The following is a 115,343-nucleotide window of genomic DNA, read 5'->3' as shown; positions in this document are numbered from 1 at the left end:
TGCTTGAGTGTACTTAGTTGTCTTAGAACCTACAACGCCTTGTGTCACAATCTCACTTGTGCCAGCTATCATATTTGGATCTTCAACGATTTTTACATCATAAGGAATTTCTTCTGTAACTTCATGGCTAACATCTCCTGTAAAGTCTTTCTTTCCAACTCTTATCTTAGCATTGGTTGCCGGTGTGTGTTCTGTTACATTCGCAGAACCTTCAACTACTTTTGAGTTTTTGATAGTCCATTCAGTGGTTTTTGTTCCTTCTGCACCCTCAACATCAATGACATATTCTCCAGCCTTTAAGTTTTCATCATATTCGATTTCATACTTATATGGAATTTTTTCTGTATAAGAGTGTTTACCATCAGTCATTGTACCAACTTTGATAATTTGGTTTTTAACTTCTTTAGTTGTAGTTACTTCAGATTTTTCTTCCTTTGTAACCTCGCCATTTACAATTGTTCTGGTAATGGTTTGACTTGTTTGCCCATCTTCTCCTATTTGAACAGTTTTTTGTTCTCCTGCTTTCATAGTGTCATCAAATTGTATTTCTGTTTCATAAGGAATAATTTTATTAATTTCTTCTTTAAATTCCCCAGATTTATCTTTTGTTCCAATAATAACTTTTCTAGTTCCAGGTTCTACAACTGTTTTTTCTACAGTTTTAATTTCGCCAGTCTTAGGATCATATTCATTTTCAACAACAGTTGTAACCTTACCTTTTACAAGGTCATCAACTTGGAGGTAACCTATGTCTTTGGTATTGTCATATACATAAGTTACTTCTACATCAACCTCATTTGTTACAGTCTCACTGTTTTTAGCAGGTTTTGTACCAATTTCTATAATATGGTCAGTTGGTGCTACATACTTGTCAGTTACTTCTTTTTCTATAAATGCAGTACCTTCTTTTAAATCTCCATTAAAGATCTCGCCAGAGTATTCAAAGGTCTTAGAACCTGCAACGCCTTTTTGCTTAACATTAGATTTACCTGCTTCAAGTTCTGGATTTTCTTTAATTATAACTTTATATGGCACTTCTTTAATCACTGTATTTGTCACAGTTCCTGAATAGTCTTTTTGGCCTACTTTAATTACAGCGTCTACTGGATCTGTTATTTCAACTTTTGGATCTCCTACTTTTTGGGAATTTACAATAGTCCAAGTCTTTGTATTTTCTCCTTCTTTACCAGGTGTAACAATCTTGTAGTTTTCTGTTGAATCTGGATAATTTTTGTAGAAGTCAGGATCAAATTCTACCTTGTACTTAAATGGAATCTTGTCTGTGTCGACAATTTGACCTTGAGTCTTGGTACCGATTTTGATTTTCTTCTTTTTAGCTTCTTTTGTAACATTTTGATTTACAGTAATTGTTCCATCTTCATTTCTTGTTGTGGTGATGGTCACTTCACCCTTTTCACCATCATTAATAAGTTCGGTTTTTCCTGCTTCTAGGTTGTTGTCAACTTCATATTCTGTATCAAATGGAATATCTACTGTAGTTGAAGCCGGTTTTGTACCAATTTTTATAATTCTTGGCGTTGCATCTTTTACTGTTTCAACTACAATTTTGCTTTCGCCTTCTTTAAAAGTTCCATCTTGTTGGAAAATACCCTTTTTGCCATTTAGGGTATCTTGGACGAAAGTTATCTTTAGTTCTCCCTTTTGACCAGCTTGAGTTTCTTTGAAGTAGCCCTCCGGAAGATTTTCATCGTATTCGACCTTTGTTTCATAAGGGATTTCAGATGTCTCTGTTTCATTGGTTAAAGTCTTGTGTTGCTTTGTGGCAATAAATTGAGCTTTAATTTCTTCAGTTTTTTCTTCTTTTGTTGTTTGGTCAGTATATTTTACTTTAACAGGAACAGTAAGTTTTTCACCACCATTGATTTCTTTACCATCAGGAAGCTTTGCTGGAAGAGTTGCTGTTACAGCACCTGTTGTTTGGTCAATAGATACATTCCAAACATTGCCCTTGTTATCCTTAAAGGTATCACCAATCAGTTCGTAGGACTCTGGTTGGTTTTTCTTTAAGTCCTCTTCGCTTTTTGTAATGATTGGCTTATTAACTAAGGTATTTCCTTGTGGTCCTACTTCTGCCAGGTATTCTGGTCTATTATTGTTACTTTCTTGAACAACAAAGTGGAACCAGTGAGTATCTTTTGATCCATTGGTATAGGTGTATTCAACAGGTAGGGCTAAGAAGTCCCCTGCCTTGGCTTGTTTTGGAGCTCTTATTGTAAACTTTGAAATATTGTCAGACTTACCATCAACCGTCCAACGTTTGTCTGCGTAATCGTCGCTTGTGATAAATTCCTTATAATCAACTCCTAAATCATCAGCTATTTGTTTGTTGGCTATATCAAGGAATTCTCCTTTTAGTTTGCCTGAGGCTTCTCCACGACTATAAGCACCGTCCATCTCTGCACCAGTTTTCGGATCTTGTATCTCGACACTAAAGTCTTGACCGGGAAATACCTTTGTAGAAGTGTGTTCATCAAGTTTATTACCCTCTTGATCTTTAAAGTCTTGGTCATAGTATCTTGTATCATCAAGCTTTAGCTTGAAGTCACCGATGAGGTTATAGTGGTCATAACGGTCGATGCCTTGTTTGTCAATTGTTATATCTTGACCCTTGTGGTTGATAGTAGCAGTTCCTGCACCTGTTTCTGTATAGGTTCCTGTTTCATCAAATTCATCTGGTGTTTCAGCTATAGTCTTAAATTCTTCAGCAGTTCTAGGTCTAGCAAAGAATTTAACGTCTAAATTTTGAAGACCCTTGTAGTCTTTGGTGTTAAAGATCGACTTTTCATTGACGACCGTCTTGCCGTTTGCATCTTTTGTAAGGGCGCCTTCCGGCATTTTAATGAAGATATTGCCGTTGTCGCCGATATAGGCCCTCGCTCCCGGGACAATTTTACCTGTAACAGGGTTATATACTTGACCTACTAGTCTTTCTTTGGCATTATCATCGATATTGTCAACCTTGATACCGGTGTCTATTTCTTGACCTTGGACAAAGACCTTTTCGTTGTATGACCCATTTAATTTTAATAACTCTAGCTTATCATTTTCATTTGGCCATGGGTTTACCTTGTAACCTAAGGCAAAGCTCGGTCCAAAAAACTTCGTTCCTTGATTATCTTGAGAATAGTTATCCTTAAAACCGAAAGAGGTATAGTCGTTATCTTTGTTGTTGATATGCTTTAGGGTTTCTTCACTGGCTCCATAGTTCAAATTTCTTTGTGATTTGGAAGCCGTAATTTCTGTATTTTCATCTGGCTTGTAGGTTACATAAGGAGATTCAGGCGTTAATCTATCCCCTTCATTCACCATAGGCTTTTCTCCTGGATTAACCGGTATAAGACCAGAATCTGTAACATAAATCTTTGTATAGGTTCTTTGACCAGTCTTCTTGTCTATGGTGATTTGATAACCATATTCAGTCTTACTTGGCGATGTTGCAGATGGGTTCTTAATATTGAATTCTAAACCATCTTTCACTTCTCCTTGATCAGTCACGAGACTCTCTTGATTTGTATCTCCTGGTTGTAAATCAGTTGCCCTATATCGTTCAGATCCACTGTAGTCCTTTATTTCTTTTTCATCATCAGTATAGTCAGGCTCAGTTGTAGCTTCTTCTGCTTTTTGATCTTCTGGTGATTTTTCATCAGACATTTCAAGTCCAGAATTGTCCGCTTTATTTTCGATATTACTTACTGCTGTTGCTTGTGCTGGATGATTTAACGCTTGTGATCCAAATCCAGTTTTCTTGGAATTAATTTCCTTTTCTTCTTTTAATTCAGAGCTTTCTTGTTGTTTTTGTTTTTCATCTGCGTCTGCAGTGTTTTCTGCTTGAGCTTTTTCTGAATTTTTTTGATCAGCATTTTGTGCTGCTTTTGCAAGTTGATTGTCTATTAATTTTTCTGTGACAGCTTTTGTGTCATCTATTTGAGTGTCGGCGTATGTTTTTACTTGTGGTGCCGATACTATTACTGCACTGGCTAATGCTGCCATGAGTAATTTTTTGTTGATTTTCAAAACATTTTCCTCCTTAAATTATTGTAATTTCCTTGTGATTTATTTTATCTTTGAAATATACTAGTAGTTTAAAAATATTTAGTTTATTCTGATTAAATTATACTTTAAAATGAATACAAACGTCAAACAAAATCCCTTTTTCCCCAAAATTTTTCGTTGTTCGTTTTTGTTTTATTCATTTTGTATTCAAATTGTTGTAATATGTTATTTTTTTGTTATAAAAATGTATTTAGTGATTAATCTTATAAAGTCCGATTATTGAATGCTTTGTTGTACTGGGTTATAATAAGTGTATAAATTAAGAGGAGTTTTTATGGAAAAATTTTATGGTGAAGTGTTTTCACGTTTGCAAAAACATATTAAAACAATAGAGAAGAAACAGGGCGCGTGGATGTTCACGCTGATTATTTCAGGAGTAATTAGTTTGCTTTCATTTATGTTGTGGATGAGGATAAGTCCTCCTAATTCGTCGCAGGATTTTCTGAGTTTATCCCTTCCATTGTCGTATTTTTCGAAGACTGTTATGACACCTTTTTCGTGTGTGTTGAGTTTTTGGATTGCAACAAGTTTTTTGAAAAAAGATATGGTGGCAAAGATATCTAACTCAGAATTTTTGGCGAAGGCTAGTGTGTACACTTTGGTTACGATTGTGTTGGCTTCTGTGTTTAACACTAGAATTCCTGTTGTTAGCGTGATTGTAAATGTCATATCGGGTTTTGTGTACAGCGTTGTAATGTACGACAAATTTAAGCCTTCTTTTTTGAACAAGGCTACTGTAACTGCTGCTATTGTGAAGATTGTTATGAGTGCGATTGGTTTTCTGATGGGTACTACTTTGTTGTTCTTCATCGTTGTGAATTAGTCGTGTGTTAGTTGGAAATTAATAAGGAGTGTTTTATGAAAAAATTGGTGGCTTTGATGCTTGTGTGTATATTGAGCTTTCCTGTGGTGAGTATTGCAGACAAGGATAGCGCAAGTAATATGCCTTCGAAAAAAGTAGAATCAAGTACAAATGAAACGAACGTAAATAATACGAATGAAAAAACTAAAAATGAGAAACAACAGGAACAAATCACCACTAATGAAGATGGTGTGTTCAAAAATGTTATTCACCAAAGGTTCCAAGGTGAAAACAGAGCAAAGACTGCAGTGAATGTGCAACGTCATTACTTTGCGAATACGAACAAGGTTATTCTTGTAAACGACAACGCATATCCCGATGCAATCAGTGCGACGAATGTGTCTATGGGCAAATACCCACTTTTGTACACTGGCAAGAATTCATTATCTGTTGAGACCAAATCAGCGCTTGACAAGATGTTCTTGGACGAGATTTATCTGATGGGTGGCGTGAATACTATCAGCAAAAATGTTGAAAATAAGTTGAGAAAGAACTTCCCACACGCCAAAATCACTAGAATTATGGGAAATAATCGATACGACACATCAGCAGAGTCTGCAAAAACACGTGCAAATACTACTAATTTGATATTTGCAGCAGGGACAAATTATGCAGATGCATTGTATGCTACAAGCCTTGCAGCACACCAAAACGCCCCAATCTTGCTTGTAAGTAACGAAGGATTATCACAATCTACGAGAAAATTTATACAATCAATCGGAAATATCGACAGCGTTACAATAGTCGGTGGAGAAATATCTGTAAATCAATCTGTTAAAAAACAAATCGAAAATCTCACTAAAAAACGTGTCACAAGACTTGCAGGTGTGGACAGATACGAATCCAGCGTTGAAGTCGCTAAGAGAGTTAACGCAAATCCAGCGGAAGTCATCACTACAAGCGGTGAAGTGTTCGCAGATGCACTCGTATCATCTACAGTTGCACAAAAAATCAAAGCACCAATCTTGCTTGTTAAAAAAGATGTAATACCACTTAAAGTTAGAGAATATATGAAAGACACCAACTCCATCTACAAATTGACTACAATCGGTGGATACAACACAGTTACCAAGAACAATTACTCCACACAAGTAATATTGATATCGGGACTAGACATCGACAAGCCACTCATAGATAAACAAGGAAAAGGACTCATCAAAGCATTCACAAAAGATTACAAGAAATATTACGTTCTTCCAAACAATAAATACTACCGTGCAATCAAAGAATACGACAAATTGTTCGTTTACTTGAGAGATGCATTGGCAGAAGATTACAGACCATTGGAATAACGTTAAAATTAAAAGAGGACATGTCCTCTTTTTTTGATGCAAAAAATAGGCGAAATCAATCGCCTATTTAAAATTTGTATAATATTCTTCTATTAATAATTTGATATTTGCAACTAGATCGGGATATTCTGCATCAATATCCGTTACAATTGCAGCATACAAGTCTTTTTCATTTACAGTTTGCATTTTGTGAATTCTAATGAAACTAATCGGTTGAGTTAGATTGAGATTAGGATAATCATTATTATTGATCTCCACATCATACTTTACATGTCTTCTGCTTCTATCTGTTATCTTGGAAACTGGAAGTGCATTATAATCTTTAGGAAATTTATTGTCAGCTTCCTTTATAATCAAAAATGGTCTGGATTTGTAATCAATTCTATTAGTCTTGGAATTATAATAAGGAAATCTTACTTTGTATATAGACCATTCTTTACTAGAATTATTCATATTTAATCCTCAATATCTTCAAATTCGTCTACATACATATCAAAAACCGAATCGTAAGGTCTCAACTTATTCGCATCCACCCTTATATCATCAAGCTTTATCTTATTAAATCCTTGTTGATTGTCAGTTAGTCCTTCCCTGCTTTTTTGCCAACAGTATTCTTCATGGGACAAGTCCCTCAAATACCACGCATCATACTTAGCGTACTGAGCAATCGTGTTGTCAATCACGTATTTTTCTTCCTCTGTCAAAGAAAATCCGCCTTCAATATCAAACACTTCTGAATTTTCTAGGCAGTATCTCAACGATGGCAACACTGGTCCATGTATCCAGCCTTCAAATTCTTCATCAAATAATTGATGTCCAGTCAAGCATAGAGATTCCCTTTGTGAGAAATACATTAGTTTCTGCAATTTTAATTCGCTTTGAATTCTATTGCCAGTTTGTCTTTCATATGAATAAATCAAATATTTCGTAACTTCAAATTCTTTTTTCATTCTCTACACCTCCTATTAACATCATTATATAACTTCAAACACAACATAGCAACATATGTTCTGCTATTTAAAAGAACAAATAATTCAAAATATACACCGTAACAACCGACAGCAAAAATCCAAGCTCCGTAATTCTCGTTTTCGTTTTCTTATAAAAATCGGACGAAATCACAAAAGCTGGGCCAATCGCCACGTACATAATTATAGATTTAATCAAAAGTTCATTATTCGTCACAGCACTCACAACGACGTATGTAAACACTGGAATTATCAACAAATTCACAACAGTAAGCATAATGGATGTCAAATCAAACAAACTTTTCATATCAATACTTGAAATTGCAAGTGCAAATGCGATTATAATCACAACTGAACTTGTCGATTGAATAATTTTCAGAGGAGTTAGCATGTATGAGAACTTGTAAATCGCACAAATACAAAAAGCTACAGAAAAGCCCATCGCCATCAAAAAGTCTGTCACATTGAAAATTCTCTTGTAAAGCATGTACAAAAGATAAATCACGCAAGAAATTATAATCAGATTATTCATAATATTCTTGTCCATAACATTCTGCAAAAACGGCCTCATCACGATAATATTTGAGAAAATAAACGCAGGTTCCAACGAATCCTTATCCTTTGTGTTGATTTGAAAAATCATCGTCATAATCTTAGACAATATCCACAAATACACAAAAAATACACCAAGTTTGATGTTGAAATTCTTGTAAGTAAGCTCACTCAAACTAATCGCAATATTCGCCGGAATAATTACAACGTAGATTAATTTCGAAAAAAATGCGACAATTTGCTTTTCATTTGAAATCGTTCTGGCAAACAAAAATATAATTGCAAACACCACCAGAACACTTGTCCAGTAATTAAAATAACTCATACTATCCTCCAACTTTATTATACCATAGCACAATAGTAAATATGAGAAAAAGCAGACGTGGCATTTATTGAAATAATTTATAAATAGGTACTTAGCGTGTGTGACTTTTTTACAAATATATATTATTATATATATAACTAGTATTTGATTACATTAAGGAGATCACATGTTTATACGAAAAATAAACCACAAATACAAAAATTTCGAATTAGATATCGAAAATCTAGAAATAGGAAACAATAAAATTATAGGACTGATTGGAGAAAACGGTGCTGGTAAGACAACTCTGATGGATATATTATCCAAAATGATAAAAGCAAACGCAAGTTTTGATGTCCAAGATTATAACGAAAATGATATTTTATACATACCTTCTCAAATATCTCCGTATTATTTTTTAACAGTAAGTGAATTTTGTAAAATTGTAAATGAATACTCCCCTTCCAGTAAAACGTCCGAAGATTTAATAGTTGAACTTGGATTGGAAGATAAGAAAGATACTTTAATTTCTGAATTATCTGAAGGAATGAAGAAAAAGTTAACTCTGATTAACATTTTAACGGGTGATTATTCCCTTATAATTATGGACGAACCATTCAATAGTATCGATCTGAAATATTCTTATGAAATCAAAAAATTAATCCTTCAATTGAAGGAAAATTCTACAATTTTGATTTCATCACATATTTTAGACAGCCTTATCGATATATGTGATGAGTTTGTGCTTTTAAAAAATGGTAAGGTAAAAAAAGTATTCGCCAATTCAAAAGATAAAAAGCAACTGGAGGACGAGATTTTTGAAAGAAATATTTAAATTGGATATGAAACTACGTTTTAAGGAAATAAAAATCGACAGATTATCAGGTGCAATCCAATTCATTTTGATAATCTCAGCAATTTTTTTGTTTTTAAAATATTTGAGTTCTTTAACGTCAAATTCTTATGCAATAAAAGAATTATTCGCTTTATTTCTAGCTTTTATGGGGTTTTTCAAAATAAGAACTGATAGTATAACTCAAAGAGAAATGGATTTTATGACTTTTTTCCCAAGCTTCAACAAAAACCAAGTCAGAAAGTACTTCATGTATAAGAAAGCTACGATAACATATATCTTCATAATTTATATGTTATTTCCAACTTCTGTAGATATTCTGGAAATCAAATCTTTCTTCATGTTTGGCGTACTTATTTATTTGTACATGTTTTTGGATACATTATTTTTTTATGTAACAGAAAACACAAGAAAATCAAATATACTGTACACAGCTCTTAGAATTTCATATTATATTATATTTGCTTCATATTTATATATACCTAATGTAGGTATAAATTTGGAAAAAATACTGCCTGAATTAAAACTACGGTACATGATACCTTTATTTACAATCCTTTTTTGTGTTAATCCACTTTTACTTAAAGCTCCCAATATAAAAGGAGAATAAAATGACAAAGCTTATTTTTTATTACATCTTACGCGACAAAATTAAATACGAACTATTTGTAATACTTTTCATAAGTGTATTTTCTTCTATAAAATCACCACAGAATTTATATGGATTGAATTTCTGCACTACTTTATTAGGTATACTTTTCATTTTGTATTTTAGTGTTATGAATGCACACAAATCAAAGTTCTTGCTCTTATATCAGCCAAGAAATGTTAAACATCTTAGAAAAGATACCATAAAATCAATGTGCTACTTGTCTAGTATATTCTTAGTCTTGGCTGTTATCTTAGATTTTTTCATAACGAAATCAATCTATTTAACAGAATATTATTTTGTAAGTATGATAATATTTTATATTTCTACAAGAATTGTCAAAGTAAACATAGAAAAAAACACCAAAATTGATGAACCTATAATTAAATTTAAAGAATGTGTATTCGTTTTATGTTCAGCAATTATATTAGTAGCTGCGATTTCGGCTATCAAGTTCCTAGTTTTCAGTAATTTGTTGTAATTTGTTTAACACATCGTTGACATTTTGTAAACATTTTCCACGTTACAAATCAATAAAAGGGGTATAATAGATTTAAGGAGGATAATATCATGAAGAGGAAATTATTAGTAGTATTGTTGGCATGTGCAATGCTAAGTTCTTGTGGAGTAAAAAATGTTGGAAATACTGGCGTGAAAACTTCTGGAGAAGACGGCATACATATCAAAAATGGAGATTCTGAAGTAAGTATCGGAAAAGATGGAGTCATTGCTAAGAACGGCGACTCTGAAGCAAAAATCGGAAAAGACGGAATCATCGCAAAAAACGGCGACTCCGAAGCAAATGTCAGCACTGAAGGAGTAAAAGTGCAAAACGGACTAGACCTTGAAGGAGAAGACCCAGAAACAAAAGAAAAAAGAAAAAATAATGTGTTCTTGGACGAAGCCAAAATAAAAGAAATGGAATTAAAAGAAAATTACCTTGAAAAAGAAGACATAAAAGATTGGGAAATCAAATTAGACAAACAATCACAAACATACACAATAAAATACAACGCACTACATCAAAAACACGAAAATGAAAGAGACGCCGTCACTGGTCAATTGCTCAAAGGAATGACATCGCCAACTTCAAGATAGTGTAAAAAAAAAGTAAAACAGACAAAGGAGCGTTCAGTTAGAAATTTTGGAAAATCAAGTTTAACTGATATCCTTTAAGCGCTACATGTCTTATATATTAAATTGTTTTGTGGAACTTCTTATCCTTACCATCTTAACCTCGTAATTTTGAGTATAAAAAAGACGATAGAGTTTTAATTTCTATCGTCTTTTGCCTTTACAATGATGTTTTTAAATCTTTTTTGACCAATATATTTTTAATGTCTTTGAAAATATTATTTATACAAATGCCACTATCATTAACGCTAAAAAGGCTTCATAACTTACATATGCTACAATTAAAGCAACAATTACAATAACCATTGAAAATATAGGTATTATATTCGCTCCTGACTTCATCTTTATTAATATCATTCTTTCATCTGTTTCTTTAGTATACATCTTTTCCAATATATCTCTATTTCTATATGCTCTAATAAGCATTGCCATATAAAATACAGATACTAGTTCAAGGCCGGTAAAAAATCCTACTACATAATCTGTCACATCTTCTTTTAATGGAAATTTATATTTTAAATAAAAGTTTCCATAAATAACTGCAAGTAATGCAACTATACATAATATGACTAAAATACTAATTCTAAATCCTATCTCTTTTTTATATTTTTCTAATTTGTTCATATTAATCATCCTCCTCTATACTAAATATTTCTTCAATACTCATATCAAAAAACTTAGCAATTTTAAAAGCCAATGGCAGTGACGCTATATATTTTCCAGTTTCAATGGAAGTTATGGTCTGTCTTGTTACTCCAACTTCATTTGCCAATTCTTCTTGAGTTATTTTACGCTGTTTTCTTAATTGAGAAATTGTGTTTTTCATTTTCCTCCTCCAATAGCAAGTTTGCTTTACATATATAGTATAGCTCGCTTTACTTTTTTGTCAAGCGTACTTTACTTTTTTTGTCAAGCGTACTTTTCTTTTTATAATTTCTTAAATAAAAAAGAAATACCAGAGCTAGTTCAGTTCTAGCTCTGGCATTATGTCCAACTTTGTGGGGTCACCTTATACTCCTGTGTGGTCGTTTTCTTGTGCCGAATTTTATCAACTACCAAAATGGTATGCTCTAATCATACTTTGCAGTATCGTCAGCTACCATCTGCAATGGCTCATTTGAAACAATATCAGCATAATTCACAATATTCGGTTCATTAGTGGTAAATGAGCCACCAACACCAAAGAACTTCTCAAAGAATGATTTAAACTTTTCAATGACACCTTGCTTCTTAGTAGTTCTGTCGCCACCACCGAAACGAGATATAGGAGGCATAAGTCTATCTATATCCGTACCTGTTGTTTTGATTTCGCCATCACAAAAGGCATTCTCAATGAACTTCCTTGTTTCAAGCTCTTTAAGTTTTTCTTCCTTAATAATCTGAACAAGTTCCTCTTCTCGTTTTTCAGCCACATAATTGTGCCATTCAGTCATAACATCCTCAACATCATTGATACCAGAAATAAAGGTTTCAATAAGCGCTTTCTTACTACGAAGTTCTGGACTGGCATCAATAGCCTTTTTGATTGTAATAAGCACTTCTTTATCTTCGCAGTGGCTGTCATGATACTTCTTAACAAGCATAAGGATATAGTCGATATTGATTTCTATCTGTTTAATAAGTTCAACTTCAAATACAACATCATCTGTAATATCTGTGCTTTCACCACGTTCTCGTATTTTTTTCCATTCATCACGCAAATCTTGATACCTGCCAAGATAATCCTGTAAATCACGTTCAGAAATCATCTCTAGCCCTTCAAATTCATCAAATGCAACCAATAGATTTCTCATGCGTAGAATTGCACCAAATAATGAGATGAAATCCTTCTGGTTCTGTTCACCTATAATTTGTGTCTCTGAAAGTGGGAATTTGGAAGTTAAGTCATCCATCATATCCATATATCCTGGATACTTTTTTCCATCAATACCTTCATAACCATAGTAGTAATCTTTGAAACTCTTCATCAGAACGATACCACCTGCATTCTTATCACCGAAAAGAGAAATAGCAGCGTCTACTCGTTTTTGAAGGTTTCTAAAACAAACAATATTACCGAAAGTCTTAATTGAATTAAGAATTCGGTTTGTTCTTGAAAATGCCTGAATAAGCCCATGCATCTTGAGCTTCTTATCTACCCACAGTGTATTTAATGTAGTAGCATCAAAACCTGTTAAGAACATATTTACAACGATGAGCAAATCAAGTTCCTTATTTTTCATACGAAGCGATACATCTTTATAATAATTTTGGAACTTGTCAGAATCTGTCGAATAATTAGTATGGAACATCTCGTTATAATCTTTGATTGCCATGTCAAGAAAATCTCTCGATGACTGGTCAAGTGCTGATGTATCTTCCGAGTTTTCCTCATCAAGGATACCATTTGTACCTTCGTCATTTTCGGGCTCATTTGCACCATAACTATAGATGGTTGCGATACGAAGTTTCTTCGTAGGATCCTTCTCCATCTGCTTTTTAAATTCCTGATAATATAACTTTGCCATAGTAACAGAGCTAACTGCAAAGATTGAGTTAAATCCACTTACACGCTGTTTCTGTTTGATTTCTTCTACAACACCATTCTTGCCGGATGCAACTTCTGAAATATTGGTAAGGGTGTTGTAAATATATGATTTATCACCACGATATGTTTTTCTATCAAAGTTGTTAAGAATATATTCCGTCACAAGCTTTATACGTTCAGGAGCCATCATAGCCTTTTCGCGAGCAATATCCCACACCTGTTCATCATCGATATCTTCATCCATACCCATTGTCTTGACATAGTCGACTCTGAATGGCAGTACATTCTTATCATTGATGGCATCAACAATAGTATATGTATGCAACTGGTCGCCAAAAGTCTGCTCTGTAGTAAAAAACTGAGTCTTACTGGAGCTTGCTGTATTTGCAGGAAAGATTGGTGTTCCTGTGAAACCGAATAAATGATATTTCTTAAAACTTCTTACAATAGCGGCGTGCATATCACCGAACTGACTTCTATGACATTCATCAAAGATGATTACAACGTGCTTGTTGTATACTTCATGTTCTTTATTTTTCTTGATAAATGTTGCAAGTTTCTGAATAGTCGTGATGATAATGTGACAATTGGTGTCTTCCAACTGCTTTTTAAGAATGGCAGTAGAGGTATTGCTGTTAGCTGCACCTTTTTCAAAACGATCATATTCTTTCATAGTCTGATAGTCCAAATCCTTACGGTCAACTACAAATAGAACCTTATCAATGTAAGGAAGAAGTGATGCCTGTCTTGCAGTTTTGAATGATGTAAGAGTCTTACCCGATCCTGTTGTATGCCAGATATACCCGCCTCCAGCAACATCACCATATTTTTTATAGTTATTAGCAATCTCAATACGATTCAAAATACGCTCCGTTGCCGTAATCTGATATGGTCTCATTACCATAAGCATATTTTCAGAAGTGAAAATACAATACTTGGTGATTATATTAAGAATAGTATGTTTTGCAAAGAATGTTCTTGTGAAGTCAATCAAATCAGCAATAACACGATTGTTTGCATCCGCCCAGAAGCAAGTAAATTCAAAACTGTTGCTTGTTTTGCCTTTCTTTGCAGTAGATACAGCATTTACATCCTTGATAGCATTGAAACGGGTACTGTTAGAATAGTATTTTGTGTTAGTTCCATTTGAGATAACAAAAATCTGCGTATATTCAAACAAACCACTTCCTGCCCAAAAAGAATCACGCTGATATCTATCGATTTGGTTGAAAGCCTGACGAATAGGCACACCTCTGCGTTTTAATTCAATGTGCACAAGAGGAAACCCATTTACGAGAATTGTAACATCATATCTGTTGTCGTGTTTTGATCCGTCAGCCTTTCCAATAACATACTGATTGATAACCTGCAAAAAGTTATTGTGAATATTTTTCCTATCAATAAGTGTGATGTTTTTGGTACTTCCATCATCTCTTTTTAATACTTGAACATTATCCTCTTGAATTTTTCTTGTCTTTTCCACAATTCCTTCATTCTGATTGGCAATAGAATTCTTAAAAAACCTATCCCATTCAGAGTCAGAAAATTGGTAAGCATTCAACCTTTCAAGCTGACTGCGAAGGTTGAAAATCAAATCTTTTTCTGTGTGTATATGAAGATACTCGTATCCTTGTTCTGTCAGCATACGAATAAACTCCTTTTCCAGTTCAGCTTCTGACTGATAGTTGTTAGAACGTGCCTTCACAGGCTCGTATTCAGTAACAACTGTATTTTCACTTGTAGCTGCTACAATATTAAAATATGACATACAAACACCTCCTTTTGATATTATAACTGTTTGAAAGAAAGCAGCTTATCTCTGTAAAATTCATATTGTTTTTGTCTTGCTTCTATTTCAGCAGGGAGACCAGTTGTAATATCGTTGCATAAGGAATCAAAACGGTCAAGAATTTTGATTATTCTGTCTTGCACTTCCAATGATGGGATAGGTACTTTTACTCGACTTACAGCATTTGTATTGAATTGTTGCTGTCCGCCTTTGGAAACATAGCGTTCTGCCTGCTCCCAATATAAAGAAGACTTAGAAAAATGCCAATAATATCTATTTTTTATAATCGAGTTATCAAGGATAATTTTAATCAAAAACGAAGCATATACCGCCGGCTCATCTGCATCAAAGTAAAGAGTTTTACCATAGGTGGCGCCTGTACGAGCTAATAATAAATCACCTTTTTGCAAAAGATATTTACTGCTTTCAGTTGTTAACTCAATATACTTTGCATTATACGGATCAAGTCTACCATCTTCAGTAATATCGGTTATTCTAACAAAACGAGCAGAACCAATATCCTTTGCCTTGTCAGTATATCCGTAAACAAATTTAGCAATATCTCCTAATGGAACACTCTTCACATTTGATTCTTCTGAAAACAGCAACTTATCCCTATAATATTCATACTGTTTTTTACGAGCTGTAAGCTCCGCTGTAAGCTCCGCTGTAAGCTCCGCTGTAAGTAACGTGAAAGAGTCCAATACACGGACTATTTCACGTTGTACCTCCAACGGAGGTACGGGGATTTTAGCTTTTAGTATATTATCATTATATAATCTTGGTATCGTTCCACCAGATGATATACTCCAAGGTTTTAACTCATAACAATATCTTAAAAATGTATTTAAAACATCACTTTCATTATGTGATAACCATACAATATTAGAATCTTGATAGTAGGCTGGCTCACCATCATACACAACAGTACGACCAATTGTTCCCGCAGCAGAAATTAAAATCTCACCAATCTTAGGATAAGAATACTTTTCTTTATATTCTTCGTATAACCCCTTAGAAATGAAAGAATTAGCCTCTCCACCAAATGTTCCAATTTTATAAAATGGTATTCCTCCAATTGTATTTGTTTGAGATTTTAGAATACGTTTACACATTTTGACTTGACCTATATCTCCCAACTTTTTATATTCCACCCCATTCGGGCACAATTCCTGAATGAGTTCTTCTAATCTGCTCATTAGTCTACCTCGATTTCTGTAATTATTTCATCAATTGCTTTTCTTAAGGTTTCTTCACGAGCGACAATTTCTTTGATTTCTGCATTAAGCTTTACGATATCAATCTTTTCTCTTGTGTCCTCTGCTTCAACATAAGTTGATACAGAAAGGTTGTAGTCATTTTCTTCAACTTCATCATACGTTGCAAGGTGTGAGAAATGCTCGATTTCACTGCGATTTGCAAAGCAGTTCACAATTTTATCCATATTGTCAGCAGTAAGTTTATTATTGTTTGTGACCTTGATGCACTCTTTTGTTGCATCGATAAACAGCGTTTTATTATCTGTCTTGTTCTTTTTCATTACCATAATGCAAGTTGCAATTGAAGTTCCAAAGAAAAGGTTAGGAGGCAACTGAATTACACAATCAACAAAGTTGTTATCAATCAAATATTTTCGTATTTTCTTTTCAGCTCCGCCACGGTACATAATACCAGGAAAACATACAATCGCAGCTGTTCCGTTACTCGCAAGCCAAGAAAGTGAATGCATGATAAAGGCAAGGTCAGCTTTGCTCTTTGGTGCAAGAACACCTGCAGGTGCAAAACGAGAATCATTTATAAGTAATGGATTATCATTACCAGCCCATTTGATTGAGTAAGGTGGATTTGAAACGATAAGTTCAAAAGGTTCATCATCCCAATGTGCCGGAGCAATAAGTGTATCTTCACAAGCAATATTAAATTTATCAAATCCAATATCGTGTAAGAACATATTGATACGACAAAGGTTATAGGTTGTAATATTGATTTCCTGTCCATAAAAACCATTACGAATCTTATCTCTACCAAGTATTTTTTCCGCCTTTAAAAGTAGTGAACCTGAACCACAGGCTGGATCGTACACCTTATTAATTTCTGTTTTTCCAACTGTACCAAGTCTTGTAAGAAGTTCTGATACATCAGCAGGAGTGAAGAATTCTCCACCCGATTTACCTGCATTTGATGCATACATTGTCATGAGGTATTCATAGGCATCTCCAAATGCATCAATATCGTGATCCTTAACATCACCAAGATTCATATCAGCCACGCCATCAAGGAGTTTACAAAGTTTTTCATTTCTCTTTGCAACAGTAGATCCAAGTTTGTTACTGTTTACATCAAAATCATCAAATAGACCTGCAAAGTCGGATTCTGATTCACTGCCTTTTGCGGATTCCTCTATGTGGCGGAATGCCCTTTCAAGTGTTTCATTAAGGTTCTCATCATCCTTGGCTTTTGCCCTTACATTACAAAATAGTTCAGATGGAAGAATGAAAAAGCCTTTTTCTTGTACAAGACCTTCTCTTGCCTGTTCAGCCATCTCATCAGACATCTGTGCAAAATCAAAATCAACGTTCCCTGCTTCAATTTCGCCGGTGTTTATGTAGTTAGTAATATTTTCAGAAATATATCTATAGAACATAGTACCAAGTATGTAGTTTTTGAAATCCCATCCATCTACAGCACCACGAAGTTCATCTGCAATTGCCCATATTGCTCTGTGAAGTTCATCACGTTCCTGTTCTTTTTTATTATCAATAGACATTATTTTTTTCCCTCCACTTCAAAATCAAGCCATGCCTCTTCGACATCTGAATAATCAACATCATGTACTAGGCAGAACTCTTTTATATTTTTCATAGCATTAAGGTTAGGCTTTGCTTTGCCACCTTCCCATCTATTCACAGTAGAAAATGCCACTTTAATTTCTTTGGCAAAGTCTTGCTGTGTCAGAAAGCATCGTTGTCTAATTCTTTTAATTTCATCTGGAAATCTCATTATGCATCTCCTTTTGGTAAATGTTTCAATAATATAGCGTTATTATACCATGTAACCATAGTTTTTACTATCTCCTAAGGCTACCTAGTAGTGTGTACTTCAATCACCCCTGTCATCCGTGTGTCTGTTAAAGCAAACTATCGAAGCTTACGAATATCACCATAGAAAATTTAATGTTTCTTATGAGCGACGCTTCGAACGATGAAATCTTCATTTCATATTCTAAAAAGAAGATTTCTGAAGTGAGGCTGAGTGAATGAGATTATTAAATTTTTACAAGATATTCGTGCGAGATGTTTGTTTGGTATGTAGTCTAGGTATTCGTGCAAAATGCTTGATCTGTGTTGTTGTGCGAGATATGTGACCTACATTTGTCCTGCAACCATCTCTGTGTCCGTTTAAAATATTATTAGATTATTCTGTGTTTACGGGTTCGGGTCATTATTCTAGTTTTTTTGTTCACCTTAAGTTAACCATTTTTTCCTCTTTTAAAACCTAAAAGATATTTAAATGGCACTGAAACTTTACTTTTTGCAAAACTTTTTCTTTTTTTCCAAGTTATATTTTTTGAAATAGATCTAGATTCTTCTTGAGCATGTACATTTGTAAATGATGTAACGCAAAAAATTATTAAAAAAAATATATTGACATTTTAAATTCATTTATTGTACACTTAATAGGCAACAATATTTTTAAAGGAGGAAAATTCGTTGAATGCTTTGATTACAAGAAACGAAGGTTTACTTTTCATCATATTATTGATGGTTTCATTATCATTATGGGTTCAAAAATATAAAGTTTTTAAATCTTTAGGACCTGTTCTTACAGTTGTAGTAATGGGGATTATTTTATCAAATACCCATGTTGTTCCTATTTCTCATGATTTATATGGACAAATTTCTACTTATTTAGTACCAGTAGCAATTTCAGTTTGTATGCTTAGTATGAATTTTAAAGAGCTAAAAAAGCTTACTAAAGAGCCTCTATTGGCTTTGATTTCTGCTATCCTTTCTGTCTGTATAGTTGCTATAGGATTGGGGATTTTTTTCGCACCGAAAATAACTGAAGGTTGGAAATGCGCAGGTATGTTTGTAGGAACTTATACAGGAGGAACTCCTAACTTAACAGCTATAGCTACAGGACTTGATTGTTCAAGAGAAACTCTTGCTGCGGCAAATGCAGCAGATTATGTTGTTTCAACACCACTTATGGTATTTTTATTTGCATCTCCTATGATTCTTAAAGCATCAAAAAGATGGAATAAATTTTGGCCATATCAACTTAGTAATGAAGAATTAGAAGATGGTGAACAAGAAACACTTATGTCCGATAAAAAATGGTCAATAAAAGATATAACTTGGTTACTTACTATAGGTTTTGCTGTAACATTTATTACTACAGTTATTGCTCAAAAAATATTTCCTGCAGATTTTTGGAAATCAGGAAGATTATTGATGCTTACAACTGTTTCTATAATCATTTCTCAATTGAAACCTGTAAAAAAATTAAGAGGAAATTTAGATTTAGGATTGTTTTTATCTTTAATTTTCCTTTCAACAATCGGATTTGCAGTTGATTTAAAACAATTTATCGGTTCAGCATTTATTATGACTTTATATGTATTACTAATGTTGATATTCTGTATATTAGTACATTTGATAATATGTAGATTATTAAAAATTAAATATGAATATGTAATTTTATCAATGGTAGGATGCATTGTAGATGGACCAACATCTGCTCTTACAGCGGGAGGAGCTAATTGGAAATCTCTTATAAATGTAGGATTGATAATGGGTATAATAGCAGGTGCTTTAGGAAATTATGTCGGAATATTTGTAGCCTATACAGTTAAATTTATATGTGGTTTATAGGTTATTGATTATGTAATAATAAAAAATTTAGGAAGTGAAAAAGTAAAATTCACTTCCTTTTTTAATATAAATATTTATTTCAACAAATAAATACTTTAAGGTTGTTTAATATCTTTAAAAAAGCCAAGTTTTCTAAGAAATCTAATGAGAGATCATGGGTGTCTAATTCTTTTAATCTCATCTGGAAATTTCATTATGCATCTCCTTTTCGTAAATATTTCAACAATATAGCGTTATTATCCCGTGTAATCATAGTTTTTCCCTCTCAAGGCTACATATCGTGTGTGCTTCAATCATCCCAGTGTCCGTTAAAGCAAACTATCGAAGCTTACGAATATCACCATAGAAAATTTAATGTTTCTTATGAGCGACGCTTCGAACGATGAAATCTTCATTTCATATTCTAAAAAGAAGATTTCTGAAGTGAGGCTGAGTGAATGAGATTATTAAATTTTTACAAGATATTCGTGCGAGATGTTTGATCTGTGACCTACTTGTTTACCGCAATTGTAAATCCCACGAAACCTTTAAGCAAACAATCGAAGCTAAGAATATCATCATAGGAAATTTAATGTTTCTTATGAGCGACGCTTCGAACGATGAAATCTTCATTTCATATTCTAAAAAGAAGATTTCTGAAGTGAGGCTGAGCGAATAAGATTATTAAATTTTCCCCAAGATATTCGGGCGAGATGTTTGCTTGAGATGCGACTTACAAGTAATTCCTGCAAAATGCTTGATCTGTGTTTTCGGGCGAGATGTTTGCTTATACTTGACACAATCTTTATCTTGCAACTCTCAATCCCTGTGTCCGCCACACACCATTTTATCCGCTCTTTCCCACTAAAAAAGACGTATCATACGATACGCCTTTATTGTTGTCTATTATTTTTTGCTTTTTACTGCTTTTAATATTTCTCCTGCTGCGAATGGCAATAATGCGCATGGCAAGATTACTTTGTAGTGTTCAAGGTGAAGTGGTATTGTTTCGAATACATCATTTACTCCAGGGATGTAGATTACTGCTAGCATTAATAATAATGAAAGTGATGTTCCCATTACTAATGCTTTGTTTGTGAATAATCCGATTTGGAATACTGATTTGTGTTCACTTCTTACTGAATAACTTCTTAGTAATTCTGATAATATCAATGTTGCAAATGCAACTGTTCTTGCAGATTCAATATGGCCATCAAAATGGTTCAATCCATAGTTATAAGCAAACAATGTTGCAACTGTGATTGCCAATGATTGAACGATGATGCTTAGTCTCATGTTCTTGTCGATGATTGGTTCTTTTGGTGAACGAGGAGCTCTGTTCATGATGTCAGCTTCTCCTTTTTCAACTCCAAGCGCCATTGCTGGGAATGAGTCTGTCACTAAGTTTAACCATAATAATTGAATTGGGATAAATGGTGTGTCCCATTTGAACATTATCGCCAAGAATACGATAAGAATTTCTGCGATGTTACAGCTTAGTAGGAATGATACGAATTTTTTGATGTTGGAGTAAATTATTCTTCCTTCTTCTACTGCGTTAACAATTGTTGCAAAGTTGTCGTCTGTAAGGATAACTTCTGATGTGTTCTTCGCAACGTCTGTTCCAGTGATTCCCATCGCAATTCCGATGTCTGCTTTTTTGATTGCAGGTGCATCGTTGACGCCGTCACCTGTCATCGCTGCAATGTGTCCATTTTCTTTTAATGCTGTTACGATTTGTACTTTGTTTTGTGGAGAAACTCTCGCGTAAACTCTCTTTTCTTTGACGATTTCACGGATTTGTTCGTCTGACATATTGTTAAGTTCAGCTCCCATGATTGCTTGTGAATCGTCCGTACAAATTCCCAAATCTTTTGCGATTGCAACTGCAGTTTCCAAGTAGTCTCCAGTAATCATAACTGGTGTGATTCCCGCTGTTTTACATTCTTTGATTGCATCTTTTACTTCTAGTCTTGGTGGATCTATCATTCCAGATAATCCTACAAATACCATGTTCTTTTCGATGTTTTCAGATGTAATTTCACTTGGTAATTCTTCGTGTTCACGAAGTGCATAAGCTAGTACACGAAGTGCTTGCTTAGCGTATTCGCTGTTTTTATTCAACAATTGTTGTTTTAATTCTTCTGTTAGTGGTTTGATTTCGTTGTCGATTAAAATCTTGCTACATTTTTCGATAACTATATCTGGTGCACCTTTTGTGAAGGATACAACTTTGTCAGTTAAGAATTTGTCGTGGAATGTAGTCATCATTTTTCTTTCTGAATCGAATGGAATTTCTTCTATTCTAGGATAGTTTTGATTGGATTCATCTTTTGTGATGTCTTGTTTTCCTGCTGCTGTGTGAAGTGCTCCTTCAGTAGGATCCCCAACGATTTTGTAAGTTCCGTCTTCTTCGATTAATTTTGAATCATTAGTAAGACTCATTATGTGAAGCAAAGTGTTAAGAGATTTGATGTCATCTTCTTGCATTTTTCTGTCTTCAATCAAATAATCGCCTTCAGGTTTGTATCCTGTTCCTGTGACATCGACATCTGTTCCATCAACGTAGATTTTCTTCACAGTCATTTCGTTTTGAGTCAATGTACCAGTCTTGTCAGAGCAAATTACAGTTGTTGTTCCCAATGTTTCAACTGCCAAAAGTTTCTTGACGATGGCGTTTTTCTCTGCCATTCTTCCCATTCCCAAACTAAGCACGATTGTAACTATAGCTGGTAGTCCTTCTGGAATCGCCGCAACCGCAAGTGATACCGCAGTCATAAGCATATTCAATGCATCAAAATCATACAAGAAATATCCAACTACAAACACAATTGCGCACACAACAACAGTTACGATACCCAATTGCTTAGACAATTGTGCAAGCTTTCTTTGAAGAGGAGTTTCTTCGTCTTCAACCTGTGATAAACTCGTTGCAATTTTACCGATTTCTGTGTTTTGTGCAGTTTCCACAACGACACCCTTAGCTCTACCGTAACTTACGATAGAAGAGCTATACGCCATGTTTGTTCTGTCGCCAATTCCTGCATCTGTCGTAATCTCATCCTTAGCGTTCTTTTCTACAGCAACCGATTCACCAGTCAACGATGATTCGTCGATTTTCAAGTTAGTAGATTCCAATAATCTCAAATCGGCAGGAATAATATCCCCTGTTTCCAATTCAACGATATCTCCTGGAACCAAATTTTGTGAATCCACTTCCATAATCTTGCCGTTTCTTATAACCTTGGCTTTAGGACTTGCCATTTTTTGCAAAGCTTCTATTGCTTGTTCCGCCTTACCTTCTTGATAAATCGAAAGCACCGCATTCACAATAACGATAGCGATGATAATAATACTATCTGTAATCTCTCCAATAGCCATGGATAAAATAGATGCCAATAGCAAAATAATTATCATTGGATCCAAAAATTGATCCTTTAATTTGGCTGCCATGGACTTTTTCTTCTTTTCTTTTAATACGTTCTTGCCGTATTTTTCTAACAAACTCGTTACCTTACTGTCGGATAGACCGTTGTTTTGATCTGTGTCCAAACTTTTGATAACACTCTCATTAGATTCCTTGTACCAATCCAATCTCTTACCTCCTGTTAATTTCATAATAAAAAAAACTTTCACCATTTCTGGCAAAAGTCTTGCTAACCAAAGTGGCTTTGTGCCGGGTTTCAACCGTAATGACGACACAATATTTTTAAGCTACTCCCTCTTGTATATTAATTTTACCAAAAATATTATATTAAATCAATTATTTTATTATAACTTGAAACGTATCGTGTTCCTTTTTCATATTCACAATCTTGCAGCCCTCGTAATCGTGTGTGTCGATGAAAGTGTCCACGATTGTTGGATCTTTTGTAAAATGCATTGGGAACAAAACTTTCGGATTGCATTTGTCGACAAATTCATTCACACCCAAATCGTATCTTTCCTTTAATCTAGGATCAACTGGGAAAAATCCAATGTCAATATGCCCTATCTTGTCGATTTCCTTGGAGAAATCCTGTTGCATCTTTTCTTTTTCTTCTTCGGTGTCTTCTTCCCACACCCAATTGTTCAAATCTCCAGCGAAGAAAAATTTCAAATGATTCGCTTCAAAATACACGCTAATTCCCATATCAGTAGAACCAAGCGCTGTAAAATCTGCACCGTACACAGAAGTCGATTCACCAACTTCAAGTTTTATAACTTTTTTACCGAAATGCTTCTTCAAATCTTCGATATTATCTTGTCCTAAAAACACGATATTGTCCTTCGTATCGTAATCAAAAACCTCTTCGTATACATCTTCGCTGACAATATATGTAATGTCACTGGCATTTTCATAATCGAAAATACTCTCGTTGTAGTGATCTGCGTGTGAATGAGTCACCACGAAAATCACTTTCTTATCGTTCACATTTTTTGGCAAAGTTCCTTGAAAATAATCGAAAATAATTATCTTGTCTTCAAACTCCAAAGAAAATGAACTGTGGTATATATATCTAATGTTTAAACTTTGTTCCATTAAAAATCCTCCTCGTATATATTTACCCATAAACAGACATTTTACGCAAGTAAATGTATCAAATATTTTATAAATCCACAAAATTTTCACTTGTAGTATAATATTAATAATGAAAGGATGTTTTTATGAAAAAAACTAACGCAATGAGAATGCTCGACAAAGAAAAAATTGGGTATAAATATATAGAATACTCTGTAGGAGACGATGTAAGCGGAGAAAATGTCGCAAACAAATTGAATGAGGACGAAGCTTACGTGTTCAAAACTCTTGTCACAGTTTCCAACACAAATGAAAATTTTGTGTTCGTTGTGGCTGTAAAAGACGAGCTTGACCTGAAAAAGTGTGCGAAAATAGCCGGAGTGAAAAAGCTTGAAATGATTCACGTAAAAGATTTGTTGAAAACTACAGGCTACATAAGAGGCGGTTGCTCTCCTATTGGAATGAAAACAAAATTTAAGACTTTTATAGACGAAAGTTGTGAAAATAAAGAATATATTTACGTGTCTGGAGGCAAAATTGGAGCGCAAATCAAAATTGCTCCCGAAGATTTGATAAAAATTTGTGATATTACTGTAGCAGACATTAAAAAGGAGTAAAAATGGATTACGAAAAACAGCTTGAAGCTGTAATTAACTACATTAAAAGCGGAGAAAAATTAAAGGAAGAATTCACTGTCGGAATGGAGATGGAACATTTCATCATAGACAAAGATACGTTGAAGACTGTGTCGTATTTTGGTGAAAACGGAGTAGGCGAAACTCTCAGAGAACTTCACGAAGGAGGATGTGTCGCTTATAAGGAAGGAGAATACATTCTTGGACTTGAAAATGATGATTTGGCAGTGTCGACAGAACCAGGAAGTCAGTTCGAAGTTGCTTTGTCATCGAAGTGGAACATCGACGATTTGAAGGATATTTACATCAAAAATATGAGAAAACTTGTTGAAGTTTTCGATAAGAAAAACCAAGCGATGGTGACTTTGGGCTATCATCCTGTGACTAAAATCGACGAGATTAAAATCTTGCCTAAAAAAAGATACGATTTTATGTACAAATATTTCAACGAAAGAGGAGATATGGCTCACAATATGATGAAGGGCACTTGCTCTTTACAATGCAGCATCGACTATTCATCCGAAGAAGATTTCGTTAAGAAATACAAAATCGCAAACTGTTTGTCTCCAGTATTCTACACATTATTCGACAACGCATACATTTTCGAAGGAGAGCCTGCAAAAAGTCGTAACATGAGAGAAATTATCTGGGAAAACACAGACACTGACAGATCTGGAATGTATAAGTTTAGCTTCGATGATGATTTGAGCTACAAGAAATACGCCGAAAATATATTAAACACTCCGTTGATTTTCTCAATTGATGAAAACCACGAATCTTATTATGTCGGAGGGACAACTTTTAAGGAAGTATTCAAAGACGTTAGGGATACTGATATGATTTTCCACGCATTATCAATAGTATTTCCAGATGTAAGGGCGAAACGATACATTGAAATCAGAATGATGGATGAAATCAAATATCCACTTAATTTCTCAGCAGTCGCTCTAATCAAAGGATTGTTCTACGACGATACTAATTTGGACAAATTATCAGAGCTTTTCAAAAATATGACATACGATAATTGCATGAAAGCAAAACTAGACGCGCGTGAAAAAGGACTGGATGCTACATTTATGAATGTTAACATGTTAGAGTTTTGCAAAATGCTTGTGGATATGGCAAAAAACGGCCTTCCAGCAAATGAAATCGGATATCTCATTCCACTAGAAGAAATGTTAGAAAACGGAATAAATCCAAGAGACATGTTCGAGAAAACTTACAAGGAAAAAGGACTTCGTGAAGCTGTGATTGAAAGCGAAATAAAATTGGAGGATTTAGATGTTTAATGACGAATATTCATTAGAATTATATAAAATAGTACGAGAAGACGAAGATATGTATTACAGGGATTTCGTGGATTTTATCGCCAAAACAAAAGTTTCTAAGGCCATTTATCACGGAGAACCAATCCCTATGACCTACCAAGGACTTTTCTACAACAAAAAGAACCGCTCAGATTTTGTATATATTTCAAATGTTTTGATGAGCATGACTGACAAAATCACCAAAGAATTTGTGGAAAATCCCGAATATCGTAAAATATTCCAATTGGATCCAGCAATCGAAGAACTAGTGCTTCACGATCCAGGCTACGATGTTCCCGTTCCAATCTGTCGCTACGACGTGTTCTACGACGGAGTAAACTACATGCTTTGTGAACTTAACACAGACGGATCATCTGCGATGAACGAAGACAACACACTAGGACAACTTCTCCTTCAAACAAAAGCTATGCAAAAATTCATGGAGAAACACAACGTTGAAAATGTCGATATGTTCACTCCATGGGTTTGGGAAACAGCTGATATGTACAAAAAATACGTATCCGATAAGAAACCAAATGTCGCTATCGTGGATAATTTAGAAGTGGGAACTCCAAACGAATTTGACGAATTCAAAAGAGTCTACGAAGAAAATGGATTCAACTGCGAAATCATCGACATCAGAGATTTGGAATACAAAGACGGCAAATTGTGCCACGGAGATTACGTGATAGATTTGGTTTACAGAAGAATAGTAACATTAGAATTGTTGAAAATAAAAGATCAAATCAAGCCATTCTTGGATGCGTACATGGACAACGCATTCTTCATGGTAGGATCATTCAGGTCACAATTGATGCACTCCAAGCTTATATTTGAAATCTTCAGAGACGAACAAACACAAGCTTTGTTGAATAATGAAGAAAAGAAATTCATCGACGAACACGTTCCATTCACGAAAAAAATCGAAGAACGTGATGCTTACGAAATCATAATGAACAAAGATAAATACATCTTCAAACCAATTGACGGTTACGCATCACTTGGAATATACGTAGGAAGTGAAATGAGAGAAGAAGAATTGCAAGAAAAACTTCCAGAATTTATCCGCACAGGCTACGTCTTCCAAGAATATTACGATATGAATAAGTGTGAATTCTTGGAATTCGAAGAAAAATCTCCTGTACTCAACAAATTCTCACAAGTTGTGGGACTGTTCATCTACAACAAACACTTCGTAGCCCCTTACACACGAATCGGAAAAGATAACGTCGTAAGTGGTGCCAGAAAATATTATACAGCACCAAACTTGTTCATAAATGAGTAATAAAAGCCACATTGTGTGGCTTTTTTTGTGTGGAAATGATTCTTTAATTTTGCAAATAAAAAAGTTATTTGTAGAATTAAAGCTCGTACTACAAATAACTTTTTTCAACATTTATATATATTTTTCCTATGATCGACTTCTACAACGCAGATTATTAATTTATCGTCATCAATCTCGCAAATAATTCTGTAGTTTGACACTCTGTATCGCCAAAATCCTCTCAAATTGGCTGACAACGCCTTACCTCTTGCACGTGGCTCTTCTAATTGACCTACTTTCTCCATATAATGAATAATCATTTTTTGAATAGGCTTATCGAGTTTTTTCAAGGATTTTAGTGATTTTTCTGAATAAATAACCCTCATATACCCAACTCTTTTTTTACCTCATCATTACTGTAAAATTTCATTTGGTCTTTGTTTAACAGATACTCATTAATTATTTTTTCATCATACTCTTGTTCGATTTTTTCCAATAATGATTCTCTTGCCCAGTCGGATAAAGTTTTGTTTTTTTCTTTTGAAACATTTGTGAAAAGTTCCTTATCCGATTCGCTCAATCTAATCGTTATAGTAGCCATAAAATCACTCCTTTTATTGTGTTACATCGTAACATAATTGTATTATAAATTCTTTACTTAGTCAAGCCTAAAACTTACGACCCCATCATTTTGTTGTGGCTTTTTGGTGAAAGATTATAAATTATTCCGATTAATTTCATCCTCAAGTACACAATCATCTATTGTTGTATGTAATCCTTCTATTATTTTTTCTTTTTCTTGTGAATTTGAATATATTCTTAAAGTTTCCATTATCCCTTTGTAATCTGACTCACTAAGCACGACAACATTTCCAGTTTCTGTTGTAACTTTTAGCTGCTCATTTGATTTTATTAATTCATCAATCATTTCAGATAAATTATCACTGAAATTTTCTGCAGTTGTACTTTTCATTACCTCAACTCCTTCTATTTTTATTATATCCTATATTATTCTAATACAATGCTGGACTTTTATGCGTATTATGCGTATTATTAATCATAAGGAGGTTAGACGATGTTAAAATCATATCCTGCTATTTTTCATAAAGAAGAAGACTTTTATTGGGTGGAATTTCCAGAGTTTGGCGGTGGAACTGAAGGAGATAATATTGAAGAAGCAATGGTAAACGCTCATCAAATGTTAGAAAGTGTGTTGGCTACTTTCATTGATGAAGATATTCCACTTCCTAAACCAAGTGATATTACAAAAATAAAAGTCGAAGATGGATTTACGTCTATGATTCAAGTTGATCCCACACCATTTATCAAAAACAACAAAACCATCAGAAAAAATGTTACAGTCCCTGAATGGTTGGTTAGACTTTGTGATCGTCAAAATATCAATTATTCTGAAGTTTTGACCACAGCCCTTGAAAAGAAAATCAACGCATAATTTTGTAAATATTTTTATTTCCCTAAGCCACATTGTGTGGCTTTTTTTGGTGTGTAGTTTTGTCGCTTTTCAGTTTTTCTTTTTTTGCTTTTATGATAATATTAAAGGTAAAGAAATTTTTTAATGATGATGAGAGGTCAATATGAGAAAATCTTGGAATGAATATTTTATGGATTTGGCATTGAATGTTGCGACACGTAGCACTTGTGACAGGGCGTTTGTTGGATGTGTGTTGGTGAATTCTGACAACAGGATTGTATCGACTGGATACAATGGTGCTATTAGTGGCAATCCTCACTGCGACGAGGTTGGTCACACTTTGCGTGACGGACATTGTATTGCTACGATTCACGCGGAGATGAATGCTTTGTTGTATTGTGCGAAAGAAGGAATTGCTGTGAAGGGTTGTATTTGTTATGTGACTCATTTTCCTTGTTTGAATTGCACGAAATCTTTAATTCAAGCTGGAATTAGCAAGATTTATTATCACGAGGCTTATCGTGTGGATGAGTATGCGATTGAATTGTTAGACCGAAATAATATTGAATATATCCAAATTTAAAGAGGTGTAATATGGATAAAATAAAAAAACTTCTAGTGGCAAACCGTGGCGAGATTGCTATAAGAATTTTTAGAGCTTGTAGTGAGCTTGGAATAAGAAGCGTTGCGATTTATAGCGAAGAGGACAAGACTTCCCTTTTCAGAACGAAGGCTGACGAATCGTATTTGATAAAAGATGCGGCATCTCCTTTGTCGAGTTATTTAGATATCGAAAAAATCATTGCGATTGCAAAATCCAAACACTGCGATGCCATTCATCCTGGTTATGGATTTTTGAGTGAAAATGCAGAATTTGCGAGACGTTGCAAGGAAAACGGAATAATTTTCGTGGGTCCTGACGAATCAGTTCTACATAGTTTGGGTGACAAGGTCCAATCGAAGTTAGTTGCCAAAAAAGCTGGCGTACAAACTATCGAGGGTGTGGAGACTCCTATCAGAAATAAAAATGAAGCATTGGAAATCGCAAACCAAATCGGCTATCCAGTTATGGTAAAAGCTTGTGCTGGTGGTGGCGGCCGTGGAATGAGAATTGTCGAAAAAGAATCCGATTTGATGAGTTCTTTCGTCAGCGCACAAAACGAATCCAAGAAAGCTTTCGGCTCGGACGATATGTTTATCGAAAAATACATCCGCAATCCAAAACACATTGAGGTGCAAATCATAGCCGACAACCACGGAAATATCCTTCACTTATACGAGAGGGATTGTTCCATCCAAAGACGTCACCAAAAAGTTGTGGAATTTGCTCCTGCATTTTCGATTTCAGACAAAACGAAGGACGAACTTCACAACGATGCCATCAAAATCTGCAAGGAAGTTGGCTACACAAATGCCGGTACTGTGGAGTTTTTGGTGGACGAAGATGAAAACCACTATTTCATCGAAGTAAACCCAAGAGTTCAAGTAGAACACACAGTTAGTGAACTTATCACTGGAATTGATATCGTTCAAACTCAAATTCTGATAGCAGACGGCAAAAGTTTTGATTCAGATGAAATTGGAATTTATTCACAAGAAGATGTTCACTGCAACGGTTACGCAATTCAATGCCGTATCACGACAGAAGATCCTGCGAATAATTTCATGCCTGATACTGGTAAGATTGATTTGTATCGTACAAGTTCCGGATTTGGAGTGAGACTTGACGGTGGAAATGGATTCACAGGCTCAGTAATCACGCCATATTACGATTCGCTTTTGGTTAAAATCACTGCCTTCTCCAGAACATTCAACGACACAATCAACAAAGCAATCCGTGCTTTGAGAGAAACGAAAATCAGCGGTGTGAAGACAAATATCGGCTTTATCATCAATGTTCTAAACACTGAAGAATTCCACAAGGGAACTTGTGACACGGGATTTATTTCCAAAAACCCTGAACTTTTCGACATCAAACCATCTACAGATAAAGAATTAAAGGTGTTGAATTTCATCAGTGAACGCTCCATTAATAACGACAAAAAAGATTACAACATTCCACAAATTCCAGAATTTACCAAGACAAATTCTACAGGAACCAAAGATATTTTCGAAGAAAAAGGTGCCAAGGGACTTAGCGATTGGATTTTGAACCAAGATAAACTTCTAATCACAGACACAACCCTAAGAGATGCGCACCAATCATTGATGGCGACACGAATGAGAACAAGAGATATGCTTCCTATCGCAGAAGCTACCAATGAATTGATGAAGGACTTGTTCAGTTTGGAAATGTGGGGCGGCGCAACATTTGACGTAAGCTACAGATTTTTAAAGGAAGATCCTTGGATTAGACTACAGGAACTTCGCAAAAGAATTCCAAACATCTTATTCCAAATGTTACTTCGTGGAAACAACACCGTAGGATACAAAAATTATCCAGATAATGTCGTGGTAAAATTTGTACAAAAAGCCGCAGAAAACGGAATCGACGTGTTCAGAGTGTTCGATTCACTCAACTACATCGACGGAATGAGACTTGCGTGTGACAGTGTACTTGACGAAGGAAAAATCTTGGAAGCAACACTTTGCTACACAGGCGACATTTTGGACGAAACAAGAGACAAATACTCACTAGATTATTACGTGAAAAAAGCCAAGGAACTAGAATCCATCGGCGCAAATATAATCGCAATCAAAGACATGAGCGCATTGTTAAAACCATACGCCGCAACGAAACTAATCTCAGCATTGAAAAACGAAATTTCTGTTCCAATTCATTTGCACACACACGACACGACAGGAAACGGAGTCGCTACAATAATCAACGCTTGTGAATCTGGAGTTGACATAGTTGACACTTGCTTTAACTCAATGAGTTCACTCACAAGCCAACCTGCACTCAACTCAGTCGTAGCAGCTCTTGAAAACACTCCACGTCAAACGGGAATCAGCCTTTCAAACTGTGACAAAATCAGCAACTACTACAAAGACGTTCGCTCATACTACTCACAATTCGAGAGCGATTTGAAAAGTGGTACAACAGAAATTTATCGCTACGAAATTCCTGGAGGACAATATTCCAACCTCAAACCACAAGTAGAATCGTTCGGACTTGGAGAAAAATTCGACGAAGTAAAATTAATGTACAAAAAAGTCAACGACATGCTTGGTGACATCATCAAAGTTACACCATCATCCAAAATGGTCGGAGACATGGCTATATTCATGGTGGCAAATGGACTCACTCCAGAAAATATCTACGAAAAAGGCAAAAACCTCGACTACCCAGACTCTGTAATATCATTCTTCAAAGGAATGATGGGACAACCTGAAGGTGGATTCAACGAAAAATTACAAAAAATCGTCCTAAAAGATGAAAAGCCAATCACACAAAGAGCGGGACTTTACATCGACCCATTTGATTTCGAAAAAGACAAAAAAGATTTATCCGACAAATACAAAATGGAATTCGACGAAAAAGACATCGTATCACACGCACTTTATCCAAAAGTATTCGAAGAATACATCGACTACAGAAAAACAAAAGGCAACTTCACTTACATGGACACTCCGACATTCTTCGAAGGAATAAACGAAAAAGAAACAGTCGAAGTTCCAATAGAAGAAGGCAAAATCCTCATCATCAAACTTATCGAAAAAGGAAGATTGGAAAAAGACGGCTACCGAAACTTCACTTATGAAGTCAATGGAAACAGACGTGAAGTCAGAGTGTTCGATGAATCTGCGAAAATCACAGAGCGTGAAGAAGACAACCTATCAGTAGCAGATCCTAACAACGACAAAGAAATTGGAGCATCAATTCCAGGAAGAGTCGTAAAAGTCCTAGTCAAAGAAAACGACAAAGTATCAGTCAACGACCCATTGGTAGTAGTGGAAGCTATGAAAATGGAAACCAACATACTATCCAAATCAGAAGGAATTGTAAAATCAATCCTAATCAAAGAAAATGACACCATCGACACAGACCAACTTTTAATAGTTTTGGAATAAAAAAATGGATTGTAGAGTTAAATCTACAATCCATTTTTATTTTTTGAAATAGTAAATGCTTTCTTTCAATGGTTTATATTTTAATGTAGCAACTTCCTCGTCACTAATATACTTGTACACATCATCATATTCTTTCTTACTGATGTTCAACGACATGTTGTCTTTTTTCAAATTATATCCATATTCAAACCTATAATTTTCCATATCTTTTAACACAACCCAATATACATAATCGTCCGTTTTTGTGGATCTGAAAGCCCTCACACTTTTGATATCACTTCTTGGGATTTTCTGCATATCCATGTACTTATACATCCTGTCAAAACCAATGTGTCTGTGTACAGGATATTTTATAATTAAATTGATACAAAATATAATTAGACCTGCCCATAAAACTAGTTTCAATATTTTTCTGAAGTTTGTTTTTGTTGTTTTTTGCATCTGTATATCTCCTTCGTGTTTGTATTATAATTATACTATATTTTTGATGGAGGAATATCAAATGACATTCAAAATTTTTTTAAAAAGTATATACTATATATTAATAATTTAGTATTTAGGGGGGAATTATGAAAACCAAATTATCTAAGTGTGGGAATTCTCATGTGTTGCAAATTCCAGGGTCGATTATGGATGTTTTAAATTGGAAAGATAATGATATTTTGGATTTAAAAATTAAGGATAACAAACTAATAATCGAAAATTCGTCTGAAAATGAGATGAATATTGAAGATTTGTTTGAAGATTTTAATGGGCAATATGAAAAAGAAGATATTGATTGGGGAGAAATTGTAGGAAAAGAAGTATGGTAAGCTAACAATTCTAATAAATAAAATAATAGAAAAAAATCTTTTTATACCTTCGCCTCCTTTGTGTTTTATAGTATAATAATATCAAAGAGAGGGGCGTTATATATGAAAAAGAAAAAGTTTTCAATAGTTAAAATACTACTAATATGTCTTGTGGTATTTATAGCTGGAAAGTGGATTATTGCTGTTCCCGTTCAAAGACATTATGGATACAAAAAGTTGTACAAATACATGGAAGTTCAAGGGATAAAAAAAGATAACATAAAAGAAATAAAAGCAATAAAAGATTATATGAAAGGAAACCAAGTATACAGAGTGCAGATAAAAGATCCTGCGGATTATACTCTTGTTTATATTTATGACGATTACCCAAATCCTGGTAAAATTGAATTAAGTTCTATTGAGTTTCAGTCAAAAGATGATTTTAAGAGTCTGAGCTCTGAAGAAATGCAAAAATTTAAATATCCTCCTCTAGATGATGATTGGGAGACTAAAACAACAAGCCATAACTAATGTTATGGCTTGTTTATTATTTCTTATCAAAAAACTTTTGTAGTTCTTCTGGTGTAGTCCCCACTTTGTCGTCGATGTTCATTCTGTCGGTGATTTTTCCGTCTTTAACTCGAAATACTGCTGGGACTGTTTTGAGGTCGTTGTCGGTTCTGAATTTCTTCAAATCTTCTGGAGATTTCTTGATTCCAGCGACGCTATCTATGTAGTAGATTTCATATTTGGATACGAATGGTTTGAATATTTTTGAAAATTTTTGACAATCTGGGCAAGTTTTTCTTCCAAGATACACCGTGATTTCTTTTCCGGCGCTCACTTCATCAAGTTCTTCTACTTTGATTTCCTTGACGCCTTTGATGTTTTGTTCGTACTCTTCGATAGCCTTTTGTTTGTCTTCTTGTGTGGTTACGTTTTTGGATTCAACTCCTGTGGCTTTTTTTGTAGGCTCATCTTGTTTTTGGTTGCAACTTGCAAATAATACCAACATAAAGCTCACGCAAACGATTAATTTGAATTTGTTTTTCATATATTCCCTCCTGTTTTTATTTTATTTTATAATATTTACAGGTAATAATCAATCTGTATAATTGTAGACGGAAAAACCACCAACAATTGTTGGTGGCCGTTGTTTTAGTAATTCAATTTTTTTTGTTTTTTGCGTTGTTTTAAGATATTTCTAATGGTTATTATTACGCTAATACCCATCAATACTAATGCCAATAACCATCCGTATAAGCAGAAATTCACAAGCATTGTGTCATCTCCACCCATTCCATCGTGTAGCAAAGTTATTGTGAAGTTCATGCTCAGCATTGCAAATGATATTGCTATTTGAAATACACTTGTTACGATTCCTAGCAAATGATCGTCTTTGCGTTTTAATGATAAGTAGATACCGATAACGCTGAGGATTAGAAATACCGCTGTGACTACAGCATAATTTCTCGTAATTTCGTAAATTTCTTGTTCTGACATAATAATAGTTCCTTTCTTATTTGATAACTACATTATATCATTATTATTATTATTATACAAACAAACTAAATTATCTCTGTTTTTGTGATTTTTTCTTCTTGTAAAATGATTTTCTGAGTCTCAATATCACATAACTCACAAAAATCAACGTGTATATGATAACTCCAGAGAGGTGTGCTTTCCAATCATTTGAATAAAGCACCATTACATGCACATAAATTCCAATGAAAAAAGGATACGCCATTCTTTGAAGTTTCTTCCAATTTTTTGCGTTCATTTTTCTTCGAACTGATTTGAATGATGTCACAAAAAGTGGAATCAGCATCAACAATAAAAATATTGTTATTATTGATGCAATTAGTTCTCTTTTTGGCAAAGATGAAGGATTTGTGAATAGCACTGGGAAATAATGTACTCCAAATATTATGTTGTGGCTTATAACCAGCAAACTTCCTATGATAGACATTTCTCCACGAATGTTCATCAGTTTTTTCGTAAAATCATTGTGTTTTGTAACGGTCCCTAAGAACATTACTATCATGAATGTTGCCGTTGCAAATATTCCTCTGGCGAATATTTTCATGAAATAATCGTTGAACCAAGTTGGCAAATATCTGTAGTAATCCATGTTGTAATAACACACAACTAGTCCCGTCCACGCATACATTCCTACATAATATGCCCCCGGATGTTTTTTTATCGATTGGGCTGTTAATCTATAAAAAATTATAGTGAAAAGTATTCCTACTATTAAAGTCATCTAATCTCCTCCTTCAAGTTTTCCAAATTCTTTTGTTTTTCATCTTGTGTTTTAGTGTCGATATTCAAATCAGTTTTATCGTTGTTTTTTTCATTTTTTGGTTGAGATTTTTCTGACTTTTTATCAATAGAATTCTCGTCAGGTTCTTTTTCATTGTCTTTTTCTTCTACAACAGGTTTCTCGATTTTGATAAACACATAAGATTTTGATATTTCTTGTGTTTTTCTAAGTTTAAATATTATGTTAACTCTAAATTGTCCTACTTTTGTGTAATCAGGCTCTTTTTCAAGTGTTACTTCTACCGATCCATCTTGTGGAATGTTGGAGAATTTCTTTTTGAAATCTTCTATTGTAGGCCTTGTTCCGTTGACTATTATTGGTGACGCTCCATTTCTTTGCGGTGTGAATTTTTCTCCGTTATCTACATCGTCGTCATCTGATATTCCGTCACGGTCTTTGTCACGATACAACCAATATGTCAATGTTCTCACTAATATTTTGCCATTTTTTTCGGCTTTTAATTTTAGTGTTATTGTTTTAAATCCACTTCCATCTTCCGGCCATCCTTCTGTGCTTACTTGTGGTGTTCCTGTTATCGTCGTTCCGTCAAATGATAATCCTTGTGGCAATCCGTCTATTTGAGCTATTATCTTCGCATCTTTGTCCAAGCTTGTCACTGTCGCTGGTCTGATTGGTTTTCCTTCGATCCATTTTTGTCCGTTGGAATCCATCAAGCTAGTGTCAATTACTTTTTGATCAACAGGGATTTCTTCTTTTGATTCTTGTTCAGCTTTTTTGTCGACTGGTTTTTTCACTATTACCATTACATAGCTTTTTCCAACTTCTTTTGTCCCTTTGACTCTGAATAGCAGATTAACTCTTTGTGGAAGTTCACTTACTTTTGTATAATCAGGTTCTTTTTCAAGTGTTACTTCTACCGATCCATCTTGTGGGATGTTGGAGAATTTCGCTTTGTAATCTTCTAGGGTTGGTTTTGTACCGTTGACTATTATTGGCTGTGCTCCATTTCTTTGTGGTGTGAATTTTTCTCCGTTATCTACATCGTCGTCATCTGATATTCCGTCACGATCTTTGTCACGATACAACCAATATGTCAATGTTCTCACTAATATTTTGCCATTTTTTTCGGCTTTTAATTTTAGTGTTATTGTTTTAAATCCACTTCCATCTTCCGGCCATCCTTCTGTGCTTACTTGTGGTGTTCCTGTTATCGTCGTTCCGTCAAATGATAATCCTTGTGGCAATCCGTCTATTTGAGCTATTATCTTCGCATCTTTGTCCAAGCTTGTCACTGTCGCTGGTCTGATTGGTTTTCCTTCGATCCATTTTTGTCCGTTGGAATCCATCAAGCTTGTGTCGATTACTTTTTGATCCACTTCAATTTCTTCTTTTGTTTCTGATTCTTTCTCTTGTGGTTTTTCTTTTTCTTTGTCTTCGACAAGTTTCTTGTCCGATTCATTTCCCGACAATTTGAATGTTACAAATATTACGCTTGGCAAGTTCGGATTGTCTTTCGATACGAGATGATAGTTCGCTTGAGTGTTGTTGATTGCAGCGTTCGATGTTGTATATTCGTATCTTTTGTTGTTTTTCGATACTGCGCGAAGTTTTACTTTTGAAAATTCAAATGAGATTGGCGCATCAATTGTCTGTCTGTCTGCGATGTTGTTTGTGTTTTCAAAATCTTTTGATGCGTTTTCCAATCTATACCATTTGATTCCGTCAACGCTGTATTCCAATCCTACGATATAATCCTTGCTGTAGTTTCCGATTAGAATTCTGAACTCATCGTATGACAATGATTTTTCGTGAACAACTTTTGCTTTGATTACGTTCGTATCGGAATATTTTGACAAATCATCCGTAATTGCGTTGCCCTTGTCATCTGTAATTGAAATTCCATTTGCTTGGAAATCTGTCCAGCCGATTTTTTCGGATGAACCGTCTTTTTTGATTACAATAATCTTCATTTCAGAAAAATCTGCTGCATCGTTTTTGTTCACTTCAATTGTTTTGTTTTTAGGTGATATAATCTTGATTTCTTTGACGTCTGAATTGTTCTTGTAATCATTTGACGATTTTGCTGTCGCTTCTCTTGTCGATTGTGCGATTCCACTTGCGCTCACAGTCGCACCCGATATGCTGTCGAACATTTCTTTTGAATTGTATTTGTCTGACATGTACGCTTTTACAGCTCTTGAAAGTAGCGTCAAATCAGATTCTGTTTTAATGTTGTTTCCAGAAAGTCCATTCAAAAGCGTGCCGTATTCTTTTCCAAATAATTCTTCTACTTTTGATTTCGGGTCCTTGCTATTTCTAATTTGTTCGAAATATTCGCGGTATAATCCCATTTTCGCGAGATTTAATCGTCCTTCTTTACCTTTTAAGAACGACAAAACTTTCTCAGCTTTTTTTCTGAACGGCCCCATATCATCTCCATATTCCGAATCTTGACCTACTTTGATGTCGGATATTTCACCATTTTCAACTTTGATGTAGGTCTTGGTTTTCCTTGTGTTGATGTAACCAATGCCCCATCCGCTATACTCTCCATCTCTCAATGGATTGTCGTTGTAGTATTTTTTCAAAGCGTCGTCAATTTTTTGTAGTTCATTCTTGTCCGTTTCTGGCTTGTCCTTATCTGGTTTTTCTTTTTCCGGTTGTTTATTGTCTGGTTGTTCGTTGTTTTCTTTTTCTGGTTTTTCTGGTTTTTGATTAGATTCGTTTGGAGCGACTCCTGCTTTGGATAACGCGTTGTTGACTGCACCTATAATTCCTCTGCTTGAATATGTCGCTGTGGATACTGTGTCCACTGTTTTTCCTGGTTTTCCAAGAATTCTAGAAATAACAGCCATTGCTTTTGCAAAATACGGCGCATCATCACTGTGAGATATTATTTCCACACCAGAGATTAATCCGTTAGTTATTGTAACTTTAACTGTTATTGGTCCATTGAATCCTTGTGCGATTCCAGTAAATTGACCATCTTTTAGTTTTGCATCATTTATTTTGCCGCTGCTGTTTGTGTTATTATTTTCTGGTTTTTCTGGAATGTCTTGTGGTTTTTCTTCGTTTTTGTTACCCGAATTTCCTTGAGAATTTTCTTTAGAATTTCCTGCTGAATTTTCCTTGGATATATTTGGCGATACTCCTGCTTTTGACAATGCGTTGTTGACTGCATTTATAATTCCTCTACTTGAATATGTCGCTGTGGATACCGTGTCCACAGCTTTTCCAGGTTTTCCAATAATTTTCGAAATTACACGAGAAGCTCTTTGGAAATATGGATTATCATCGTGATGAGATAATATTTCTATTTTTGCAATTGAGCCTTCTTTTACTGTAACTCTTACTTTGATTGGCCCGTTGAAACCTTGTGCAACTCCTGTGAATTGACCGTCTTTTAGTTTTGCGTCATTTATTTTACTGCTGTTATTCGTTTTTGAATTATTTTCTGGGTTGTTTTGTGTTTTTTTGTTATTTTCTTTTTCTTGGTTTTTATTTCCAGAAGATTTTCCTTTAGAATTTTTTGATTTTTCCTTTGATATATTTGGCGCTACTCCTGCTTTTGACAATGCGTTGTTGACTGCATTTATAATTCCTCTGCTTGAGTATGTCGCTTGTGATACTGTATCCACTGCTTTCCCAGGTTTTCCAAGAATTTTCGAAATTACACGAGAAGCTCTTTGGAAATATGGATTATCATCGTGATGAGATAATATTTCTATTTTCGCAATGGATCCTTCTTTTACTGTAACTCTTACTTTGATTGGCCCGTTGAAACCTTGTGCGGTTCCTATGTACTGACCATCTTTTATTTGTTTGCTTCCTACGGAAATTTTTCCGACAAGATTTCTGATGCTTTTCTTGCCTGATTTTGCGTTTGGATTTACTTTTGAAATCTTCGCTTTTTCCTTGGAACCTGCTTGTGCCAACGCTTTGGATACTGCTTGTTTGATTGCGTTTGAAGATATCGTCGCTCCTGCAACAGAATCCACATTCACACTTCCTGTGCTTAAAATTCTGTCGATCACAGAAGATGCTCTGTTAAAATACGACGGCGTTTCGTTATTTGAAATCACATCAATATCAGTCAATTTGCCATTTTTTACAGTAACTCTTACCGATAATCTTCCGCCATAACCATTGGAACTTGCTTCGTACACTCCATCTTTTAGTCCTTTTGTGGCTACATTTGGTGTGTTATGTTTTTGTGTTTTTTGTGCTAGTTTTGGTGCTTCTTTTTTTGAACCAGCTTTATGTAGTCCATCTTCTACAGCATTTTTAATCGCTTCAGATGAAATCGTCGCTCCTGAAATCGAGTCCACATCGGTGTTTCCTTTTTCCAAAATCTGCGCAATAATTACAGATGCTTTTTCGTAATATTCAGGTGTTTCATTGTTTGTTACGACATTAATCGCCGACAACTCTCCATTTTTTATTTTAATTTTGACCTTGAAATCTCCACCGTATCCCTGGCTATTTCCTTCGTATTCTCCGTCTTTTAATCCCTCTACATTACTACCAGATGCTATTTGTGTTTTGTTGTTTGTAGCGTAATTTATCTTGTGTTTTTTATTATAAGAAACAATAGAAAACGCCATCGCAACTGTTACTAATGTAGCAAGAGTAAAAGATAAATATTTTTTTAATTTATCTCTATCCATATTTTTCCTTTCTATAAGAAATTTTTGCGCATGATATCATCATAAAACTTTTTCAAACCTCATGGATGGTTTTGATTATCAATATCGCTTTTTTTATTATAAAAAAATTTCTAAAAAAACACAACACTTTTTCTAAATAAATTTAATGTTGAATTATTTGATTTATTATTTTAACAAACAAAAACCACCAATAAAATTGGATAAATTCCAAAATTATTGGTGGCAATAATTGTCGTATTTTATTTTACAAACTAAACATATTATCGTAGTTGTTCATTTGAACCATTGCTAATCTGTAGATTGTTTCATTAACTGGTGCTTCAAGTCCAAGTTTTTTCGCTTGTCTTACGATTGCTCCATTCAAGAATTCTGCTTCAGTTTTTCTGTGTTTTTGTGTGTCTTGTGCTGCAGATGGTAGTATATCTCCGTATTCTTCGAATGCATCTGTGACGTATTTTCTGAAAAGTTTGTCGCCGTCGAAATTGTAGCCCAATTTGTCAGTAACGGCTATGAATTCATCTGAGATAGCTTTTAAAATTGCTACGGAATTTTCGTCAGTTCTAGTGTATTTTGTGGACAAATGCATTACTGCGCAAGGTAGGTTGTAGATTGCGTTGATGTATAATTTTCTCCACATAATTCTGTCTACATCTGGATTTAATTCTGTTTTGATGTCGTTCATGCTGAATGTTTTTTCGATTTCGTGGAACAATTTATCGTCGTGGTTTTCATTGATAGCGCCAAATATTACGTTGGTTTTGTCGCTGTCGTATCCTGCACTGATAACTCCTGGTTCTTCGATAGATGCAGAGATGAACATAATTCCTTGTGCGATGTTTTCTTCTTTGATGTACTTTTTCAATATATCTACGTTGCCGATACCATTTTGAAGTGTCATTACGACTGTTTTGTCGCCTACGATGTTCATATTTTCAGTCAAAATCTTTTCTGTGTCGTATCCTTTTACAAGAATTACAACGACATCTTGAACTTCCAAATTTTCTGAAGATGTGTTTGCAGATGTTACTTTTACTGTGCTTTCGCCGCCAGTTCTGTCGATAATTCTGATTCCATCTTTTCTAATTTTTTCCATGTGTGCTTCGTATGGATCTACTAAATTGACTTCGTTACCAGGAGATTCGATTGCTTTTGCAAGCATACAACCCATTGCTCCTGCCCCTAAAATTGTAATTTTCAATTTATCTCTCCCTTTCAAATTAATTCTCTTGGATATATTTTAACACAGCTTGGTTAAGTTTTGGGATCATTTGTTTTTTTCTTGAAAGAAGACCCTTTGCCAAGAATGAATTGTTGTCGATTTTAGTATCGAACGCCCCTGCTAATTGTTCTTGGAACATTCCAGAAACCAAAACTTCGCTTTCTTCTCTAAAGATATCTGTAAGAATTAGTACAAATGTAGCTTCTTTCTTGTCGTTTCTAATTTTGTTCATTTCTTCAAGTAAACTGTCTTTGATTTTGCCAAGATTATCCAAATCCATTGAGAAGATTTGTGCGACTCTGCAAGTGTATGATTCGATGTTGAATGTCTTCACATCAGTGTTTAACAAATCTGCTGGTGATTTTCCTTCTAAAGATGTTCCAGCTTTGAACATTTCCATCGCAAATTCTTCTGGGTTGATGTTGGCGATTTTTGCCATTCTATCCAAAATCATTCTATCTGTTTCAGTTGCAGTTGGTGATCTGAACAATAATGTATCGGAAATTATCGCTGAACACAACAATCCCGCAGTTTGTCTTGTAGGAACAATTCCTTTTTCCAAGAACATTTTGGAAAGAATTGTGCATGTTGATCCAACAGGTTCGTTTCTGAAATAAACTGGATTTTGTGTAGCGACATTCGCAACTCTGTGGTGGTCGATTATTTCTGTGATGTCGCAGCATTCCATATCATCAACCGATTGGTTTCTTTCGTTGTGATCCACCAAGATTAGCTTCTTCTTTTCTTCGTTGATAACGTGATATCTGGAAATATTTCCCACAACTTTGTTTTGATTGTCAACTACTGGATATGATCTGTATCTTGTCTTGGACATTGTGTTTTTAACATCTTCAACAGTGTCTGTCAATGTGAAATTAACAACATCGTCTCTTGTCATAACGTAGTTTACAGGCACAGATTGCGGTAGAAGACGTGCTGCCATGTATGTTTGAAATTCCGTAGAAATTACTATTATGTCCTTTTGTTTTGCTTTTTCTATCAATTCATCTGATAATTTGTTGCCACCAGTAAGTATAATCATGGACACATTTTTTTCTATCGCATCTATTTGTGAGTCTTCTCTGTTACCCAAAATCACGATGTCATCTTCTTCCAAATACTTCGCCATTTGTTTCGGATCCATCGCTCCTACGACCATTTTTCCGGATAACGCTCTGTCTTCTGCTGGAATATTCAAAACATTCGCACTCAAAACATCGATGATGTTTTCCACAGGAGTTTCTGAATGGTGAAGGATTTGATCGTCCCACACTTCCATGTAACATTTTGTGATGTCGGAAATTGACACAACCCCAAGAAGTCTTTCTTCGATGTCGATTACTGGCAAACTAGCGACCTTTTTTTCTTGCATAATATTAGTCGCTTTGTAAAGGCTCGCGTTTTGTGACACGCATGTTGCCACATCAATGCTCAAATCTTTGACTTGTGGCTTCATTGAGTCCTTGAATGTCGGTGCATCCACTCCAAAATAATCCAACACGAATTGAGTTTCCCTATTGACATCGCCAAGTCTTATCGCTTCGACGTTCTCTTCTCCAGTTCTTTTCTTCAATTCTTGATAAGATAACGCCGCACAGATAGAATCTGTATCAGGGTTTTTGTGACCAGTTATATATATTTTATCCATATTTTCTCCTTCATAAAAATCAACCAAACATTATTTTTCTGCCGATTGGCTGTTTAATTTTATTTTCCTAACCTTTATGATTATATACCAATCTTTTGATAATTTAAACACTTATTGTAAAAAATTTTGTATTTGAGATATAATGATTTAAAGGAGTGACATAAATGGATAAACTTTTAATCGTAGTAGACTTTCAAAATGATTTCGTAGATGGAGCTTTGGGATTCGACGATGCAAACAAACTTGAAGACAAAATCTGTGACAGAATCAAAAAAGCAAGAGAAGACAATGAACAAATCATCTTCACATTCGATACTCACGAAGAAAATTATTTGAACACACAAGAAGGCAAATTTCTTCCAGTAGAACACTGTATCAAAGGAAGTAACGGACACAAATTGTACGGAAAAGTTGCAGAATTAGTAGAAAAAGACGACATATTAATCGAAAAACCAACATTTGGTAGCATTGAACTTTGTGATTACTTAAAAGAACACCAATTCTCAGAAATAGAATTGTGTGGACTTGTATCCAACATCTGCATACTTTCCAACGCAATACTAGCCAAAACATTCAACCCAGAAGCAACAGTAATAGTCGACAAAAACTTGACTGATAGCTTCGATGAAAAACTAAACAAAGAAACATTCGACATACTCAAAGGAGTACAAGTAGTGGTAAAATAAAATAGCAGCCACGGCTGCTATTTTTGTTTTCTATTTTATATTGTCAATATCATACAATAACCTTTATTGGCATTTTTATCATACAAATATAATTTTTTTGTTCCATCTTTTTCAATATACTTATAAAGTATATGCTTCGAATTTTTTAATTTCTCAATATCTGCTTTTAATTCTTGTATTTGATTGTTTTTTTCTTGTTCAGATACCATCATAGTCTCAAAATGATTATCAAAAATCTGATCGAGTTCGTCATTCTTTTGCCTAAAATCTTTGAGATTATCCCGACTCTTTAATGAAAAAGAATAGATATCAAATCTATCATTTCCGAAACCCCTATCGCTTTCAAATCTTATTGTATAATCTTCAATTGATGAACTCATTTCAGATAAATCATTAATATTCTTATTCGATCTTGCAACATATACTATAGATAACACTACAGAGATAAAAGCAAGCATTAACATTAAAATTATTTTTCTTGTTTTCATAGTAGATTTTAATTATATACTTAACTGCTAATTGTCTATTTTACATTGTCATCTGAATAACCGATTGATATGTTTTCATTGAGGACGTATTCTTTGGCTGCTTTGTAGTCTTGGTTTTTGTTGAATTCCAATAGCTTATCTTCGTGTTGTTTGGTTACGTCTTTGCCATCTTGAGTCAATACCAAATGTTCTTCGTCCTTGGCAAACTTTTCTAATGTAGCTTTAATTAAAGTATCGTCTTCTTTTTCCGGATTTTTCTTAACGTATCTTTCAATTATTCTATGAGTGTCAGCATCGTCAGCCTTTGTCATGTTAGTTAGAAAATACGCATTGCACACAAGTGATATTGCAAAAAGTATTGCCACAATTGTAAATTTCTTATCATTTTTCATGATACTCCTCCTTTTCGTGAAAACCTTTTTATTAATCCTACTCAACATTTATGTTGGTAACTTAATTATATCATTTTTTTTTTTTTGAAAAATCAACAATAAAACCAAACTTTGACATTTTGTAACTATAAATCATTACCCGATGTACATCGTTATCATACACTTCTTCTTTTACAATTTATTGTATTCTTTTGTTAAGTTATCTCTCAACATTTCAATATTTTCCAAATATTCATACGTTGAATCGTACACTTGATTAATTTCTTTTCTGATTCTCCAATCTGTAAATGGGTTGTCGAACACAATGTCTAGCATAAAATCTTTCATTGAATACAAATCACCGAAGTCTTCCAATTCCACGTGAATGTCCGACAATTCTTTTTGCAATCTTAGTGAAAGATTTTCGATTAAGTGAAGTTTGCTTTGAGCTTTTTCCATTTTGCTTCTCTTGAAAAAACCAATCATACCATCGCCAAATATAAAATCTGCCATAGCCCAGTTTTTCGCCGATTTCAAATCGTTAAGTACATCTTCAAGTTTTATTATTAAATCATCACACACATCAATTGCTTCTTTTATTTCTTGTTTTTGCATAGTCTACTCTCCTTCTTATACAATATTTACCACAAATATCGTCAATTTATTCACCATTTGACATATTGTAATAATTGGAGGTTACTTATTGTTTACCTCATGAATAGTCCCGCCTGTTTTTTCCATTTGTTCTATAGATTTTTTTAATCTTTCAATGTTTTCAGCACTGTAAAATGGATCTTTTTCTGTAGATATTTCAAAAGGAATTTTTCTTTGTCTTACAACTGTTCTTGCGAAAATATTAAAAGCCGTTGACATGCTCATTCCGACTTCTGAACAAAATGAATCGAATTGCTTTTTTAGATTTTCATCCATTCTTATATTAATATTTGTTTGTGCCATAATACCAGCTCCTTTCAACATTATTTTATCACAAACAACATACAAATAACATACATTTTAAATATTTTCACTCAAAAAAACCACCAGATTTTACAACCTAGTGGACCATATTATACCATTAATTTTTTATCTCCATTGTACACTTCGTCTATTATCGCTGATCCTATGCACACTTCGCCGTCGTAGAACACTGCTGCTTGTCCTGGTGTTACGGCTTTTGTGTCGTCATAAGTGACTTCCACATGCGTGTCGTCTATGAATTTGACGTGCGCTCGGATGTCTTTTTGTCTGTATCTGAATTTCGCTGTGCAATCAAACTCGTTTCTGTCCAAATGATTAAGCGATGTTTCAAATTGGCTGGCGTATAATTTGTTGGAGTACAATAGCGGATTGTCTTCTCCTTGGCATACGATTAATTCATTTGTCTCCAAATTTTTACCACACACAAACCACGCTGCACCGTCACCACCAATTCCAAGCCCTCTTCGTTGACCGATTGTGTGATACATGAGTCCGTTGTGTTTGCCCATTATATTTCCATCGACATCAACGATGTTTCCTTGTTTTGCTGGTAAATAATGCGACAAAAATTCATTGAAGTTTCTCTCTCCGATGAAACAAATTCCCGTAGAATCTTTCTTGTCAGCCGTAGCTAAGTTATATTTCTTCGCTATCTCACGCACTTCTTTTTTTTGAAGTTCTCCAACTGGAAACATTACATTTTTGATTTGGTCTTGCGTAAGTTGGCTTAGAAAATACGTCTGATCCTTGTTATTATCAAGCCCACGAAGTAGCTTCACTCCGTCATCTCCTCGTTCAATTCTCGCATAGTGACCCGTCGCCACATAATCTGCGCCTAATTTCATCGCAAAATCCAAGAACGCTTTGAATTTGATTTCCTTGTTGCACATTATGTCGGGATTGGGAGTTCTGCCCTTTTTGTATTCGTCCAAGAAATAAGTGAACACTCTGTCGTAGTATTCCTTCTCGAAATTAATCGAATAATAATCTATGCCGATTTCATTCGCAACAGCGACCGCATCCTTGTAATCTTCTTCTGCCGTACAGACGCCATCATCATCTGTCTCGTCCCAATTTTTCATGAAAATTCCCACGACATCATAGCCTTGTTGTTTCAACAAAAGTGCTGCCACTGACGAATCCACGCCTCCACTTATTCCTACTACTACTTTTATTTTCGAATTATCCATTGTATTTTCCTTTTTCGTACAAATCATTTAACACATTTACTGCTTTCAATATTTCTTCTTCTGTATTTTTAAAACCAAAGCTAAACCTCACCGAATGTTCTGCCCTTTGTCCGTCGTACATATTTTCAATCACATGTGAATTCGTGATGCTACCTGCAGAACAAGCAGATCCTGCCGACACGCACACCCCATGCATATCCAAATAAGTCAACAAGAAATCATTCTTCTCAAACGGAATGTACAAGTTCAAAATGTGAGATGCAGAATTGTCCACATTACCATTAATTTCGTATTTGAATTTGATGTTTTCAATGAAAATCTTCTTCAAATTTGCAATATACTCACATTCTTCGACAGATTTCATCAGAGATTTCTCCAAAGTAAATGCCCCCATCACAAAAGAAGTGCCACCTCTTCTGTAATTTTCTTGCTCACCTGCATAAATCAGATTATCCAAATCCTTCCTTATATACAACACCCCGAATCCGTTGAGTCCTCCTAGTTTGTGTCCTGAAAAAGACAACGAATCGCAGTGCAAATCCTCAACATCGACATCCACGTGACCCACCGATTGAGTCGCATCGATATGATACCAAATCTCCGTATCCTTCAAATATTCGCCAAGTTTTTTCACAGGTTGAATAACTCCCGTTTCATTGTTTACATGTTGAAGAATAATTAGCTTTGTATTAGGTGTGATATTTCGTATAATTTCATCGCAATCAACCACACCGTTTTGTTGTGCATCTATCAAAATTACATTAGATTTGTTGTGATCTAGTGGATTCAAAATAGATGGATGCTCTATTTGTGATGTGATAATATCGTAATTTTCATCAGAAAAATTATTGATAATATAATTGTTGGATTCACTCGCACCGCTTGTGAACACAATCCTATCATCAGAAGTATTCAAAAACTTCGCAATCTCGTGACGGGAATTCTCCAAAGTCTTCTTCGCAAGTCTTCCCATTTTGTGAATACTATCCGCATTCGCATCAAAATCCATCATATTATTCATAATATATTCAATAAGCTCCAACCTTTTCAAAGATGTCGCCGCATAATCCAAATAAATCATAATCTAACCTCTCTTACATGCTATTATACTATAGTTTTTCAACAAAAAAATCAACATATGATTACAATAAACAAAAAACCTCAATGCGAATTTACACATCGAGGTTTGTAGATAATTTCAAATTTATTCTTTTAAATCTTCGTAATTCAAATGTCTTAGTTCTCGTTTCTTCTTGAAATCTTTCAAGAAAACAAACATCAAAACCATACACACAAGCATCACAATTCCAAAAATCGAAGAAAAACTTTGCACCACAGCCTCATTCGAAGAAATAACCACGCTGAAAGTGTTGTTAATCATGTGAAGAAGAATGGATGCGTAAATGCTTTCTGTGTAATAATACACCGCACAAATCACAATCCCTCCGATTAATGCATAAGCTCCTTGGAACAAATTAAAATGGAACACTCCGAACACAATCCCATTCAGAATAATCGCCCATTTATAAGGAAGAAGTCGTTCATTTTCTGTAAATAAAGTCCCACGCAACATCAACTCCTCTGAAATCGGAGCGAAAATCGTAATAGCAAGAACCGACAACATCATATTGCCCTTCATCAATTCTTCAGATGCCTTGTTGTAAACTTCAAGGCTGGACACGATTTGTGGGAAAAATTTGCCCAAATACATCATCAAAGCAACAGTAATATTGATAAGACCCATAAGTCCAATTCCCACCACGAAAAGCTTCACGATTTCAGAAAAAGTAATCTTTCTTGTCTTCAAGTAATCTCTGTTGTATTTCGTTTGAAAAATCTTCGTTCTAAATTTAATGATTAAAAGGAAAATAATCACTCTCAGGATTTGTCCACATAGAAGAAAAGCCGCCCCGTTTTTCGCATAAAAATCTTGGAAATTACCATCAAATCCTACAAATTGGGCAACAATTCCTCCAATCACTCCAACAATAAGTTCTGGAATTACGAACAAAAGCAAAAGGATAACCCCTTGTAAAATCGCAATCAAAAGATTAGAAAATTTTAGTTTTTTTGTATTCTCCATAAAAACCTCCAGTTGATTATATATACCCAAGTTTTCTTGCAATTAAAAATCAAGCACTAGGCTTGATTTAAAATTATTCTTCATTTTTGTGAAACTTTCCATCTTCCAATTCATATTCCACAAAATCTTGTTTTTTCAAATTATCTGTCAAATACTTGTCGTGACTCACAACTACGATAGTTTTTGATTTTCTTCTCAAAACTTCGATATATTCTATCAGCTTGTCCTTCATTCTAAGATTAAGTGTGTTCGAGGGCTCATCCATTAGAATAACAGACGGCTCATTCACCAAAGCTCTTGCAATGGTCACTTTTTGTCTTTCCCCACCTGATAGAAATTTTACTTTTTTGTTCAAAATATCCGTTATTTCAAATTCTTCGCTAATCTCTTGAATTCTTTGTTTTCTGTCAGCTCTCTTGTATTTCGATGAGTAAATTAATGGTATGAGAATATTATCGTAGGTAGTCTCTGATTCTATCAAATTGTATTCCTGAAAAATAAACCCAAACACTTCATTCCTGTATTTAGACATATCTTTTTCGGTAAAATCTCCAACTGATTTGGAATCCAGAATATAATCTCCTGAATATTTCCTATCCAACAAACCCACAATCTTCAAAAAAGTAGTCTTCCCTGCTCCGTTTTCTCCTGAAATAATGATATTGTCCCCATCGTTTATATTCATTTCAGCATTATCCAATACAAGAAGTTCTTCCTCGTTTGTGCTGAATTTTTTGGTCAAATTTTTTATTTCTATCATAATCAATCACCTATCAAATCAATCAGATCGCTTCTTTTCAAAATCAAATACATAACTATTTCTAATATCAATATACATAAAATCATGTAAATAAACGCCACTACCGAAAAAATATTAATTGCAAATCCATTTAATACGAAAATTAAACAGAATGTTGCAACATTTACTAAAACTACGAAAACGGAGTTTCGTGCCATAATATCCTTGGTTCTAGCTCCTGATAAAATGTGTATTTTGTATTCTTTTTGTAAGCTTTTTAGCATATATTTGAAGAAAATCACAAAACTCAATATAGTTATACCCATCGTAATCAGACAATACGGAACAATGTATTTGAGGATGAATGTATTTTCATCGTCGTCGTGTTTTTTATTTGTATTATTAATGACCATTAGCTTGTTGTCGTCGAAAATCTTCTCAAATTGTCTGTCAATGCCTTTATTTATCTCATCTTCTGAAAACTTTGCATTCTCAATTAAACCAAGTACTTCTCCATCTTGAAACTTGTAGCCACTAACATTTTTATATTTATCAGATTTTATTTCCAATAATACTCTTTTATCATAATCAATATAGCTTTTGATTTCTTGATTCATCATATCATAGTCCATCGCATCATGAGTAACCACTTCAAATTCCGCCTCATTCTTCAAGTCAGTCACATTTTTATTATCAACTAACCAAAAAACTCTGCTACTAGTGTTTTTGTTGAGTTTTCCATACAACACAAATATCCCTGTATCACAATTTCTACAAAGTGATGAATTCGTAGTATAAGTGTGCCCGTTTTTCAAAAATATATCGTCCAGTTTTTTTCCATAAGTATTCGAATAATCGTATCCCTTGTCATCAGTTGTCTCTAATACAACAGCGCTATAAGCCTGTTCACTTAATTGAAACTCTGCGAAGGTATTTCTCAAATAAGCATCTGTTGCAGATTCCACGATTGTTCCCAATGAGAAAATTAAAAGCACCATCAAACAAAACACAACTTTATTTCTGAAAACATCCATTAGCCCTAGTTTAATATTATCTTTTATCATACAAGACCTCTTTTTCAAACTCATCGTAGCTGATTTTAGCTCTTAAAGCACTCAAAATCACAGTCAATATTATTAGAATAATCTGCAATTGCAATATAAGATAAATCGTGATTTTGTTTTCATTAATAATTGCAAGATATCCATACGTCAATGCTGTTGATATTGCACATGTTATAAAACTATACTCCAAGGCTTTTTCAAGGAACATCTTCATGATGTCTTTTCGTTTTGCACCAAAATTTGCACTTACAATTACGAATTTCTTGTATTTGTTCAAAAACATCCACAATGCAATTGCATACATTGCCAATGCCATGACCGTACTATTAGTAATAAACTGAGCATACACCTTGTATTCTGGATATGATTTTATTAAATCCCTTAGAGTAAGCTTGTCGTACATTTTAATTTCTTTTCTCTTGTATCCGATTTTTTTAAGAGATTCTGCAATCGCTTTCAATGACTTATCATCACTAGAATCTATGTAAAGTGTTGAAATGTTTTCTGGTTTAATTGTGAATAGATTTCTCACTACATCGACTTTTCCATCATTAGCAATGTCAGATTGAACATCAAACATATTAATTATCTCAGTATGATAATTATTTTCTACTTCTTTTTTATCGTAATCCGATATTTTCCCTTCTACAAAATCAATCACTGGATATATCAAAATAGACACATTATTTTTGTTTTTGTAATCTTCTTTTGAAAAATACCTAGATGTAGCTGGATCAATTATTTTTGAAGAACCCATATAGTATTTCATCACTGGATCATATATTGCAACATCTTTGGAGTTTTTTATTTCAGCTACAACTGATATGTTTTCATTCATATTAAGAAAGTCAAGGCTATGATTATTATTGTTTGATTCAAAAGCTATAAGTTTGTCACTCATAAAATAAGGAGAAGGTTTTCTGTTGTTCCCATATAAATAATTAAATCCAAATATCAGTGTCGAACTAGTCAGAAATATCAATAGGATTATTATTTTATTGTCTTTTAGTCTCATATCCCCCTCCTTTTGATTTTGCATATCGTTTTCTTAACCCAATTATATATCTTGTTATTGTATTTGTAAATCATTTTAACTTATCAATTTAAAGCAATAAAAAAATCAAGCACAAGGCTTGATTGATTTAAGCTTTTGATACGGCTTGATTTGCCATTTTGATTTCTGAATTTGGAAGTTCTACTTCGAATTGTCCTATCAAAAATGATGATATTACAGTTGTCAAAAGTGAGAACATAATTCTGTCGACTGGAATATAGATAAGTGACAGTGCCAACACTGTTATATCTGAGAACAAATACGCTAATGATATTTTAAGTCCCGATTTTGTGGATATCGTCATTGCCAAGGCGTCATCGCCACCTGCTGCTCCACCTTCACTTACTACAAGTCCGCATCCCAATCCGATGCAAATTCCTCCGACAATACTTGCTAACAATGGCATATCGTACATACTTGGTAACACTGGCCCTATAATATTGAAAAATTTCGCAAATACGGCAAATGATATTGTGGCTACGAAAGCTTTCTTCACAAAATCAAATCCCATTATTGAAAATCCAAGAACGTAGCAGCTCACATCCAATATTACTGATGTTATTGATTGGTCAAATCCGAAGATTTTGTTCAAGAACAACATCATTCCAAGCACTCCGCCCTCAGTTACGCCTGATTGTTTATGTACGTTCACTACTGCGAACGCCATTATTGCACATCCTAGGATTATTTTAAGTAATCCTTTTTTAGTTAATCCGAAAAATTTTAGCATTCTACTAAGCATTTTATCTTCCCCCGTTTAGAAATTAGGAAGTTAAAGTTGACCACGAAAAAAAGACTGCGGTTCAAGTTTAACTTGCCTTTGCAATCTCTGGTTTTGATGCTTTTTTGTTTGCTGATTTTTTCTTGTAAAAACTCTGAACCTTATTGTTCTTTTTAGCCTATAAGAGTATCACATCAGATCCTTTCCAGGCTCTTTATCGAGCAATAGTCATCAGATAAAAACTACCAAATAATTGTATTTGGTACCCATAGATAAATAATTACAACGAAATTATATACTATTTTTAGCTAATTGTCAATGTTTTTGGTAAAATATTGGAAAATTGTGTGTAAAATTTTGGTATGATATGTGTGTTGTTTACACTTTCGCTTTAATATTTGAAATTTAAAGCGAGAATGATTTTTCTGAAAAACAAAAAAACCCCAAAAGTCACAAAACTTTTGAGGCTTGATTGTCTAATCTTAATAAGTTTCTTTGAAGATTTCGAAGAATCCTTGTGGATGATCACATGCTGGGCATTTCTTTGGTGCTGTTTTACCTTCGTGAATGTAGCCACAGTTGTTGCATTTCCATAAATAAACTTCTTCTCTTTCGAATACTTTTTCTTTTTCGATGTTTTCTAATAATTTTCTGTATCTTTTTTCGTGAGCTTCTTCAACTTCTCCGATTTCAGTGAATACACGTGCGATTTCCTTGAAGCCTTCTTCTTCAGCGATTTTGGAGAATTCTGGATACATTTCAGAATTTTCGAAGTGTTCTCCTTCTGCTGCTGATTTAAGGTTACTCTTAGTGTCTCCTAAGTGAACTGGGAATCCTGCTTCGATTTCTATTTCAGCGTCTTGTAAATCTTCACTCAAAAACTTCATGAATCTTTTTGCGTGAGCCATTTCGTTTCTTGCTGTTTCTTCAAAAATCATAGAAATTTGAACGTATCCTTCTTTTTTTGCTGTTTTAGCAAAATATGTATAACGCATATTTGCTTGACTTTCCCCTGCAAATGCTGCCATTAAATTAGTAGCTGTTTTTGTACCTTTTAAGCTTGCCATAATATTTCCCCCTTGTAAATTTGAATGAATTTAACAATTCATTTCTAATATAACTATACCACAAACCAAGAATTTTATCACATTACATGTCAGATTTGTTCAAGTTCAAATCGTTAATAATTCCCTTTGTTCCAACTTTTATAACCGTTGGAGAGCCTTCTTCGATTATTTCTTCCTTTTTAATTGTCGGTTGTCCGTTGATATCTTCGTAGTACAATTTTTTAATAGTAGGTGTTCCCTTTTTTATCACGATTTCTTCACCTTGACGCATATTATTATCGTAAATTTTTTCAATCTTAGGATTTTCTTCTACAATTGCCACGTCTTCTCCGTATTTTTTCACACTAATCACCTCTTTTATTATTATACCTTAGATTTCATTTATTTATTCAGCTTATAAGTAGTGTGTTATTTATTAGATTTTACAATAAATGAACACTTAAAACTATGATAAAATATAGCTATAGTATTAATGAATGAAACGAAAATAATTAAACTATTCAAAGAAGGGATGATTTTTATGAGAAAATTCAAAATTTTGGCATTATTATTAATGGCGAGTTTGATGTTCGCAGGATGTTCTAAGGAAGATAATAAACAAACTTCTTCTACAGAACAAAAAACAGAAGAAAAAACTGAAGAAAAGAAAGAAGAAAAGACTGAGGAAAAAACTGAAGAAAAGAAAGAAGAAGCACAAGAACCTACAGCTGATAATCCTATGATTGTCGACGAAGCTAACAAACAAATCAAAGTTTATGCTGAAGTTAACGATAAGTTCAAAAACGAAAGCACAATGCATGCTATCGTAGCAAAATCAGGTAAAAATAACGAACAATCAATGTTTGTTTCTTATGCTAACCAAAATGATTTGTACGATGCATTAGAAAAAATCGGTGCAAAACCAGGTAACAATGTTACAATGGACAACATGGGAAAAGAAGCCGTTAAAGGTGATAAGATTGATCTTACATTTAAATTCCAAGGATCAGATAATGAACAAGGAATTAACGATGTCATTAAAGATTCTTCAGGAAAAGAAATAGACATCAGATTTGGTGGTAACCAAAAACCAGCAAAAGATATGAACACAGGTTGTATGACATGTTTGCAAAGTTGTCCTTTGGGAATAACTTCAAACGCATCACAATTAATTGGCGCTGACGAAAAAGACGGAGTTAAATATACTTTGGCTGATTCAGTTCCAGCTGATAAAACACCTGTTGTTATCACTTATAAATTAGCTAACTAACCATTTCATTTAAAATTCTCTATTTAAAAAGGTAGGCTTTTATTAGCTTACCTTTTTAATTTTTGTATGTATTTGCATTCAAAAAACGCCCACAGTTGTGAGCGCTTGTGTTATAAGAAAACAATGTTTGTAGTTTCTATCCAATTTATCACTATGTTGTAAATGAAAAGTCTAACAAATCTCAATCCAATGTACAAAGACATGAATGTGATGATGACGTAAGGTATTTTCTCAAATTTGAAGTTTTTGATGTTAAGTCCCAAGAAAAACAACAATATAACGAAGGCTTCTGCAATAACAATGTAAACTCCCAGTGGATAAAGTGCCATTGACATTGCTGCTTGAAACATAACTAATAGCAATATGCTGTAGTTTTCGTCTTCTCGCCAATCATCTTTTACGAAAAACTTGTTAGCTACTCTGTAAATTATTTTGAATTTAAGAATAGCAAACGCAAATATAAACACGCATCTTATCGCAAAATAAATGTATCCTACGAGAAAGTTTCTCCTGATAAATGCAATTGTGTCAAAGCTTGAATAATATTCCAAAATAGCTGTGATGATAAAAGCTAATAATCCCATTTTAAACAAGCCGTGTTTTTTATTTTTGAATCGATTTTTCGGAAGTTCCAGTGTTTCTCCCATAAACTCGAAAATCTCGTATACATTATCGTAAAGCTCAGATTGTTTGCTATTCATTTCACCTATTTTTTTAAATTTATTCATAAGCAAACCCTCCCCTTTTCGCTTATCATATATATATTATACATCATTTCAAAGTAGAGTTTCAATCATTCCATCGATTATTTGTAATAACTACCCGCAAACTCGTATTTTTTACTCGTGTATTTTGTTTTATCTTCTGTAAATTTTATGTCGACCTCTTTCGTTGATAAATATTCTCCATTTACTTTATAACTATCTGCGTTGAAATTTTTGAGTATCAATATCCCATTAACCGTAATTTCAGGAGTTTTTTGGATTTTTTCATTTTCTACATAATACACGTTAGCCTTATCGATGAACACTCCATCTATTGTAACATCGTTAAGTATCGTGATATCATCTGAATCAATTACAATGTTTTTCTCTTTTGTGGAAAATTGTACTAATTTAGTCAGAAATTCATCATCTATTTCTATTTTTTTATCTCCGTCATTTTCTTCATAGTCATTTCCCTTTTCATCTTCCGAAACTTCTTCGTTGTTTTGATTTGTTTTTTCGGCTACGAATTCATTGTATTTTTCATCAGCGACCTTTTTGTCCACAAAATACGTTTCATCATTCAATGAAAATATTAAACAATCTTTTATTCCGATGCTTTTCTTTCCTTCAATGATTTCCGGCAACAGTTCATCGATTTTTTCTTCTGATATAATTCTTTTTTCAAAAGGATTTTTCCTATTATACACCATTCTAGTCGTTACTCTGGAACCGTTAGCTTCTGAAAAATCACTGGTGTTTTCTTCAAATCTATCTCTTGGATACTCACTTGTAAACGAAAAAACTTTAGTATCTCCTTCTTTTTCTGTAAAAAAGTTGACATTTGTTGGCTTACTGAATTCTGGGATATCTGCAGTCTGAATATCAAATGTGCCCTTATCAGAATTTTCACTCAATTTTTTATCAAAAAGCTTTCTCTGATTAATTATTTTGACTTTTGAATAAGCAATCGCCTTGGCTTGAATGTAGTCGTATTTGTAAGCGTTGACAGTTCTGATATTTTTAACTTGGACAAGCACAAACACAATTACAATCATCAGCACGAATATCATGTAAAGAGCATAAATTGTGATGTAGGCTTTGGATTTTCGTTTCATTTTACCTTATCTCCGATGTAGACTACAAGTTTCTTCCCATTTTCTTTTAAATAAATGTAGTTGTCGTCATGACTAAATGTGAAATCATCACCGTTGTCCTTGAGTTTATTCTGAGTTATCCTACCGTTGGGCCCGTGTTCTTTTAAATCATCAAAACTACTAGGATCTGTAAAAGCGTATCGTATGATTTTGCCATTTTCTTTCGTAAAATACACATAGTTTTGCTTATCATTAATATATTTTACTAGGACAAATCCCATTGATTGGTCGAAATGAGTCCAATTAGGCTTTTCTGTAATTACAGACCTCGACCTTTCGATTTCGTTTTTTATGTAATATGAGCAATGGTCGACATCGTCCACGTTGTTTTTCAGAGTAAAACTCGACTGCATAATTTTAAAATTAGTCTTAAACGATAGGAAAATCACACCCAACACTACGGAGAATATGAACAAACTCACCATAACTTCAAGCAACGTAAATCCCCTACTTTTCTTTGTAAAATGACACATCTTTCGCAATATCTCCATTAGTTACACTGACATTTACCTTAACCAAATCTCCCACATCATCTTTTGTTACAACGACTTTTGAATTCTCATCAACAATTGAATCATCCACATCATCGTGCGCTTTCAAATATTCCACAGAATTGTCCAAATCACGTAGCACAACATTTTCAGTGTAGGATTTATCCTGCATCGTAATCACATTTTTAAGCTGTGAATAGTACACTACGACACAAAGACTCACCAAAAACAACGCAAACAAAACCTCAAGCAGTGTAAATCCCTTATTTTTTCGTCTCATCCACATCCACTCTCCCTGTCGCTATGTAACAATTTATCCTGTATGTTTTGTTTTTGGTTTCGTAATAAATAGTCGGAAAATGTGTTGCTGCAGATGACTTGGATATATTTGCACCGATATTTCCAAGGTCGAACGTACTTTCCCCGTCTTTATTTAAGTAAAGTTTGCCGTTTTTCAATTCTCTTTTTGCTATAAATTCACCTTTGTTAGAATCGTAAAAACCATAGTAATCCTCACTAAATCTAAATCCGATACTTCTTCCTGAATTCATCGCAACACTTCTGGCACTTTTCAAATCGCTAACAAGCGTATTAATCTCTTTTCTACTTGCAACATCAGTTTTGAAGTCGTATTTAAAAACGCAAGTCATAATCACAACAGAAATAATGAATAGACTCACCATCACCTCTATTAAACTGAATGCCTTAGCTTTCATTTTTAATTTAGAAAACATTTCCCATCACCACATACAATAAAAAAGAAGACCAAATCACAGGAATGAATGCAATCTCCTCATTCTCTTCTTTTCTTATAATATAAATCAAAGCCCTGATTCCACTAATAATTCCCAGATAAAACACAAAACTCACCAAATCTGTGAGGCTTTTGCTCATGCCAAGTCCTAGAATAATCAAACAATCCACATTACCCATAAACTTTTCCTTAGTGAAAAAATTAATCATCAAAATAACCAATAATAGCAGAAAACTCGTCAGAAAAAATTTAGAAAACACAGAAACAATAATGCTACAAATTATGAAAAACAAAACATTAATCCAGTACACCTCATTAGTTTTGAAATCATCAACCATCATGTCGCTACAGCCAAGTAATAAAGCAAAGTCGTAGATTGATGTTGTATTCGTAATGCGCAAAATCGCATACAAAAATACCGAAATCAACACAAACACTCCAACGTTTTTGATGGACAATCTCTTCAAGTAGACATCCATCAAACACTTAGCCATCAACATCAAAACTATTATGGTTTCCATATTTTCCTCCATAATAATATTATATTATATTTTTAGCTAAAATAAACATTTTATTGTAAAGTATTGGTTAATTTCGGTCATTAAAGCTAGTCAATTATTTAAAAATTACCACAGAAAAATTCCATGGTAATTCATTTATTATTTTAAATTAATTTTAAGAGTGCCTATTTCTCCAGTTGAACCTGTAAATTTCAAAGTTATATAATCTTCATTATTTTTCAATAAAAAATATAAACTTCCTTCAATTTTAGAACCTTTTTTTACTTTAATCTCACCAGATTCAGAATTCTTTAAATCAGATGATTGATAATAATCTAATGGTATTTGAGTTTTCTCATTTTCTTGAAATGCCTCTATTTGTTGATCAAATACTAAGTCTTGAGCAGAGACTGGATCATCTGCACTAACATTCTCGAATTCATAATCATTTTTTATTAAATTCTCATTAGTATATTGTTCTTTCATTATTTTGCTATCATTTATTTTAAAATTTACAGTTCTAAAATGGACTACATTATTTTCTTTATCAAAATAATTTATCTTATCATTACCACTATTTTCACTATTAGTACTAATTTCAGCACTTTCAGTTTGATCGGTTTTCGCAGTTATTTCTTTTGGTTCTTTGTTAGAACAAGATGCAAGCATTAAAGATGCTAATAAGAACAAAGCTAGTTTTTTATTCATTTTTCTCTCCAATATATTTTATTAGTATGTAAAATACCTCTTATCTTATATAGTACAACAAATTATTGATGTTTATCAACTGTTAATTTTTAAATTAAATTTAATATAAATTTTTCTATAATATGTTAATTAGTCAATCATTTTTCGTAAATAATCGCTGTTTATTACGCAAACTTGAATATCTTTGTTATTTGATAATGCACAACATATATGTTCATTTTCTATATTGTCTTTTGTTACGCGTATATATTCCATGAATTTTCACCCCATTTTTATTTTATTATATACCATTTTGAAGGTTATATATTCTTTGTTGTGTATGTATAATTTATCGCTTGAATTATTCTCTTAATTTTTATGTGAAAATATTGCAAATTTGTTCAAATTATTGTATCATACATTATACTCAAAATTTAAGGAGGACTAATGGATATTAATAAACGATTTGAACACGATAAATTAAAGAAATTTCAGATATTCAACGCAGCTCAGCTAAAATACATTGCGTTTACATCGATGCTGATAGATCATGTTAACAACTCGATTGTAACGCATTTTTTAAATGGAAAAGGAGCATTGTTGTATATCTCGAACTTTCTATCGATATTAGGAAGAATTGCATTTCCAATATTTATATTCTTCATAGTTGAAGGATTTTTCAAGACACACGACAGGGCGAAATATCTTCGAAACTTATTGGTTTTTGCGGTGATTTCAGAAGTTCCGTTCGATATTTTCACATCGAAAGTGTTGTTCGATCCGTATTGGAACAATATGATGTTCACGTTGGCATTGTGTCTTGTAACTGTGTGGATAATTGATTATATTAAAGATAAATTTAAGAACAGGATACTTTGGTACGGTGCATCTGTAATAATCGTCGCTGTTTTCGGATTTTTGGCAATGTATTTAAGCTTGGACTACGATTATCATGCGATAATTCTAGCTTACTTGTTCTACATTTTCTACGACAAGCCAGTAATTTCTGCAGGTCTTGGATATTTGTCGATTATCAAAGAAGTGTATTCCTTCTTGGGATTCGCCTTTACTGTGACATACAACGGAAAACGTGGAAAACAAAACAAATTGGTAAACTATCTATTCTATCCAGTTCATATATTGATACTTGGACTTGTTAGAATGTATTTTAATTTTTAATTGGGAACTTGCGATTAGCAAGTTCTTTTTTTGCCTAAAATCTCTTTTACAAATGTGACAAAAGGTGTATAATTAGTATTTTGGAGGCCAAAATGTTCGTAGCAAATACTTATGAAGAACTTATAAATATGGAAAATATAATATTTGTCGATGTTAGAAGCGAATACGAGTTTCAGAAGGAAACTATCCCCGGAGCTATCAATATTCCAATACTAAATAACGATGAAAGAGTGGAAATCTCAACGATTTATGATGCAGGAGATCACGAGTACGCTAAGCAATTGGCAGTGCGTTACGCATCTGTAAAACTCGAAGACATCTATGTGAAATTGTCTGATTTGAGCGAAAATCACAACGTGTGCTTGTTTTGTTACAGAGGATCAATGAGAAGTACGGTGCTTTTTAACATAATGAAGTCCATGGGACTTGGTATTTACAGGCTAAAAGGCGGATACAAATCGTATCGTAAACATGTTATCGAAAACCTAGTTAATCTTATAAATTCACACGAATACGTGAACATAAATGGCTACACAGGAGTTGGCAAGACAGAAATTCTGAATTTTCTGGAAAAATCTCACAAAAACGTCCTCAACTTGGAACAACTTGCAAACCACAGAGGCTCTATTCTTGGAAATGCTGGATTGAAAAATCAACCATCGCAGAAAATGTTCGAAAGTTTGCTTTTCGATAAGCTAAAAAGTTTCGATGATGAACCTGTTTTTGTGGAATGTGAAAGTAGCAAAATAGGAAGCTTGAATATTCCAAAATCTTTGAGACAAAAATACAACAGTTCACATCATCAGGTTATGATAAATTCAAGCCTTCAAAATAGAATTGATAGAATAAAGTGTGATTATTTGAAAAATCCTCATGCTTTGGAGGATATAAAAAAAGGGATAAATCATTTATCCAAATACATTGGCAAGAACAACTCATCTATTTTGATTGATAAACTAGAGGACGAAGACTACGATAGTGTTATAGAAAGCTTGATTACGAAATACTACGACATCAATTACGCAGTCAAATCAAAAGATTTTGAGTTGGAAATAAACAACATCAATAGCGAAAAATGTGCCGAAGAAATAATGAGATTTTATGCAGTTTAATTTCGTATAAATATAATTCAAATACAAAAGCAGATGCCATATAAGACATCTGCTTGTTTTTATTTCTTGTAAGTTATATCGTTTCTCTTTGCAACTCTTTGGATGTTTTTTTGGTGAGTTTGTAATCTTTTAAGTCTCTTATTGTAAACTTTATCGATTTTTTTGTTAATCAATTCGACTTTTTCGTCGCTTTCAACTTTTTCATCCAACAATTCTTTGAGCTTTTCTTCGAGGTTGGTTTCTCGTGCTATTCTGTTTTCCAATATTTTGGCGCTGTTTTCTATGAAGGATTTCTTGATTTCAACATTTTCTATTCTGTCTCGAAGAGCAGTCTTTATTTCCGACAAATCAGCCTCAAGTGTTTGTGATCCTTCCAATGCTTTGAGCTTGACATCTTTTTTGATTTCTTTCAAGTATGATTCCATTTTTTCTTGGTATTGAATTATATACCTAAATCCATAAGCTTGTTTTACTGAAATTACAACATCTACGGAAAATATAGCGATTAGAATGTAAATCACGAAGTTGTAGTTTGAGTTTTTGATTTTTTCAGTGAGTTCAAGTATGTATTTGTTGGAATAATCCATCATGAATATGGACATTACTCCGAAAAACAGTGATGATCTGAGGCAGATTAGCCCCTTTACATTCATGAACCTTTCTGTGTAATCCCAGTATCTTACTTTGAATATTTTTTCAATCAAATATCCCGATACGAATTCCAACGCAGTTGCAATTATAAGTCCCGAGAAAAATATTACGATGTATGAATCGTTAAACCTTGCTATTGCGTGATCAACAAAAAGCGTGATGAACACTGCTCCAAACCCATATATCGGAAGTAATGGGCCGTACAAGAATCCCCTGTTTGTGAGTTTCTTTTGTCCGGCGCTTACCCATATTACTTCCCAAATATATCCAAAAACTGCATAAAAGAAGAACATATATATGAAATTAATTAACTCCATTTTATCTCCTTAAAGACAAAGATAGGCTTTCACCTATCTTTGTCTTTTTGATTTATTTTTGTATATTATTGTATAAACTAGATGTATTATTATTGCAAACGCAAATGGCATATATATTCTACTAAGCGAAAATTCTTTCAAATATTTGACTATTGCCATTATGGAAACCACTGCACTTGCAACCAAATACAACCTCAATTCCTTCAAAGATGATATGTCCTCATCTCTTCTGTCGTAAATCATTTTAGTCACGACTAATAACGATGCTACGAAAACTACTAGCATAATTCTTGTGAAATTCTTACCTGATACTGCGATTTCTACTAAAAATCCAGAGAACAACAAGAATATGACATATGTTATTAGCGTGAACAGTCTATTATTTTTCACTTTATAATGCTTGAGCAGCTGTTATTATAGCTAGCTTGTACACGTCTTCTTCGTTGCAACCACGAGACAAATCGTTAACTGGTTTTGCCATTCCTTGCAAGATTGGTCCTATTGCTTCAAATTTTCCTAATCTTTGAGCAATTTTGTATCCGATGTTACCTGCTTGTAAATCTGGGAATACGAACACATTTGCATTACCTGCTACGTTTGAACCTGGAGCTTTTTGTTTTCCTACAGATTCAACGATACTAGCGTCAAATTGTAATTCTCCATCGATTGGAAGTTCTGGTGCCATTTCTTGGGCAAGTTTAGTAGCGTTGGCAACTTTTTCTGCAAATGGGTGTTTTGCAGAACCTTTTGTAGAGAATGAAAGGAATGCAACTTTTGGATCGATATCGTATAGTTTTGCAGTTTCAGCACTTACAACCCCAACTTCTGCTAATTGTTCTTCGGACAATTCGATGTTGATGGCGATGTCTGAGAATACGTATCTTTCGCCGTTTGGTCCAATCATAACCATTGCTCCTGATACAAGTTTTGTACCTGGTTTTGTTTTGATGATTTGAAGTGCTGGTTTTACAGTGTCTCCAGTTGAGTGAACTGCGCCTGATACAAGTCCGTCTACTTCGTCACAATAAAGCATCATTGTTCCGTAGTAGTTTACATCTTTAAGCATAGTTCTTGCTTGTTCTTCAGTGTTTTTGCCTTTACGTCTTTCAACAAATTTGTCTACTTTTTCATCGAAATCAGAAGCATTTAGTGGATTGATGATTTTAACCCCTTCAATGTTCAAGTTTTCTTGGTTTGCTAATTCTTTGATTTTTTCTTCATCACCTAAAATTACAGGAGTAATGATTTTTTCTTCGTTCAATCTCGCTACTGCTTTTAAAATTCTTAATTCTTCTCCTTCAGGAAATACTATCTTTAAGTTTTTGCCTGAGATTTTTGATTTCAATGATTCAAATATATCCATTTTCTTCTCCTTTATAATAATGTTCTATTTTAAAGCTTTCTTCAAAGCTTCATTTTCTTCTTCGCTTAGTTTTTCGCTACATTTAGCGTTTGTTATGATTTTGATGTAGCTTGTAGATTGTTCTCTTCCGAAAATCGATGTGATTATAAGCCCGTTGTCATTGGCATCCAACAAACATAGTGAATATGAAAGTTTGTTAGTCAAATACTCAAACGCATCATAGTTAACAAGTCCGATTTTTTGAAGTGATATTGCTTGTAAAGTTTCCACAGATTCCAATGTTTTGGACAATTCTTCGATTCTTTTTTGATTTGCCACGATATCTGTAGAATTTTGATTCAAAATATCTTCAATGTCACCATCTTGTGCTCTGAAAAGCGCATCGTATCTTCTTTTGACCCTGTTGACTTTTTTGTTGACGATGTTGATTTTACGGAAATTTATCACGGAAACTAATACCACAAACACCATAAGAATTATCAATATTGTGTTCATAGCACTAGATAGCCCCATCTTTGTCTCCTCTGTTGATTTCTTTCAACGCTTCAATCGCCTTGTCCACTTCTTCTTCAGTGTTGAAATGGCCAAATGAGAACCTAACTGCACCGATGTCTTGTGTATGAATCGTCTTGTGTGCAAGTGGCGCACAGTGAATTCCAGCTCTTGTTGCGATATCGTATTTGTCATCTAGGATGTATGCCAATTGGCTAGAGCCTATTCCTTCAACATTCACAGGCACTACTGGTCCTTGGTGTTCATCCAAACTTCCGTATAATGTGATACCTTTTTCGTCTTTCAAACCATTTATAAATCTGTCTTTAAGACTATTTTCATGATCTCTAATGTTTTTCAAACCTTCTTGTTTGATGAAATCAACTCCTGCAGAAAGTGCATAAATCGCAGGTCCGTTGATAGTTCCAGCTTCTAATCTGTCAGGATATTCGTCAGGTTGTTCCAAATCTTGTGAATGCGAGCCAGTTCCGCCTTGTTTTAAGCTTTTGACATCAATTCCTTCTTTTATATACATAGCTCCCGTTCCCATTGGTCCAAACAACGATTTGTGTCCAGGAAAACACAACACATCTATCGGCATATTTTTCATATCAAAATCCAAATATCCCATAGCTTGTGCAGCATCCACAATGTACAAAATATCGTGAGCGTGCATAATTTCGCCGATCTTGCAGAAATCAACGATGGTTCCTGTCAAGTTACTCATAGCAGTTGTCACGCAAACTCTGGTCTTGTCAGTGATTGCTTCTTCGATTTTGTTGACATCCAAAATCCCACGTTCGTCCGCATAAACAACCGTCAAATCGATAAATCCATCTTCTTGCATTTTGTGAAGAGGTCGAAGAACTGAGTTGTGTTCCAAAGATGTCGTGATAACGTGGTCGCCTTTTTTAACAAGCCCTTTGATTGCCATGTTCAAGCTATCTGTACAGTTCAATGTGAAAATCAAATTTAGAGGATTCGTTCCGCCGACAAATTCTGTGATGTTCATTCTAGAATTAAAAATCGCCCTATCCATTTTAAGTGACAATTTATGTCCACTTCTTCCCGGATTTGCGGCAAATTCTCTCATTGCTTCATCGAGTTTTTCATAAACTATCTCAGGTTTTGGAAAACTCGTCGCAGCATTATCAAAATAAGTCATTATACCTCACCTATTTTTTTGTATGAAACTTCTTCAATTTCTCTCAATAAAACTTCTGATTTGTCTTCTAATGCTGTGATTTCATCAGCTACTTTCTTACTATCTCCAAGTTGTTTCATGTTGATTTTAGCGTTCAACATTACTGATTTCATGCTAGAATGTAATAAATATGCACTTGCTAAAAGGTCTGTTATTGCATATTTATCGATATATTTTGCAATTTGTTTTACAAGTTCCATTGCTTCCATCATAATTCTAGCAGAAGACATTGGAGATTCTGTAGCGATGATGTATCCATCGGCTATCATTTTCTTTCTGTAAGCTTTTTCTTCGTCTGTTTCCTTAGGTAGTTTGTATGCTTGAAGAACAGAGTCAAAGCTTTTAGTATCTTCAACCATTTTTTCCTTTAATTCTTCAATAATTTCAGTAAGTCTGTCAACATGACTTCTGATTTCTTGTTGAGTTTCATCGTCTAATGCTTTGAAAGATTTCTTGTCTTCAGTTAGATAGAAACTCATGTTTCCAATACCTACTCCCAAAAGTGCAGTCAATGCACTGATAGAACCTCCACCTGGAAGTTCCTTTGAGTTTACATTTTTAATAAATTCTTCTAAAGTTTGATCCATAAACATCATAGCTCTAATATCTCCATAATCCTTTCTAAATCTTCATTAGATAGATATTCTATCTCTATACTTCCGCCTTTTCTTCTTGGCTTAATTCTAACCTTTGTAGAGAATTTCTCCAAAAACCTGTTTTGCAAATCCAACAAAAACGGGTCTGTTTCCTTGGACACTTTTTCTATTTCTCTGACATTTGTCTTCTTGGATAATAGCTTGTCCAATAACGCTTTTCTCTTTTTCATATCGTCAATTGCAAGTAAACTTCTAGCTTGTGATGATGTGATGTCGCCCTTTTTTAAGTGTTCCAATGACAACTCATCTAAGTTAAGAAGTCTCAATGTATTTGCAATATATGATCTTGATTTGGACAATTTGTCTGCCAATTCTTTTTGAGTTAAATTGTAGTTTTCCATCAAGTTTTTGTAAGCGACGGCCTCTTCAACAGCATTCAAATCCTCACGTTGAATGTTTTCGATAAGCGACACCTCTGCCACTTCACTATCTTCCATTTCCTTAACAATTGCAGGAATCTCAGATAAACCAGCCTCTAAGCTTGCCAAAAACCTTCTTTCTCCGGCGATAATCTCGTATTTTTCGTCCTTTTTTCGAACGATAATCGGAGATATTACTCCGTACTCTTTGATAGAATTTGCTAACTCACGTATTTTATCTTTTTCAAAATGTGTTCTTGGTTGATCTTCTCTTCTAATTATTTTTGATAATTCGATATTAACAATCGAGTCAGAACTTGTCGTTTCTATAATATTTTGTGGTATTAAAGCGTCTAAGCCTCTTCCTAATCCCTTTTTCCTAACCATTATAAAAATTCCTCCGCTAGTCTCGTATAAGCAATAGATCCTTTGGAATTTTTGTCGTAAGATAACGCACTCATTCCATAGCTTGGAGCTTCTGCTAACCTTATATTACGCGGTATCATAGTCGTAAACACCTTATCTTTGAAGTATTTCTTGACCTCTTCCACCACTTCCAAACTAAGATTATTTCTACCATCAAACATACTCATAACAATACCTTCTATTTCTAAGTTTTCATTAAGTGAACTTCTCACCAAATTAATAGTATTCATAAGTTGACTTACGCCTTCAAGCGCATAAAACTCACATTGGATAGGTATAAGGACAGAATCTGCCGCCACCAATGCGTTTATAGACAACGTCCCCAATGAAGGAGGGCAATCTATAAAACAAAAATCATATCCACTTACATTAGAAAGTATATTAGATAACACTTTTTCTTTATCATCAGTGTTTATAAGTTCCACCTCAACCCCTGACAAATCAGACGTTGCTGGGATTATATCCACGTTTTTTTCTTCAGTTTTGATGATAAAATCCTCATCAAAATCGTCATGAACCATCAAATCGTAAATGCTTTTTTGAAGCTCAAACTTATTAATTCCAAAGCCTGAAGTCGTGTTACCTTGCGGATCCAAATCCACTACAAGTACTTTTTTTCCTTTCAAACCAAGAGCTGCTGACAAATTAACGACGGTAGTAGTTTTGCCCACTCCACCTTTTTGATTAAATACACATATTGTTTTCAAATTTACAGCTCCTTTCATATTTATTATAGCACAAATAAAGTTCTAATTTGTTTTAAAATGTTTCACGTGAAACATTTTCTAAAATCATTAGTCTCAGCTCTGCCAAAGCACGATTTGAAACTCTATTTCTAATTTTATTGCGTTCCCCATGAAGCTGTAATTTTAGCGTTTTTATCACATTTTTGTATCCCAAGCCAACATAAACAAGCCCAGCGTTTTCTCCTGAAGCGTAACCCGTCGTAGATATTGCACAGTCAACATTAAATTTTTCAAACATCCTCTCAACCATCTCAAACGCAACATTCTCACTAACAACACCGTATGTGTCAATAGTTTCAGCGTTAACGCCAAGCAGATCTATCTTTGCCTCATTAGAATACACCACCAATGAACTTTTCAAATAATCGCTAACTCCAGACACATTCACAAGCTTAGATGCAATCATACCACCTGTAATGGATTCTGATGTCATAATCGACAAATCGTATTCTTTCAACACCTTGTAGACCGATTCTTCGATTGTTTCATCATTTTCTCCAAAAATATACATGCCAAGTCTATCTCGAAGTTCTTTTTTCTTTTCATCAATCATAGAAAGAGCAGTTTGTCTATCAGATGCTTTTGCAGTTATTCTAAGTATCCTTTTATCCTTTTTAAAATACGGAGCGACCGTTGGATTATTTGACGATTCAATGATATCCTTGACCCTTTCATTAATGTCCCATTCTCCAAGAATAGAGATATTCAAAGTTTCAGAAATAATGCAGTCTGTCGCAAATTGTTCCAGAACTTTTTGCACTTGTTGTTCATAAATAGGCTTCATCTCAGCTGGTGGACCTGGAAGAAATAATATTCTCTTTCCATTGTGTTCAATCATTGCACAATCTGCTGTTCCATTGAAGTTTTCAAAAACAATCGCATCTTCTGGAAACATACATTGTTTTATGTTGCCTTGGATTGCCTTCTCGTCTTCGTTAAAATACTTTCTCAATTTCTCATAACTTTTTTCGTTCAGAACCATTTTTTTGCCAAGACAATCACAGCAGCATTTTTTTGTAATGTCATCTTCAGTCGGTCCCAAACCACCTGTAGTTACAATCAAATCATTTTGTTTCAATCCTTCTTCGATTTCCTTGAACAATCTATCATAATTATCGCCAACCACAACCCTCTTGTACACATCAAACCCCAACTCCCTCATTTTAATAGAAAGGTAGTTAGAATTCGTGTCCAAAGTTTCACCAAGCAATAATTCCGTCCCAACGGCTATTATTTGAACTTTCATCTTCCCTCCATATAATTTTACCTATATTTTATTTTACCTACCTTAAAACGCCTCTCAGAGCGTCGTTTTTCTTTCCATTTACAATTAAATTATATCACTAATGAAATTTTCATTAAAATGTTTCACGTGAAACATTTGTAGTTTAAAAATAGAAAAACATTCTTCCCTCTCCCAACGCAATCAAAATCTCACGAGAAATTTATCTTTTCTTTTTCTCTTTAATCTAGCGAAACAAAAAAGTAGAATACATTTCCACTCTCTAGTAGCAATGAAAAACCCTCGAACAATATATTTTTCCCTTTCCCTTTTAATTTCAAGCAAACAAAAAAGCAGATTACCGCGATTGACGGAAAATATCATCTGGAGAAAACAACCTCAAATTCAAGCGAAGTGAATCGTTAAGAAATTGCACTGTCTGAGCGTTAGCGAGTTTGCAATTTCAGATTCACAAGCTTAGAATTTGTTTATTTTCGTAAGCTAGATATTTGAGCCAATCCGGTTTTCTGCTTATTATTGTGAAATATTCTTTCCTCTCTAGTAGCAATCAAATTTCCATAAATACGACTACTTTTTCCTTTTTCTTCGTAAATCTAGCGAAACAAAAAAGTAGAATACACTTTCGCTAAGAATATCATACGTAATAAATTGTTGTGATTTTACATCGAAGAACCACGTCAAAAATCCAACTGTTTGAGAGCTTTAGCTCGAGTTTTGGATTTTAGTGGTTTGAGATTAACAAATCACCAATTTATGGAGTCAGATATTCGTGCAAAAATGTTCTTCTACTTTTAGCAATTACTATAATATTGTCCCTCTTAATTGTCAATTCGGCTTTCTGGTTATTATTGTGAAGTATTTTCTTCCCTCTCTAGTAGCAATCAAAATCCCATGAACAATTCTATTTCTTACTTTTTCAAGCAAAATCCACACAAACAAAAAAGAAGATTACCGCGATTGACGGAAAATATCATCTAACGAAACAAAAAAGTAGACTACATTTTTGCTAAGAATATCATACGAAGAAAATAAGCATAAATCCAAGTGAAATAAGCCGTCAAAAATCGCACTGTTTGAGCGATAGCGAGTTTGCGATTTTAGGCTTATGAGCTTTGGATTTATTTATTTTCGTAGTCTAGATATTCGTGCAAAAATGTTCTTCTACTTTTAGCATTTGCTATAATATTGTCCCTGTTAATAGTCAATTCGGCTCTCTGCTTTTTATTGTGAAGTATTTTGTTGTCAAAATCCCATTATTTATAGTGGGTTTTTCTTAGGTTTGCCGCCACCTCGTGGGTATTTCTTCGGAGTTTCTTTAATTTTCTTGATTACAACCAAGCTTCTGTCTTCGTCATCTATTTTGTAATCAATAGTTTGTTCTATTTTCCCGCCGAGGATTTTGATTGCGTTCTCTCCTACGTCTGTTTCGTCGGATTTGCCCTTCATGGCTATCATATATCCTCCGACTTTTACAAATGGTAAACAGAACTCAGCTAACGTGTCAAGTTTTGACACTGCACGTGATATACAATAATCGTATCGTTCTCTGTATTCAGCAGTTCTCGTGCATTCCTCTGCTCTTTCGTGGACTGCTTTGATATCTGTAAGTTGTAGTTCATCTATAACATCCTTTAAGAAATCAACTCTTTTTCTTAAACTGTCGAGCAATGTGAACTTCAAATCATTTCGAGCGATTTTTATTGGAATAGCTGGAAATCCTGCACCAGTTCCCACGTCAATTATAGTTTTGTTTTCTTCAAAATCGAACAAATTCAATACGTACAAGGAATCCACAAAATGTTTCACGTGAAACATTTCTTCTTCAGTGATTGCTGTCAAGTTCATTACCTTGTTCTTATCCAACACCAAATTCATGTATTTTAACAGCAAATCTATTTGATTGTCATCCAATTGTATTTCGTAATCGTTCAATGTTTCTTTTAGTGACATTATTTCTTCCTCGTTTCCATATAAATCAATAAAGCGTTGATGTCAGAAGGGCTCACACCACTGATTCTGCTCGCTTGACCCAACGATTCTGGTTTGATGTCATTAAGTTTTTGTACAGCTTCATTGGAAAGGCCCATAACTTCCTTGTAATCCTCGATCATATCCAGTTTTCTGTTTTCGAGCTTTTTAAATTGCTTGATTTGGCTCATTTGTTTTGCAATGTATCCCTCGTATTTGATGTGTGTTTCCACTTGTAGTCTCAAATATCTAGGCAGTTCTGGTCTATCAACGTCAAATTCTTCTGTTTTATCGTAAGTTAATTCTGGTCTTTTGATTAAATCCAACAAAGTTATGCCTGTTTTAAGTTCAGATGACCCAAGTTTTCTAAGTTTTTCGTTGGTTTCTTCTGTTGGAGTCACCATGATTGACTTCAATCTTTCGATTTCTTCGTCAATCGTCTTCTTCTTGTGAAGCATTTTTTCGTATCTTTCATCTGTCGCAAGTCCAATCTCGTGTGCTCTTTCAGTAAGTCTCAAATCAGCATTGTCTTGTCTCAAAGTCAAACGGTACTCGCATCTGCTTGTCATCATTCTGTAAGGTTCGTTAGTTCCTTTGGTTACCAAATCGTCTATCAATACGCCAATGTAAGCATCGGATCTGTCCAATACGAATGGCTCCTTGCCAAGCAAATTCATAGCCGCATTAATTCCTGCGATAATTCCTTGACCGGCGGCTTCCTCGTATCCACTGGATCCATTGATTTGTCCTGCAAAGAACAAATTATTGATTCCCAAATGTTCCAAAGTCCTCTTTAATATAGTAGGATCGATGCAATCATATTCGATTCCGTACGCACTTCTCATAAATCTCACGTTTTCGAAACCAATGATTGTCTTGTACATTTCCTTTTGCACTTCTTCTGGAAGAGTCGATGACACGCCTTGAATATACATTTCCTTAGTTGATAAACCTTCAGGTTCCACGAATACTTGATGCTCATCACGGTCTGGAAATCTCACGATTTTATCTTCAATCGAAGGACAATAACGTGGACCCACACCTTTCACAATACCCGCATACATCGGAGATCTCTCCAAATTATCCTCAATAATTTGTTTTGTTTTAAGTGTAGTGTACGTCAAATAGCAGTTTTCTTGCTTCTTTGAAATATCTTTTCCGTCATTCAAAAACGAAAAAGGAATAACATCGTCATCACCAGGTTGCACAGTCATCACTTCGTAGTTCAAACTGTCCTTGTGAACTCTCGCAGGAGTTCCAGTCTTAAATCTTCTAAGTTCAATCCCCAAATTTTTCAAAGAGTCTGACAATTTCTTAGATGATTTCATACCGTGAGGGCCAGATTCATAAGTGTATTCACCCATCATCACAAGTCCTTTGAGATATGTCCCAGTCGCAAGAATCACAGCTCTTGTTGGGAAAATCGCTCCCTGTGCAGTAGTTACGGATTTTATTTTGTTGTCTTCAACTCCAATATCCACGACTTCCGCTTCAATCAAATCCAAGTTTTCTGTGTTTTCCAACACGCTTTTCATCTCATCGTGGTATTTTCTCTTGTCCGCTTGAACCCTCAATGAGTGAACCGCAGGACCTTTGGAAGTGTTCAACATTCTCGATTGAATGTAAGTCTTGTCAATGATAAGACCCATCTCGCCACCTAATGCGTCAACTTCCTTAACCAAGTGACCCTTTCCAGTGCCACCAATGTTCGGATTACATGGCAAATCAGCCACAGAATCCAAACTAATACTCATAATCGCAGTCTTTAATCCCAACCTCGCTGTAGCCAACGCAGCCTCACAACCGGCGTGACCTGCACCTACAACCACAACATCGTAGGGATTTTCATAATATAATCTATCCATTTTATTTACCTATACAAAAATCGCTAAAAATCTTATTCAACACATCGTCATCCACAGTTTCTCCAGTGATTTCGCCCAAGATTTCCCAAGCATTTCTCAAATCAACCTCGAAACAATCAATAGGAACTCCAGCTTCCATATCGTGTAGAGAACTCTCCAAAGATTTAATAGCTTTGTTAATAATATCTCTATGTCTAATGTTTGTAATAATATTGTCGTTATTTGCTTCAATATATCCATCATTAAACATCTCTATAATCTTGTTTTCTAAATCCTCGATACCCTCGTTGTTTTTGATTGAAGTGTGAATAACCTCGATTCCTTCCAAGTTCTCATCGAAATCAAATCCACCATCCAAATCAATCTTGTTTAACAAAACAATCGACTTTTTATCTCTAATAAGATCCAAAATCTTCCTATCTTCATCGTCAAACTCTCTCGAAGAATCAAAAATCGCAATAATCAAATCCGAATCAGAAATAAAAGACACAGATTTTTCAACACCGATTTTCTCCACGATATCCTCAGTATCTCTAATACCAGCAGTATCGTTAATCTTCAGACTTATCCCGTCCAAATCGATGTATTCCTCGATGACATCACGAGTAGTTCCTGGAATATCCGTCACAATAGCCCTGTTTTCCTTCAACAAAGCATTCAACAAAGAAGATTTGCCTACATTTGGCTTACCAATTATCGTAGTATTGATACCATCTCTGATAATTCTACCTCTGTTTGCACTCTCAGAAAGCTTTTTAAGCTTATCCAAAACTTCCTTGCCCTCGTTCAAAACAGGAGTGTTGTCCAATTCGTCCTGCATATCTTCAGTAAAATTAATAGAATACTCCACATGAGATAGCATATCCAACAGCTTGTCTCTCAACTGTTTGATATTTCTGTTAACACTACCCTCCAACTGTTTCATACTCACAGAATACGCCTTGTCAGTCTTCGCCTTAATCATATCGATAATCGCCTCAGCTTGAGACAAATCAATCCTACCGTTCAAGAAAGCCCTCTTAGTGAACTCACCTGCCTCAGCAAGCCTTGCACCGTTGTTTAACAGAACTTCCAACACCTTTCTCACAGCGACAACCCCACCGTGAGTATAAATCTCCACGACATCCTCACGCGTGTATGTGTGAGGAGCCTTCATATAACAAACCAAGACCTCATCGACGATCTCATTATCGTCAACAATGTGGCCATAAGTCATTTTTCTATTTATTAAATCAGCATTATCATTAGCCCTTTTGAACACAGAATCAAGCACATCCACACAACCTTCTCCAGTCATTCGAACAATGCCAATTCCCGCTTCACCAGTAGCAGAGCTAATAGCTGCAATACAATCGTCCATATTTAGTCTATCCTTTCATTCTTTATAGCAATATTATATTATATCATACAAAAAGATTACAAATAAATAAGAGCTTACAACTTCACTATATTGAAGTCATAAGCCCGTTATTTACCTCATATCTATAACTTTATCGTATTTTTTTAAAGTTTCGTCACCGTATTGATGAATTACTTCTATTACTGTATTTTTTGAAGAGAATATAATATCATCTATTATTTCTCTATTTTTCTTATCCAAATTAGACTTTATTTCATCTGCTAAAATTAATTTTCTGTCGTGGTACATTGCTCTTGCAATTTCTACCCTTTGTCTTTCTCCTCCTGACAAACTATCATTGGATAAAACTTTGGATTTAAGATGATTTATCTGTAACTTATCAATTATTCCATTTAATTTTTCTAAATTAATATCATTATCTCCTAAAGTAATGTTATCTTCTAAATTAAGATTAAAAACATAACTACCTTGTGATATAAAGCTGGTAAAACTCCTAATCTCAGCGGTTGATAATTCCTTTTTATTAAACATAATCCTTCCTTTAGATGCTGTTAAATTATTAAATATTAAATTCAATAACGTACTTTTACCACAACCACTTTCTCCTATAATTGCGACCTTGTCACCCTTTTCTATCTTAAAATTAAAATCTTTAATAATATCTTTATCATCATACGAAAAACTCAAATTATCAAAAGTAATTGGAAAAACTTCATCATTAAGATTTATTTCTACATTATCAATATCTTGATAAATGTAGTCGTACTTTTTTAAGAGATACTTTGATGATGAACGTGTATTATTAAAATATGCAAGTTCTTGGAACTGATATCCTATATTATAACTAACTAAGTAAACACTGATGAATACGCTTGACGATATTTTACCATTAAAACTCAAATACCCTCCAAGAATAAGAGGAATCATAGAGCATACTATATCAACCAAATTAATCACAATGTTGTTTTTTGTTCGTATAATTTCATATCCCTTATAAGTATCCACATCCTGCTTTAAATATTTGTGATACAAATTAATGAAAAAGTCGGATACATTATAAATTTTGATGATGCTTCTTCCATTTTTGATGTCTTGTATTTTATTCATAAAAGCATCATCAGCTTTTGATAATTCTTCAGATTTATTATCTAATCTATTACTCCCGTAATTACTCATAAGAGCTGGAATACTGTAGAATACTATAAAAAGCATTCCCAAAAGAAAATTTCTTGTTAGTGCATAAATGATGGAAACACTTGTAAAACCAATCGACGATATAATGATTACCGTTGGTTCAATGTAGTTGTTTTCAATTTGACTTGAATCCTTTTCTATACTGCTGACAATATCATTATCGATATGATTTTCACTTTTTAAAAAATGATTGAACACTTTTAACTTAAAAGATTCTCTAAAATCAGCTATTACATACGAATAGTAAAGTCTCTTTCCACTATCACCTATAAGCATTATAATTCCACACAAAATCCCAAACACAAGTGCTTTCATCAAAAATACTGTGTCTTTATTCTCAAATGATTTTATAATCAATGATACTATTACAGGATTCACCAAAGCCTCTGTCCATGTGAGAACTATCGCAACAAAATATAAAATAAGATTTTTCTTCTTAACATTGTTTTTTATCATATTACCCTCTGAAATTTATATAACATTCTTAAAACTTGTACTTGACTAATAATATTTGATTATATTTAGCCTATTTTCTTCAAATAATTTTCGTTAACGATTTCAGAGATTATTTTTTTCTCTAAAATCTATTTATAAATTGTCATGATAATCACCACTTTCCTTTTCTTAGGATAAATCATAAAAAATTTGTTGTCAACTTTATTTCTTGTCATCCCACAAAAAAAGACCACATACCAAAGATATGTAGTCTTGTAATTTATTTTCTCTTAATAATAACTCTTCTATTAGGCTCATTGCCTTGAGAGAATGTATTCACTTTTTCATCGTTTTGAAGATAAGTGTGAATGATTCTTCTTTCGTATGGATTCATAGGTTCAAGCTTGATATCTCTTCCTGTTTGAACAGCCTTATCAGCTAATCTTCTAGCTAATTTTTGAAGAGATCTCTCTCTTTTGGATCTGTATTGGTTGCAATCCAAAATAACTCTGATGTAAGTATCACTGTTTCTATTAGTAACCAAGTTTACGATATATTGAAGAGAATCTAATGTTTCTCCCCTTTTTCCTATGATAATTCCGATATCAGATTCTTCTGAACACATAATATTGAACTTAATCATATTTCCTTCAGTTCTAGATTCGATATCGCAATCAATTCCCATATCTTCAATCATTTGTTTCAAGAAATTCTTGCTTGTGATGAAAAGTTCGTCGTTTCTATCAATAGTAACATCAGATTCAGTGTCTTGTTCTTCTTCAGTTTCTTCAGATTTTACAGCTTCTTCAGCTTCTGCAACTTCTGTAACTTCTTCAGATTCTACTGTTTCTACTGATTCTTCTACGATTTCTTCATTATCAGCTTCTGTAGGTTCTGTTTCTTCAACTTCCTCTACAATTTTCTTATCTTCTATAACTTTAGTATCTTCTTTTTGTTCTGTTTCAACTGAGTTAGAGTCAGAGTTTAGGATATTCTTCACAAAATCGCCTGTTCCCTTTTCTTTAACATCGTCTTTTAATGACACTCTAACGACAGCGTCCTTTGCTCCAAACAAGCCCAAAAAACCTTGTTTAGCTTCATTTATAACTTCGATGTTAACTTCGTTTCGATTAGCTTGAAGCTTATCCAAAGCTTTATTGACACATTCTTCAACAGTCTTCGCACTAACTACTGTGCTTCTCATCTAACTTCCTCCGCAACATCTTTTTTGTCTTTATTCTTAATTATTAACCTTATTATAACTTCTAAAACGTTAGAAAATCCCCAATAAAGAATCAAACCTGAAGCGTATTTGCTTGAAATGAAGAACATAAATATAGGCATGAAATAAATCATTGATTTGTTCATCATTTCCATTTGATCAGGTTCATTTGATTTCTTATCCTTGTTATTAGTAGGCATACTGATCTTTGCTACTAAAAATTGAGTGAAAGCATTTATTAAAGGCAATCCAAACAATACTGGATCTGGTTTAGTCAAATCAGGTATCCAGAAGAAATTACGAGCGATCTCATTAATCTTAGACACATTATCAAACATGTACTTTCCTGGTTCTCTCATTACTCTAAATAATGCCAAAACCAAAACCATTTGTAAGATAATTGGCAAACAACCACTTAAAGGATTGAAATTATACTTCTTGTATAATTCTTGCATCTTTAATTGTTGAGTTTGTGGGTCGTTCTTGTATTTTCTTTGAATTTCCTTCATTTCCGGTTGCATCAAAGCATTTTGTTCTTGAGTTTTTTGCGTATGAATAGTTACCGGAAGAGTTATAAGCTTATAAATAAGTGTTAATAAAAGAATTGATATCGCAAAATACGATATACTTTTAGGTTCAGCCATCACATGTGAGATGTTTTCATATATGAACCTAAGAATAGTTCCAAATACATTTGCAATTATTTGCAATTCTACAACTCCTTTTTATTTTAGTGGGTCATATCCGCCTTTTGAAAATGGATTACATCGTAAAATTCGCCAAATAGTCAGCCCTAACGCCTTGAAAAACGGCTTTTTCTTGAAAGCCTCCAATGCATATTGAGAACAAGTTGGATAGTATTTGCACTTCCCATGCCCCAAATACGGCGATATAGCTTTTTGGTAGAATTTGATTAAAAATATCATCACTTTTGACATTTTTTATTCGATGCCTTTCTACAAACGTGCAATAATGCAGATTCTAGCTGTTTGTAAGTTAAGTCTTCAGTGTTTTTCTTCGGGATAATAACCATATCCAAGCCCTTGTCAAACTCAGAGAAATTAAGCCTTACAATCTCTCTAAGTTTCCTCTTGATTCTGTTTCTTTCAACGGCATTGCCGTACTTTTTAGTAACAGAGAATCCGATTCGAGTTCCTTTTTTTGAATTGTACACTACCAAAGAGAAGTTTCTATTATAATAAGTCTTTCCCCTCTTGTAGACAACATTGTATTCCCTGTTATCTCTTAACCTTACACTTTTATCCATAATAAATTAAAGGCCACAATGAATGTGACCTAAGCTGATAATACTTTTCTACCTTTTCTTCTTCTAGCCTTTAAAACAGCTCTTCCACCTCTAGTAGCCATTCTATTTCTAAATCCGTGGTCTTTTTTTCTTTTTCTGTTATTTGGTTGATAAGTTCTTTTCATCAATCGCACCTCCTAGTATAAAATATAAGGACTTTTGCCTATAAAAACACTACTCCAATTATACTTATAACAATAACAATTGTCAAGCTTTTTTGTTGACAAATACCAATTAATTGAGAAAATTTATAAAATATTTTTCGAGAATAAAAAATCAAAAACCAGAGAAAAATTTTTAAAAATTTCCACAAAACAGTAAAAATTGTGGATAACTTTTATCCACAATTCATTCTAAATTTAAAATATTAAACTCCTTTTGGGGATAAGTTATCGCAAACACAAAACCATTTATCAAAATTTTCAATAAATTTGTAATAAAAGATATGATTTGCTATAATTAAAGTATCAAAAAGTATGAAAAGTACGCATTTATTAACAAATTGTTGATAAGTTGTGGATACTATGTGAATTCTTGTTTTAAAACTACACGAATTTGCTGTATATTCTAATTTAATATCCACAATTATTTTTCTATAAATTGATGTGGATAAGTTGTGCAAATGTGAATAAATTATATATTTTTTTTGTTTAAATTGGAAAATAGCTATTTATTCAATGTGGATAACTCATCATTTTGTGGATAAACTTGTTGATAAGTAAAAAAACGAGGTGAAAAATGACCGACAAAGATGAACTCTGGTTAAAAATATCTAACACATTTAAACAGGAAATGTCTGATTTGAACTTCAACACATGGATTGCTCCATTAAAACCTCTTTATTTAACAAATACTGAATTTATTTTGCTTTCTCCAAATAGATTTACCAAAAAAACAATCTATAATAAATACTACGACGATATCCAAAAATATTTGGATTTCATCAGTAATGTCAAGAGAAAAGTAGTCATCATCGACCGTTACGAAATGGATAACTACAAAGAAGAAAATATAATTCAAAACCAAAACATAGATGGGCAACGATCCATCCTTGTAAATGAAGATGTATCACAAGAAAATTACACCGTTGAAGACAAACAAACACCTGTAATACAACAACCAGAACCAAAAGATGATTACCTTTACGGAAAGAATTTGATCAGCAAATACAAGTTTGATACATTTGTAAAAGGGAAAAACAACGAACTAGCACTAGCAGCAGCTCTTGCAGTCGCACAAAATCCTGCTACAGCTTACAATCCATTGTTTATTCATGGAAAGGCGGGGTTGGGTAAGACTCACTTGATGCATGCTATTGCTCATGAAATACTTAAAAATAACCCAAAAGCAAGAGTTATTTACACTACAAGTGAATCATTTACCAACGAGCTTATATCTTCAATAGGAGATAAGTCTACGAAAAAGAATTCACAATTTAGAGAAAAATACAGAAACATCGATGTGCTTCTAATCGACGATATCCAATTCATAGCTGGAAAACAAGGTACACAAGAGGAGTTTTTCCACACATTCAACGAATTGTATAACCACAACAAGCAAATCATACTTTCCAGTGATAGACCTCCAAAAGAGATAAAAACATTGGAAGAGAGGTTAGTATCGCGTTTTGAGTGGGGATTAATGGCAGACATTCAACCACCAGATTATGAAACACGTGTGGCTATTATAAACGAGTATTTAGATAGAAATAATACATCACTTACCCCAGAAATAATCGATTATATTGCTATGAATGTCAAAAGCAATATACGTGAGTTGGAAGGGGCAGTAATGAATGTCGTAGGTCAAAAGACTCTGATAGGAGATGGCAACATCACATTAGATTTGGCAAAAAATGTTCTAAAACAACTTATCGCAGACACTCAATTAAGACCTGTAACTATAGATTTAATCATTGAGAGTGTGTGTGATAGGTACAATGTAAGTCAAGATGATTTGCTTTCAAAAAAGAGATCCAAACAAATCGCATATCCAAGGCAAATAGCAATGTATGTGTCCAGAAAATTGTTGGATATTTCTTTGGTTAGTATTGCTTCAAGTTTTGGCAAAGATCACTCAACAGTAATGCATGGAATCAAGAAAATTGAGAATGATATCAAAAAAAGTTCAGAATTTGATGAAGAAATTGATAACCTAATCAGCTACATTCAAAATTCTTAATTTATTAAACTTTATGATTGTGGATAAGTTTATTTTAGAGTTTTCTATCCACAATTTAATATTAATAACTATGTGGATAAGTTGTTGATAACTTTAAAGTGATAAACTAAAATTGTAAAAAGTTGATAATGTTGATAATCGCACAGCTTGTGCCAATTATATACACATCGTTATCAATATATAAAACACCACAAATTACAAACAAACTAGAGTTATCCACAATACAAACAGCCCTACTACTACTATTACTAACTATTATTATTATTTGTATAAACGAAAGGTAAAATATGAAATTAAAAATATCGCAAAAAGAATTACTTAAACATATCAATATTGCGCAAAAAGCGGTGTCATCTAGAACGACTATTCAGATATTAGAAGGAATTTTGTTCATCGCAGAAGAAAATTGTCTTAGACTTGTTGCTACGGATTTGGAACTTATTGTGGATACTAGAGCAAATTGTGAAATCTACGAAAAAGGTCAAATTGTAATTAACTCATCAATGATAGGAAATATCATTAGAAAGCTTCCTGACGATGATATTTATATTGAAGTGGACGATAATAATATCAATATTAAATGTTTGTCTACGGAATTCAACATTCAAGGTCAAGATTCAAACGAATTTCCATCTCTTCCTTATATAGATAAGGATGTTAAATTGACTTTGGAACAATCTGAACTTAGAGATTCCATCAGAAAAACATCATTTGCTACAAGTATGGACCAAACAAGACCAGATTTGACAGGTGTTTTGTTCAATATTATGAACGATAGGATTGAATTTGTGGCCTTAGATGGTTACAGAGTTTCACTTGATTGTATGAGTAATGTGAGTGAGTTTGAAATGAAGGCTATTGTTCCAGCGAGAGCTTTGAATGAAGTTTACAAGATTTTGGAAGAAGGGGAAATAACTCTTAACATTATTACTGGAAATATTATTTTCAAATTGGAAAACACTGATGTTTATTCTAGATTAATCGATGGTCAATATATCGACTACAATCAAGTTATGAAACAAGATTTCTCAACTGTTGTTACTATAGAAAAGAGAGCTTTACAAATGGCTTTGGAAAGAGCATCTCTTATGGCAAAAGAAGACAAGGCAAACTTGGTTAAGCTTGATTTTTCTGGAAATGAATTGCATATTTCATCTAATACTGATATTGGTAAGGTCGATGAGTATGTGAAGTGCGAAATCGGTGGAGAAGATTTGAAGATTGCTTTTAATGCTAAGTATTTGTTAGATGGCTTGAAGGTTATTGATGATGACGATATTACTTTGAATATGAGTGGAAGTCTAAGACCGATGGTGTTTAAGCCATTGAACGATACCAATTACACTTATCTTGTCCTTCCGGTAAAACTTGCAGGAGGTAATAATGATTAGTGTTAAAATTGAATCTGAATTTATAAAATTGGAACAGTTTCTAAAATTCGCATCCATCGCACAAACTGGTGGCATGGCGAAAGAACTTATTAAAGAATCCATGGTTAAGGTTAATGACGAGGTGGAGATAAGACGCGGCAAGAAGCTTTATCCAGGAGATGTAGTGGAATTTGAAGGAGAGAAATACGTAGTCGAATAATGATCGTTCAAAAATTAAAATTATATAATTACAGGAATTTCTGTGAAATAGAATTGGATTTTTGTGATGGTCTGAATCTGATTGTAGGCAGAAATGCCTCGGGTAAGACTAATATTTTGGAAGCTATTAATGTAGCTTTGAAGGGAAAAAGTTTCAAAACCAACACCAATTCTCACTTGATTAAATTCGGTGAAGATGAGGCTCGCATTGTAATGGATGTCTACGATGATGGTTTTGAGGATAAGATAGATATTACTATTAAAAATAACGAAAAGATACTCAATGTGAATGAAGCTTTTGTGAATACTATTAAAGAATACAATGAGTATTTTGAGTGTATTGTTTTTAAGCCAGATGATTTGAAGATAGTAAAAGAATCGAAATCTTTGAGAAGAAAATTCTTGGATGAGTCCATAAGTGGTGTGGACAAATACTACAGGACTGTTTTGAAACAGTACAATCAAGTGTTGGATGAGAGAAATAAGCTCATCAAAAACCACAGGTACAATTCGTATTTTAATGAGCAGTTGAAGGCTTTGAATATTCAATTGGCAGACACGGGCTCATATATTATGCACAAGAGAAAAAGCTATGTCGAAAGGCTACATCTTATCGCAAAAAACGTGTGCTCAAATTTGAGTGATGAGAATGATAAGCTGGACATGGAAAATAATTTTTCGATAGAATATGTAGAGGATATGACTAATCAAAAGAATACTTATTACAAGAGTTTGGTAGATATTTTGGATAAGGATTTGGAAAATAAGCAAACTAATTTAGGTATCCATCGTGATGATTTGGATATTTTAATCAACGACAAATCGGCTAAGTTTTTTGCATCTCAAGCTCAGGTGAGAACTGCTATTTTATCGATGAAGCTTGCGCAATTGGATTTGAGTAGATTTTATAATGATAGATTGCCAATTATTTTGTTGGATGATGTGTTCAGTGAACTTGACGATTACAGAATCAACTACATCATCAGATATATCAAGGATTTTCAAGCTTTTCTGACGACTTCAGAAAGAGCGCCTGTTGGGTTGTACACGATAAAAATAGGTGAATGATATGTATTTGGATATTGGCAACAACACATTAATTGATGAAAATGAGATTATAGCAGTAGTTAATGTCTCGGACAAATTCTTCACAGATTTCAAGAAGGATGATTTGGATTATACGAAAAACGTAGAATTTGTGAATGAAGATGAGGACATTACTATAAGGTCTATAGTCATAACTAATAGAGGAGTTTACAAGTCAAATATTAGTGGGAATTATTTGATGAATAACTTTATGAAAGGAATATAATGAAAAAAAACAGAGAATATACTGCAGATCAGATTACAGTATTAGAAGGATTGGAACCGGTTCGTGTAAGACCAGGGATGTATATCGGTTCTACTGATGAAAAAGGTCTACACCATTTGGTGTACGAAGTAGTCGACAACTCAATTGATGAGGCGTTGGCTGGCGTGTGTGATTTGATTAAGGTTACTATAAAAAAAGACAATTCAGTTATTGTAGAAGATGATGGTTCTGGTATTCCGGTTGAAACACACCCAAAAACAGGCAAATCAACGCTTGAAACTGTACTTACAGTGCTTCATGCGGGTGGTAAATTTTCAAACGACGCTTATCAATACTCAGGTGGTCTTCACGGAGTTGGTGTAAGTTGTGTTAATGCTTTAAGTACATATCTTATTGCCAGAGTCAAAAGAGACGGCAAAATGTACGAACAAAGATTTGAAAAAGGAAAAACTGTTACAGAACTTACTGTTATAAAAGAAAATGTCAGAGGAACTGGAACAACAATTGAATTTATGCCGGACAATACGATTTTTGAAACTTTGAATTTCGACAAAAATGTTCTTGCAAAAAGATTCAGAGAAATGGCGTTTTTGAATAAGGGCGTGAAGATAGAATTTGCTGATGAAAGAGAAGGCTACAAGGAATTGTTCCACTACGAAGGTGGTATCAAATCATTTGTAGAATACATCAACAAATCCAAAAAGCCTTTGGATCACGAAGTTATGTATATCGAAGGAGAAAAAGAAACTACTAAAGTGGAAATAGCTATGCAATACACTGAAAGCTATAACGAAACTATTGTTTCATTTACTAATAACATTAAAACAGTTGACGGTGGAACACATGTTGTAGGATTTAAATCTGCACTTACTCGTGCTCTTAACGATTATGCAAGAAACAAAAACATATTAAAAGAAAAAGACGATAACTTATCTGGTGATGATGTCAGAGAAGGTATCACTGCTGTTGTTTCAGTAAAACTTAACAACCCACAATTTGAAGGACAAACAAAAGGAAAATTGGGTAACTCCGAAGCTAGAACTGTTGTGGACAGCGTTGTATATGAACATTTGAGTTTTTATTTTGAAGAAAATCCAAAAATCGTCAAGACAATTATACAAAAAGCATTGGCATCACAAAAAGCAAGACTTGCCGCAAGACGTGCAAGGGATTTGGTTCGTAAGAAATCGGTGCTTGACAATACTACACTTCCAGGAAAACTTGCTGACTGCCAAAGCTCAGACATCGAACACAACGAAATCTTCCTTGTAGAAGGGGATTCTGCCGGTGGTTCTGCAAAAGGTGGCAGGGACAACAAATTCCAAGCTATATTGCCATTGAGAGGTAAAATCTTGAATGTAGAAAAAGCTCACCTTGAAAGAGTTTTAAATTCAAACGAAATCAAAGCTATGATTACTGCATTTGGAACTGGAATAGGAAAAAACTTTGACATCAGCAAACTTCGCTACGGCAAAATCGTAATAATGACCGATGCCGATGTCGATGGAGCGCACATCAGAACACTTCTACTTACATTCTTGTACAGATTTATGAAGCCATTAGTGGAAAAAGGTCACGTGTACATCGCACAACCACCACTTTACGGAATCATCAAAGGTGTTAAGGTAATGGAATATTGCTACACAGAAAAAGAATTAGAAGAAGCTTTGGAAAAATACGGCGAAAGAAGTAACATCAAAGTTCAAAGATACAAAGGTCTTGGTGAAATGAACGCAGAACAATTGTGGGATACTACAATGAATCCTGAACACAGAATCCTAATCAAAGTTGAAATCGACGGAGAAGACGAAAACGAACTCGACAACACATTCGACGTTTTGATGGGAGACGATGTTGAACCAAGAAGAGAATTTATAGAACAAAATGCTGTTTATGCACAAAACATTGACGCTTAGGAGAATAATATGACAGAAAGAAAACTCAATATAAAACCAGCTGATTTGAAAAAAGAAATGGAAAGTGCATATTTGGATTATTCTATGAGTGTAATTGTATCACGTGCACTTCCAGATGTAAGAGACGGGCTAAAACCTGTTCACAGACGTATAATTTACGGAATGCAACAACAAGGGTTGTTCCCAGATAGAAAATACTCCAAGTCCGCAAGACTTGTAGGGGAAGTAATGGGTAAGTATCACCCTCATGGTGACAGCGCAATCTACGATGCAGTTGTAAGACTTGCACAAGATTTCAACATGAGATATCCACTTGTAGATGGTCAAGGTAACTTCGGTTCTATCGACGGTGACGGAGCTGCCGCACCTCGTTATACGGAGTTACGTATGGCAAAACTATCACTTGAAATGTTGCGTGACATCAACAAAGATACTGTTGATTTCCAAGACAACTACGACGGTGAAGAACAAGAACCAGTTGTACTTCCATCCAGATTTCCTAACTTAATCGTAAATGGATCCAGTGGTATCGCCGTTGGTATGGCGACAAATATGGCTCCACACAACTTAGGTGAAACTATAGATGCATTAATCGCATCAATCGACAATCCAAATATTACAATAGAAGAATTGATGAAACACATCAAGGCTCCTGATTTTCCAACGGGTGGAAACATCATGGGACTTGAAGAAGTCAAAAATGCATACACAACAGGACGTGGAAAAGTCAAACTAAGAGCAGAAGCTAGGATTGAGGAATCAAAGGGAAGATACAAAATAATCGTCACAGAAATTCCTTACCAAGTTAACAAATCCAACTTAATCAAAAAAATCGCAGACCTTGTAAAACAAAAGAAATTAGAAGGTATCAGTGATTTGAGAGATGAATCGGACAGAAAAGGTATGAGAATTGTCATCGAAACAAAAAGAGATGCCAATCCAAATATCGTGCTTAATAACTTGTACAAATACACTCAAATGCAAACTACATTCGGGATAATTAACCTTGCACTTGTAAATGGCGTTCCAAAAGTTTTGACATTGAAACAACTAATCGACCATTATCTTGTTCACCAAGAAATAGTCGTTAGAAGAAGAACGCAATTTGATTTGAACAAGGCGAAGGCGAGAATTCACATAGTTGAAGGATTGTTGAAAGCAATCGACAATATCGATGAAATTATTCACATTATCAGAACAAGTTACGATGATGCGCTTGAAAAATTGATGCAAAGATTTGGTTTTTCAGAAATTCAAGCCCAAGCAATTTTGGATATGAGACTTAAAAGATTGCAAGGTTTGGAAAAAGAAAAACTACAAAATGAATTTGACGAATTGAGCGCATTGATTGAACAATTGACAGAAATTTTGAATAACAGACACATGTTATTAGAAATCATCAAAGACGAATTGACAGAAATTAAAACAAAATATTCAGACGACAGAAGAACTAAAATTCTAAGAGATGACGGTGATTTTGAAGATATGGAACTTCTAGAAGAAGAAGACATGTTTATTACTATCACTAACAAAGGCTACATTAAACGAATTTCAACCGATGCATACAAAGTTCAACACAGAGGTGGACGTGGTGTTAATGCAATGGGAATGAAAGATGGAGATTTCATCAAAGATATGTTCGCAACTACAACTCATCAAGATTTGTTGTTCTTCACTAATAAAGGAAAAGTTTACTCACTAAAAGCTTACGAAGTGCCAGAAGCAAGCCGTACTGCTAGAGGATCCAACATCATTAACCTAATCCAAATCGATGCCGATGAAAGTGTTACACAAGTATTGGCATTGGATAAGGACAAAGAAGACGACCAATTTATAATATTTATCACTAAAAATGGTAAAGTGAAGAAGACTTCGTTGGATTTGTACGAAAATATTAGAAAAACTGGTATCATAGCTATCAAATTTGACGAAGGTGACGAGCTAATCGATGTAAAACTTGTCGAAAAAAATGAAAATGTAATTATCGTCACTAAAAAAGGAATGAGTTTGCAATTTAATGTGGATCAATTGAGAGATTTATCCAGAAATGCTATCGGAGTAAAGGCTATAACGCTTAACAAAGACGATGAAGTTATTTCATTTGATTTGGTAAAAGACAATGAATTCTTGGCAGTTATCAGTGAAAATGGTTACGGTAAGAAGACTGAATTATCCAACTACACTACACAAAACAGAGGTGGAAAGGGAATCAGAACTTACAAAATCGCCAAGAAAACAGGAGATGTAGCGTGTGCTAAGGCATTGAAAAACGAAGATGAGATACTTTTGATTAGCAAAAAAGCTGAGGTTATCAGAATTAAAGCGGAAGGAATATCTACACTTTCAAGATCAACATCTGGTGTATTATTGAAAAATACAGATAAGGGCGAAGATGCGATAGTAGCTGTAGCTAAGTATTTTGAAGAATAAGGAGAAAATTATGCAATTAAACTACGATATAGTCACAAAAGACGAAATAATTGTAAGAATCCAAGGTGATTTGGACATTAACACTTGCGACGAATTCAGAGATGATTTATTGGAAGAATACAAGAAAAATCCAAATGACATCAGAATTGATGCGACAGATCTTTCATTTATAGATTCAACAGGACTTGGTGCTTTGATAAAAGTGTACAACGAACTAAGAGACAATAACCACAAAATCTACATCGACAATATCAAAAAACACGTCAATAAAGTGTTCACGATAACAGAAATGGACAAGATTTTCGTAATAAAGGAGATATAATGGAAGAATTCAGATTAAGTTTTCAAAATGAAAAAGAAAATGTATCTCTTATAAGACTTTCAGCATCTTTCATTGCGATGAAGTGTGGATTTTCAGTAGACGATATTGAAGATATCAAATTGTGCGCGAGTGAATGTTTGAATTTACAAAGAAACAGATCCAAAATCATCGACTGTACAATGACTATTGACGATGAATCTTTAACACTAATCTTCAAATTAGACGGATTTAATCCACGTGAAAACAACGAAAAGGATAAAATATCGGAAATGATTATCCAATCTTTAATGGATGAATACGAAATCAATGGAAGTGAGATAAAAGTAATCAAGAATAGGAAATAATATTATGGCGAATAAATCAATTAGTAAAGAAGAACAGGAGAATATTAAAGAATTATTCTTGAAATTCCAAGAAACACGAGACAAGAAAACAAGGGATACTCTCGTTGAAAAAAACCTGTATATCGCTGAAATATTAGCTAAAAAATACACAGGAAGGGGAATCGAATACGATGATTTGTACCAAGTCGCATGTATCGGACTGATCTATGCGATTGACCGCTACGATCCATCAAAAGGCTACGAATTCTCCTCCTATGCAACTCCTACAATAGTCGGAGAAATCAAGAAATATTTCAGAGACAAAGGCTGGGTCATCAGAGTTCCACGCAGAATTCAGGAACTCAACAAAAAAGTTGCCAACGCCAAGATTCACCTTGCACAAACCATGCAAAAATCTCCAACAGTTGAAGACATCGCAGATTACTTGTCGATATCCAACGAAGAAGTTTTGGAAGTGTTGGAAGGGGCGAAGGTGTATGCTCCACAATCATTGGATCAATCGATCGATCAATCAAGTGATGACAGGGACACTAATCTTAGCGATTTGATTGGAGAAGAAGACAAGGACATGCTGAAGTTTGAAAACAGGGATTTGATCAACAGATGCATGGAGGATTTGAACGAAGTTGAAAAGAAAATTCTTCTTGGAAGATATTTTGATAAGAAAACACAAATCGTGATTGCAGAGGAATTGGATATTTCCCAAATGACTGTCAGCAGAATGGAGAAGAAAATTCTCAAAAAATTCAAGGCGTCACTCAAGGAACAGCTGGAATTTTAAATGGAAATTTTGAGATTTGAAAATATTAAATTCATCAAAGAGTACGATGATTTTGCTATAGATAAAAACGAAGTAGTTTTCGTTGTGGGTAAGAGTGGAAGTGGCAAATCCACTCTTCTCAAACTTATCAACAACACATTACAAATGAAATCGGGCAGAATTTTCTACAAAGATAAAAATATTTTGAATATCAAACCTGTTGAATTGAGAAGAAACATCATAATGACTTCCCAGGAAAATTTCTTGTTTGATATGACTATAAGAGAGAATTTCCATGAGTTTTACAAGCTACGCGATTTAGAAGAATTAACTGACGAAGAAATCACGAAGTTTTTGAAAATCACTAATTTCGATGTCGATTTGAACCTCAATGTTGAGAAACTTTCCGGAGGAGAAAAGCAAAGGGTATTCTTGGCTATTGCTCTTAGCTTAGATCCTGAGGTTTTGTTATTGGATGAGCCGACAAGTGCGTTGGACAATAAGACTGCATTTGATATGATGAAAAATATCGTGGATTATTGCAAACACAACGACATTACACTTGTAGTTGTGAGTCACGCTAGACAATTAGTCGACGAATTTGCAGATAAAATAATCGATTTGGGAGAATAAAATGGGAATAATTAAAATACCATGGACTAGGTTCGTTCTGATTTATTTGCTTTTGTTAGTTGTGTTATTCGTAATGAAGAAATGTCGTATCAACAAAACAAAAATGCTAGTTGTAGCAAGTGTTCGTATGACTGTACAACTTATAATCGCAGGGTTCATTCTAACTTATGTGATAAATTCGAACAACAATTTATTTGTAATAATTTACATATTGATAATGGCGGCATTCAGCAGTTTAAAAGTTTTCAAAGGAAATCATTTATCTGACAAATTCAAAGCGATTATAGGATTTAGCATATTATTTTCAGGATTACTTGTGGAGTGCTTCTACGTAGGATTTGTAATCAGAAAACCTATCTTCGATGCACAATATGCGATTCCAATTTCTGGGATGCTTTTCGGAAACACGATGACGGCTGTGAATTTGGGAGTAAATTACTTAAACGAAAATCTGAAACTAAACAAAAATAAAATCACAACGTTAATTAATTTGGGAGTAAGTGCAGACACAGCACTCATTCCTATTGTCAATCGATCCGTAGAAATGGCGATACTACCGAATTTGAACAGCATGATTGCTATGGGAATTATAAGTCTTCCTGGAATGATGACAGGACAAATCCTATCCGGAGTTAGCCCAAACACTGCAATAATTTATCAGATATCTGTGATGATAGCCATCTGCGCGAGCGTTAACATTGCAAGTTTCTTGTCGCTTTATTTGGGATACAAAAGTTTGATTAATAATAGAGAGCAAATAAATTTTGAATTATAATTGGAGGAAAAAAATGAGAATTGAAAAGGATTCTATCGGTGAAATCGAAGTAAGTGACGATGTTTTGTGGGGAGCACAAACTCAAAGAAGTTTCAACAATTTTAAAATTGGAACAGAAAAAATGCCACTTGAAGTCATCAAAGCGCTCACAAGATTAAAAAAAGCGTGTGCGATTTCTAATAACAAATTGGGAAAACTTACAGACGAAAAGAAGGATTTGATTGTGGGTGCATGTGATGAAATCTTGGATCACAAACATGACAGCGAATTTCCACTAGCTGTGTGGCAAACTGGATCTGGAACGCAATCCAACATGAATGTGAACGAAGTCATCGCACACATCGCAAACCAAAAGATTGGGGAGAACATCATTCATCCGAACGATGATGTGAACAAATCCCAAAGCTCCAACGATACATTTCCATCTGCAATCCACATTGCACTTAAACATATGATTGATTCAGAACTAATCGAAGAATTAGAAAACACTGAAAAAGTCTTCGAAAAATTGATGGAAGAAAATAAAGATATCATCAAAATCGGACGTACACATTTACAAGATGCAGTGCCTCTAAGATTGTCACAAGAAATATCGGGATGGCTTTTCATGATTAGAAAAGGCAAACAACACATCATTGAAGCAAGCAAAGCGTTAAACGAACTTGCAATTGGAGCTACAGCCGTTGGAACAGGACTCAACGCAGTTAAAGGATTCGACCAAATGGTAGTAGATGAAATAAATGCCCAAACAAAAGGAGAATTCGTCACTGCAGAAAACAAATTCCACGCACTTACATCAAAAGATGCAATAAGCTATACTCATGGAGCAATCACAGCCCTTGCTAATAATTTGATGAAAATTGCAAATGATGTGAGATTTTTGGCAAGTGGTCCAAGGTGTGGAATCGGAGAATTATCAATTCCAGCAAATGAACCGGGCTCATCAATCATGCCTGGCAAAGTAAATCCAACACAAGCAGAAGCATTGACTATGGTTTGTGTACAAATAATGGGCAACAACACGACAATTCAAGTCGCAGCAAGCCAAGGAAATTACGAACTAAACGTGTATATGCCTGTGATTATTTATAACGCGTTGCAATCAGTAAGACTAATAAAAGATGCTACAAAATCTTTTACAGATAATTGTCTAAGAGGACTCAAAGCAAACAGAGAAGTCATCGATTATTATTTGAACAATTCGTTGATGCTAGTCACTGCCCTTAACACCAAAATTGGCTACGACAAAGCTAGTACAATCGCAAAATACGCACACAAAAACAACACAACACTTAAACAAGCTTCCCTTGATTTGGAAATTCTAACAGAAGAAGAATTTGACGAATACGTCGACCCTACAAAAATGTGCTAGTTAAAAAAATATTTTATATTGAAAAATAATAATATAAAATATATAATAAGTGTGAGGGTAATGGGGGGAGAATATGAAAAAGAAATTAACGATATATGTGGTAGTAGTGATGACATTTCTGATGCATATTGGATATGACATAAGCTACGGTCAAAAAGAAAGTAACATAATGAAAATGTTGGCTAGTACACAAACTTTGCCAAAAGCAGGCATAGACAACGAGCATATTTTAATAAGCATCGCTTGTTTAATAATAATTACTGGTGCATTTTTTGTGTTTTTTAAAAAAAGAGAAAAGAAGTAAGTTATTGATTTACTTAGATAGGAAAACTCACGCAGTTAAGCATATTGCACATATGCTTAGCTGTTTTTTTTGTTTATCTACAAATGTAGTTTCAGTGTGTAAAACAAAAAATCATCAAGCACGATTGCTTTGCTAACATAGGTAAACTCACGCAGTTAAGCATATTGCACGAATATCTAGACTACGAAAATTTGTTATTTCTAAATCTCGAAACCCTAAAATTTGAAGCTCACTTCGTTCGGCGGTCAAATTTTGGCCGGGTTTCTTCGATTTGTAATCAACAAAATTTTCTCCGTATGATATTCTTAGCAATAAGGCTTAACTGCTTTTTTGTTGCTTATTAAAATACTTTATAGGGAAGAATAAAGATGTGTAGAAAACCAAAATTACTTGTAATAATCTACTAGGTATTTTTTGATGAAATCTGTTGAATTTGATGGGGAAAATCTGTATGTAATTTTGGTAATCTACTTTTTGTAATTTATCAACATACTTGGTTTTGAAATGGGGGATTTTGTGTAGAAGAAGTTTGTTGTTTGAATATTTATTGCTTAGATAGGTAAATTCACGCAGATTAAGCATATTGCACGAATATCTAGACTACGAAAATTTGTGATTTCTAAATCTCGAAACCCTAAAATTTGAAGCTCACTACGTTCGGCGGTCAAATTTTAGCCGGGTTTCTTCGATTTGAAACAACTTGAATTTTCTCCGTATGATATTCTTAGCAATAAGGCTTAACTGCTTTTTTATTTTATCAACAAAAAAAATCTTAGATTTAATTGTCTAAGATTTTTACAAATAATCTATTAAATTTTCTTCTGATATATCTATTGGGTCGTCATGGTAGTATACTTTGACTATCATGTCTTCTGTGATTTCCCAGATGTTTCCTTGGACTGCGAAGATGTTCCATTCATCGATGTCGAAGATTCGTTTGTAGCTTTGATATATTTTTTTATATTCTTCAGGATACAAATATCTATAGTCTTCGGAGCCTATTAGAAACGGGTTGGGCATTTTGTTATCTTTTAAATATTTGTAGTATTGTTTCAAATCGTCTTCATTTAATGGTACGTAGTGGTTGTTGAGGACGTAGTCCCATTTTGCTCCATCTAGATAGACGATTTTTTCTGAGGGTACTTTGAGGCAATACGCTACGGAGTTTTCGTCTGGTTTCATGCAGTTTTTGTTACTGACTGAGCACCAAATCGGTAGTTTTACATCATCAGGTTTTGAGACGATTTGTTCTGCTTGTTTGACAAAATAGGTGTATTTTTCTCTGAAAAACTCATAGATGTCTCCCAAATGTTCACTTGCGTATTCCAATTTGTTGATGAATCTTTTTTCTTTTTTTAATACGTCTAGTGATCTTTTATCTTGCATTGTGTAAAGCATTACGTATCCATTTGTTTCATTTGGGTTTTTCATTTGTTTCATTTTTTGTTCCTTTCTGTTTCGTGCATTATGATGAATGCGATGAGTATTATGACAGGAAGTACGAGTATTGATTTTGTTGAGTAGACAATTGATGTTAGTGTTCCGATTATACAACCTAGTATGAATATCAAAATTGCAGAATATGTCGTAAATGATGCTTTGAGTAGGTTGTTATCTTTTGTGTAGAAGTAGTCTATGAGTCTGTCTGTTGCTTTTTTCAAATTTCCTGTGCACATTGTCGTCATTAAATCTACTCCGTTGAATCTTCTAAACGCTTCGATTTGCATTGCGCACACGAATGATATGAGAAGACATGCTAATTTGTTCAAATTTTCTGGGATAAATCCAACTAATGCGAGGATTATTCCTTCAAAAACTATGATAACTTGTCTCCAATGTACGATTTTCATGTATTTGTGCTTTTTCTCAAATATTCTAACCAAAGTTGTCCCCAAAATGAATGCAATAATCGGCATAACGTAGCGCACTATTTTGTCCAAATTCCCGTAGCAAATATTAATCGAGAGTAATACGAGATTTCCTGTTTGTGCGAATGCGAAAACTCCACCACGGGTTACGTAGCTGTAGCTATCCAAGAATCCGCCGATTAGTGTTAGTATGAACATTATTTGTAAACTTTCAGATTTTTGTGTCATTAAATCACCTGCTTATTTGATTACATTATATCATTTTTTCATTTATAGAAAAAATCAACTGGATTACAACGTAGCAATCATCCTATCAGCAGTGGTTGCGCTACTACAATTTATAAAAACAACAAGCTCATCTTATTAGATGAGCTTTTGTTTTGTGGAGAATTATTTCCAAGTGTTTAGACATTTTTGATACTTAATATAATCAGCAAACGGCTTTCTTGCAAGGTAGTTGTGATTGTCTATCATGTTTTTTTCTTTTTCTAATTTTTTATCATAAGCAAAACAAAACATCTTGTTGTAGTTATTTTTCATAGGATTCAAATAAACATTGGAGTACAAGAAATATCGGTACTCGTATTGTGTATTGGGATCATCTTTGAAATATATTGTAAAACGTGTAGTATTCTCACTTGCATCATTATATTTTTCTATAGATTTGATGTTGGATCTGTCAGTTCCTTGTAAAGTGAGGACTTGGTCAAGTTTTTTGTTTGCGAAATAGCTTTGAATTGGATGATCAACAACCCACCACACAACATTGTAAATTACGAAAATACAGATCACAATTTTAATAAATTTGTATAGTTTATTTTTCATATTCACCTCTTAATACCATTCTTCAGTGTATTTCATGTATTTTGCCTTTTTGAAATAGGTGTTTCCGATAGGACTTCCTGTAGGGTATTCGTAAATAAAAACAATGATTTTGTTCGTATCTTCAAACAAATGCGGCAAACTTTTCAATCTAAAATTAACCAAATGATAACTGTATTTGTATTCAACCAATGGATCATCCTTGAAAATCACATTAAATTCATGATTACCGGATTTATAATCATAACTTGATGAAATTTTCAAAATATTATCTTTATTAGTTCCTTGCTGTTGCATAAAAGAATACAGCCTGTGTTTTCCACAAAAATATTGAACTGGATGATTAACAGTCCATCCGACAATTAAGTAGACGATTACAATTGTAAGTAGAATTTTAAATAACCTTTTCATAAATTTCACAACCTTTCTTGTGTTAATTACATTATACCCAAATTTTTCAAATCAGAATAGTAATAACTCTCCTACAAATGTATGTATAAATGAAAGGGGGAGTGAAAATGAAAAAATTAAAAATCACTTCAGTAAATGATGTAAACGGAACACAAAAGAAAAGTTCCAAGACATTCAGTAATTTATCATCAACAGTTACTAACGAAAACTTGAAAAGTGCAGCGTATGCAATCAATTCATTAGTAGATTCTGATGAAAAACATGCGTATGTAGTAGAAGAAACAGAACTTTAGGAGGTATTTAAATGCAAGAATATTTACAAATCAAAATAGGCAATGATTCAAATGAAACAATGACTATCAACTTAACAAACTATGACCGTGCGAAAACTGAACAAGAAATCAGCACAATAATGGACAAAATCTTAGAAGCAAAAACATTCACTGGCAAAAAAGATATCTACAACAAAAAAGTCTCAGCAGATGTAATAACTGTAGATAAAAAACCAATGAACATACAATAAGGATAACAAATGGACGAATTCTTAAGTTTTGTCGGTAACGTCGGCTTTCCCATTTCAGTGACAGCATTTCTTCTAATAAGAGTTGAATCCAGATTAGAAGACATCAAAATCTCCATTGAAAAGCTGAACGCCATCCTCACTAACTTAAACAGATAACCTTAATTTCATATATCATTTCCTAAAATTAAATCAACAAACCGGTAAGTCTAATAAAAGATTACCGGTTTTTTACGTTACAAATAAAAAATCGACTCACTAAGAGCCGATTTTCTTACTTAAATTTACAATTTATTTTGCTTCTTCAAATTTGATGTTGTATTCAAAATCTGCTGGATTGTAGTAATCAAGAGCTTTTCCTTCTACTTCTGCGTATGGATAACCGAAGTTATTAAGTGGTTTGTCGTCTTGTTTTGGTTCAAGAGTAAGATCACGACCTGTAGTCAATGCTACACGAAGTGAATCCATTCCACCCCAATAATAATCAGCAAGTTCTTTTGTTTTTTCATCAGATTTGTCTAGTTTTTGTTTCAAAACAGCTTTCAAAACATCGCCTGGATCTGCTTTAACCCAACCTTGACCTTGAAGGTAGAATTCAGACCAGCAGTGTTGACCTTTTGTTTCGTCATCAGATGCTTTCTTGCTCATTCTTACACCGAAGATTTCACGAGCAGGAACGCCAGCTGCTCTACACAAAGCTACGAAAACTGAGTGAATGTCAGTACATTTACCTTGTGGCATATCCAATAATTTTTCAACTTCACCAGTACCGCAACCTTTTACAGATTCGTCACGGTTCATATTAGCGATAGTCCAATCGTAAATTGCTTTTACTTTGTCCAAATCAGTAGTCTTGCCTTCAGTGATTTTGTCAGCAAGTTCTTTTACTTTACCATCAACAGGCATCATGCTGTGTGGTTGCAAGAATTCTTTAAGTTCGTCTTTTTTAGCTTGATCTTCTTTTTCAGTAAGTTCTCCTCTTTTGATTTCCTTACGTTCAGCATCAAAAGATAGAGAAACCTTACGGTCAGTTGCTTCATTGTCCCATTCAACATAAAGCATTTTGTTACCTAACTTGTCAGTAGTTTGTTGTTGTTTAGCGTGAGCTTCATCCAAATCTACCTTAACGTTAGAAATTTTTTGGTATTCTGAATCTTGTGGAATTGGTAACCACAATTTTACAGATTTGCCTTTATCGTATTTTGACAAATCAACATTTGTTGTCAAAGTTCCTTTTCTTTCTGCGAAGTTTTCTTCCTTCTTTTCTTCTTTTTTGATTTCTATCTTATTAGTGTCTTCCTTTGCAGTTTCTTCCTTCTTAGTTTCAGTATTTTCTTTTGTGTTATTCTTAGCACATGCTGATAAACTAACCACAAATACCAATAAAAGTAAAATCTTTAATGCTTTTTTCAAAAAACATCCCCCCTTATATATTTTTACATAAAATTAGGCAATATATGAAATATTGCCCAATTAAATATCTTATTTTGCTGCAGAACCTTCGATTTTATATCCTGCATCCATCCAAGCAACAATTCCGCCTGGGTGACGATATACATTTGTAAATCCAGCTTCTTTTGCGATAATTGCGCCGACATCACTTCTAGCACAACCAACAAAACCACAGTATACAACAACAGTTTTGTTTTTGTCTTCGCCCAAAGCTTTCAAGAAAGCTTCTTTTTGTTCTGGTTTTAATTCGTCTGCTTTCATAGGCAATTCTGCATTTACAGCGCCAGGAATTCTGTTTTTGTCAAAAGATTTAGCTGGCATAGTGTCCACTATAACCATGTCTTTCTTTTGGTCAATCCATGAATTCAAATCTTCTGTAGATACAAGTTCATATCCACCCTTGTTGACAGCATTTACAAGTTTCATACTTGCAGTTTCAATTTTTTGTTCGTTACCGTCTTTTGCAGTTCCAGGACCTTTGTTATCAGCTCCAGGAGCAGCTTTTTGGCAACCAGTTGCCAATACTAAAATCATGGCAAATAATGTCAAAGCTTTAATGAATTTCTTCATTATGTAATCCCTCCTAAAATATTCTATATACTTATTATATCGTAAAATTTTGGAAAATTTGAGTTTTATTTATTGAAATAATTTATAAATGGGCTGTTTTCAGGGTAAATTTGTGTCATTTTCTATAAATGACATACAATTAATAGATTTTTTATACAAATAATCAATTTACGATTATGATATACTATAGTTAATTGACATTTAGTTATTAATTTATTCATCAATTTCCCAAGGAGGATTTATGTATATTTTAATCGTGGCAGTGGTGCTTTTGTTGGCGCTTTTGGCTGTTAAATTTTCAAATAGATATGGTATTCCGTCGTTTCTATTGTTTATTATTTTAGGAATATCGTTTAATTTTTTCGGAAAAGATTTCAATAATTACAGGTTTGTGGACGAATTTTCAAGCGTCGCGCTTTTGATTATTATGTTCTACGGTGGTTTTGGTACAAATTTGCAAATGGCAAAATCTGTGACAACACAGGGAGTTATCATGGCAAGTGCAGGGGTTGTGCTTACGTCTGTTCTTACGGGAGCTTTTTGTTATTTTGTACTTAAAATCAGTTTCGTGGAATCCATGCTTTTAGGTTCTGTCGTAGGTTCCACGGATTTTGCTTCGGTGAGTTCGATTTTACGAAGCAAGAATTTGAATCTCAAATACTCCACTGCATCAATGCTTGAGATTGAAAGTGGTTCTAACGACCCGACGGCTTACACTATGACTATGATTTTCTTGTCGATTTTGATGGGGTCAAAGACTTCTGTGTTCAAACTGATTTTGCTTCAAGTTGGAATTGGGCTGTTGATTGGTTTTTTGATGGCAAAATTAACAGAAAAATTGATTTTTAAGATAGATTTCTCACAAGACGGTCTGTTCACTGTTCTGATTATTTCCTGCGCACTTCTAACTTTTGCTATTAGCAAGAATTTGGGAGGAAATGCGTTCTTGTCAGTGTATGTACTGGGAATTATGATAGGAAATTTGGAATATTATAGGAAGAAAGAGGTTGTGTTCTTCTTCGATGGTTTTTCGGGAATAATGCAGATTGGTTTGTTCTTTTTGCTGGGACTTTTGGCAGATCCTAAAAGCATCGTGAGGGCTGTTCCTGTGGCTTTCTTGGTGATGGTTTTTATCACAATTATTGCAAGACCATTGGCAAGTATTTTGCTTTTGAAACCATTTGGCTACAAGAAGAATCAACTTATTGTAATTTCTGCGGCGGGTTTCAGAGGTGCGGCTGCGATTGCGTTTGCGATTATGGTTATCAACAGTAACGCAAAGTTATCTGTGGATTTGTTCCACATAATTTTCGTGATTTGCCTGTTGTCTTGTTTAATTCAAGGATCCCTTTTTCCGATTATTTGTAGGAAAACCGATATGATTGATCCTGACGATACTGTGCTTAAAACTTTCAATTACTACAGTACTAAAAGCGATGTTGGTTTTATCGAAACGAAAATAAATGAGCACAGTGAACTTGTAGGAAAAAAGGTTAGCGAGATTGGGCTTCATTTCGATATAATTGTTGCAAAAATTATAAGAGATAACAAACTTGTAGTTCCACGTGGTGATACTGTGATTTGTGCAGATGACACTGTTGTAATTGGCGGCAAATCTTATTTTGATCCGACAGGTTACGGTTTGGTTGAAATCACAATCAGCGACAAAAACAACTGGAATGGCAAGAAGTTAAAGGATATCGATATGATTGACACAGAACTTGTGGTTATGATTCAATCAAAGAACGGAGAAATAATCGTTCCTACGGGCAATGTTACGCTTAATGTTGGGGATAAGTTGATTATTCTAAAAGAAACGGTAAGATTGTAAATATTTTGTTAATTGTGAACATTTGATATAAAGTCTGATATAATAATAAAATAATTACATTTTAAGGAAGGATTTTATGATAGATTTTTTGATTCAAAAATTTGTTAAGAATTACGAGGACACGCAAAGCTTCACTACGCGTAGATCATACGGGAATTTGAGCAGTGCTGTGGGATTGTTCATTAACTTATTTTTATTTTCTACTAAATTAATAATAGGATTACTCACTAATTCCATAGCGATAATGGCTGATGCTATCAACAATTTATCGGATTGTTTCAGTATTATTTTGATGGTTTTAAGCTTTAGTATGAGTACAAAACCCGCCGATGAAAAACATCCGTACGGTCATTCACGATTGGAGTACATTTTCTCGTCGTTGATTACGATTTTGGTTATTTACATCGGTATTAAATTGGTCGTCGCATCATTCAAGAAGATTATTCATCCGGAAGTCATCACATTCAACATTTACTCGTTGATCGTTCTAATCGTAGCGATTGTGGCGAAGTTTTGGCTTAGCAAATTCTACTACAAAATTTCCAAGAAAATCGACTCTGATTTGTTGATGGCAACATCTGTGGATTCAAAAAGCGACTGCATATCCACATCCATCGTACTTATATCTGTCGTAGTATTCAAATTGACAGGACTTAATATCGACGCATACATCGGACTTTTGGGTGGTGTTATCATCATCAAAAACGGATTTGAAATGATAACTGACACTGTGGACAAACTTTTGGGAACGGGTGCATCCAGAAAATTCGAACGTGAAATCACCGATTTCATCACATCATATGACGGTATTTACGGAGCACACGATTTGAGAGTTCACGATTATGGTCCAGGTCACATCTTCATAACTGTAGATGTGGAAGTGGATAGTTCCGAAGAATTCATCAAACTACACTCATTAGTTGATAGAATTGAAAGAGATTTGATAGAACAAAAAGGCGTGTACTCCACAATTCACATGGATCCGTTGGCAGTCAACAATCCAGAAGTTCAAAACTTACACGAAATTGTCGCAAAAATCATCGACGATGTAAACGACGAATGGATATTGAACGATTTTAGGATTTGTCCTAAAAAAGAAGGCGATGAGATGATTTTTGACATCAGAGTAGATATAGATGAAGAAATGGAAGACAAAGAAATAGTGGATATTGTGAAGGACAAAATCCTATCGCAAATCACTGACTACAAGCCAATTATAGCGATTACAAGAGGATATCAAAGAAGAAACTTTTATTAAAATGAAAAACATTAAACGAATTTACGATCAAAATCCACTCAAATTCATACTTGAAGTCTACGCAGTGTATTTGGTGTGGTTTTTTGCAATGGAAAAAATAGCCAATAGAAATTATCACATAGTATATTCGAAACTAGACGACTACATTCCTTTTTATAAACCAGCGATACTTATGTACTCGTCGTGGTTTTTGATGTTAGTGATACCATTTGTCTACCTTTTGAAGAGAAAATCATACGATAATATGTACGACATAATTATCCCGATGTTTTCTGCGATGTTCATATCACTGATAATTTATATGATATATCCGACAGCACTTAACATCAGAGTAACTGATATCACTGGAAATGATATTTGTTCGTGGATAATAAAGGGAATTCACAAGATAGACCCACCAAATAACGTGTGTCCAAGCATTCACGTATCTACAACCGTGATAATTGACAATCAGTTTCGAAGAATATTGAAAAATAAAGGAAAATCGAAGGTTTTATTCTTATTGTGGGATGCGGGAATTTGCATAAGCACAATGCTTGTAAAACAACACAGCATTATCGATGTAGTGTGTGGAATTATTCTAGCTCATGCTATACTTTTCGTATTCAACAAAAAACAAAACACAGCTTATCACTATTAGTGACAGGCTGTGTTTTTTGGTTTGTAGAATAATTTATTTGTTTGAAACTGGGAAAACAAATGAAAATATCATTAAAATCGCAAACGCGAAAATTGATATAACATTGATTATAACGTGAATTAGTCTGAGATTTTTGTTGGATATTTGATTTCTTAAAGCCAAATTCAAAATAGCGAACGGAATCAAACACAACAAAACAAAACCTTGTTGACCGAATCCATCAAAAAATATCAGTCCGATTAATACAATAATTTGTGCTAAATAAGAAAATGGTATTAGCAATTTCTTCATAAAATACTCTCTAGTCTTTCAATATAGATTCAGTTATTTTTAAAAATCTCTTCCAAATAAGTGCGAATATCACAAAATTCACAGCAGCTTGGACTGAGTTTGGAAGAATTGTAGCGATTGCCGTCTTGTTTCCGTAAAGAATTACAGATGTGAAGTAATATCCAACAACCATCACCAATTCACAGATAATTCCCGCAGTTAGAACTGTAGATGTTTTTTGATTGTTGACTTTTTTCAAGAACAATCCCATTACAAGTGCCATCAAACCTTTGACAACGAATGTAAATGGTGCAAACGCTGCATAACCAAGCAGCAAATCCGCTAAACTTGAGCCAAACGCAGCGGAAATCATTCCTATAACTGGTCCGAATGCGACAGTGGATAATAATATAATGAAGTCTCCAAGATTAACATAACCCATCGCAGGTGACACTGGGATTTTGATTACCATCGTGAAAAAAGCCGTAAGCGCGATGAAAATCGCAGTTGTAGTAATTTTTCTAGTGTTCATTTAATCCTCCTCTCATATATTATAGAGTATTTGTGTGGTGGTTGATAGTAACAAATTCTGAAAAATTTATGGTAACAGATTTAATAATAAAATTTATTTGAAAAAATATTTTTGAAAAATAATGTAACAAAAGGGCACGTTTTACACATTATTATTCAATTAAATAATAAAAAAACAATGAACAATAAATGTTATCAGTAATTTGTCCAAACAAAACTACTTAATTTGCAAAATGCGTGGATTATTATCTTTATTTTGATGAAAACGATAGAAGTATATTTATAAAATACGAATTTCAAAATTAGTTTGACATTTATGTTTTTGTTAAGTAAAATTATCTTATGAGCAAAAAGCAATTATTTTGCCGTTTTTGCATATAAAAAAGTAGGAGGGAAATATGAAACCATATTCCAAAAAGTTTTTAGCTAGTGTGTTATTGTTTTCATTGGTATTACCAACTGCAACAACATTTGCAACTAATCAAACAGATAGCACTACATATGCTAAACTTCAAGAACAAGGCGTGAAGGCAGATGAAGAAGTCAAAGTTATCGTAGAAACTAGTGACAAAGCTGCTATCGAAAGAGAACCAAACGTAAGAAGTGCGAGATTCTCAAAGGCTGTAAGGGCATCTGAAACAGATGTTAGGAAAACTGCATCCAAAATCGAATCTAAGTTGAAAAAAGAAAACGTTAAAGTAGACAAAGATGAAGAATTTTCTGCAGTTATCACAGGTTTCTCAGCCAAAGTTAAAGCAAAAGACATCGACAAATTGAGAAAACAACCAGGAGTTAAAAAGGTTACAACTCAAATGAAGGCTGAAAGACCAAAAGGAGGAGCATCTCCAAACTTGGCTTCAGCTCCAGGAATGATTAAGGCTAATACTTTGTGGGATCAATACGATTTCTCAGGACAAGGAATGTTAGTTAGTATCATAGACACAGGTGTCGATCCATCTCACAAAGACATGAAATTATCTTCTGATATTAAATCAAGATATAACAGTGAAGCTGAAGTAAACAAAGTTATCAAAGAAAACCAATTAAAAGGTAAATGGCACAGCAAGAAGGTTCCTTATGGATACAACTATGCTGATGAATCCCAAGAAATCAGAGATTCTGGTATCGGTGGATTCCACGGAATGCACGTAGCTGGTATAGTTGCTGCAAATGGTGATGCAGAAAATGAAGGAGTAAAGGGAGTAGCACCAAACGCACAATTATTAGCGATGAAGGTATTCAGCAACGATGCATTAGTATCTACAGTTTACGAAGAAGTATGGTTGAAAGCGATTGACGATTCCATCAAACTTGGTGCAGATGTATTGAACATGAGTTTGGGAATGGGTTCAGGTTACAGTAGAGAAGGAGTATCTCCTACAAACGAAGCATTCAATAAAGCTAAAGCTGCCGGCGTTGTATGTGCAGTTGCCATGGGCAATGACCGTGTTACAAACTGGGGCGGAGAAGGCAAGACAAACTTAGCTATTAACCCTGACTTTGGTACTACAGGACACCCTGCAGTTGCAGATCCATCATATTCTGTAGCATCAATGGAAAACACAAGCCTTAAAGGAAGAAATGTCTTAGTTGAAGGAAAAGATATTGCAATCTCAACAGGTACTGCAGAAGGCGCAGACGAAAAAACAACTACAGGAATGCGTGAATACGTTCACGTTGGTTTAGGAAATACTGAAGAACAATACAACGGACAAGATGTAACTGGTAAAATCGTTCTTGCACAAAGAGGGGCAGCTTCATTTAATGATAAAGCAAACCTTGCAAAATCAAAAGGTGCAGCAGGTATTATAATTTATAATACTCCTGATGGCAACAACTTATCATTTATGTCTGGAATGGAAAATAAGGAATTCCCTTCAGTATTCATTAGTAATGAAGCTGGACAACAATTAATAAAACTATTAGATGAAAACCAACAACAAAAAATCAACATTACAGAAGTAAAATCTGTTAAGAATGATAAGGGTGGACAAATGAGTGAATTCTCATCTTGGGGAATTACTCCTGATTTGAGATTGAAACCAGACATCGCAGGTGTTGGTGGACAAATCTACTCAACAATTAACGAAGATAAATACACTATGATGAGTGGTACATCAATGGCAACTCCACAAGTTGCAGGTGCAAGTGCATTAGTAATGCAAAGATTGTACAAAGATGGTTGGTTGAAGAGAACTGCTGATGGAAAACCAGACCCAATCCAAGAATACTTGACAGTATTGGTTATGATGAACACAGCAACTCCTGTAAAAGACACAGAAGTAGAAGGTGCTTCATTGTACACACCAAAACAACAAGGTGCAGGTCTTGTTAACCTTGAAAATGTTGTTAAGACAAATGTAACTGTAACAGCTACAGGTGGAAAAGATACAAAAGAAGATGGTAAATTAGAACTTGGAGAAGTTGGAGATCAATTCAACGCTACATTCAAATTAAAGAACTACTCTAAAAAAGACATCACATTTACACCAAAATACATCTCATTAAAAGATGAAGTTAAAGATGGAAGATACACAGAACATTCATCCGTTGCAGAAGAAAAAACATTACCACAAGTTACAGTAAAAGCTAACAGTGAAGTTGAATACAAAGCAACAATATCTACAAAAGGAATTGATAAGAATCAATTTGCACAAGGATATGTAATGTTCGAATCAGAAACTAATCCTACACTTTCAGTTCCTTATACAGGATTTAAGGGAGATTGGTCACAACCACAATTCTTGGACAACATGCCTGATTTCAGTAAAGATGTAAACTACAAGCCAATAGAATATCCTAATGGTGGAGTAGACAAATCAGGATTTATGAGAAGACAAGAAAAAGGTGGATGGAACTACTGGAACGCTTGGAATGTCGACGGCAAACCAACAGTATTCGTTAACTCCAACAAACAAGAAGGAATGAATGTTGAAGTTTCTCCAGTAATCACAATCATGAGAAACGCTCTTGATGTAAAATACGACATCTTGGATAAAGATGGAAAAACATTGAGAAACTTATTCATCGACCCAATTCTTCTAAAAGTTAATGGATTGTACAAAGACAATGGTAGATACAACTTTGAATACATTCCTGGTGGAGCAGCTTGGGATTTCAAAGATCAAAACGGAAATCCAGTTGAAGAAGGACAATACATCTATCAAATCACAGGACACGTTGATTACAAAGATGCTAAAGAACAAAAATATCAATACAACATATTGTTAGATAACCAAGCACCAAAACTAAGCTACAAATACGACAAAGAAAACAGAACAATAACTGTAACTGCAAAAGACGACAGAGCAGGTGTATTTAGCGTAGGATACGAAAACACAAAAACTGGTGAATGGTACGAACAAGAAGTTAGAAAAGACGAACAATTCAGTAATGTTGGAATAGTAAGAGATTACTCTTATACATTCAAAATAGCTGATGGATTTGACTTGGCTAACTTAAGCATTTACGCTTGGGATAACTCCAGAAATGTTCAAGGAATGGATATAGATACAGGAATAGCTTCTAAAATTGAAATCAAACCAATAGAATTGAAAGTAAATGATCCAATTCCAGAATTAGAACAAATCAAAGAACACATCGTTGGATTACCAAAAGATGCAGAAGTTAGAATATTGGAAAATAATGTTAAAACTACAGAAAATCCTGGTGAATTTGGAATTAGAGTATCTGTTAAGATTGGCGATATGGAAACATATTACTGGATTCCAGTTGTTATAAAAGGTGAAGAAAAACCAGAAGAACCACAACCAGAACAACCACAAGAAAAAGATCAAACAGTTTACACAATGCCTGTAATCAGAGTAGATAGCCCAGATTACTATCAAGCATTTGGTAAATACGAAGACGAAAAAGACCCAGAAGCTTACAAGAAGATTAACGTTAAAGGTAATGTTACAAAAGTAGATCAATTAGACAAGTTAACATTAACTATAACTAGAGATGGTAAACAAGTTGAAGGAACAAAAGCTCAAGAAATCAAATTCAACAAAGAAGGAGACAGCAGTTACTCATTCGACCATGAATTAGATATTTCTAACTTAGCTGACGGATATGTTTACGAATTACAAATCAAAGCTGAAGGATTAAACGTTAGAGGAGACAGCATCGAAGATACTATAATCAGAAGAATCAGAAAAGACTTCGAAGCTCCAACAATTGAATACACTGTAGTACGTGAAGATGAAAAATCTCCAATGGCTACAATCAAAGTAAAAGGTCATGAAAATATGACATACTTCGAAATGTATCTTAACGAATCAATGCTAACAAGAATTGACAAAACTTGGGATAATTTCGAAATTGAAGAAGGAATTTCTGGGGGATTTGAAATAGAAGTTCCATTGGAAATTGGCGAAAACAAATTCCAAATCAAAGCATACGACGATGCTGGAAATGAAGCAATTGAAGAAGTTGTAATCAACAGAAAAGATCCTAATGCAGTAGATCCAGTTGATACAAAAGATTTATTAGACAATATTCTTAAAGCAAAATCAATTGTAGAAGTTTCTGAAAAATACGCTGTTACAGAAGAACAAATAGCTGAAATTAACAAATTAATCGAAGAAGCAAAAGCTGTTATTAATGAACAACAACCACAAGAAAAGGTTGATGAAATCAACAACAAATTAACAGAAGCATTAGCAAATATTAAAGAAAAAGAAATTGAAAAAGCTAATAAAACACAACTCATCGGTCAAAAAGAAGATGCAGAAGAATTGTTGAAGAAGAAAGATAAATACGTTCTTGATGAACAACAAGAAAAAGCATTGCAAGATTTGATCAAAAAAGCTGAAGATTTAGTTAAGAAAGAAGATGCAACTCAAGAAGAAGTTGACACATTAGCTAAAGAAATCAAAGACTCATTAGCTACAATTAAAGAAAAAGAAGTTGAAAAAGCTGATACTAAAGAACTTCAAAATCAAAAAACAAATGCTGAAGAATTGTTAAATAAGAAAGAAGAAAATAAACTTAATGAACAACAAGAAAAAGCATTACAAGATTTGATCAAAAAAGCTGAAGAATTAGCTAAGAAAGAAGATGCAACTCAAGAAGAAGTTGACAAGTTAGCTAAAGAAATCAAAGATGAAATAGCTAAGATTAAGGAAAATACTACAACTCCAGACGAAAAAGAAATTAAAACAGAAAGAGTGGCAGGAAGAAGCAGAATTGAAACAGCAGTAGAAGTTTCCAAGAAATACTACGAATCAGCTGATACAGTAATCATAGCAAACTACGAAAAATTTGCAGACAGCTTATCAGCATCAGCATTATCGAAAGCATTAAAAGCACCGATCCTTCTTGTACAAAAAGATCAATTAGATTCAGTAGTAGCACAAGAAATCAAGAGACTTGGAGCTAAGAATGTAATCGTAATAGGTGGAGAAAAATCAGTAGATAAAACAAAAATCGGCCTATCACAATACAACGTTAGAACAATAGCAGGAGCTAATCGTTATGAAACAAGTGCTAAGATTGCACAAGAAGTAATCAAACTAACAGGAACTAAAAAAGCTGTAGTGGCAAGTGGAGAAAACTTTGCAGATGCATTAACAGTAGCACCACTAGCAAACAAAAACAACATGCCAATACTACTTGTACAACAAAACAACATACCAAAAGCAACACAAGAAGTATTGAAACAAATCGACAAAGTAATAATTGTAGGTGGAGAAAAGACAATCTCCAAAGAAGTAGAAAACAAACTACCAAACCCTACAAGAATTGCAGGAGCAAACCGTTACGACACTGCTAAGAAGATTTACGAACACGGCTTCAAAGACAGTAAAGAAGTTAACATCGCAAACGGAACAAACTTTGCAGACAGCTTAGTAATAGGCTCCATTGATTGCCCAATATTATTAGCAGAAGCAAATGAAATTCCAGAAGCTACAAAACAAGCTTTTGAAGAAGCAAAATTTGAAAAAGTTAATGTATTTGGTGGAGAAAACTCAATAAGTGAATCAGTTGTAAAAGAATTGATCAAATAGAGTGAAAAAATCGCACGATAATATCGTGCGATTTTTTTTGTGCCAAAACGGAGTTATTTATAGAAAAATCAAATAAATAAAAAATGCGTATAAATGCTTAAAAATCATAGTCATTTAACAAACGTATCATTTTATCAAACAAAATTTTAGAGTATTTAGGGCTATTTATTTAAAATCATAATAAATGATTGATATAAAAAAGTACTTATTAATGTTAAAATAATTAAGACTATATATTTTAGGAGGAATAATGAATAATAAAATTAGTAAGAGAATAGCAAAGCAGATATTATCATTACTATTAGTATTTAACATGGTACTATCTATTGTTGCACCAGCTATATCGTTTGCAACAGCAAATGAGACTGAAGACAATAAAATAATATCTGTAGTAGATGAAAAGGGAGATGCATTTAACGAAAAAGTAGAAATTGTTTTTAAAGATTTAAATGCTAATAAAGATTATAGTGTGAAAACTGAAAAGGGTAAGATTGATTTATCCAATTTACCAAAAAACACTGAATTGAAAGTTGAACTAAAAAACAAAAATGATATTAAAAATTATGATCTTTTAGATTTTCAAGGAAATTTTAGTTATATTTATAATAATTCACACATATTGATTGATAATGGAAGTTCTGATAAATCTGAAAAGAAATTAGATAAGATTAGAATTAAGAAAGTTAGTCCGATGGAAGTTAAAGTTCTTGATGAACAAGGATATTTGATTACAGAACCAATCGAATTTTTATTTACTGACAACTTTAACGGAATATCTCCAGTACTTACATCAAAAGATGGATACTTAGACTTCTCAGGAATAAAATTAAAAGATCCTAATAATTTCTTTCAAGCTAAGGTTTCATTTCCTAAAGACAACAAGCTAAAATTAAAATATGCTTCTGAAAATCCAGACGAAATGGATATTGCTACCAATAAAGAAAACACAGAAGTACAAGTAATTCAAGAAGAAGGATATATGTCTAGAGGAAATCATTCAATAATAATTGAAGGATACAAGAGACCAGAAAAAAATACTGAAGAAACTCCAGCTGAAAATAACAAGGATTATCAATTAGAAATATTAGATTCAAAAACTAATAAAAAGATAACTGAAGAAATTGAATTCAAATTTGTCGATACTTGGGATGAAGATGAAGAATATCCTCAAAACATAAAAAGCAAAGACGGTATTTTAGATTTGTCAAAAATCGAAGACAAAGATGCTATGTACGACGTATCTATAGTTAATAATGATAAATATAAAATAACAAATCTTTTAACTGCAGATGGAAAACCAGCAAATATTAAATTTAATGGTAAAGAAATTCAAGCATCTGATGGATCAGGTAAACCAGCCGTTTTAAAATCATTGGTATTAGAAAATACAAAACCAGAAACTAAGCCTACAGTTGACAATGATTACAAATTAGAAATATTAGATTCAAAAACTAATAAAAAAATAACTGAAGAAATTGAATTTAAATTTGTCGATGCATGGCCATTTGGTGAAGATGTATACACTAAAAACATCAAAAGCAAAGATGGCATTTTAGATTTATCACAATTGGAAGACAAAGATACTATGTACGATGTATCTATCGTTAATAATGATAAATATAAAATAACAAATCTATTTACTGCAGATAAAAAACCAGCACATATCAAATTTGATGGTAAAGAAATCAAAGCATCTGATGGATCAGGTAAGCCAGTTGTTTTAAAATCTTTGGTATTAGAAAATACAAAACCTGAAGAAAAAGAATTAAAAAATAGAGAAATTACAACTATTCAAGACATTAAAGTAGAATATGAAGATGGAAAACCTGTTGAAGATAACTTACATTTCCATACTTTCAACAAAGAAAACAAGGATATGCATGATTACTATACAAAAGATGGATATCTAAAAGGAGTTAAAGCTCCAGTTGGAAGTAGAATGAAATTGGGATTAGCAGAACTTACAGAATTTTTAACTTTAACAAACGGAAAAGTTCCACACAAATATTTCAACTATATTTGGTTCAAAACTGATAACAAATCAGTAGCTAAAAGTTACGACATTCAAACTAAACAAACTGGCGAAAAAATTGAAAAAATCATAGTAGTTGAACGTCAAAGCTTAATTGGTAATGAACCTAAGAACAAAGAAAGATCAAATATTTCTATTGATGTATATGATACAACAGCTAAAAGAAAACTAAATGAAAAAACTGTTTTGTTTAGCTTAGTTGGTGCTCACCAAGAAGAAACAGTTGAAGCAAAAGATGGTAGACTTGATTTAGATTTATACAAAGATACAATGTATACAATCAAATTAGATGCTTCAATACAACATCCATACAAATCAGATGGAATTAGAATTCAAACAAAAGACGGTAAGACTCTTTTAGATGAACAAGGAAATAAACTAGATAGAATTGATGTTTTCCAAGGCTCATATTTATCAAGAATTTATGTTATTCATGGTCAAAAACATGTTAACAAAGATATTAAATTCAGAATAGAAGAAGTTGGTAATCCAAATAATGTTCAAATTAGATCAAAAGAAGGTCTTTTCTTGAACATGGATGTTATGATGGATAAAACATACAAGATTTCCATGGAAGGTAAAGATGATGAATACTACATGGAAAAACCTATCGAATTCAAATTAGCAAAATCTCCAGATGATGGTTTATATTGGCCAATGGTTGACGATAGATATCCTGAACAAGGTAAAGACCACAAATTAAAAGCAGTATTCTTGAAGAGATACGATGGTAAAGACAATGAATTACCAGGATTAGACGACAATACTGATTGTCCAACTTGTCCAGGAAAACCAGAAGCAGAAGAAGAACCACAATCATCATGTAATGTATCCACAGTAAAAATCAAAACAAAACCAATTAATGTTGAATTACCTGAAGGTGCAAACAAAAATGATCTTGTATTCAAATTGTTTAACTCAAGTAAACAAAGATACGAAGGTGAATTCAAATTAAACGAAAATAATCAATTACCAGCATTGGATTTGTATGAACATAATTCATATTTCATCCAATTAATATCAAAAGATTATAAGATGTTTAACCAATATATTCAAGCATATAAAAACAACGAATATGCATATAACTTCAAGAAAAATATGCTTCAAGATAAATTAGTTGTAACTAAGAAAACTCCATTCGAAGGACTTAAAACGGATGTCGAAAGAATGTTGGCAAATTTGACTAATGGAACTGATGGTAAACATCAATTTAATTTAAGATTAATTAACAAAGGTCAAATTGTACCAAATACAAAAATTAGATTCTCAAGTGAATTTGATACTTTTGAAGTAACATCTGATAACAAAGGTGTAATTAAAGTAAGATTGTATGAAGATGTAACATATAATTTGAGATCACTTGATGACAAATATGTTATAGACACATTCCCATTAGTTGTTAAAGATAAAACTGAATGGGGAACAGAAGGCAATAAGCTTTTATTCGATCATTCATCTTGTAATGGAATCCAAGATATTAAATTAATCGATGCAAAACAAGGAAAAGTTAATGGACAAGTAACTTGTAGACCAGGAAATACAACCATAACTGGTGCTGACTTTAAACAATTAAGTTTATTAGCTTATCATTTAGATAATAATAATTACCCAATGCTTAAAGGTAAAGAAGCAATGGTATTGGATTTGGTATTAATCAATAGTATGAGACAAAACTGCGAAAAATCTAAGTATGCAGACGGAGATTTCACTATTTTAAGAAAACTTCCAGCAGGAAAAGAAGTAGCAGATGTTTATTTCATCAACAAAGACAATACTAAAGAAAAATTAACATTTGAACAAAAAGATAATATTGTTAAAATAACAGGTGTTCATTCTCTTGGAATAAAACCACTTGCTATAGAATACAAATCAAATCAAGTTGAATTCCCAGATGAAAAAGAAATTAAAACAGAAAGAGTGGCAGGAAGAAGCAGAATTGAAACAGCAGTAGAAGTATCCAAGAAATACTACGAATCAGCTAATACAGTAATTGTAGCAAACTACGAAAAATTTGCAGACAGCTTATCAGCATCAGCATTATCAAAACAATTAAAAGCACCAATCTTGTTAGTTAAAAAAGATCAATTAGATTCAGTAGTAGCACAAGAAATCAAGAGATTAGGTGCTAAGAATGTAATCGTAATAGGTGGAGAAAAATCAGTAGATAAAACAAAAATCGGCCTATCACAATACAACGTTAGAACAATAGCAGGAGCTAATCGTTATGAAACAAGTGCTAAGATTGCACAAGAAGTAATCAAACTAACAGGAACTAAAAAAGCTGTAGTGGCAAGTGGAGAAAACTTTGCAGATGCATTAACAGTAGCTCCATTAGCAAACAAAAACAACATGCCAATACTTCTAGGACAAAAAAATAAAATACCAGAAGAAGTAAAAGAAGTATTGAAACAAATGGAAGAAGTATTAGTAGTGGGTGGAGAATTAACAATCTCCAAAGAAGTAGCAAACAAACTACCAAACGCTACAAGAATTGCCGGAGCAAACCGTTACGACACTGCTAAGAAGATTTATGAACACGGCTTCAAAGACAGTAAAGAAGTTAACATCGCAAACGGAACAACAGCAGCAGACAGCTTAGTAATAGGCTCCATTGATTGCCCAATATTATTAGCAGAAGCAAATGAAATTCCAGAAGCTACAAAACAAGCTTTCAAAGAATCAAAATTTGGAAAAGTTAATGTATTTGGTGGAAAAAACTCAATAAGTGAATCAGTTGTAAAAGAATTGATCAAATAGAGTGAAAAAGTCGCACGATAATATCGTGCGATTTTTTTGGCTAAAATTGGGAAAAAACGCTTCTTTTGTGATATATTATTAAATAGGAGAAGTGTTATGAAAATTTTGAAAAAACTACTATTCGTTTTAGTGGTGATAGTTATGATACCTCAAATCGCCACAGCATCGGAAATAGATAAAATAGACAATATAATCAATCCAAATAGAGGACAAAATGATAGTGTTAGCAAGAAAATTATGCAAAACTTTAAAACTAACTTATCATTTGCAGTAAAACAAGCGATGGATGAGGATAATGCTATATTAAAAATCACCGTATTAGACAAAAAAAGCAAACCAATACCAAAAGTTGAGATAATAGTAACTGATCTTCAGACTGGCAAATCTCGAGAAAATCAGACAGACGAAAAAGGAGAAGCACAATTTTATAAGCTTGCACCATCAGAACATTCCGTGAAGGTAGTGTCTGCTCCGTCGGGATTTTTCTTCGATGAACAAAAAGTGTTACTTGAAAACAACACCGATAATTCCAAAACTTTGATTGCCAAGACAAGAGAGGACAAGGACAAGAAATACAAAATAACTTATAGAATTACCGACAAATACGCAATTGCCCTGAAAGAAATAGATGTCAGATTGCAATCGGATACAAAAGAATACTTGTCAAAAACCGATATGTTTGGTTATGCGTATTTTGAAGTAGAAGATCCTGGAAAATATCAGGTGTACGTGGACAAAATGAGTGAGTATTTTGAAAGACATGACAATTTCAAAATCAATGACATTGAGATTAATTCAAATTCTGAAGAATCTATTTATAGTTCACAAATAGACGAACAAATCAAAAAAGAGTTCGAATCAGCACTTATTATCAACGTGAAAAAAGCCGACAAACCACAAGAGAAAGTTCTGGTTTCATTAAAAGATAGAAGAACAGATATGTATGCATTCCAGTACACAAATAAAGAAGGAAAAGCAGTATTCGACAATTTGTTTCCGGGAAACTACGTTCTTACTGTAAATAACGAAGATAGATTGACTGAAAACGGAGTCGGAGGAGTTATTTTAAAAGAAGGGCAAGTGCGTGAGTTCGATGTAGTATTGTCACAAAGTGATTTGTCTAAGAAATCCCTTGTGGTAGAAAAGAAGGAACACGTCGATGAAAAACTCCCAGAATCGGGAAATAAAGACGAAAGAATGACGATTTTATTCTCTGTGGGAATAATAGTGTTGGCGTATTTATTATTGAACAAACAAAAAAGAGAAAATAATTGATATGAAAGATCCTAATTGGGTAGTAAAATCGGTACAGGCAAAAAATGATTATACTCTAATTTTATTATTTGCAGATGGTAGCACAAAAATTTACGATGCCAGACCTCTTTTAGAGAAAAATATTTATACTAAATTAAATAATCCTGTATTTTTTTCAAAAGCTAAGGTAGAATGCGGGACTGTTGTTCGGAATGATGATATAGATATATCACCAGAACATTTATATGAATTTTCTACACCTTTGAATGAAAATTAATCTAAAAAAAAGACCTGCGTGAGCTGAACCCGTAAACACGGAATAATTTAATAATATTTTAAGCGGAATGTAATCTGTACATAACAGGGGACATTCCGTTTAATTTTGTTTTAATCCTATCTTCAGAGACTGTGAAATAGTTTGTGTATAGAAGCCTCCTGATATAATAGTAATCAGGAGGATTTTAAAATGCCAAGAAAA

The 115,343-nt window shown here is 33.8% G+C and carries 112 protein-coding genes (1 of these 112 running past the window's edge); 43 read left to right on the top strand and 69 right to left on the bottom strand.

Annotated elements, in window-relative coordinates:
* Positions 1-4,035 carry the 5' portion of a G5 domain-containing protein gene (locus tag GKG00_RS06120; RefSeq protein WP_241673662.1) on the bottom strand. 4,623 nt of this gene lie to the left of the window's left edge, so only the first 4,035 of its 8,658 coding nucleotides appear in the window; it begins with the start codon at positions 4,033-4,035; its stop codon lies off the left edge, out of view.
* A 313-nt stretch (positions 4,036-4,348) separates the two neighbouring features.
* On the opposite strand from GKG00_RS06120, the gene GKG00_RS06115 reads away from it, so the two are divergent.
* Together GKG00_RS06115 and GKG00_RS06110 are read left to right on the top strand one after the other, a co-directional pair.
* Positions 4,349-4,897, top strand: a complete 549-nt coding sequence (locus tag GKG00_RS06115; RefSeq protein WP_094207751.1) for a hypothetical protein — start codon at positions 4,349-4,351, stop codon at positions 4,895-4,897.
* A 35-nt stretch (positions 4,898-4,932) separates the two neighbouring features.
* Positions 4,933-6,228, top strand: a complete 1,296-nt coding sequence (locus GKG00_RS06110; protein ID WP_154254744.1) for a cell wall-binding repeat-containing protein — start codon at positions 4,933-4,935, stop codon at positions 6,226-6,228.
* 63 nt (positions 6,229-6,291) lie between these two features.
* On the opposite strand, the gene GKG00_RS06105 is transcribed toward GKG00_RS06110, so the two are convergent.
* From GKG00_RS06105 to GKG00_RS06095, 3 genes are all read right to left on the bottom strand, one after another.
* On the bottom strand, positions 6,292-6,681 hold the full coding sequence (locus tag GKG00_RS06105) for a type II toxin-antitoxin system PemK/MazF family toxin (RefSeq protein ID WP_154254743.1): 390 nt from the start codon (positions 6,679-6,681) through the stop codon (positions 6,292-6,294).
* Positions 6,682-6,683: 2 nt separating this feature from the next.
* Positions 6,684-7,178, bottom strand: a complete 495-nt coding sequence (locus tag GKG00_RS06100) for a type II toxin-antitoxin system antitoxin SocA domain-containing protein (protein WP_154254742.1) — start codon at positions 7,176-7,178, stop codon at positions 6,684-6,686.
* Positions 7,179-7,245: 67 nt separating this feature from the next.
* Positions 7,246-8,073, bottom strand: coding sequence for a hypothetical protein (locus GKG00_RS06095; protein ID WP_154254741.1), 828 nt, complete (start codon positions 8,071-8,073; stop codon positions 7,246-7,248).
* 166 nt (positions 8,074-8,239) lie between these two features.
* Here GKG00_RS06095 and GKG00_RS06090 point away from each other — a divergent pair, with 166 nt between their 5' ends.
* The 4 genes from GKG00_RS06090 (at position 8,240) to GKG00_RS06075 (ending at position 10,652) form a co-directional block, all read left to right on the top strand.
* Positions 8,240-8,887 (top strand): ABC transporter ATP-binding protein, encoded by a 648-nt coding sequence (locus tag GKG00_RS06090; protein ID WP_154254739.1) that lies wholly within the window; start codon positions 8,240-8,242, stop codon positions 8,885-8,887.
* A complete protein-coding gene (locus GKG00_RS06085; RefSeq protein ID WP_154254737.1) occupies positions 8,871-9,515 on the top strand; it encodes a sugar ABC transporter permease in 645 nt (214 codons plus the stop codon). The genes GKG00_RS06090 and GKG00_RS06085 overlap by 17 nt, the downstream gene beginning before the upstream one ends.
* Before the next feature lies 1 nt (position 9,516).
* On the top strand, positions 9,517-10,035 hold the full coding sequence (locus tag GKG00_RS06080) for a hypothetical protein (protein WP_154254735.1): 519 nt from the start codon (positions 9,517-9,519) through the stop codon (positions 10,033-10,035).
* Between the two features lie 89 nt (positions 10,036-10,124).
* Positions 10,125-10,652 (top strand): hypothetical protein, encoded by a 528-nt coding sequence (locus tag GKG00_RS06075; RefSeq protein WP_154254733.1) that lies wholly within the window; start codon positions 10,125-10,127, stop codon positions 10,650-10,652.
* A 258-nt stretch (positions 10,653-10,910) separates the two neighbouring features.
* Here GKG00_RS06075 and GKG00_RS06070 read toward each other — a convergent pair whose 3' ends face one another.
* The 6 genes from GKG00_RS06070 to GKG00_RS06045 form a co-directional block, all read right to left on the bottom strand.
* Complete coding sequence (locus GKG00_RS06070; protein ID WP_172976490.1) at positions 10,911-11,312, bottom strand: hypothetical protein; 402 nt, start codon at positions 11,310-11,312, stop codon at positions 10,911-10,913.
* Position 11,313: 1 nt separating this feature from the next.
* Positions 11,314-11,514, bottom strand: coding sequence for a helix-turn-helix transcriptional regulator (locus GKG00_RS06065; protein ID WP_154254730.1), 201 nt, complete (start codon positions 11,512-11,514; stop codon positions 11,314-11,316).
* A gap of 244 nt (positions 11,515-11,758) precedes the next feature.
* Entirely contained in the window at positions 11,759-14,983 is a 3,225-nt protein-coding gene (locus GKG00_RS06060) for a type I restriction endonuclease subunit R (protein ID WP_154254728.1), read from the bottom strand.
* A 20-nt stretch (positions 14,984-15,003) separates the two neighbouring features.
* Entirely contained in the window at positions 15,004-16,203 is a 1,200-nt protein-coding gene (locus GKG00_RS06055; protein WP_154254727.1) for a restriction endonuclease subunit S, read from the bottom strand.
* Entirely contained in the window at positions 16,203-17,771 is a 1,569-nt protein-coding gene (locus GKG00_RS06050) for a type I restriction-modification system subunit M (protein WP_154254726.1), read from the bottom strand. Before GKG00_RS06050 ends, GKG00_RS06055 begins: the two co-directional genes overlap by 1 nt.
* Positions 17,771-18,004 (bottom strand): helix-turn-helix transcriptional regulator, encoded by a 234-nt coding sequence (locus GKG00_RS06045; RefSeq protein WP_094207770.1) that lies wholly within the window; start codon positions 18,002-18,004, stop codon positions 17,771-17,773. The genes GKG00_RS06050 and GKG00_RS06045 overlap by 1 nt, the downstream gene beginning before the upstream one ends.
* 710 nt (positions 18,005-18,714) lie before the next feature.
* Between GKG00_RS06045 and GKG00_RS06040 the strand changes: the two genes are divergently transcribed.
* On the top strand, positions 18,715-19,878 hold the full coding sequence (locus GKG00_RS06040) for a DUF819 family protein (protein WP_094207771.1): 1,164 nt from the start codon (positions 18,715-18,717) through the stop codon (positions 19,876-19,878).
* Between the two features lie 885 nt (positions 19,879-20,763).
* Here the strand turns inward: GKG00_RS06040 and GKG00_RS06035 are convergent.
* Together GKG00_RS06035 and GKG00_RS06030 are read right to left on the bottom strand one after the other, a co-directional pair.
* Positions 20,764-23,451, bottom strand: coding sequence for a calcium-translocating P-type ATPase, SERCA-type (locus tag GKG00_RS06035; protein ID WP_154254772.1), 2,688 nt, complete (start codon positions 23,449-23,451; stop codon positions 20,764-20,766).
* Positions 23,452-23,620: 169 nt separating this feature from the next.
* Positions 23,621-24,379 (bottom strand): MBL fold metallo-hydrolase, encoded by a 759-nt coding sequence (locus GKG00_RS06030; RefSeq protein ID WP_154254725.1) that lies wholly within the window; start codon positions 24,377-24,379, stop codon positions 23,621-23,623.
* 125 nt (positions 24,380-24,504) lie between these two features.
* On the opposite strand from GKG00_RS06030, the gene ybaK reads away from it, so the two are divergent.
* Genes ybaK through GKG00_RS06015 form a run of 3 tightly spaced genes read left to right on the top strand, consistent with a single transcriptional unit; the run spans position 24,505 to position 27,585 of the window.
* Positions 24,505-24,975 carry a Cys-tRNA(Pro) deacylase gene (gene ybaK / locus GKG00_RS06025; protein WP_094204481.1) on the top strand — a complete coding sequence of 157 codons (471 nt, stop codon included), beginning with the start codon at positions 24,505-24,507 and terminating at the stop codon, positions 24,973-24,975.
* Positions 24,976-24,977: 2 nt separating this feature from the next.
* Positions 24,978-26,282, top strand: coding sequence for a glutamate-cysteine ligase family protein (locus GKG00_RS06020; RefSeq protein WP_154254724.1), 1,305 nt, complete (start codon positions 24,978-24,980; stop codon positions 26,280-26,282).
* A complete protein-coding gene (locus GKG00_RS06015) occupies positions 26,275-27,585 on the top strand; it encodes a glutathionylspermidine synthase family protein (RefSeq protein ID WP_154254723.1) in 1,311 nt (436 codons plus the stop codon). Before GKG00_RS06020 ends, GKG00_RS06015 begins: the two co-directional genes overlap by 8 nt.
* A 104-nt stretch (positions 27,586-27,689) precedes the next feature.
* On the opposite strand, the gene GKG00_RS06010 is transcribed toward GKG00_RS06015, so the two are convergent.
* The 3 genes from GKG00_RS06010 to GKG00_RS06000 all read right to left on the bottom strand — a co-directional run bounded on the left by GKG00_RS06010 (position 27,690) and on the right by GKG00_RS06000 (position 28,537).
* Complete coding sequence (locus tag GKG00_RS06010; protein ID WP_002838725.1) at positions 27,690-27,950, bottom strand: type II toxin-antitoxin system RelE/ParE family toxin; 261 nt, start codon at positions 27,948-27,950, stop codon at positions 27,690-27,692.
* On the bottom strand, positions 27,947-28,165 hold the full coding sequence (locus tag GKG00_RS06005) for a DUF6290 family protein (protein WP_002838701.1): 219 nt from the start codon (positions 28,163-28,165) through the stop codon (positions 27,947-27,949). Before GKG00_RS06005 ends, GKG00_RS06010 begins: the two co-directional genes overlap by 4 nt.
* 114 nt (positions 28,166-28,279) lie before the next feature.
* Positions 28,280-28,537: a type II toxin-antitoxin system Phd/YefM family antitoxin gene (locus GKG00_RS06000; protein WP_154254722.1), complete on the bottom strand. Its 258-nt coding sequence runs from the start codon at positions 28,535-28,537 to the stop codon at positions 28,280-28,282.
* 102 nt (positions 28,538-28,639) lie between these two features.
* Here GKG00_RS06000 and GKG00_RS05995 point away from each other — a divergent pair, with 102 nt between their 5' ends.
* The 3 genes from GKG00_RS05995 (at position 28,640) to GKG00_RS05985 (ending at position 33,010) form a co-directional block, all read left to right on the top strand.
* Positions 28,640-29,017, top strand: coding sequence for a type II toxin-antitoxin system HicB family antitoxin (locus GKG00_RS05995; RefSeq protein WP_154254720.1), 378 nt, complete (start codon positions 28,640-28,642; stop codon positions 29,015-29,017).
* Positions 29,018-29,159: 142 nt separating this feature from the next.
* Entirely contained in the window at positions 29,160-29,579 is a 420-nt protein-coding gene (locus tag GKG00_RS05990) for a cytidine/deoxycytidylate deaminase family protein (RefSeq protein WP_094206434.1), read from the top strand.
* Between the two features lie 11 nt (positions 29,580-29,590).
* Positions 29,591-33,010 (top strand): pyruvate carboxylase, encoded by a 3,420-nt coding sequence (locus GKG00_RS05985; RefSeq protein WP_154254719.1) that lies wholly within the window; start codon positions 29,591-29,593, stop codon positions 33,008-33,010.
* A gap of 36 nt (positions 33,011-33,046) precedes the next feature.
* Here the strand turns inward: GKG00_RS05985 and GKG00_RS05980 are convergent, their stop codons facing one another.
* Complete coding sequence (locus tag GKG00_RS05980) at positions 33,047-33,451, bottom strand: DUF3139 domain-containing protein (protein WP_154254718.1); 405 nt, start codon at positions 33,449-33,451, stop codon at positions 33,047-33,049.
* A 128-nt stretch (positions 33,452-33,579) separates the two neighbouring features.
* Here GKG00_RS05980 and GKG00_RS05975 point away from each other — a divergent pair, with 128 nt between their 5' ends.
* Together GKG00_RS05975 and GKG00_RS05970 are read left to right on the top strand one after the other, a co-directional pair.
* Complete coding sequence (locus GKG00_RS05975) at positions 33,580-33,822, top strand: cell division protein FtsW (RefSeq protein ID WP_154254717.1); 243 nt, start codon at positions 33,580-33,582, stop codon at positions 33,820-33,822.
* 102 nt (positions 33,823-33,924) lie between these two features.
* Entirely contained in the window at positions 33,925-34,332 is a 408-nt protein-coding gene (locus GKG00_RS05970) for a DUF3139 domain-containing protein (RefSeq protein ID WP_154254716.1), read from the top strand.
* 16 nt (positions 34,333-34,348) lie between these two features.
* Here GKG00_RS05970 and GKG00_RS05965 read toward each other — a convergent pair whose 3' ends face one another.
* From GKG00_RS05965 to GKG00_RS05940, 6 genes are all read right to left on the bottom strand, one after another.
* On the bottom strand, positions 34,349-34,855 hold the full coding sequence (locus GKG00_RS05965) for a DUF6568 family protein (RefSeq protein WP_094206440.1): 507 nt from the start codon (positions 34,853-34,855) through the stop codon (positions 34,349-34,351).
* 104 nt (positions 34,856-34,959) lie between these two features.
* The gene (locus GKG00_RS05960) at positions 34,960-35,304 is read right to left on the bottom strand and encodes a hypothetical protein (RefSeq protein ID WP_154254715.1); all 345 of its coding nucleotides are present in this window, start codon (positions 35,302-35,304) and stop codon (positions 34,960-34,962) included.
* Positions 35,305-35,374: 70 nt separating this feature from the next.
* Positions 35,375-36,064: a ferric reductase-like transmembrane domain-containing protein gene (locus GKG00_RS05955; protein WP_154254714.1), complete on the bottom strand. Its 690-nt coding sequence runs from the start codon at positions 36,062-36,064 to the stop codon at positions 35,375-35,377.
* Complete coding sequence (locus tag GKG00_RS05950) at positions 36,061-40,752, bottom strand: FMN-binding protein (RefSeq protein ID WP_154254713.1); 4,692 nt, start codon at positions 40,750-40,752, stop codon at positions 36,061-36,063. The genes GKG00_RS05955 and GKG00_RS05950 overlap by 4 nt, the downstream gene beginning before the upstream one ends.
* A 244-nt stretch (positions 40,753-40,996) precedes the next feature.
* The gene (locus tag GKG00_RS05945) at positions 40,997-41,950 is read right to left on the bottom strand and encodes a ketopantoate reductase family protein (RefSeq protein ID WP_094207805.1); all 954 of its coding nucleotides are present in this window, start codon (positions 41,948-41,950) and stop codon (positions 40,997-40,999) included.
* Positions 41,951-41,969: 19 nt separating this feature from the next.
* Positions 41,970-43,619, bottom strand: coding sequence for a putative manganese-dependent inorganic diphosphatase (locus tag GKG00_RS05940; protein ID WP_154254711.1), 1,650 nt, complete (start codon positions 43,617-43,619; stop codon positions 41,970-41,972).
* Between the two features lie 164 nt (positions 43,620-43,783).
* Between GKG00_RS05940 and GKG00_RS05935 the strand changes: the two genes are divergently transcribed.
* Positions 43,784-44,305: an isochorismatase family cysteine hydrolase gene (locus GKG00_RS05935; RefSeq protein WP_154254710.1), complete on the top strand. Its 522-nt coding sequence runs from the start codon at positions 43,784-43,786 to the stop codon at positions 44,303-44,305.
* 35 nt (positions 44,306-44,340) lie between these two features.
* Here GKG00_RS05935 and GKG00_RS05930 read toward each other — a convergent pair whose 3' ends face one another.
* The 13 genes from GKG00_RS05930 to GKG00_RS05870 form a co-directional block, all read right to left on the bottom strand.
* Positions 44,341-44,793 carry a hypothetical protein gene (locus GKG00_RS05930; RefSeq protein ID WP_094207828.1) on the bottom strand — a complete coding sequence of 151 codons (453 nt, stop codon included), beginning with the start codon at positions 44,791-44,793 and terminating at the stop codon, positions 44,341-44,343.
* A 35-nt stretch (positions 44,794-44,828) separates the two neighbouring features.
* The gene (locus GKG00_RS05925) at positions 44,829-45,185 is read right to left on the bottom strand and encodes a hypothetical protein (RefSeq protein WP_094207829.1); all 357 of its coding nucleotides are present in this window, start codon (positions 45,183-45,185) and stop codon (positions 44,829-44,831) included.
* 171 nt (positions 45,186-45,356) lie between these two features.
* Positions 45,357-45,779, bottom strand: coding sequence for a hypothetical protein (locus GKG00_RS05920; RefSeq protein ID WP_154254708.1), 423 nt, complete (start codon positions 45,777-45,779; stop codon positions 45,357-45,359).
* Between the two features lie 81 nt (positions 45,780-45,860).
* Complete coding sequence (locus GKG00_RS05915; protein WP_012291209.1) at positions 45,861-46,121, bottom strand: type II toxin-antitoxin system RelB/DinJ family antitoxin; 261 nt, start codon at positions 46,119-46,121, stop codon at positions 45,861-45,863.
* Positions 46,122-46,231: 110 nt separating this feature from the next.
* Positions 46,232-47,332, bottom strand: coding sequence for a tRNA 2-thiouridine(34) synthase MnmA (gene mnmA / locus GKG00_RS05910; RefSeq protein WP_154254706.1), 1,101 nt, complete (start codon positions 47,330-47,332; stop codon positions 46,232-46,234).
* Positions 47,325-48,413, bottom strand: coding sequence for a cysteine desulfurase family protein (locus tag GKG00_RS05905; protein ID WP_154254704.1), 1,089 nt, complete (start codon positions 48,411-48,413; stop codon positions 47,325-47,327). The genes mnmA and GKG00_RS05905 overlap by 8 nt, the downstream gene beginning before the upstream one ends.
* A 123-nt stretch (positions 48,414-48,536) precedes the next feature.
* The gene (locus GKG00_RS05900) at positions 48,537-49,415 is read right to left on the bottom strand and encodes a type II CAAX endopeptidase family protein (protein WP_154254702.1); all 879 of its coding nucleotides are present in this window, start codon (positions 49,413-49,415) and stop codon (positions 48,537-48,539) included.
* A 73-nt stretch (positions 49,416-49,488) separates the two neighbouring features.
* Entirely contained in the window at positions 49,489-50,175 is a 687-nt protein-coding gene (locus GKG00_RS05895) for an ATP-binding cassette domain-containing protein (protein WP_154254701.1), read from the bottom strand.
* A gap of 2 nt (positions 50,176-50,177) precedes the next feature.
* A complete protein-coding gene (locus GKG00_RS05890) occupies positions 50,178-51,218 on the bottom strand; it encodes a hypothetical protein (protein ID WP_154254699.1) in 1,041 nt (346 codons plus the stop codon).
* Positions 51,205-52,233: an FtsX-like permease family protein gene (locus tag GKG00_RS05885; protein ID WP_154254697.1), complete on the bottom strand. Its 1,029-nt coding sequence runs from the start codon at positions 52,231-52,233 to the stop codon at positions 51,205-51,207. The genes GKG00_RS05890 and GKG00_RS05885 overlap by 14 nt, the downstream gene beginning before the upstream one ends.
* A gap of 127 nt (positions 52,234-52,360) precedes the next feature.
* Positions 52,361-53,014 carry a YitT family protein gene (locus GKG00_RS05880; RefSeq protein ID WP_154254696.1) on the bottom strand — a complete coding sequence of 218 codons (654 nt, stop codon included), beginning with the start codon at positions 53,012-53,014 and terminating at the stop codon, positions 52,361-52,363.
* 461 nt (positions 53,015-53,475) lie between these two features.
* Positions 53,476-54,060, bottom strand: coding sequence for a rubrerythrin (rbr, locus tag GKG00_RS05875; protein WP_094225241.1), 585 nt, complete (start codon positions 54,058-54,060; stop codon positions 53,476-53,478).
* A gap of 82 nt (positions 54,061-54,142) precedes the next feature.
* Positions 54,143-54,403, bottom strand: a complete 261-nt coding sequence (locus GKG00_RS05870) for a G5 domain-containing protein (protein ID WP_278726115.1) — start codon at positions 54,401-54,403, stop codon at positions 54,143-54,145.
* A 129-nt stretch (positions 54,404-54,532) separates the two neighbouring features.
* Here GKG00_RS05870 and GKG00_RS05865 point away from each other — a divergent pair, with 129 nt between their 5' ends.
* Entirely contained in the window at positions 54,533-55,309 is a 777-nt protein-coding gene (locus GKG00_RS05865; protein ID WP_241673661.1) for a YdjY domain-containing protein, read from the top strand.
* A 110-nt stretch (positions 55,310-55,419) separates the two neighbouring features.
* Here GKG00_RS05865 and GKG00_RS05860 read toward each other — a convergent pair whose 3' ends face one another.
* From GKG00_RS05860 to GKG00_RS09045, 8 genes are all read right to left on the bottom strand, one after another.
* Positions 55,420-56,037 carry a hypothetical protein gene (locus GKG00_RS05860; protein WP_154254694.1) on the bottom strand — a complete coding sequence of 206 codons (618 nt, stop codon included), beginning with the start codon at positions 56,035-56,037 and terminating at the stop codon, positions 55,420-55,422.
* A gap of 77 nt (positions 56,038-56,114) precedes the next feature.
* A complete protein-coding gene (locus GKG00_RS05855) occupies positions 56,115-57,131 on the bottom strand; it encodes a hypothetical protein (RefSeq protein ID WP_154254692.1) in 1,017 nt (338 codons plus the stop codon).
* Complete coding sequence (locus GKG00_RS05850) at positions 57,128-57,643, bottom strand: prepilin-type N-terminal cleavage/methylation domain-containing protein (RefSeq protein ID WP_154254690.1); 516 nt, start codon at positions 57,641-57,643, stop codon at positions 57,128-57,130. The genes GKG00_RS05855 and GKG00_RS05850 overlap by 4 nt, the downstream gene beginning before the upstream one ends.
* Entirely contained in the window at positions 57,618-57,941 is a 324-nt protein-coding gene (locus GKG00_RS05845) for a prepilin-type N-terminal cleavage/methylation domain-containing protein (protein WP_154254688.1), read from the bottom strand. Before GKG00_RS05845 ends, GKG00_RS05850 begins: the two co-directional genes overlap by 26 nt.
* Positions 57,925-58,395, bottom strand: coding sequence for a prepilin-type N-terminal cleavage/methylation domain-containing protein (locus GKG00_RS05840; RefSeq protein WP_154254686.1), 471 nt, complete (start codon positions 58,393-58,395; stop codon positions 57,925-57,927). The genes GKG00_RS05845 and GKG00_RS05840 overlap by 17 nt, the downstream gene beginning before the upstream one ends.
* Positions 58,385-58,936, bottom strand: a complete 552-nt coding sequence (locus tag GKG00_RS05835; RefSeq protein WP_154254684.1) for a hypothetical protein — start codon at positions 58,934-58,936, stop codon at positions 58,385-58,387. The genes GKG00_RS05840 and GKG00_RS05835 overlap by 11 nt, the downstream gene beginning before the upstream one ends.
* Positions 58,937-59,074: 138 nt before the next feature.
* Positions 59,075-59,623: a DUF5067 domain-containing protein gene (locus GKG00_RS05830; protein WP_154254683.1), complete on the bottom strand. Its 549-nt coding sequence runs from the start codon at positions 59,621-59,623 to the stop codon at positions 59,075-59,077.
* A 129-nt stretch (positions 59,624-59,752) separates the two neighbouring features.
* On the bottom strand, positions 59,753-59,878 hold the full coding sequence (locus GKG00_RS09045; protein WP_277752816.1) for a hypothetical protein: 126 nt from the start codon (positions 59,876-59,878) through the stop codon (positions 59,753-59,755).
* A 171-nt stretch (positions 59,879-60,049) separates the two neighbouring features.
* Here GKG00_RS09045 and GKG00_RS05820 point away from each other — a divergent pair, with 171 nt between their 5' ends.
* Positions 60,050-60,781 (top strand): TraX family protein, encoded by a 732-nt coding sequence (locus GKG00_RS05820; RefSeq protein WP_002840097.1) that lies wholly within the window; start codon positions 60,050-60,052, stop codon positions 60,779-60,781.
* 92 nt (positions 60,782-60,873) lie between these two features.
* Complete coding sequence (gene mnmH, locus GKG00_RS05815; protein ID WP_154254681.1) at positions 60,874-61,893, top strand: tRNA 2-selenouridine(34) synthase MnmH; 1,020 nt, start codon at positions 60,874-60,876, stop codon at positions 61,891-61,893.
* Positions 61,894-61,952: 59 nt separating this feature from the next.
* Here the strand turns inward: mnmH and GKG00_RS05810 are convergent, their stop codons facing one another.
* The 18 genes from GKG00_RS05810 to rpmH all read right to left on the bottom strand — a co-directional run bounded on the left by GKG00_RS05810 (position 61,953) and on the right by rpmH (position 78,825).
* On the bottom strand, positions 61,953-62,861 hold the full coding sequence (locus GKG00_RS05810; RefSeq protein WP_154254679.1) for a putative ABC transporter permease: 909 nt from the start codon (positions 62,859-62,861) through the stop codon (positions 61,953-61,955).
* A gap of 33 nt (positions 62,862-62,894) precedes the next feature.
* Positions 62,895-63,251: a hypothetical protein gene (locus tag GKG00_RS05805; RefSeq protein ID WP_227930600.1), complete on the bottom strand. Its 357-nt coding sequence runs from the start codon at positions 63,249-63,251 to the stop codon at positions 62,895-62,897.
* Between the two features lies 1 nt (position 63,252).
* Positions 63,253-64,224 (bottom strand): phosphate acetyltransferase, encoded by a 972-nt coding sequence (gene pta / locus GKG00_RS05800; RefSeq protein WP_154254677.1) that lies wholly within the window; start codon positions 64,222-64,224, stop codon positions 63,253-63,255.
* A gap of 24 nt (positions 64,225-64,248) precedes the next feature.
* On the bottom strand, positions 64,249-64,737 hold the full coding sequence (locus GKG00_RS05795; protein ID WP_094204537.1) for a DUF4446 family protein: 489 nt from the start codon (positions 64,735-64,737) through the stop codon (positions 64,249-64,251).
* Positions 64,724-65,881, bottom strand: a complete 1,158-nt coding sequence (locus tag GKG00_RS05790; protein WP_154254675.1) for an aminotransferase class V-fold PLP-dependent enzyme — start codon at positions 65,879-65,881, stop codon at positions 64,724-64,726. Before GKG00_RS05790 ends, GKG00_RS05795 begins: the two co-directional genes overlap by 14 nt.
* The gene (locus tag GKG00_RS05785; RefSeq protein ID WP_241673609.1) at positions 65,881-66,507 is read right to left on the bottom strand and encodes a cyclodeaminase/cyclohydrolase family protein; all 627 of its coding nucleotides are present in this window, start codon (positions 66,505-66,507) and stop codon (positions 65,881-65,883) included. Before GKG00_RS05785 ends, GKG00_RS05790 begins: the two co-directional genes overlap by 1 nt.
* 5 nt (positions 66,508-66,512) lie before the next feature.
* Positions 66,513-67,322 carry a ParB/RepB/Spo0J family partition protein gene (locus GKG00_RS05780; protein WP_094225266.1) on the bottom strand — a complete coding sequence of 270 codons (810 nt, stop codon included), beginning with the start codon at positions 67,320-67,322 and terminating at the stop codon, positions 66,513-66,515.
* Positions 67,322-68,068, bottom strand: coding sequence for an AAA family ATPase (locus GKG00_RS05775; protein ID WP_094206503.1), 747 nt, complete (start codon positions 68,066-68,068; stop codon positions 67,322-67,324). The genes GKG00_RS05780 and GKG00_RS05775 overlap by 1 nt, the downstream gene beginning before the upstream one ends.
* A gap of 52 nt (positions 68,069-68,120) precedes the next feature.
* Positions 68,121-69,353, bottom strand: coding sequence for a competence/damage-inducible protein A (locus GKG00_RS05770; RefSeq protein ID WP_154254673.1), 1,233 nt, complete (start codon positions 69,351-69,353; stop codon positions 68,121-68,123).
* A 1,254-nt stretch (positions 69,354-70,607) separates the two neighbouring features.
* On the bottom strand, positions 70,608-71,300 hold the full coding sequence (gene rsmG / locus GKG00_RS05765) for a 16S rRNA (guanine(527)-N(7))-methyltransferase RsmG (RefSeq protein WP_154254671.1): 693 nt from the start codon (positions 71,298-71,300) through the stop codon (positions 70,608-70,610).
* Positions 71,300-73,183 (bottom strand): tRNA uridine-5-carboxymethylaminomethyl(34) synthesis enzyme MnmG, encoded by a 1,884-nt coding sequence (gene mnmG, locus GKG00_RS05760; protein WP_154254669.1) that lies wholly within the window; start codon positions 73,181-73,183, stop codon positions 71,300-71,302. The genes rsmG and mnmG overlap by 1 nt, the downstream gene beginning before the upstream one ends.
* A gap of 1 nt (position 73,184) precedes the next feature.
* Positions 73,185-74,543 carry a tRNA uridine-5-carboxymethylaminomethyl(34) synthesis GTPase MnmE gene (mnmE, locus tag GKG00_RS05755; RefSeq protein WP_154254667.1) on the bottom strand — a complete coding sequence of 453 codons (1,359 nt, stop codon included), beginning with the start codon at positions 74,541-74,543 and terminating at the stop codon, positions 73,185-73,187.
* A 111-nt stretch (positions 74,544-74,654) separates the two neighbouring features.
* Positions 74,655-76,193 (bottom strand): ABC transporter ATP-binding protein, encoded by a 1,539-nt coding sequence (locus GKG00_RS05750; protein WP_154254666.1) that lies wholly within the window; start codon positions 76,191-76,193, stop codon positions 74,655-74,657.
* Between the two features lie 259 nt (positions 76,194-76,452).
* Positions 76,453-77,376, bottom strand: coding sequence for an RNA-binding cell elongation regulator Jag/EloR (gene jag, locus GKG00_RS05745; protein ID WP_154254664.1), 924 nt, complete (start codon positions 77,374-77,376; stop codon positions 76,453-76,455).
* On the bottom strand, positions 77,373-78,104 hold the full coding sequence (locus GKG00_RS05740; protein WP_094207867.1) for a YidC/Oxa1 family membrane protein insertase: 732 nt from the start codon (positions 78,102-78,104) through the stop codon (positions 77,373-77,375). The genes jag and GKG00_RS05740 overlap by 4 nt, the downstream gene beginning before the upstream one ends.
* 15 nt (positions 78,105-78,119) lie before the next feature.
* Entirely contained in the window at positions 78,120-78,332 is a 213-nt protein-coding gene (gene yidD, locus GKG00_RS05735) for a membrane protein insertion efficiency factor YidD (RefSeq protein ID WP_080565301.1), read from the bottom strand.
* Complete coding sequence (rnpA, locus tag GKG00_RS05730; protein WP_002837620.1) at positions 78,320-78,661, bottom strand: ribonuclease P protein component; 342 nt, start codon at positions 78,659-78,661, stop codon at positions 78,320-78,322. Before rnpA ends, yidD begins: the two co-directional genes overlap by 13 nt.
* A 29-nt stretch (positions 78,662-78,690) precedes the next feature.
* Positions 78,691-78,825: a 50S ribosomal protein L34 gene (gene rpmH, locus GKG00_RS05725; protein ID WP_002835948.1), complete on the bottom strand. Its 135-nt coding sequence runs from the start codon at positions 78,823-78,825 to the stop codon at positions 78,691-78,693.
* Between the two features lie 613 nt (positions 78,826-79,438).
* Here rpmH and dnaA point away from each other — a divergent pair.
* The 14 genes from dnaA (at position 79,439) to GKG00_RS05655 (ending at position 92,638) form a co-directional block, all read left to right on the top strand.
* Complete coding sequence (gene dnaA, locus GKG00_RS05720) at positions 79,439-80,881, top strand: chromosomal replication initiator protein DnaA (protein ID WP_154254663.1); 1,443 nt, start codon at positions 79,439-79,441, stop codon at positions 80,879-80,881.
* Positions 80,882-81,168: 287 nt separating this feature from the next.
* Positions 81,169-82,272, top strand: a complete 1,104-nt coding sequence (dnaN, locus tag GKG00_RS05715) for a DNA polymerase III subunit beta (protein ID WP_002835942.1) — start codon at positions 81,169-81,171, stop codon at positions 82,270-82,272.
* Positions 82,265-82,471, top strand: coding sequence for a S4 domain-containing protein YaaA (gene yaaA, locus GKG00_RS05710; protein WP_094206577.1), 207 nt, complete (start codon positions 82,265-82,267; stop codon positions 82,469-82,471). Before dnaN ends, yaaA begins: the two co-directional genes overlap by 8 nt.
* Positions 82,471-83,538: a DNA replication and repair protein RecF gene (recF, locus tag GKG00_RS05705; RefSeq protein ID WP_154254661.1), complete on the top strand. Its 1,068-nt coding sequence runs from the start codon at positions 82,471-82,473 to the stop codon at positions 83,536-83,538. Before yaaA ends, recF begins: the two co-directional genes overlap by 1 nt.
* Before the next feature lies 1 nt (position 83,539).
* Positions 83,540-83,782 carry a DUF370 domain-containing protein gene (locus tag GKG00_RS05700; protein WP_094206481.1) on the top strand — a complete coding sequence of 81 codons (243 nt, stop codon included), beginning with the start codon at positions 83,540-83,542 and terminating at the stop codon, positions 83,780-83,782.
* A complete protein-coding gene (gene gyrB, locus GKG00_RS05695) occupies positions 83,782-85,698 on the top strand; it encodes a DNA topoisomerase (ATP-hydrolyzing) subunit B (protein ID WP_154254660.1) in 1,917 nt (638 codons plus the stop codon). The genes GKG00_RS05700 and gyrB overlap by 1 nt, the downstream gene beginning before the upstream one ends.
* A gap of 9 nt (positions 85,699-85,707) precedes the next feature.
* Positions 85,708-88,128 carry a DNA gyrase subunit A gene (gene gyrA, locus GKG00_RS05690; RefSeq protein ID WP_002835936.1) on the top strand — a complete coding sequence of 807 codons (2,421 nt, stop codon included), beginning with the start codon at positions 85,708-85,710 and terminating at the stop codon, positions 88,126-88,128.
* A 10-nt stretch (positions 88,129-88,138) separates the two neighbouring features.
* On the top strand, positions 88,139-88,450 hold the full coding sequence (locus GKG00_RS05685) for an STAS domain-containing protein (RefSeq protein WP_094204592.1): 312 nt from the start codon (positions 88,139-88,141) through the stop codon (positions 88,448-88,450).
* Positions 88,450-88,794, top strand: a complete 345-nt coding sequence (locus GKG00_RS05680; RefSeq protein ID WP_002835934.1) for an ATP-binding protein — start codon at positions 88,450-88,452, stop codon at positions 88,792-88,794. Before GKG00_RS05685 ends, GKG00_RS05680 begins: the two co-directional genes overlap by 1 nt.
* A 4-nt stretch (positions 88,795-88,798) precedes the next feature.
* On the top strand, positions 88,799-89,575 hold the full coding sequence (locus GKG00_RS05675) for a SigB/SigF/SigG family RNA polymerase sigma factor (protein WP_002835933.1): 777 nt from the start codon (positions 88,799-88,801) through the stop codon (positions 89,573-89,575).
* Positions 89,576-90,187 (top strand): ABC transporter ATP-binding protein, encoded by a 612-nt coding sequence (locus GKG00_RS05670; protein WP_154254659.1) that lies wholly within the window; start codon positions 89,576-89,578, stop codon positions 90,185-90,187. It abuts the gene before it with no gap.
* Between the two features lies 1 nt (position 90,188).
* The gene (locus GKG00_RS05665; RefSeq protein WP_094207876.1) at positions 90,189-90,962 is read left to right on the top strand and encodes an ABC transporter permease; all 774 of its coding nucleotides are present in this window, start codon (positions 90,189-90,191) and stop codon (positions 90,960-90,962) included.
* 13 nt (positions 90,963-90,975) lie between these two features.
* The gene (fumC, locus tag GKG00_RS05660; RefSeq protein WP_154254658.1) at positions 90,976-92,334 is read left to right on the top strand and encodes a class II fumarate hydratase; all 1,359 of its coding nucleotides are present in this window, start codon (positions 90,976-90,978) and stop codon (positions 92,332-92,334) included.
* Positions 92,335-92,407: 73 nt separating this feature from the next.
* Entirely contained in the window at positions 92,408-92,638 is a 231-nt protein-coding gene (locus GKG00_RS05655) for an LPXTG cell wall anchor domain-containing protein (RefSeq protein WP_241673568.1), read from the top strand.
* Between the two features lie 795 nt (positions 92,639-93,433).
* Here GKG00_RS05655 and GKG00_RS05650 read toward each other — a convergent pair.
* The 4 genes from GKG00_RS05650 to GKG00_RS05635 form a co-directional block, all read right to left on the bottom strand.
* The gene (locus GKG00_RS05650) at positions 93,434-94,078 is read right to left on the bottom strand and encodes a DUF3841 domain-containing protein (protein WP_154254657.1); all 645 of its coding nucleotides are present in this window, start codon (positions 94,076-94,078) and stop codon (positions 93,434-93,436) included.
* Positions 94,075-94,734: a YoaK family protein gene (locus tag GKG00_RS05645; protein WP_154254656.1), complete on the bottom strand. Its 660-nt coding sequence runs from the start codon at positions 94,732-94,734 to the stop codon at positions 94,075-94,077. Before GKG00_RS05645 ends, GKG00_RS05650 begins: the two co-directional genes overlap by 4 nt.
* 162 nt (positions 94,735-94,896) lie before the next feature.
* Positions 94,897-95,331, bottom strand: a complete 435-nt coding sequence (locus GKG00_RS05640) for a DUF3139 domain-containing protein (protein ID WP_094206586.1) — start codon at positions 95,329-95,331, stop codon at positions 94,897-94,899.
* A gap of 9 nt (positions 95,332-95,340) precedes the next feature.
* Complete coding sequence (locus GKG00_RS05635) at positions 95,341-95,739, bottom strand: DUF3139 domain-containing protein (protein ID WP_094206587.1); 399 nt, start codon at positions 95,737-95,739, stop codon at positions 95,341-95,343.
* A 107-nt stretch (positions 95,740-95,846) separates the two neighbouring features.
* On the opposite strand from GKG00_RS05635, the gene GKG00_RS05630 reads away from it, so the two are divergent.
* Genes GKG00_RS05630 through GKG00_RS05620 form a run of 3 tightly spaced genes read left to right on the top strand, consistent with a single transcriptional unit; the run spans position 95,847 to position 96,418 of the window.
* Entirely contained in the window at positions 95,847-96,032 is a 186-nt protein-coding gene (locus GKG00_RS05630) for a hypothetical protein (RefSeq protein ID WP_094206588.1), read from the top strand.
* An 11-nt stretch (positions 96,033-96,043) separates the two neighbouring features.
* Positions 96,044-96,262, top strand: coding sequence for a DUF2922 family protein (locus GKG00_RS05625; RefSeq protein WP_094206589.1), 219 nt, complete (start codon positions 96,044-96,046; stop codon positions 96,260-96,262).
* 9 nt (positions 96,263-96,271) lie between these two features.
* Positions 96,272-96,418 carry a YvrJ family protein gene (locus tag GKG00_RS05620; protein WP_002835918.1) on the top strand — a complete coding sequence of 49 codons (147 nt, stop codon included), beginning with the start codon at positions 96,272-96,274 and terminating at the stop codon, positions 96,416-96,418.
* Between the two features lie 132 nt (positions 96,419-96,550).
* On the opposite strand, the gene GKG00_RS05615 is transcribed toward GKG00_RS05620, so the two are convergent.
* Positions 96,551-97,672: a transglutaminase domain-containing protein gene (locus GKG00_RS05615; protein WP_154254655.1), complete on the bottom strand. Its 1,122-nt coding sequence runs from the start codon at positions 97,670-97,672 to the stop codon at positions 96,551-96,553.
* 69 nt (positions 97,673-97,741) lie between these two features.
* A complete protein-coding gene (locus tag GKG00_RS05610; protein WP_154254654.1) occupies positions 97,742-98,281 on the bottom strand; it encodes a rhodanese-like domain-containing protein in 540 nt (179 codons plus the stop codon).
* Between the two features lie 241 nt (positions 98,282-98,522).
* Here GKG00_RS05610 and GKG00_RS05605 point away from each other — a divergent pair, with 241 nt between their 5' ends.
* The 3 genes from GKG00_RS05605 (at position 98,523) to GKG00_RS05595 (ending at position 102,010) form a co-directional block, all read left to right on the top strand.
* Positions 98,523-100,112 (top strand): potassium/proton antiporter, encoded by a 1,590-nt coding sequence (locus GKG00_RS05605; protein WP_154254652.1) that lies wholly within the window; start codon positions 98,523-98,525, stop codon positions 100,110-100,112.
* Positions 100,113-100,188: 76 nt separating this feature from the next.
* A complete protein-coding gene (locus GKG00_RS05600; protein WP_154254651.1) occupies positions 100,189-101,370 on the top strand; it encodes a cation diffusion facilitator family transporter in 1,182 nt (393 codons plus the stop codon).
* 1 nt (position 101,371) lies between these two features.
* Positions 101,372-102,010, top strand: a complete 639-nt coding sequence (locus tag GKG00_RS05595; RefSeq protein WP_154254649.1) for a phosphatase PAP2 family protein — start codon at positions 101,372-101,374, stop codon at positions 102,008-102,010.
* Between the two features lie 33 nt (positions 102,011-102,043).
* Here GKG00_RS05595 and GKG00_RS05590 read toward each other — a convergent pair whose 3' ends face one another.
* Together GKG00_RS05590 and GKG00_RS05585 are read right to left on the bottom strand one after the other, a co-directional pair.
* Entirely contained in the window at positions 102,044-102,301 is a 258-nt protein-coding gene (locus GKG00_RS05590) for a hypothetical protein (RefSeq protein WP_154254648.1), read from the bottom strand.
* Between the two features lie 10 nt (positions 102,302-102,311).
* Positions 102,312-102,812, bottom strand: coding sequence for an ECF transporter S component (locus GKG00_RS05585; RefSeq protein WP_094206598.1), 501 nt, complete (start codon positions 102,810-102,812; stop codon positions 102,312-102,314).
* 397 nt (positions 102,813-103,209) lie between these two features.
* Here GKG00_RS05585 and GKG00_RS05580 point away from each other — a divergent pair, with 397 nt between their 5' ends.
* The 4 genes from GKG00_RS05580 (at position 103,210) to GKG00_RS05565 (ending at position 115,142) form a co-directional block, all read left to right on the top strand.
* Positions 103,210-108,822, top strand: a complete 5,613-nt coding sequence (locus tag GKG00_RS05580; protein ID WP_154254647.1) for a cell wall-binding repeat-containing protein — start codon at positions 103,210-103,212, stop codon at positions 108,820-108,822.
* 250 nt (positions 108,823-109,072) lie between these two features.
* On the top strand, positions 109,073-113,611 hold the full coding sequence (locus GKG00_RS08975; protein WP_241673659.1) for a cell wall-binding repeat-containing protein: 4,539 nt from the start codon (positions 109,073-109,075) through the stop codon (positions 113,609-113,611).
* Between the two features lie 96 nt (positions 113,612-113,707).
* On the top strand, positions 113,708-114,886 hold the full coding sequence (locus GKG00_RS05570; RefSeq protein WP_154254646.1) for a carboxypeptidase-like regulatory domain-containing protein: 1,179 nt from the start codon (positions 113,708-113,710) through the stop codon (positions 114,884-114,886).
* Between the two features lies 1 nt (position 114,887).
* Entirely contained in the window at positions 114,888-115,142 is a 255-nt protein-coding gene (locus tag GKG00_RS05565; protein ID WP_154254645.1) for a DUF2442 domain-containing protein, read from the top strand.
* Positions 115,143-115,343 lie beyond the last annotated feature (201 nt).

Origin of the sequence: Finegoldia sp. BIOML-A1, assembly GCF_009678325.1 — a bacterium.
Classification (GTDB): Bacteria; Bacillota; Clostridia; order Tissierellales; family Peptoniphilaceae; genus Finegoldia; species Finegoldia magna.
Note: the sequence above shows the minus strand (reverse complement) of the source record. Positions and strands in the feature narration are given on the sequence as shown.

Coding starts and splice junctions, on each gene's coding strand:
- GKG00_RS05990 (WP_094206434.1), top strand. CDS start 29,160: ATGAGAAAATCTTGGAATGAATATTTTATGGATTTGGCATTGAATGTT.
- GKG00_RS05880 (WP_154254696.1), bottom strand. CDS start 53,014: ATGCTTAGTAGAATGCTAAAATTTTTCGGATTAACTAAAAAAGGATTA.
- GKG00_RS05625 (WP_094206589.1), top strand. CDS start 96,044: ATGCAAGAATATTTACAAATCAAAATAGGCAATGATTCAAATGAAACA.
- GKG00_RS05900 (WP_154254702.1), bottom strand. CDS start 49,415: ATGGAGAATACAAAAAAACTAAAATTTTCTAATCTTTTGATTGCGATT.
- GKG00_RS06090 (WP_154254739.1), top strand. CDS start 8,240: ATGTTTATACGAAAAATAAACCACAAATACAAAAATTTCGAATTAGAT.
- GKG00_RS05915 (WP_012291209.1), bottom strand. CDS start 46,121: ATGGCACAAACAAATATTAATATAAGAATGGATGAAAATCTAAAAAAG.
- GKG00_RS05885 (WP_154254697.1), bottom strand. CDS start 52,233: ATGAGACTAAAAGACAATAAAATAATAATCCTATTGATATTTCTGACT.
- dnaN (WP_002835942.1), top strand. CDS start 81,169: ATGAAATTAAAAATATCGCAAAAAGAATTACTTAAACATATCAATATT.
- GKG00_RS05895 (WP_154254701.1), bottom strand. CDS start 50,175: ATGATAGAAATAAAAAATTTGACCAAAAAATTCAGCACAAACGAGGAA.
- GKG00_RS05640 (WP_094206586.1), bottom strand. CDS start 95,331: ATGAAAAATAAACTATACAAATTTATTAAAATTGTGATCTGTATTTTC.
- mnmE (WP_154254667.1), bottom strand. CDS start 74,543: ATGGACGATTGTATTGCAGCTATTAGCTCTGCTACTGGTGAAGCGGGA.
- GKG00_RS05605 (WP_154254652.1), top strand. CDS start 98,523: ATGTATATTTTAATCGTGGCAGTGGTGCTTTTGTTGGCGCTTTTGGCT.
- GKG00_RS05635 (WP_094206587.1), bottom strand. CDS start 95,739: ATGAAAAGGTTATTTAAAATTCTACTTACAATTGTAATCGTCTACTTA.
- GKG00_RS05750 (WP_154254666.1), bottom strand. CDS start 76,193: ATGATAAAAAACAATGTTAAGAAGAAAAATCTTATTTTATATTTTGTT.
- GKG00_RS05980 (WP_154254718.1), bottom strand. CDS start 33,451: ATGCAAAAAACAACAAAAACAAACTTCAGAAAAATATTGAAACTAGTT.
- GKG00_RS05680 (WP_002835934.1), top strand. CDS start 88,450: ATGGAAGAATTCAGATTAAGTTTTCAAAATGAAAAAGAAAATGTATCT.
- GKG00_RS05965 (WP_094206440.1), bottom strand. CDS start 34,855: ATGAAAAACAAATTCAAATTAATCGTTTGCGTGAGCTTTATGTTGGTA.
- GKG00_RS05610 (WP_154254654.1), bottom strand. CDS start 98,281: ATGAAGAAATTCATTAAAGCTTTGACATTATTTGCCATGATTTTAGTA.
- GKG00_RS05865 (WP_241673661.1), top strand. CDS start 54,533: ATGAATGAAACGAAAATAATTAAACTATTCAAAGAAGGGATGATTTTT.
- GKG00_RS08975 (WP_241673659.1), top strand. CDS start 109,073: ATGAATAATAAAATTAGTAAGAGAATAGCAAAGCAGATATTATCATTA.
- GKG00_RS05860 (WP_154254694.1), bottom strand. CDS start 56,037: ATGAATAAATTTAAAAAAATAGGTGAAATGAATAGCAAACAATCTGAG.
- pta (WP_154254677.1), bottom strand. CDS start 64,224: ATGGATATATTTGAATCATTGAAATCAAAAATCTCAGGCAAAAACTTA.
- GKG00_RS05985 (WP_154254719.1), top strand. CDS start 29,591: ATGGATAAAATAAAAAAACTTCTAGTGGCAAACCGTGGCGAGATTGCT.
- GKG00_RS06095 (WP_154254741.1), bottom strand. CDS start 8,073: ATGAGTTATTTTAATTACTGGACAAGTGTTCTGGTGGTGTTTGCAATT.
- GKG00_RS05675 (WP_002835933.1), top strand. CDS start 88,799: ATGGCGAATAAATCAATTAGTAAAGAAGAACAGGAGAATATTAAAGAA.
- GKG00_RS06020 (WP_154254724.1), top strand. CDS start 24,978: ATGGATTACGAAAAACAGCTTGAAGCTGTAATTAACTACATTAAAAGC.
- GKG00_RS06070 (WP_172976490.1), bottom strand. CDS start 11,312: ATGAACAAATTAGAAAAATATAAAAAAGAGATAGGATTTAGAATTAGT.
- GKG00_RS06075 (WP_154254733.1), top strand. CDS start 10,125: ATGAAGAGGAAATTATTAGTAGTATTGTTGGCATGTGCAATGCTAAGT.
- GKG00_RS05590 (WP_154254648.1), bottom strand. CDS start 102,301: ATGAAGAAATTGCTAATACCATTTTCTTATTTAGCACAAATTATTGTA.
- GKG00_RS05930 (WP_094207828.1), bottom strand. CDS start 44,793: ATGAAAACAAGAAAAATAATTTTAATGTTAATGCTTGCTTTTATCTCT.
- GKG00_RS05975 (WP_154254717.1), top strand. CDS start 33,580: ATGAAAACCAAATTATCTAAGTGTGGGAATTCTCATGTGTTGCAAATT.
- mnmA (WP_154254706.1), bottom strand. CDS start 47,332: ATGGATAATTCGAAAATAAAAGTAGTAGTAGGAATAAGTGGAGGCGTG.
- rnpA (WP_002837620.1), bottom strand. CDS start 78,661: ATGGATAAAAGTGTAAGGTTAAGAGATAACAGGGAATACAATGTTGTC.
- GKG00_RS05790 (WP_154254675.1), bottom strand. CDS start 65,881: ATGACTTATTTTGATAATGCTGCGACGAGTTTTCCAAAACCTGAGATA.
- GKG00_RS06010 (WP_002838725.1), bottom strand. CDS start 27,950: ATGAGGGTTATTTATTCAGAAAAATCACTAAAATCCTTGAAAAAACTC.
- GKG00_RS05905 (WP_154254704.1), bottom strand. CDS start 48,413: ATGATTTATTTGGATTATGCGGCGACATCTTTGAAAAGGTTGGAGCTT.
- GKG00_RS05845 (WP_154254688.1), bottom strand. CDS start 57,941: ATGAGACGAAAAAATAAGGGATTTACACTGCTTGAGGTTTTGTTTGCG.
- GKG00_RS05810 (WP_154254679.1), bottom strand. CDS start 62,861: ATGGAGTTAATTAATTTCATATATATGTTCTTCTTTTATGCAGTTTTT.
- yidD (WP_080565301.1), bottom strand. CDS start 78,332: ATGTCAAAAGTGATGATATTTTTAATCAAATTCTACCAAAAAGCTATA.
- recF (WP_154254661.1), top strand. CDS start 82,471: ATGATCGTTCAAAAATTAAAATTATATAATTACAGGAATTTCTGTGAA.
- GKG00_RS09045 (WP_277752816.1), bottom strand. CDS start 59,878: ATGGAATATATACGCGTAACAAAAGACAATATAGAAAATGAACATATA.
- gyrA (WP_002835936.1), top strand. CDS start 85,708: ATGACAGAAAGAAAACTCAATATAAAACCAGCTGATTTGAAAAAAGAA.
- GKG00_RS05700 (WP_094206481.1), top strand. CDS start 83,540: ATGTATTTGGATATTGGCAACAACACATTAATTGATGAAAATGAGATT.
- GKG00_RS05995 (WP_154254720.1), top strand. CDS start 28,640: ATGTTAAAATCATATCCTGCTATTTTTCATAAAGAAGAAGACTTTTAT.
- GKG00_RS06105 (WP_154254743.1), bottom strand. CDS start 6,681: ATGAATAATTCTAGTAAAGAATGGTCTATATACAAAGTAAGATTTCCT.
- GKG00_RS05670 (WP_154254659.1), top strand. CDS start 89,576: ATGGAAATTTTGAGATTTGAAAATATTAAATTCATCAAAGAGTACGAT.
- GKG00_RS06080 (WP_154254735.1), top strand. CDS start 9,517: ATGACAAAGCTTATTTTTTATTACATCTTACGCGACAAAATTAAATAC.
- GKG00_RS05955 (WP_154254714.1), bottom strand. CDS start 36,064: ATGACTTTAATAGTAGGAATACTTTTCACTATAATTTTTTATAGATTA.
- GKG00_RS05785 (WP_241673609.1), bottom strand. CDS start 66,507: ATGGATCAAACTTTAGAAGAATTTATTAAAAATGTAAACTCAAAGGAA.
- GKG00_RS06005 (WP_002838701.1), bottom strand. CDS start 28,165: ATGGCTACTATAACGATTAGATTGAGCGAATCGGATAAGGAACTTTTC.
- GKG00_RS05620 (WP_002835918.1), top strand. CDS start 96,272: ATGGACGAATTCTTAAGTTTTGTCGGTAACGTCGGCTTTCCCATTTCA.
- rsmG (WP_154254671.1), bottom strand. CDS start 71,300: ATGTCACTAAAAGAAACATTGAACGATTACGAAATACAATTGGATGAC.
- GKG00_RS06030 (WP_154254725.1), bottom strand. CDS start 24,379: ATGGAACAAAGTTTAAACATTAGATATATATACCACAGTTCATTTTCT.
- GKG00_RS05780 (WP_094225266.1), bottom strand. CDS start 67,322: ATGGTTAGGAAAAAGGGATTAGGAAGAGGCTTAGACGCTTTAATACCA.
- GKG00_RS05820 (WP_002840097.1), top strand. CDS start 60,050: ATGGATATTAATAAACGATTTGAACACGATAAATTAAAGAAATTTCAG.
- GKG00_RS05570 (WP_154254646.1), top strand. CDS start 113,708: ATGAAAATTTTGAAAAAACTACTATTCGTTTTAGTGGTGATAGTTATG.
- GKG00_RS05835 (WP_154254684.1), bottom strand. CDS start 58,936: ATGGAAACCATAATAGTTTTGATGTTGATGGCTAAGTGTTTGATGGAT.
- GKG00_RS05890 (WP_154254699.1), bottom strand. CDS start 51,218: ATGATAAAAGATAATATTAAACTAGGGCTAATGGATGTTTTCAGAAAT.
- GKG00_RS05580 (WP_154254647.1), top strand. CDS start 103,210: ATGAAACCATATTCCAAAAAGTTTTTAGCTAGTGTGTTATTGTTTTCA.
- dnaA (WP_154254663.1), top strand. CDS start 79,439: ATGACCGACAAAGATGAACTCTGGTTAAAAATATCTAACACATTTAAA.
- ybaK (WP_094204481.1), top strand. CDS start 24,505: ATGAAAAAAACTAACGCAATGAGAATGCTCGACAAAGAAAAAATTGGG.
- GKG00_RS05840 (WP_154254686.1), bottom strand. CDS start 58,395: ATGTTTTCTAAATTAAAAATGAAAGCTAAGGCATTCAGTTTAATAGAG.
- GKG00_RS05585 (WP_094206598.1), bottom strand. CDS start 102,812: ATGAACACTAGAAAAATTACTACAACTGCGATTTTCATCGCGCTTACG.
- GKG00_RS05960 (WP_154254715.1), bottom strand. CDS start 35,304: ATGTCAGAACAAGAAATTTACGAAATTACGAGAAATTATGCTGTAGTC.
- GKG00_RS06100 (WP_154254742.1), bottom strand. CDS start 7,178: ATGAAAAAAGAATTTGAAGTTACGAAATATTTGATTTATTCATATGAA.
- GKG00_RS05855 (WP_154254692.1), bottom strand. CDS start 57,131: ATGAAACGAAAATCCAAAGCCTACATCACAATTTATGCTCTTTACATG.
- GKG00_RS06115 (WP_094207751.1), top strand. CDS start 4,349: ATGGAAAAATTTTATGGTGAAGTGTTTTCACGTTTGCAAAAACATATT.
- GKG00_RS05595 (WP_154254649.1), top strand. CDS start 101,372: ATGAAAAACATTAAACGAATTTACGATCAAAATCCACTCAAATTCATA.
- GKG00_RS06110 (WP_154254744.1), top strand. CDS start 4,933: ATGAAAAAATTGGTGGCTTTGATGCTTGTGTGTATATTGAGCTTTCCT.
- mnmG (WP_154254669.1), bottom strand. CDS start 73,183: ATGGATAGATTATATTATGAAAATCCCTACGATGTTGTGGTTGTAGGT.
- GKG00_RS05950 (WP_154254713.1), bottom strand. CDS start 40,752: ATGGATAGAGATAAATTAAAAAAATATTTATCTTTTACTCTTGCTACA.
- GKG00_RS05600 (WP_154254651.1), top strand. CDS start 100,189: ATGATAGATTTTTTGATTCAAAAATTTGTTAAGAATTACGAGGACACG.
- GKG00_RS06055 (WP_154254727.1), bottom strand. CDS start 16,203: ATGAGCAGATTAGAAGAACTCATTCAGGAATTGTGCCCGAATGGGGTG.
- jag (WP_154254664.1), bottom strand. CDS start 77,376: ATGAGAAGCACAGTAGTTAGTGCGAAGACTGTTGAAGAATGTGTCAAT.
- mnmH (WP_154254681.1), top strand. CDS start 60,874: ATGTTCGTAGCAAATACTTATGAAGAACTTATAAATATGGAAAATATA.
- GKG00_RS05795 (WP_094204537.1), bottom strand. CDS start 64,737: ATGGGGCTATCTAGTGCTATGAACACAATATTGATAATTCTTATGGTG.
- rpmH (WP_002835948.1), bottom strand. CDS start 78,825: ATGAAAAGAACTTATCAACCAAATAACAGAAAAAGAAAAAAAGACCAC.
- GKG00_RS05655 (WP_241673568.1), top strand. CDS start 92,408: ATGAAAAAGAAATTAACGATATATGTGGTAGTAGTGATGACATTTCTG.
- GKG00_RS06060 (WP_154254728.1), bottom strand. CDS start 14,983: ATGTCATATTTTAATATTGTAGCAGCTACAAGTGAAAATACAGTTGTT.
- GKG00_RS05665 (WP_094207876.1), top strand. CDS start 90,189: ATGGGAATAATTAAAATACCATGGACTAGGTTCGTTCTGATTTATTTG.
- GKG00_RS05935 (WP_154254710.1), top strand. CDS start 43,784: ATGGATAAACTTTTAATCGTAGTAGACTTTCAAAATGATTTCGTAGAT.
- GKG00_RS05650 (WP_154254657.1), bottom strand. CDS start 94,078: ATGAAACAAATGAAAAACCCAAATGAAACAAATGGATACGTAATGCTT.
- GKG00_RS05830 (WP_154254683.1), bottom strand. CDS start 59,623: ATGAATAAAAAACTAGCTTTGTTCTTATTAGCATCTTTAATGCTTGCA.
- GKG00_RS05920 (WP_154254708.1), bottom strand. CDS start 45,779: ATGCAAAAACAAGAAATAAAAGAAGCAATTGATGTGTGTGATGATTTA.
- GKG00_RS05940 (WP_154254711.1), bottom strand. CDS start 43,619: ATGGATAAAATATATATAACTGGTCACAAAAACCCTGATACAGATTCT.
- yaaA (WP_094206577.1), top strand. CDS start 82,265: ATGATTAGTGTTAAAATTGAATCTGAATTTATAAAATTGGAACAGTTT.
- gyrB (WP_154254660.1), top strand. CDS start 83,782: ATGAAAAAAAACAGAGAATATACTGCAGATCAGATTACAGTATTAGAA.
- fumC (WP_154254658.1), top strand. CDS start 90,976: ATGAGAATTGAAAAGGATTCTATCGGTGAAATCGAAGTAAGTGACGAT.
- GKG00_RS05630 (WP_094206588.1), top strand. CDS start 95,847: ATGAAAAAATTAAAAATCACTTCAGTAAATGATGTAAACGGAACACAA.
- GKG00_RS05925 (WP_094207829.1), bottom strand. CDS start 45,185: ATGAAAAATGATAAGAAATTTACAATTGTGGCAATACTTTTTGCAATA.
- GKG00_RS05970 (WP_154254716.1), top strand. CDS start 33,925: ATGAAAAAGAAAAAGTTTTCAATAGTTAAAATACTACTAATATGTCTT.
- rbr (WP_094225241.1), bottom strand. CDS start 54,060: ATGGCAAGCTTAAAAGGTACAAAAACAGCTACTAATTTAATGGCAGCA.
- GKG00_RS05685 (WP_094204592.1), top strand. CDS start 88,139: ATGCAATTAAACTACGATATAGTCACAAAAGACGAAATAATTGTAAGA.
- GKG00_RS05770 (WP_154254673.1), bottom strand. CDS start 69,353: ATGAAAGTTCAAATAATAGCCGTTGGGACGGAATTATTGCTTGGTGAA.
- GKG00_RS06045 (WP_094207770.1), bottom strand. CDS start 18,004: ATGAGATTTCCAGATGAAATTAAAAGAATTAGACAACGATGCTTTCTG.
- GKG00_RS06015 (WP_154254723.1), top strand. CDS start 26,275: ATGTTTAATGACGAATATTCATTAGAATTATATAAAATAGTACGAGAA.
- GKG00_RS05645 (WP_154254656.1), bottom strand. CDS start 94,734: ATGACACAAAAATCTGAAAGTTTACAAATAATGTTCATACTAACACTA.
- GKG00_RS05565 (WP_154254645.1), top strand. CDS start 114,888: ATGAAAGATCCTAATTGGGTAGTAAAATCGGTACAGGCAAAAAATGAT.
- GKG00_RS05850 (WP_154254690.1), bottom strand. CDS start 57,643: ATGTGTCATTTTACAAAGAAAAGTAGGGGATTTACGTTGCTTGAAGTT.
- GKG00_RS06050 (WP_154254726.1), bottom strand. CDS start 17,771: ATGTCTATTGATAATAAAAAAGAACAGGAACGTGATGAACTTCACAGA.
- GKG00_RS06000 (WP_154254722.1), bottom strand. CDS start 28,537: ATGAAAAGTACAACTGCAGAAAATTTCAGTGATAATTTATCTGAAATG.
- GKG00_RS06065 (WP_154254730.1), bottom strand. CDS start 11,514: ATGAAAAACACAATTTCTCAATTAAGAAAACAGCGTAAAATAACTCAA.